The 110,207-nt window shown below is 68.7% G+C and carries 114 protein-coding genes, 4 tRNA genes and 2 pseudogenes (1 of these 120 running past the window's edge); 61 read left to right on the top strand and 59 right to left on the bottom strand.

Features of this window, described 5'->3' with window-relative positions; translation table 11 throughout:
- On the top strand, positions 1-262 hold the end of the coding sequence (locus FN829_RS12485) for a cbb3-type cytochrome c oxidase subunit I (RefSeq protein WP_142987297.1). The gene continues 2,237 nt to the left of window position 1, outside the view; 262 of the gene's 2,499 nt are visible here — the last part of the coding sequence; its start codon lies beyond the left edge, outside the window; it ends in the stop codon at positions 260-262.
- Between the two features lie 538 nt (positions 263-800).
- Here the strand turns inward: FN829_RS12485 and FN829_RS12480 are convergent.
- Both FN829_RS12480 and FN829_RS12475 read right to left on the bottom strand, forming a co-directional pair.
- Positions 801-1,484: a metal-dependent hydrolase gene (locus FN829_RS12480; protein ID WP_142987296.1), complete on the bottom strand. Its 684-nt coding sequence runs from the start codon at positions 1,482-1,484 to the stop codon at positions 801-803.
- Positions 1,485-2,186: a hypothetical protein gene (locus FN829_RS12475; protein ID WP_142987295.1), complete on the bottom strand. Its 702-nt coding sequence runs from the start codon at positions 2,184-2,186 to the stop codon at positions 1,485-1,487.
- Between the two features lie 119 nt (positions 2,187-2,305).
- On the opposite strand from FN829_RS12475, the gene FN829_RS12470 reads away from it, so the two are divergent.
- Positions 2,306-3,004 carry a metallophosphoesterase family protein gene (locus FN829_RS12470; protein ID WP_142987294.1) on the top strand — a complete coding sequence of 233 codons (699 nt, stop codon included), beginning with the start codon at positions 2,306-2,308 and terminating at the stop codon, positions 3,002-3,004.
- Between the two features lie 27 nt (positions 3,005-3,031).
- Here the strand turns inward: FN829_RS12470 and FN829_RS12465 are convergent, their stop codons facing one another.
- On the bottom strand, positions 3,032-3,349 hold the full coding sequence (locus tag FN829_RS12465; RefSeq protein WP_142987293.1) for a hypothetical protein: 318 nt from the start codon (positions 3,347-3,349) through the stop codon (positions 3,032-3,034).
- Positions 3,350-3,484: 135 nt separating this feature from the next.
- Between FN829_RS12465 and FN829_RS12460 the strand changes: the two genes are divergently transcribed.
- The 3 genes from FN829_RS12460 (at position 3,485) to FN829_RS12450 (ending at position 6,601) form a co-directional block, all read left to right on the top strand.
- Positions 3,485-4,573: an NAD(P)/FAD-dependent oxidoreductase gene (locus FN829_RS12460; protein WP_142987292.1), complete on the top strand. Its 1,089-nt coding sequence runs from the start codon at positions 3,485-3,487 to the stop codon at positions 4,571-4,573.
- A 103-nt stretch (positions 4,574-4,676) separates the two neighbouring features.
- On the top strand, positions 4,677-5,447 hold the full coding sequence (locus FN829_RS12455; protein ID WP_142987291.1) for an SDR family NAD(P)-dependent oxidoreductase: 771 nt from the start codon (positions 4,677-4,679) through the stop codon (positions 5,445-5,447).
- 278 nt (positions 5,448-5,725) lie between these two features.
- On the top strand, positions 5,726-6,601 hold the full coding sequence (locus FN829_RS12450; RefSeq protein WP_142987290.1) for a hypothetical protein: 876 nt from the start codon (positions 5,726-5,728) through the stop codon (positions 6,599-6,601).
- A 316-nt stretch (positions 6,602-6,917) separates the two neighbouring features.
- Here FN829_RS12450 and FN829_RS12445 read toward each other — a convergent pair.
- Positions 6,918-6,988, bottom strand: a tRNA-Gly gene (locus FN829_RS12445).
- A gap of 164 nt (positions 6,989-7,152) precedes the next feature.
- Here FN829_RS12445 and FN829_RS12440 point away from each other — a divergent pair.
- The 3 genes from FN829_RS12440 (at position 7,153) to FN829_RS12430 (ending at position 8,588) form a co-directional block, all read left to right on the top strand.
- A complete protein-coding gene (locus FN829_RS12440) occupies positions 7,153-7,563 on the top strand; it encodes a helix-turn-helix domain-containing protein (protein ID WP_142987289.1) in 411 nt (136 codons plus the stop codon).
- 195 nt (positions 7,564-7,758) lie between these two features.
- Complete coding sequence (locus FN829_RS12435; RefSeq protein ID WP_142987288.1) at positions 7,759-8,283, top strand: DoxX family protein; 525 nt, start codon at positions 7,759-7,761, stop codon at positions 8,281-8,283.
- A 14-nt stretch (positions 8,284-8,297) separates the two neighbouring features.
- Positions 8,298-8,588, top strand: a complete 291-nt coding sequence (locus FN829_RS12430; RefSeq protein ID WP_142987287.1) for a hypothetical protein — start codon at positions 8,298-8,300, stop codon at positions 8,586-8,588.
- A 115-nt stretch (positions 8,589-8,703) separates the two neighbouring features.
- On the opposite strand, the gene FN829_RS12425 is transcribed toward FN829_RS12430, so the two are convergent.
- From FN829_RS12425 to FN829_RS12415, 3 genes are all read right to left on the bottom strand, one after another.
- A complete protein-coding gene (locus FN829_RS12425; protein WP_142987286.1) occupies positions 8,704-9,357 on the bottom strand; it encodes a class I SAM-dependent methyltransferase in 654 nt (217 codons plus the stop codon).
- A gap of 76 nt (positions 9,358-9,433) precedes the next feature.
- Entirely contained in the window at positions 9,434-11,638 is a 2,205-nt protein-coding gene (locus FN829_RS12420; RefSeq protein WP_142987285.1) for a type II secretion system F family protein, read from the bottom strand.
- Complete coding sequence (locus FN829_RS12415) at positions 11,635-13,278, bottom strand: type II/IV secretion system ATPase subunit (protein WP_142987284.1); 1,644 nt, start codon at positions 13,276-13,278, stop codon at positions 11,635-11,637. The genes FN829_RS12420 and FN829_RS12415 overlap by 4 nt, the downstream gene beginning before the upstream one ends.
- A 127-nt stretch (positions 13,279-13,405) precedes the next feature.
- Between FN829_RS12415 and FN829_RS12410 the strand changes: the two genes are divergently transcribed.
- Positions 13,406-13,873 carry a DUF5793 family protein gene (locus tag FN829_RS12410; RefSeq protein ID WP_142987283.1) on the top strand — a complete coding sequence of 156 codons (468 nt, stop codon included), beginning with the start codon at positions 13,406-13,408 and terminating at the stop codon, positions 13,871-13,873.
- A gap of 30 nt (positions 13,874-13,903) precedes the next feature.
- Here FN829_RS12410 and FN829_RS12405 read toward each other — a convergent pair whose 3' ends face one another.
- Positions 13,904-14,746, bottom strand: a complete 843-nt coding sequence (locus FN829_RS12405) for an SAM hydrolase/SAM-dependent halogenase family protein (protein ID WP_142987282.1) — start codon at positions 14,744-14,746, stop codon at positions 13,904-13,906.
- A 136-nt stretch (positions 14,747-14,882) separates the two neighbouring features.
- On the bottom strand, positions 14,883-15,413 hold the full coding sequence (locus FN829_RS12400; protein WP_142987281.1) for a nicotinamide-nucleotide adenylyltransferase: 531 nt from the start codon (positions 15,411-15,413) through the stop codon (positions 14,883-14,885).
- Between the two features lie 167 nt (positions 15,414-15,580).
- Here FN829_RS12400 and lonB point away from each other — a divergent pair, with 167 nt between their 5' ends.
- The 6 genes from lonB to FN829_RS12370 all read left to right on the top strand — a co-directional run bounded on the left by lonB (position 15,581) and on the right by FN829_RS12370 (position 21,880).
- Positions 15,581-17,875 carry an ATP-dependent protease LonB gene (gene lonB / locus FN829_RS12395; protein ID WP_142987280.1) on the top strand — a complete coding sequence of 765 codons (2,295 nt, stop codon included), beginning with the start codon at positions 15,581-15,583 and terminating at the stop codon, positions 17,873-17,875.
- A 64-nt stretch (positions 17,876-17,939) separates the two neighbouring features.
- Positions 17,940-18,722, top strand: coding sequence for a CBS domain-containing protein (locus tag FN829_RS12390; RefSeq protein WP_142987279.1), 783 nt, complete (start codon positions 17,940-17,942; stop codon positions 18,720-18,722).
- 43 nt (positions 18,723-18,765) lie between these two features.
- Positions 18,766-19,959: an arginine deiminase family protein gene (locus FN829_RS12385; RefSeq protein ID WP_142987278.1), complete on the top strand. Its 1,194-nt coding sequence runs from the start codon at positions 18,766-18,768 to the stop codon at positions 19,957-19,959.
- A gap of 81 nt (positions 19,960-20,040) precedes the next feature.
- On the top strand, positions 20,041-20,283 hold the full coding sequence (locus tag FN829_RS12380) for a hypothetical protein (protein WP_142987277.1): 243 nt from the start codon (positions 20,041-20,043) through the stop codon (positions 20,281-20,283).
- Between the two features lie 93 nt (positions 20,284-20,376).
- A complete protein-coding gene (locus FN829_RS12375; protein ID WP_142987276.1) occupies positions 20,377-21,252 on the top strand; it encodes an NOP5/NOP56 family protein in 876 nt (291 codons plus the stop codon).
- Complete coding sequence (locus FN829_RS12370) at positions 21,245-21,880, top strand: fibrillarin-like rRNA/tRNA 2'-O-methyltransferase (RefSeq protein ID WP_142987275.1); 636 nt, start codon at positions 21,245-21,247, stop codon at positions 21,878-21,880. The genes FN829_RS12375 and FN829_RS12370 overlap by 8 nt, the downstream gene beginning before the upstream one ends.
- Before the next feature lie 19 nt (positions 21,881-21,899).
- Here the strand turns inward: FN829_RS12370 and FN829_RS12365 are convergent, their stop codons facing one another.
- Entirely contained in the window at positions 21,900-22,208 is a 309-nt protein-coding gene (locus FN829_RS12365; RefSeq protein ID WP_142987274.1) for a transcription initiation factor IIB family protein, read from the bottom strand.
- Between the two features lie 108 nt (positions 22,209-22,316).
- On the opposite strand from FN829_RS12365, the gene FN829_RS12360 reads away from it, so the two are divergent.
- Positions 22,317-22,401: transfer RNA gene (locus tag FN829_RS12360), tRNA-Leu, on the top strand.
- A 194-nt stretch (positions 22,402-22,595) separates the two neighbouring features.
- Here FN829_RS12360 and FN829_RS12355 read toward each other — a convergent pair.
- The 4 genes from FN829_RS12355 to FN829_RS12340 form a co-directional block, all read right to left on the bottom strand.
- Positions 22,596-23,642, bottom strand: a complete 1,047-nt coding sequence (locus tag FN829_RS12355; RefSeq protein ID WP_142987273.1) for an ABC transporter permease — start codon at positions 23,640-23,642, stop codon at positions 22,596-22,598.
- On the bottom strand, positions 23,635-25,773 hold the full coding sequence (locus FN829_RS12350) for an ABC transporter permease subunit (protein WP_142987272.1): 2,139 nt from the start codon (positions 25,771-25,773) through the stop codon (positions 23,635-23,637). Before FN829_RS12350 ends, FN829_RS12355 begins: the two co-directional genes overlap by 8 nt.
- Positions 25,774-26,799 carry an ABC transporter ATP-binding protein gene (locus FN829_RS12345; RefSeq protein WP_142987271.1) on the bottom strand — a complete coding sequence of 342 codons (1,026 nt, stop codon included), beginning with the start codon at positions 26,797-26,799 and terminating at the stop codon, positions 25,774-25,776. It abuts the gene before it with no gap.
- 87 nt (positions 26,800-26,886) lie between these two features.
- On the bottom strand, positions 26,887-27,951 hold the full coding sequence (locus FN829_RS12340; RefSeq protein WP_142987270.1) for a succinylglutamate desuccinylase/aspartoacylase family protein: 1,065 nt from the start codon (positions 27,949-27,951) through the stop codon (positions 26,887-26,889).
- Positions 27,952-28,103: 152 nt separating this feature from the next.
- Between FN829_RS12340 and FN829_RS12335 the strand changes: the two genes are divergently transcribed.
- Together FN829_RS12335 and FN829_RS12330 are read left to right on the top strand one after the other, a co-directional pair.
- Positions 28,104-29,168 (top strand): PAS domain-containing sensor histidine kinase, encoded by a 1,065-nt coding sequence (locus FN829_RS12335; RefSeq protein WP_142987269.1) that lies wholly within the window; start codon positions 28,104-28,106, stop codon positions 29,166-29,168.
- A 128-nt stretch (positions 29,169-29,296) separates the two neighbouring features.
- Positions 29,297-30,190 (top strand): hypothetical protein, encoded by an 894-nt coding sequence (locus tag FN829_RS12330; RefSeq protein ID WP_246066530.1) that lies wholly within the window; start codon positions 29,297-29,299, stop codon positions 30,188-30,190.
- A gap of 204 nt (positions 30,191-30,394) precedes the next feature.
- Here the strand turns inward: FN829_RS12330 and FN829_RS12325 are convergent, their stop codons facing one another.
- Positions 30,395-30,877 carry a VOC family protein gene (locus FN829_RS12325; RefSeq protein WP_142987268.1) on the bottom strand — a complete coding sequence of 161 codons (483 nt, stop codon included), beginning with the start codon at positions 30,875-30,877 and terminating at the stop codon, positions 30,395-30,397.
- A 108-nt stretch (positions 30,878-30,985) separates the two neighbouring features.
- Entirely contained in the window at positions 30,986-31,435 is a 450-nt protein-coding gene (locus FN829_RS12320) for a DoxX family membrane protein (RefSeq protein ID WP_142987267.1), read from the bottom strand.
- A 69-nt stretch (positions 31,436-31,504) separates the two neighbouring features.
- Here FN829_RS12320 and FN829_RS12315 point away from each other — a divergent pair, with 69 nt between their 5' ends.
- Both FN829_RS12315 and FN829_RS12310 read left to right on the top strand, forming a co-directional pair.
- Positions 31,505-31,873 (top strand): winged helix-turn-helix transcriptional regulator, encoded by a 369-nt coding sequence (locus FN829_RS12315; RefSeq protein WP_142987266.1) that lies wholly within the window; start codon positions 31,505-31,507, stop codon positions 31,871-31,873.
- A 147-nt stretch (positions 31,874-32,020) separates the two neighbouring features.
- On the top strand, positions 32,021-32,278 hold the full coding sequence (locus FN829_RS12310; RefSeq protein WP_142987265.1) for a hypothetical protein: 258 nt from the start codon (positions 32,021-32,023) through the stop codon (positions 32,276-32,278).
- Between the two features lie 56 nt (positions 32,279-32,334).
- Here FN829_RS12310 and ilvD read toward each other — a convergent pair whose 3' ends face one another.
- The 5 genes from ilvD to FN829_RS12285 all read right to left on the bottom strand — a co-directional run bounded on the left by ilvD (position 32,335) and on the right by FN829_RS12285 (position 37,763).
- Positions 32,335-34,128 (bottom strand): dihydroxy-acid dehydratase, encoded by a 1,794-nt coding sequence (gene ilvD / locus FN829_RS12305; protein WP_142987264.1) that lies wholly within the window; start codon positions 34,126-34,128, stop codon positions 32,335-32,337.
- A gap of 745 nt (positions 34,129-34,873) precedes the next feature.
- Positions 34,874-35,305 carry a thiol-disulfide oxidoreductase DCC family protein gene (locus FN829_RS12300; RefSeq protein WP_142987263.1) on the bottom strand — a complete coding sequence of 144 codons (432 nt, stop codon included), beginning with the start codon at positions 35,303-35,305 and terminating at the stop codon, positions 34,874-34,876.
- A gap of 1 nt (position 35,306) precedes the next feature.
- The gene (locus tag FN829_RS12295; protein WP_142987262.1) at positions 35,307-36,008 is read right to left on the bottom strand and encodes a YqjF family protein; all 702 of its coding nucleotides are present in this window, start codon (positions 36,006-36,008) and stop codon (positions 35,307-35,309) included.
- Between the two features lie 68 nt (positions 36,009-36,076).
- Positions 36,077-37,021 (bottom strand): agmatinase, encoded by a 945-nt coding sequence (gene speB, locus FN829_RS12290; protein ID WP_142987326.1) that lies wholly within the window; start codon positions 37,019-37,021, stop codon positions 36,077-36,079.
- A 238-nt stretch (positions 37,022-37,259) separates the two neighbouring features.
- Complete coding sequence (locus tag FN829_RS12285; RefSeq protein WP_142987261.1) at positions 37,260-37,763, bottom strand: desampylase; 504 nt, start codon at positions 37,761-37,763, stop codon at positions 37,260-37,262.
- 212 nt (positions 37,764-37,975) lie between these two features.
- On the opposite strand from FN829_RS12285, the gene FN829_RS12280 reads away from it, so the two are divergent.
- The 13 genes from FN829_RS12280 (at position 37,976) to FN829_RS12220 (ending at position 52,805) form a co-directional block, all read left to right on the top strand.
- Positions 37,976-40,462, top strand: a complete 2,487-nt coding sequence (locus FN829_RS12280) for a DNA topoisomerase VI subunit B (RefSeq protein WP_142987260.1) — start codon at positions 37,976-37,978, stop codon at positions 40,460-40,462.
- Positions 40,459-41,544 (top strand): DNA topoisomerase IV subunit A, encoded by a 1,086-nt coding sequence (locus FN829_RS12275; RefSeq protein ID WP_142987259.1) that lies wholly within the window; start codon positions 40,459-40,461, stop codon positions 41,542-41,544. The genes FN829_RS12280 and FN829_RS12275 overlap by 4 nt, the downstream gene beginning before the upstream one ends.
- Positions 41,545-41,592: 48 nt before the next feature.
- On the top strand, positions 41,593-42,762 hold the full coding sequence (gene coaBC, locus FN829_RS12270) for a bifunctional phosphopantothenoylcysteine decarboxylase/phosphopantothenate--cysteine ligase CoaBC (protein ID WP_142987258.1): 1,170 nt from the start codon (positions 41,593-41,595) through the stop codon (positions 42,760-42,762).
- Positions 42,763-42,934: 172 nt separating this feature from the next.
- Positions 42,935-44,134 (top strand): monovalent cation/H+ antiporter subunit E, encoded by a 1,200-nt coding sequence (locus tag FN829_RS12265; RefSeq protein ID WP_246066528.1) that lies wholly within the window; start codon positions 42,935-42,937, stop codon positions 44,132-44,134.
- Positions 44,131-44,436: a cation:proton antiporter gene (locus tag FN829_RS12260; protein WP_142987256.1), complete on the top strand. Its 306-nt coding sequence runs from the start codon at positions 44,131-44,133 to the stop codon at positions 44,434-44,436. The genes FN829_RS12265 and FN829_RS12260 overlap by 4 nt, the downstream gene beginning before the upstream one ends.
- A complete protein-coding gene (mnhG, locus tag FN829_RS12255; RefSeq protein ID WP_142987325.1) occupies positions 44,436-44,762 on the top strand; it encodes a monovalent cation/H(+) antiporter subunit G in 327 nt (108 codons plus the stop codon). The genes FN829_RS12260 and mnhG overlap by 1 nt, the downstream gene beginning before the upstream one ends.
- Complete coding sequence (locus FN829_RS12250) at positions 44,759-45,388, top strand: DUF4040 domain-containing protein (protein ID WP_142987255.1); 630 nt, start codon at positions 44,759-44,761, stop codon at positions 45,386-45,388. Before mnhG ends, FN829_RS12250 begins: the two co-directional genes overlap by 4 nt.
- The gene (locus FN829_RS12245; protein ID WP_142987254.1) at positions 45,385-46,086 is read left to right on the top strand and encodes an MnhB domain-containing protein; all 702 of its coding nucleotides are present in this window, start codon (positions 45,385-45,387) and stop codon (positions 46,084-46,086) included. The genes FN829_RS12250 and FN829_RS12245 overlap by 4 nt, the downstream gene beginning before the upstream one ends.
- Entirely contained in the window at positions 46,083-46,553 is a 471-nt protein-coding gene (locus FN829_RS12240; protein WP_142987253.1) for a cation:proton antiporter subunit C, read from the top strand. The genes FN829_RS12245 and FN829_RS12240 overlap by 4 nt, the downstream gene beginning before the upstream one ends.
- A complete protein-coding gene (locus FN829_RS12235; RefSeq protein WP_142987324.1) occupies positions 46,546-48,066 on the top strand; it encodes a proton-conducting transporter transmembrane domain-containing protein in 1,521 nt (506 codons plus the stop codon). The genes FN829_RS12240 and FN829_RS12235 overlap by 8 nt, the downstream gene beginning before the upstream one ends.
- On the top strand, positions 48,063-50,186 hold the full coding sequence (locus tag FN829_RS12230) for a proton-conducting transporter transmembrane domain-containing protein (RefSeq protein WP_142987252.1): 2,124 nt from the start codon (positions 48,063-48,065) through the stop codon (positions 50,184-50,186). Before FN829_RS12235 ends, FN829_RS12230 begins: the two co-directional genes overlap by 4 nt.
- Positions 50,183-51,970, top strand: a complete 1,788-nt coding sequence (locus tag FN829_RS12225) for a Na(+)/H(+) antiporter subunit D (RefSeq protein WP_142987251.1) — start codon at positions 50,183-50,185, stop codon at positions 51,968-51,970. Before FN829_RS12230 ends, FN829_RS12225 begins: the two co-directional genes overlap by 4 nt.
- 7 nt (positions 51,971-51,977) lie before the next feature.
- The gene (locus FN829_RS12220) at positions 51,978-52,805 is read left to right on the top strand and encodes a phosphorylase family protein (RefSeq protein WP_142987250.1); all 828 of its coding nucleotides are present in this window, start codon (positions 51,978-51,980) and stop codon (positions 52,803-52,805) included.
- A gap of 61 nt (positions 52,806-52,866) precedes the next feature.
- Here FN829_RS12220 and FN829_RS12215 read toward each other — a convergent pair whose 3' ends face one another.
- Together FN829_RS12215 and FN829_RS12210 are read right to left on the bottom strand one after the other, a co-directional pair.
- Positions 52,867-53,220 carry a helix-turn-helix transcriptional regulator gene (locus FN829_RS12215; protein WP_094534117.1) on the bottom strand — a complete coding sequence of 118 codons (354 nt, stop codon included), beginning with the start codon at positions 53,218-53,220 and terminating at the stop codon, positions 52,867-52,869.
- Positions 53,221-53,245: 25 nt separating this feature from the next.
- The gene (locus FN829_RS12210; RefSeq protein ID WP_142987249.1) at positions 53,246-54,019 is read right to left on the bottom strand and encodes an NRDE family protein; all 774 of its coding nucleotides are present in this window, start codon (positions 54,017-54,019) and stop codon (positions 53,246-53,248) included.
- Between the two features lie 127 nt (positions 54,020-54,146).
- On the opposite strand from FN829_RS12210, the gene FN829_RS12205 reads away from it, so the two are divergent.
- From FN829_RS12205 to FN829_RS12180, 6 genes are all read left to right on the top strand, one after another.
- Positions 54,147-55,217, top strand: coding sequence for a glucose 1-dehydrogenase (locus FN829_RS12205; RefSeq protein WP_142987248.1), 1,071 nt, complete (start codon positions 54,147-54,149; stop codon positions 55,215-55,217).
- On the top strand, positions 55,204-55,836 hold the full coding sequence (gfcR, locus tag FN829_RS12200) for a transcriptional regulator GfcR (protein ID WP_142987247.1): 633 nt from the start codon (positions 55,204-55,206) through the stop codon (positions 55,834-55,836). The genes FN829_RS12205 and gfcR overlap by 14 nt, the downstream gene beginning before the upstream one ends.
- 112 nt (positions 55,837-55,948) lie before the next feature.
- Positions 55,949-56,293 carry a glutaredoxin family protein gene (locus tag FN829_RS12195; RefSeq protein ID WP_142987246.1) on the top strand — a complete coding sequence of 115 codons (345 nt, stop codon included), beginning with the start codon at positions 55,949-55,951 and terminating at the stop codon, positions 56,291-56,293.
- Positions 56,294-56,443: 150 nt separating this feature from the next.
- Complete coding sequence (locus FN829_RS12190; protein WP_142987245.1) at positions 56,444-57,013, top strand: DUF7110 family protein; 570 nt, start codon at positions 56,444-56,446, stop codon at positions 57,011-57,013.
- 151 nt (positions 57,014-57,164) lie between these two features.
- Positions 57,165-57,878 carry a diphthine--ammonia ligase gene (locus FN829_RS12185; RefSeq protein WP_142987244.1) on the top strand — a complete coding sequence of 238 codons (714 nt, stop codon included), beginning with the start codon at positions 57,165-57,167 and terminating at the stop codon, positions 57,876-57,878.
- A gap of 114 nt (positions 57,879-57,992) precedes the next feature.
- A complete protein-coding gene (locus tag FN829_RS12180; RefSeq protein WP_142987243.1) occupies positions 57,993-58,487 on the top strand; it encodes a hypothetical protein in 495 nt (164 codons plus the stop codon).
- Between the two features lie 41 nt (positions 58,488-58,528).
- Here the strand turns inward: FN829_RS12180 and FN829_RS12175 are convergent, their stop codons facing one another.
- A complete protein-coding gene (locus tag FN829_RS12175) occupies positions 58,529-59,782 on the bottom strand; it encodes a Glu/Leu/Phe/Val family dehydrogenase (RefSeq protein WP_142987242.1) in 1,254 nt (417 codons plus the stop codon).
- Positions 59,783-59,848: 66 nt separating this feature from the next.
- The gene (locus FN829_RS12170; protein ID WP_142987241.1) at positions 59,849-60,736 is read right to left on the bottom strand and encodes an HpcH/HpaI aldolase/citrate lyase family protein; all 888 of its coding nucleotides are present in this window, start codon (positions 60,734-60,736) and stop codon (positions 59,849-59,851) included.
- A 106-nt stretch (positions 60,737-60,842) separates the two neighbouring features.
- On the opposite strand from FN829_RS12170, the gene FN829_RS12165 reads away from it, so the two are divergent.
- Positions 60,843-61,400, top strand: coding sequence for a MaoC family dehydratase (locus FN829_RS12165; protein WP_142987240.1), 558 nt, complete (start codon positions 60,843-60,845; stop codon positions 61,398-61,400).
- Here FN829_RS12165 and cyaB read toward each other — a convergent pair.
- Positions 61,397-61,972, bottom strand: coding sequence for a class IV adenylate cyclase (gene cyaB / locus FN829_RS12160; RefSeq protein WP_142987239.1), 576 nt, complete (start codon positions 61,970-61,972; stop codon positions 61,397-61,399). The genes FN829_RS12165 and cyaB overlap by 4 nt on opposite strands.
- Positions 61,973-62,062: 90 nt before the next feature.
- Between cyaB and FN829_RS12155 the strand changes: the two genes are divergently transcribed.
- Both FN829_RS12155 and FN829_RS12150 read left to right on the top strand, forming a co-directional pair.
- Positions 62,063-63,022, top strand: coding sequence for an FKBP-type peptidyl-prolyl cis-trans isomerase (locus FN829_RS12155; RefSeq protein WP_142987238.1), 960 nt, complete (start codon positions 62,063-62,065; stop codon positions 63,020-63,022).
- Between the two features lie 86 nt (positions 63,023-63,108).
- Entirely contained in the window at positions 63,109-63,366 is a 258-nt protein-coding gene (locus FN829_RS12150; RefSeq protein ID WP_142987237.1) for a hypothetical protein, read from the top strand.
- 40 nt (positions 63,367-63,406) lie between these two features.
- On the opposite strand, the gene FN829_RS12145 is transcribed toward FN829_RS12150, so the two are convergent.
- From FN829_RS12145 to FN829_RS12135, 3 genes are all read right to left on the bottom strand, one after another.
- Positions 63,407-64,033, bottom strand: a complete 627-nt coding sequence (locus FN829_RS12145; protein ID WP_142987236.1) for an RAD55 family ATPase — start codon at positions 64,031-64,033, stop codon at positions 63,407-63,409.
- Positions 64,034-64,116: 83 nt separating this feature from the next.
- Positions 64,117-64,818 carry a MinD/ParA family ATP-binding protein gene (locus FN829_RS12140; protein ID WP_142987235.1) on the bottom strand — a complete coding sequence of 234 codons (702 nt, stop codon included), beginning with the start codon at positions 64,816-64,818 and terminating at the stop codon, positions 64,117-64,119.
- A gap of 56 nt (positions 64,819-64,874) precedes the next feature.
- Positions 64,875-65,249 (bottom strand): YlbF family regulator, encoded by a 375-nt coding sequence (locus FN829_RS12135; RefSeq protein ID WP_142987234.1) that lies wholly within the window; start codon positions 65,247-65,249, stop codon positions 64,875-64,877.
- A gap of 115 nt (positions 65,250-65,364) precedes the next feature.
- Between FN829_RS12135 and FN829_RS12130 the strand changes: the two genes are divergently transcribed.
- The gene (locus FN829_RS12130) at positions 65,365-66,180 is read left to right on the top strand and encodes an endonuclease III domain-containing protein (protein WP_142987233.1); all 816 of its coding nucleotides are present in this window, start codon (positions 65,365-65,367) and stop codon (positions 66,178-66,180) included.
- 99 nt (positions 66,181-66,279) lie between these two features.
- A complete protein-coding gene (locus FN829_RS12125) occupies positions 66,280-66,861 on the top strand; it encodes a transporter (protein ID WP_142987232.1) in 582 nt (193 codons plus the stop codon).
- A gap of 38 nt (positions 66,862-66,899) precedes the next feature.
- Here FN829_RS12125 and FN829_RS12120 read toward each other — a convergent pair whose 3' ends face one another.
- Positions 66,900-67,352 (bottom strand): RNA-binding domain-containing protein, encoded by a 453-nt coding sequence (locus FN829_RS12120; protein WP_142987231.1) that lies wholly within the window; start codon positions 67,350-67,352, stop codon positions 66,900-66,902.
- The gene (locus FN829_RS12115; RefSeq protein WP_142987230.1) at positions 67,349-67,957 is read right to left on the bottom strand and encodes an AAA family ATPase; all 609 of its coding nucleotides are present in this window, start codon (positions 67,955-67,957) and stop codon (positions 67,349-67,351) included. Before FN829_RS12115 ends, FN829_RS12120 begins: the two co-directional genes overlap by 4 nt.
- A gap of 111 nt (positions 67,958-68,068) precedes the next feature.
- On the opposite strand from FN829_RS12115, the gene FN829_RS12110 reads away from it, so the two are divergent.
- Positions 68,069-68,143 (top strand) — tRNA-Arg (locus FN829_RS12110).
- Between the two features lie 28 nt (positions 68,144-68,171).
- On the opposite strand, the gene FN829_RS12105 is transcribed toward FN829_RS12110, so the two are convergent.
- A complete protein-coding gene (locus FN829_RS12105; RefSeq protein ID WP_142987229.1) occupies positions 68,172-69,224 on the bottom strand; it encodes a hypothetical protein in 1,053 nt (350 codons plus the stop codon).
- A 187-nt stretch (positions 69,225-69,411) separates the two neighbouring features.
- On the opposite strand from FN829_RS12105, the gene FN829_RS12100 reads away from it, so the two are divergent.
- Positions 69,412-70,116 carry an SDR family oxidoreductase gene (locus tag FN829_RS12100; RefSeq protein WP_142987228.1) on the top strand — a complete coding sequence of 235 codons (705 nt, stop codon included), beginning with the start codon at positions 69,412-69,414 and terminating at the stop codon, positions 70,114-70,116.
- A gap of 444 nt (positions 70,117-70,560) precedes the next feature.
- On the opposite strand, the gene moaA is transcribed toward FN829_RS12100, so the two are convergent.
- The 5 genes from moaA to FN829_RS12075 all read right to left on the bottom strand — a co-directional run bounded on the left by moaA (position 70,561) and on the right by FN829_RS12075 (position 73,733).
- Entirely contained in the window at positions 70,561-71,565 is a 1,005-nt protein-coding gene (moaA, locus tag FN829_RS12095) for a GTP 3',8-cyclase MoaA (protein WP_142987227.1), read from the bottom strand.
- Between the two features lie 67 nt (positions 71,566-71,632).
- A complete protein-coding gene (tenA, locus tag FN829_RS12090; protein WP_142987226.1) occupies positions 71,633-72,367 on the bottom strand; it encodes a thiaminase II in 735 nt (244 codons plus the stop codon).
- Between the two features lie 53 nt (positions 72,368-72,420).
- Entirely contained in the window at positions 72,421-73,203 is a 783-nt protein-coding gene (locus FN829_RS12085) for an MBL fold metallo-hydrolase (protein WP_142987225.1), read from the bottom strand.
- Positions 73,204-73,322: 119 nt separating this feature from the next.
- Positions 73,323-73,395: transfer RNA gene (locus tag FN829_RS12080), tRNA-Arg, on the bottom strand.
- A 50-nt stretch (positions 73,396-73,445) separates the two neighbouring features.
- Positions 73,446-73,733, bottom strand: a complete 288-nt coding sequence (locus FN829_RS12075; RefSeq protein ID WP_142987224.1) for a Sec-independent protein translocase subunit TatA/TatB — start codon at positions 73,731-73,733, stop codon at positions 73,446-73,448.
- Positions 73,734-73,849: 116 nt separating this feature from the next.
- Here FN829_RS12075 and FN829_RS12070 point away from each other — a divergent pair, with 116 nt between their 5' ends.
- Entirely contained in the window at positions 73,850-74,332 is a 483-nt protein-coding gene (locus FN829_RS12070; protein ID WP_142987223.1) for a redoxin domain-containing protein, read from the top strand.
- Between the two features lie 33 nt (positions 74,333-74,365).
- Here the strand turns inward: FN829_RS12070 and FN829_RS12065 are convergent, their stop codons facing one another.
- The 3 genes from FN829_RS12065 to gyrB all read right to left on the bottom strand — a co-directional run bounded on the left by FN829_RS12065 (position 74,366) and on the right by gyrB (position 80,935).
- Entirely contained in the window at positions 74,366-76,378 is a 2,013-nt protein-coding gene (locus FN829_RS12065; protein WP_142987222.1) for an AMP-binding protein, read from the bottom strand.
- Positions 76,379-76,457: 79 nt separating this feature from the next.
- Complete coding sequence (gyrA, locus tag FN829_RS12060) at positions 76,458-79,022, bottom strand: DNA gyrase subunit A (protein WP_142987221.1); 2,565 nt, start codon at positions 79,020-79,022, stop codon at positions 76,458-76,460.
- Complete coding sequence (gene gyrB / locus FN829_RS12055) at positions 79,019-80,935, bottom strand: DNA topoisomerase (ATP-hydrolyzing) subunit B (RefSeq protein ID WP_142987220.1); 1,917 nt, start codon at positions 80,933-80,935, stop codon at positions 79,019-79,021. The genes gyrA and gyrB overlap by 4 nt, the downstream gene beginning before the upstream one ends.
- Positions 80,936-81,110: 175 nt before the next feature.
- Between gyrB and FN829_RS12050 the strand changes: the two genes are divergently transcribed.
- The gene (locus tag FN829_RS12050) at positions 81,111-81,986 is read left to right on the top strand and encodes a ZIP family metal transporter (protein WP_142987219.1); all 876 of its coding nucleotides are present in this window, start codon (positions 81,111-81,113) and stop codon (positions 81,984-81,986) included.
- Positions 81,987-81,997: 11 nt separating this feature from the next.
- On the opposite strand, the gene FN829_RS12045 is transcribed toward FN829_RS12050, so the two are convergent.
- Positions 81,998-83,674 carry a PAS domain-containing sensor histidine kinase gene (locus tag FN829_RS12045; RefSeq protein WP_142987218.1) on the bottom strand — a complete coding sequence of 559 codons (1,677 nt, stop codon included), beginning with the start codon at positions 83,672-83,674 and terminating at the stop codon, positions 81,998-82,000.
- Between the two features lie 102 nt (positions 83,675-83,776).
- Positions 83,777-84,964: a chorismate synthase gene (gene aroC, locus FN829_RS12040; RefSeq protein WP_142987217.1), complete on the bottom strand. Its 1,188-nt coding sequence runs from the start codon at positions 84,962-84,964 to the stop codon at positions 83,777-83,779.
- 112 nt (positions 84,965-85,076) lie between these two features.
- Here aroC and FN829_RS12035 point away from each other — a divergent pair, with 112 nt between their 5' ends.
- Positions 85,077-85,298, top strand: coding sequence for a hypothetical protein (locus tag FN829_RS12035; RefSeq protein WP_142987216.1), 222 nt, complete (start codon positions 85,077-85,079; stop codon positions 85,296-85,298).
- Positions 85,299-85,335: 37 nt separating this feature from the next.
- Positions 85,336-85,905, top strand: coding sequence for a hypoxanthine/guanine phosphoribosyltransferase (hpt, locus tag FN829_RS12030; RefSeq protein ID WP_094531372.1), 570 nt, complete (start codon positions 85,336-85,338; stop codon positions 85,903-85,905).
- A 127-nt stretch (positions 85,906-86,032) separates the two neighbouring features.
- Here the strand turns inward: hpt and FN829_RS12025 are convergent, their stop codons facing one another.
- Positions 86,033-87,316, bottom strand: coding sequence for a hypothetical protein (locus FN829_RS12025; protein WP_142987215.1), 1,284 nt, complete (start codon positions 87,314-87,316; stop codon positions 86,033-86,035).
- Positions 87,313-88,008 (bottom strand): hypothetical protein, encoded by a 696-nt coding sequence (locus tag FN829_RS12020; protein WP_142987214.1) that lies wholly within the window; start codon positions 88,006-88,008, stop codon positions 87,313-87,315. Before FN829_RS12020 ends, FN829_RS12025 begins: the two co-directional genes overlap by 4 nt.
- A 96-nt stretch (positions 88,009-88,104) precedes the next feature.
- On the opposite strand from FN829_RS12020, the gene FN829_RS12015 reads away from it, so the two are divergent.
- A complete protein-coding gene (locus tag FN829_RS12015; RefSeq protein WP_142987213.1) occupies positions 88,105-88,782 on the top strand; it encodes a DJ-1/PfpI family protein in 678 nt (225 codons plus the stop codon).
- Positions 88,783-88,794: 12 nt separating this feature from the next.
- Here FN829_RS12015 and FN829_RS12010 read toward each other — a convergent pair whose 3' ends face one another.
- Positions 88,795-89,070 carry a transcriptional regulator gene (locus FN829_RS12010; protein WP_142987212.1) on the bottom strand — a complete coding sequence of 92 codons (276 nt, stop codon included), beginning with the start codon at positions 89,068-89,070 and terminating at the stop codon, positions 88,795-88,797.
- A gap of 96 nt (positions 89,071-89,166) precedes the next feature.
- Between FN829_RS12010 and FN829_RS12005 the strand changes: the two genes are divergently transcribed.
- Positions 89,167-90,141, top strand: coding sequence for a sugar phosphate nucleotidyltransferase (locus FN829_RS12005; protein ID WP_142987211.1), 975 nt, complete (start codon positions 89,167-89,169; stop codon positions 90,139-90,141).
- 68 nt (positions 90,142-90,209) lie between these two features.
- On the opposite strand, the gene FN829_RS12000 is transcribed toward FN829_RS12005, so the two are convergent.
- The 5 genes from FN829_RS12000 to FN829_RS11980 all read right to left on the bottom strand — a co-directional run bounded on the left by FN829_RS12000 (position 90,210) and on the right by FN829_RS11980 (position 95,546).
- A complete protein-coding gene (locus tag FN829_RS12000) occupies positions 90,210-90,479 on the bottom strand; it encodes a hypothetical protein (RefSeq protein ID WP_142987323.1) in 270 nt (89 codons plus the stop codon).
- A gap of 126 nt (positions 90,480-90,605) precedes the next feature.
- The gene (locus FN829_RS11995) at positions 90,606-91,862 is read right to left on the bottom strand and encodes an AGE family epimerase/isomerase (protein WP_246066527.1); all 1,257 of its coding nucleotides are present in this window, start codon (positions 91,860-91,862) and stop codon (positions 90,606-90,608) included.
- A 34-nt stretch (positions 91,863-91,896) separates the two neighbouring features.
- A complete protein-coding gene (locus FN829_RS11990; protein WP_142987210.1) occupies positions 91,897-94,056 on the bottom strand; it encodes a class I adenylate-forming enzyme family protein in 2,160 nt (719 codons plus the stop codon).
- Between the two features lie 30 nt (positions 94,057-94,086).
- On the bottom strand, positions 94,087-94,521 hold the full coding sequence (locus FN829_RS11985) for a universal stress protein (RefSeq protein ID WP_142987209.1): 435 nt from the start codon (positions 94,519-94,521) through the stop codon (positions 94,087-94,089).
- A 71-nt stretch (positions 94,522-94,592) separates the two neighbouring features.
- Complete coding sequence (locus tag FN829_RS11980; protein ID WP_066415063.1) at positions 94,593-95,546, bottom strand: transcription initiation factor IIB; 954 nt, start codon at positions 95,544-95,546, stop codon at positions 94,593-94,595.
- A 278-nt stretch (positions 95,547-95,824) separates the two neighbouring features.
- On the opposite strand from FN829_RS11980, the gene FN829_RS11975 reads away from it, so the two are divergent.
- Positions 95,825-96,241, top strand: coding sequence for a hypothetical protein (locus FN829_RS11975; protein ID WP_142987208.1), 417 nt, complete (start codon positions 95,825-95,827; stop codon positions 96,239-96,241).
- Positions 96,242-96,245: 4 nt separating this feature from the next.
- Positions 96,246-96,869 (top strand): METTL5 family protein, encoded by a 624-nt coding sequence (locus tag FN829_RS11970; protein ID WP_142987207.1) that lies wholly within the window; start codon positions 96,246-96,248, stop codon positions 96,867-96,869.
- Positions 96,870-96,900: 31 nt separating this feature from the next.
- Here FN829_RS11970 and FN829_RS11965 read toward each other — a convergent pair whose 3' ends face one another.
- From FN829_RS11965 to FN829_RS11955, 3 genes are all read right to left on the bottom strand, one after another.
- On the bottom strand, positions 96,901-98,616 hold the full coding sequence (locus FN829_RS11965) for a rhomboid family intramembrane serine protease (RefSeq protein WP_142987206.1): 1,716 nt from the start codon (positions 98,614-98,616) through the stop codon (positions 96,901-96,903).
- 88 nt (positions 98,617-98,704) lie between these two features.
- The gene (locus tag FN829_RS11960; RefSeq protein ID WP_066415056.1) at positions 98,705-98,983 is read right to left on the bottom strand and encodes a UPF0058 family protein; all 279 of its coding nucleotides are present in this window, start codon (positions 98,981-98,983) and stop codon (positions 98,705-98,707) included.
- A gap of 103 nt (positions 98,984-99,086) precedes the next feature.
- A complete protein-coding gene (locus tag FN829_RS11955; protein WP_066415053.1) occupies positions 99,087-99,302 on the bottom strand; it encodes a ribbon-helix-helix domain-containing protein in 216 nt (71 codons plus the stop codon).
- 186 nt (positions 99,303-99,488) lie between these two features.
- Between FN829_RS11955 and FN829_RS11950 the strand changes: the two genes are divergently transcribed.
- Both FN829_RS11950 and FN829_RS11945 read left to right on the top strand, forming a co-directional pair.
- Positions 99,489-100,124: a molybdopterin-dependent oxidoreductase gene (locus FN829_RS11950; protein ID WP_142987205.1), complete on the top strand. Its 636-nt coding sequence runs from the start codon at positions 99,489-99,491 to the stop codon at positions 100,122-100,124.
- Between the two features lie 103 nt (positions 100,125-100,227).
- The gene (locus tag FN829_RS11945) at positions 100,228-101,622 is read left to right on the top strand and encodes an isochorismate synthase (protein ID WP_142987204.1); all 1,395 of its coding nucleotides are present in this window, start codon (positions 100,228-100,230) and stop codon (positions 101,620-101,622) included.
- Positions 101,623-101,627: 5 nt separating this feature from the next.
- Here FN829_RS11945 and FN829_RS11940 read toward each other — a convergent pair whose 3' ends face one another.
- Complete coding sequence (locus FN829_RS11940) at positions 101,628-102,368, bottom strand: proteasome assembly chaperone family protein (RefSeq protein ID WP_142987203.1); 741 nt, start codon at positions 102,366-102,368, stop codon at positions 101,628-101,630.
- Positions 102,369-102,505: 137 nt separating this feature from the next.
- Here FN829_RS11940 and FN829_RS11935 point away from each other — a divergent pair, with 137 nt between their 5' ends.
- Both FN829_RS11935 and FN829_RS11930 read left to right on the top strand, forming a co-directional pair.
- Complete coding sequence (locus FN829_RS11935) at positions 102,506-103,429, top strand: RsmB/NOP family class I SAM-dependent RNA methyltransferase (protein WP_142987202.1); 924 nt, start codon at positions 102,506-102,508, stop codon at positions 103,427-103,429.
- Entirely contained in the window at positions 103,426-103,980 is a 555-nt protein-coding gene (locus FN829_RS11930; protein WP_142987201.1) for a DUF7122 family protein, read from the top strand. The genes FN829_RS11935 and FN829_RS11930 overlap by 4 nt, the downstream gene beginning before the upstream one ends.
- Positions 103,981-104,028: 48 nt before the next feature.
- Here the strand turns inward: FN829_RS11930 and FN829_RS11925 are convergent, their stop codons facing one another.
- The 3 genes from FN829_RS11925 to FN829_RS11915 all read right to left on the bottom strand — a co-directional run bounded on the left by FN829_RS11925 (position 104,029) and on the right by FN829_RS11915 (position 106,457).
- Positions 104,029-104,286 (bottom strand): hypothetical protein, encoded by a 258-nt coding sequence (locus FN829_RS11925; RefSeq protein WP_142987200.1) that lies wholly within the window; start codon positions 104,284-104,286, stop codon positions 104,029-104,031.
- Positions 104,287-104,301: 15 nt separating this feature from the next.
- Positions 104,302-104,835 (bottom strand): DoxX family protein, encoded by a 534-nt coding sequence (locus FN829_RS11920; RefSeq protein ID WP_142987199.1) that lies wholly within the window; start codon positions 104,833-104,835, stop codon positions 104,302-104,304.
- 101 nt (positions 104,836-104,936) lie between these two features.
- The gene (locus tag FN829_RS11915; RefSeq protein ID WP_142987198.1) at positions 104,937-106,457 is read right to left on the bottom strand and encodes a DUF790 family protein; all 1,521 of its coding nucleotides are present in this window, start codon (positions 106,455-106,457) and stop codon (positions 104,937-104,939) included.
- A 167-nt stretch (positions 106,458-106,624) separates the two neighbouring features.
- Here FN829_RS11915 and FN829_RS11910 point away from each other — a divergent pair, with 167 nt between their 5' ends.
- On the top strand, positions 106,625-107,845 hold the full coding sequence (locus FN829_RS11910; RefSeq protein ID WP_142987197.1) for a multicopper oxidase domain-containing protein: 1,221 nt from the start codon (positions 106,625-106,627) through the stop codon (positions 107,843-107,845).
- A 27-nt stretch (positions 107,846-107,872) separates the two neighbouring features.
- On the opposite strand, the gene FN829_RS11905 is transcribed toward FN829_RS11910, so the two are convergent.
- Together FN829_RS11905 and FN829_RS11900 are read right to left on the bottom strand one after the other, a co-directional pair.
- Positions 107,873-108,541, bottom strand: a complete 669-nt coding sequence (locus tag FN829_RS11905) for a helix-turn-helix domain-containing protein (RefSeq protein ID WP_142987196.1) — start codon at positions 108,539-108,541, stop codon at positions 107,873-107,875.
- A gap of 79 nt (positions 108,542-108,620) precedes the next feature.
- Entirely contained in the window at positions 108,621-109,067 is a 447-nt protein-coding gene (locus FN829_RS11900; RefSeq protein WP_142987195.1) for a MoaD/ThiS family protein, read from the bottom strand.
- A 213-nt stretch (positions 109,068-109,280) separates the two neighbouring features.
- Here FN829_RS11900 and FN829_RS11895 point away from each other — a divergent pair.
- Both FN829_RS11895 and FN829_RS16250 read left to right on the top strand, forming a co-directional pair.
- Positions 109,281-109,931, top strand: a pseudogene (locus tag FN829_RS11895) (phosphoribosylamine--glycine ligase); the annotation flags it as partial.
- Between the two features lie 78 nt (positions 109,932-110,009).
- A pseudogene (locus FN829_RS16250) lies at positions 110,010-110,207 on the top strand (hypothetical protein); the annotation flags it as partial.

Here is a 110,207-nt window from a genome sequence, read left to right as displayed (position 1 = left end):
GCACCACGAGATCTACGACGTCGGCGTCACGATCGCGTCGAACTCTCACGGCGACCCGGTCCAGGCGTCGATCTACTACGTCACGACGGGACTTCACGGCGTTCACGTGGTCGGTGGGCTGTTGATCGCCGGGTTCCTGTTCTACCGGGCGTACCACGGGGCGTACTTGGAGGACGAGCGGCCGGTCGAGTACTTCGGGCTCTACTGGCACTTCGTCGACATCGTCTGGGTGTTCCTCTTCCCGCTGTTCTACCTCTTCTGAGGGAGGCGGGTCTTCTTTCGGCGTCGGAACTGCGGCGGATCTTCTTTCGGAGGGCTGGCGGCGGAGATCCGTCGTTATCGCGTTTTTTGAGGACGAATTCGTCTGAACCGGCCGTTAGATCTTGATGGCTTATATGGCGGGTGTTTCGTGAGTGGTCGAGGAGAATAGAAGAGGATCGTTGCTGGCGCGGTGAACGTCTCCAAAGCCCCAGTCGCGAGGCGGGCGCACGCTCGCTGCGCTCCTCACTCGATCGTTCGCTTCGCTCACTCTCTCGTTGCGGTGCTTACGTCGCCTGCGCCCGCCTCGCGACTGCCCCTTTGAGTCCCACCCGACCGCCCCGCAACCGCGCCTCACGCCTCCCCAGCCTCGCTGCTCACTCCGTTCGCAGCGTCCCTCGCGGGCTCCTCGTGCCCCTCCGGGGCACTCGGAGGCGCGCCACCCCTCCGGCGATCGCTCGTTCCTTCGTCTGTACTGACCGCGAGCCGATCAAAGCCTCTCATCCGCCGAGGGTTCAACGGTACGACCGAGAGCCACGGACTCACTCCGTCGAACCGACCGGCGGGTCGCCCTGGAGTTTTCGGGCGATCACGGTGAAGAGACCGAGTCCGAGGAGGTAGAGCCGCCACCCGCGTCCCGCGACCGGGAATCGTCGGTCTATCGTCTCCGCCTCGGCGAGGGCTTCCGGATCGTCCGGTTCGACCGGGTTGTTCACGTGGACCGACTGCGTGGTCCCCGTGCTGCCGGCGTCGACCCGCCGGTCGCCGGTCTCCGGATCGAGTTCGACGTCGACGAACGTCTGAACGAGGCCGTCGGCCGACGACCAGACCAACTCGCCCTCCAGTCGGAAGAAGGAGTCGTGGAGCGGCCACAGGACGTTGACGCCATCGAGGTGCGCCCAGTCGAGCGAGACGTGCGCGAAGACGTGGACGAACAGCGCGACCCAGGCGATCCGGACGCCGCGGTCGGCGAAACGCTCGCGGATGGCGGACTCCTCGCGGATCCGCGTGTCGTAGTAGATCAGGAGCGCGGCCGCCGCCGGGAACACGAAGTTGTGCCCGACGGTCCGATGCGCGCCGGACATGACCGGCCCCAGAAGGGAGTCGGCCTCGGGGAGGAGAACGATCGCGAGGACGACGGCGAGCGCCCGGCGGTCGTACGACCCTCTCAGCAACCCCGCCGCGAGCACCAACGCGAACCCGGCGTGAACGATCGAGGAGACCATCTACCGGCTCGCCTCCCCCGCGTCGCCCGCGTGGTCTCCCGTCTCGGCGCTCGCTCGCGTCCGCGGCCGGAACCGGACCGCGAGCGACGCGACCGCGCTCGCGAGGACGACAGCCTGCCAGCCGGCCTCGACGACGACGAACTCGCGTTCGGCCCCGAGCGCGAGGCCGGGCCGGCCGTCGGGGTTCACCCACGTCGGGATCGCGCGCGTCTCTGTCGTCCCCGTGCTCTCGAACGGGAGGAGGCCGGGGCCGTCGGCGGTCGCCGAGACGAACGTCTGGACGATCCCGTCCTGCGTCGAGAACAGCAGGAGGCCGTCCACGACGTAGTACGCGTCCTCGATCGGGTACAGGAGGTTCGCTCCCGGCGTACCGAACAGATCCGGAGCGACCCCGGCGGCCGCGAATCCCGCGAGCACGACCCACGCGGTCCGTACGCCCCGCCAGCCGTGGCGCTCGCGGAGGGTGGATCGCTCGCGGAGCGCCGTGTCCCAGTAGAGCAGCCCCGCGAGCGCGAGCGGGATCCAGACGTTATGGAGGAGCGTATTCGTCGCGCCCGCGACCGCGAGGCTCGCGACCGCGTCGAGGTTCGGCAGGACGGCGGCCGCGACGACGACGGAGACCGTTCGGCCGTCGAACGCCGGCCCGAGAAGCGCCGCCGCGAGGAGCGCACCGAGCGCGGCGTTGAGAAGGGTCGGTGCCATTACCGGTCCCTTCGGTCCTGCGATGATAAGCCCTCGGGCGGGAGAGGGCACGCGTCGGGTTCGGGTCCCGACACACGCCGACAAAAGGTATTCCGCCCTCGCTCTCGAACCCGCACGTGATGAAGGTCGGACTCCTCTCGGACGTCCACGCGAACCTGCCGGCACTGGAGGCGGTCCTCGAGGACATGCCCGCGGTGGACGTGATCGTCTGTGCCGGCGACGTGGTCGGCTACAACCCGTGGCCCGCCGAGTGTCTCGCCCGCGTTCGCGAGGTCGCGGCGGCGACGGTCCGCGGGAACCACGATCGCATCGTCGAGACGCCCGAACGATATCGCGCCAACCGGATGGCCGAGGCGGGCTTGGAACACGCGAAACGCGAACTCTCGTCGGAGCAACTGGCGTGGCTCCGCGAGCTGCCGCGAGCGACGCGGTTCGCGGACGGCCGCCACCATCTCGTCCACTCGCACCCCGCCCCCGACCGCGAGGACGCGTACGTCTACCCCGAGGAGTTCCCGGCGCTCGACCGGCACCTCGAGGAGCTCGCTGGCGAGGAGGACGCGACGGACCTCGAGGGCCTCGTCCTCGGCCACACCCACGTCCAGGGGGCTCGGTCGGTCAGCGGTCGGCTCGTCGTCAACCCCGGCAGCGTGGGTCAGCCCCGCGACGGCGACCCCGACGCCGCCTACGCGGTGCTCGATACCGACGCCGGCGAGGTCGACCTCAGGCGGGTCGGATACGACGTCGACCGCGTCGCCGAGGCGGTCGAACGGGCGGGCCTGCCAGAGCGGACCGCGGAACGGCTGTATCGCGGGGAATGAGACGGACCACGGAGTCGAACGGTCGGGTCACCCGAGATAGCCCGCGACGAGGAGCAGGTTTCGGACGGCCGCGAGAAGCGAGATCGCGCCCACGCCGGCGCACATCACCGCCGCGACGAGCCGGCGGCTCCCGCCCGCGACCGCGACGGGGATCCCGATGACGACCATTCCGATCGCCTTCGTGAGGAGCATCCCGCGGAGCGGGCCGAGCCACGTGATGAACGTCCGGCCGACGGGCGAGCCCTCTACGAACTCGCCGGTCGAGATCGCGAGGTACGTCGACCACACGTCGGCGACGGTGCCGACGAGCAGGAGGGCGACCGCGGCGGCGAGACGTCCCGGCACGACCGGGAGCACGCGCCCGGCGCGCATAAACTCCCTGACTGCCCGTGATCCCTGTCGGTTCCCGTTGCCCGCGGCTGGCCGATCGCCGCGCACACCTCATGGACATTTAACCCGATCCGACCCGTACAACCGCCAATGAGTGCTTCCGACGAGCAGAGGTACGACGTCGCGGTCGTGGGCGGCGGTCCGGCCGGACTGACGACGGCGCTGTACGGCGCGCGACTCGGCCACGAGACGGTGCTGATAGACCGAGGAGGCGGCCGCGCGGCGATGATGGCCGACACACACAACGTGATCGGTGTCACCGAGGAGACCTCAGGCAACGAGTTCCTCGCGACCGCCCGCGAGCAGGTGGCCTCCTACGGCGGCGACTTCGAGCGCGGCTTCGTCGAGTCGATCGAGCGGACCGACGACGGGGAGGACGGAGACGATCGGTTCCGGCTCGTCGCCGGCGACGACGAGTTCTCGGCGAAGCGGGTGGTCCTCGCGACCGGGTTCTCCGATAAGCGACCGGACCCGCCGCTGCCCCGAACGGGCAAGGGCCTCCACTACTGTCTCCACTGTGACGCGTACATGTTCGTCGACGAGCCGGTGTACGTCATGGGCCACGGCGAGGCCGCGGCCCACGTCGCGATGATCATGCTCAACGTCACCGACGACGTGGACCTGTTGACCCGCGGGGCGGAGCCGACGTGGAGCGACGAGACCGCGGCCCAGCTCGAGGCGCACCCGATCGAGGTGGTCCGCGAGGAGGTCACGGGCGTCGAGAACGACCCGGACTCGGGGTGGCTCGAGGCGCTGGAGTTCGCGGACGGCACCCGCCGGGAGTACCGCGGCGGCTTCCCGATGTACGGCTCCGACTACAACACCGCCCTCGCGGAGTCGCTCGGCTGCGATCTGACCGACGACGGCACGATCGACGTCGACGACCACGGGCGAACGAGCGTCGACGGCGTCTTCGCGGTCGGCGACGTCACCCCCGGCCACAACCAGATCCCGGTGGCGATGGGGCAGGGCGCGAAGGCCGGCCTCGCGATCCACAAGGAGATCCGCGAGTTCCCGCGCGCGAAGGAGGCCATCGCGCGCGACGGCTCCGTGAGCGACGACGAGGTGCCCGCGATCTCCCCCGAACTCCTGGCGACCGCGGTCGCCCACGAGGGACACGCCGGCGGGCCGCGAGAGTCTCCGTCGACGGAGCCGGAGGCGGCCGCGGACGACGACTGAGACGGCTCGCTCGCCCGGTCCTCACGGCTTCCCAACCGAGTCGACGAGCCGATCGACGGACGACGATGCCGACCTTTTTGATCCGCCGCGCTCGACCGTTCGTATGGGAACCATCGACGCGGACTTCTCCGGCGAGACGGTCGTGGTCACGGGGGGATCGAGCGGGATCGGCCGCGCGGTCGCGACCGGATTCGGCGACGCGGGAGCGACCGTGATCAACGCCGACGTTCGGGAAGCACCGAAGGACACCGACGCCGACGTCCCCACGCACGAGACCATCGAGGAGCGCGGCGGGACCGCCGCCTTCGTCGGGACGGACGTCTCCAAGCCGAGTCAGATCGCGTCGGTGATCGAGGCGGCCGGCGAGTTCGGCGGAGTCGACGTGATGGTGAACAACGCGGGCGTTCACCGCAGCCTCGAGTTCCTCGACGTCACCCCCGAGGACTTCGACGCCGTCCACGGCGTCAACCTCAGGGGTACGTTCTTCGGCACGCAGCTGGCCGCGCGGGACATGATCGACCGCGGCGTCGAGGGGACGATCGTGAACACGTCATCGACGACGGCCGAGCGCGCCGAGTGGAACCACTCCCACTACGCGGCGACGAAGGGCGGCATCCGGATGCTCACCCGGAGCGCGGCCCTCGAACTCGATCGACACGGGATCCGGGTGAATGCGGTCGCTCCGGGACCGATCGCGACCGAGATCCGCGAGGGCTGGTCGGAGGAGGCGAGCGAGATCGAAGACTCGGACGGACTCCCGTCCCGAGCCGGCACTCCCGCGGACCTGCGTGACGCGTACCTCTTCCTCGCTTCTGAGGGCGCGAGCTACGTGACCGGCGAGACCGTGTGGGTCGACGGGGGAGCGAGTCTGTAGGTGGTGGTTTTTCGGGAATCAAATCGTTGAGATTCTGAGACGGGAATCTCCTACGAGTTGGTAGACGCGATCCCGCTCGAGATGAAGTATCCGCAGTCCCTTCGGTCTACGACGTTAGGAGCGTTGCGGACTGCCGAGACGACGGACGATCTGTTCTGACGTGTGTCCGTCAATTGAATTCCGTGGATCGGCAAATCCAGTTCGCAACTGACGTGTCGATAGGACTGATTTATACATATTCCGTCGTGTTTATCCGTATTGTTCCGAATCCGAATGATATGGGACTTCGACGCGAGTTTTTGAGTTACGTCGGAACGGGATCCATCGGACTCATGGTCGGTTTCTATCTCGGGGCAGAGGAGCTGCTCGGGATCCAGTCGGATGACACGCCGGAGGGGGAAGCGTCCGGCGTCCGGAACTCCTCCGACGGTCAAGAGACGACGGAGGAGGAACAACAGTCGTCGGGAGACGGCCAGTCCGACGGGGACCAACAGTCCTCCGAGGAGCAGGACACGTCTGATGATCAAGACTCTACTGAGGGGGGAGACTCGGATACGTCTTCGGGCGGTGCCTTCGATATCGACGACTTCGAGGACGGGAGCGCTTCGGATTGGGATCCGGCCCCGGAATTGACGTCGAGTTTCGAACCGTCACAAGGACGGAGTTCGTCGGGTTCGTGGTCCGTCGAATTCGCCGAGGGCAATGCGGACGATAATCCGAAGTGGGAGAACGTCGGTGCCGCTGAACGACCGACGACGCTGGAAACTGCCCACGCGCTGGAGACCGGAGAGATATACGCCGACTCCTACACTGAGTGGCAGATCGACGGAACGGTCGTGTTCAGAGTCAACTACAACTGGTCGAACGGCTTCCTGGCGGTCAACGGCTCGGGAGCTCAGCCGAGCGACATCGAGGAGGGTGCGGTCGTGGCGGAGCTACCTTGGCCCTCGAGCGAGGAGTTCTTCCACGTGACGCTTGAGGAGATCGATTGGGACGAGAACGTCGTCGGCGTGGTGCGCGTGAACGGAGCCGAGCGGGCGCAGGACGTCCCGTTCTTCAACGACGCCGACGGTATCGACCGAACCACCGTGAGCATCGGCGGTAACGGAGGGAACGTGATGTTCGTGGACGACACGTCGATTCCATCAGAATAACCGGCCTCGATCGTCGTGGTCGTTCGCTGCGCGCGACTGATAGGGATCAAATCCCATTCGGCGATTCCTCTCACTTCGTTCGAGAAATGCGCCGGCCGGGACTCTCGCGAGCGAACTGGGTGAGCGAGCGGGAGTACGGGCGGCGCACGACCGAAGGGAGTGCGCCGGCCGGGATTTGAACCGGAGGAAAACGGTCCTGCTCGCTCGCTTCGCTCGCTGCGCGGGCTGCGACTTCCAGGGTTCAAACCCTCGGCGCATCCTCCCGGCACGGACTCACTCGTCGCTGTCGCTCCTCGTTCGTCATGTGCCGGGAGGATGCGCCGGCCGGGATTTGAACCCGGGCCATGAGCTTGGAAGGCTCAGGTCCTACCACTAGACCACCGGCGCGCGTCTGTTTGAATTCGGTGCCGGAATAAGGAGTTTACCCTTTGGCGTCGTCGATGTCGATCCCTGCGTACCTACGAGTTCAGTAATCGACAGGCTCTACTTCGCTTTTAACCAATTCGTATTTGAGCGAAACGCTTTTCGACGTACCATTTCAACAACGGGGTATGAGCACCTCCGATCGTCCGCCAAGCGATCCAGAATCGGTTCGAGAGCAGCTCAGCGTCGTCACACAGGAGACTCGATTCGCGCTGATCCAGGACATCCTCGGCCATCCGTCGGGACTCCCGACCCTGAAGGAACTCGATTACGTCAACCCGAGTAAGAGCCGGACGACGATCCGCCAGCACCTCCAGCAGCTCGTCGATGCCGGCATCGCCGAGGAAGTGTTTCTACCGGAGGACGAACGGCGGAACGACATGCCCTACAAGTTCTACGGCATCAGTGACGCTGGTCGGGAGTTCCTCGAAGACCACAAGCTCCTTCGAGCACGGGAGACGCTTCGAGAGATCTACGAGCGAATAGAGAAGACCAACGAGATCGAACGATACGAAACCGCCCCACGACCGGAGCGTTAGTGCCTGTTTTCGCCATGGGGAGTTCAAACCTACTACGAACGATCGACGGGTCGCGTTGGGGTTCGACCGAAGTGATCACCCGTCGACTTCGACGATCTCGCGTTCTCACCCCCTCGGAACGCTTCCCGTCGGGCGGGAGTCGTCGCCGGAGTATAACTCGGTTCCGAGCCAACTTTCACACGTGAGGTGACGCTCATGGCATACCAAACGGGGAATCCCCTGACGACCGACGTCGAGTTCGCGCTGGACGGCCCGTGGACCGCCTACTGGGTCGCGTTCCTGCGCGTCGTCACCGGCTGGTGGTTCTTCCACGCCGGCGTGACGAAACTCATCGAGAACGGGTTGGCGTTCACCTACGGTCCGGCGTACATGTCGGAGATGACCGGCACGGCGCTCGGACCCATCCCGGTCTGGATGGGGAACAACCTCGCGTGGCTCATCGAGCCCGGCGTCCCGCTGTTCGAGACGCTGATCGGGCTGGCGCTCATGGCCGGCGCGGTCACCCGGCTCGCCGCGTTCGGCGGGGCCATATTCATGGTCCTGTTCTGGATCGGCAACGCCGGCTTCGGCAACGGCCTCGTCAACGGTGACTTCATGGGCCTGCTGTTGTTCCTGACCGTGATGGTGCTGGCCGCCGGCCGGTACCACGGCCTCGACGCGGTCATCGAGCGCACCGAGTTCGTCGAACGACACCCGAAGCTGCGGTACCTGCTCGGCTGAGGAGGTGACACCCAATGACCCAACCAGACATCATCGACAGGGCGGCGATGGCGCTGAGCGCCGGACTGATGCTCACGGGGATCGTCGTACTCGGCGTGATCGAGATCCTCGCCGGGCAACCCTACAGTCCGGTCCCGATAACCAACGACGCGGGCGAGGTGGTCGCGACCCCGCTCTTCGACCCGACGCTCCGGACGGCCTTCGTCCTCGCCGGGATCGGAGTCCTCGGCCTCTACGCGGCCTACCGGCTCGTGACGCCGATGCCGGAGGGGACGGCGGATCGGACCGGCGTGACGGCCGACTGACGCCGCGTTTCGGCACGGCTCTTCCGATTCCGGTTCTACGGCCCTTCCGGTTTTACGGCTCTTCTGTTCCGGTTTTACGGCTCTTCTGACTCTCCGTCCGTCCAGGCCGCGACGGTTATCCGTCGAACCGGCGGGTCCGCGTCCCCGGCGCACGAACGGTTCCGTAGCAGTTCCCGCTCGAGACGTCGACGTCGTCGACGACGAGGTCGCTCTCCGCGAGATCCGTTTCGAACTCCTCGGGGTCGTAGACGTGGTAGTACCGGGGCACCGTCTCGCCGCCGGGGAGCGTCCAGTCGACGGTCGTGTCGAACCCTTCCTCGCGGTCGAACCGGTCGTGGGCCGTGCTCCACGCGCTCACGAGCGCGACCCCGCCCGGACGGAGTGCGCGCGCCAGTTCGTCCAGACTCCGGACCCGCGCGGATCGCGGCGAGAGGTGATGGAGCGTGGCGACGTACACCGCGAGATCGATCGCGTCCGTCGCGACCGGGAGCGCCGCCGCGTCGCCGTGGACGAACGCAGCCCGGTCGTCGAATCCGCGGTCGCGCGCCCGTCGCACCGCCTCTCGGAGCAGTCCGTGGCTGAGGTCGACGCCGACCGCCCTCTCCGCGCGGTCGGCCAGAAGTTCGGTGTGCCGTCCGTTCCCGCAGCCGACGTCGAGCGCGCGGTCGACGCGCCGTCCCTCGAGGAACGACTCGACCTCGGGCCAGGCGTACTCCCGCGTCTTCGAGAAGTGGCCGGCGATCCGGTCGTACGTCGACTGCGGGTCCATACCCGCCGGTCGGCGGCGACGGATATAGGTGCGGTGGACCCGCCCGCCGTCTCCGTCTCTCCGAGCCGCCCCGCGCTCACAGCCCGCCCATCGCCGCGAAGGCGACGAGCGTCAACGTGAGCAGGATCGCGGCGTGTTTCGCGCCGTCCTTGGCTGACCCCTCGCCGAGCTGTCCGGCGACGATCCCCGAACATACCGCCTGGATCGCCGCCGCGTGGAAGAACAATCGCTCGTACGCGTTCCCGTCGATGTCGCCGAGTCCGGCGGCGAGTCCTCCGCCGACGCCCGCCCCGCCTGCGCCCGTCCCGACGCCGGTTCCGGATCCGGACGCCGTTCCCGCGACCGACGCCTCCTCGATCGCGGGGATGAACGACACCGAAAGCGCGGCTATCACGCCGAGAAACACCAGAAACGAGATGTAGATGACGATTAGGTACGTCAACATCACCTGTCTGCGTTCCCGGCGGAGCGTCCACGTCGCCCGCGCCTCGTCGGCCGCGATCCGAAGGACGGGAGCGACGTCGCCGCTCGCGTGTATCGCGTTCGTCACGAGCACGACCGCCCGTGAGGTCATCGGCGAGGCGACCCGGTGTTCCAACCGGTGGAGCGCCGACGTCACGTCGGCGCCCCAGTCCATGTCTCGGCGGGTTCGCTCGAGGTCGGTCGTCAGCGCATCGAGGTCGGTTCCGGCCACGCGACGGATGCTTGCGACGACCGACGTCCCCGCCTCGTTGACGCTGGCGAGCCGATCGAGGAAGTCGGGTATCGCCGCCTCGATGCGACGGATCCGACGCTTCCTGATCTCGTAGACGATCGCGTATACGGCGAGGACGAACGCGGACGCGCCCACGATCGGAGCGTCGATCCGCGCAGCGATCTCCGTCGGCTCTCCCGCCGACAGCGGGTGAACGGTGGCGGCCGCACCGAGGATCGCGATCGGGACGGCGACGGCGAGGACGGCCTCCGGAGACCGCAGGACGTGTTCGACCGGCGAGCTCGCCCACGCCCGGACCGAGCGGAACCGGTCGTAGGCTCGGAGCCGCTCGCGGCTCGCCTGCCACCCGTCGGCGACGATCCCCCCGTCAGAGCGGGGCGACGAGGTCGTCGTCGCGGCTGCCGTGTGATCCCTGCGGTCTCCGGTTCCGCCCCTGTCACCGTTGCCGCCGCGGTCGTCGTCGCGACCGGCGAAGTCACCTCCGGCGGTGCGACCGTGGAGCGTCTCGGACGCGTGGATTCGTTCGGTGCCGCCGATCCCTTGGGTGATGCTGTCGACGTACACCGCGAACCCGAACGTCGCCAGCGGGACCGCGACGTAGACGACGACGCGCAGGAGCGGGAGCGTGTCCTCCAAGACGAGCCCGATCACGACGAGGATGGTGATGAAAAACAGCGGACCGGCGACGAGCGTCGTGACGTACGCCTCCGCGAACGTCGAGAGCAGCTCGAGGTACTGTTCCTGTTTCGTCTCGGCCTCCTCCTGATAGCGCTCGTACTGGTCGTTGAGGAACGCCGACAGCGACCGACCAGTCCCGAGGACCGACGCGAGGTTCTCGGCGAACTCCGAGAGGTCGTCGCTCGGTGTCCGCCGCGCGGTGTGTCGCAGCGCGGTCAACACGTCGGTCCCGAACGCGTTCATCTCGCGGACCGCGACCGACAGTTCCGTGGCGGCCTCGCCGTACACCGCCTCGTTCTCGGCGAGCGTGTCCATCACTCGGGGGAACGGCATTCCCGACCGCGAGAGCGCGTACACGAACGCCACCGTCCGCGGGAGCGTGGCGTCGATCTCCGCGGCGCGGGCGGTCGCTCGCTGGCTCAAAATCGCCCAGCGAGCGTAGTACGCGCCGGCGGAGAGCGCCGTGCCCGCGGTCGCCGAGGCGACCGCGAGGAGGACGAACAGTTCGAGGAGACCGACCTCCGTCAACCGCGTCAGTCCGGCCACGAAGGAGAGCGGGTCGGGGAGGACCTCACTCAGGCGGTCGCCGCCGACCTCGAGCGCCGTCAGGACCGCGGCCGCGAGGTAGACGCCGATCACGCCGCCGGCGACGCCGAGAACACCGGCGTAGAGCAGGGTCCGCGAGGCGTACTCCCGGTGAGTCCCCCCGACGTGAGCGGCGCGCATCAGGTCGCGCTCGCGTTGCCTGCGACCGCGGCTCGCGACGTAGTCGCCGAAGAGCGACAGCGCCAGTCTCGTGACGACCAGGTCCGCCCGCGGGACCGCCCGCGACGCCGCGAGCGCGAGACAGCAGACGACCGCGAGGACGAGCGGGATGTACGCGATCATCCGCCACCGGTCCCCGCCCGCTCCTCGAGCCGCTCCATCACCCGATCGGGATCGGCGTAGTACTCGTTAACGAGCGCCGTGAACCGCCTGTACCCGTTCACGCCGAGTTCCGAGAGCAGCTCGAGGAACCGCTCGCGGCGGTCGACCTCCCGGAGCAGCTCCGATCGGGTCCACCCGCGCTCCTCCTGTATCTCCTCGAGGAGCATCGAGTCGTTGCGTCGGAACTCGTCGGTCTCCGCTCGCCACTCGAACGCGGAGGAGTAGTCGAGCTCGCCGGTCCGTTGGTCGATCCCGCCGATCTCGCCGATGGTCTTCGCCCGCCTGACCCGCTGGTCGTCCGAGCGCGTCAGCGTCTGGACCGAGAGCATGTCGAGCGACTGGACCATCGCGCGCGGGACGTTGATCGGGTCGTTCTCGAGCCGGTTGATCACGGTCTCTATCGAGTCGGCGTGCATCGTCGAGAACGTGGTGTGTCCCGTGTTCATCGCCTGGAACAGCGTGATCGCCTCCGCGCCGCGGACCTCGCCGACGATGATGTACTCCGGGCGGTGCCGCAGCGCCGACCGCAGCAGGTCGTACATGTCGATGTCGTTGCCCTCGTGGCGTCGCTCGCGGGTGACCGACGAGAGCCAGTTGTCGTGATACAGGGAGAGCTCGCGGGTGTCCTCGATCGAGAGCACCTTCGCGCGCGGCGGGATGAACATCGAGACCGCGTTCATCGAGGTGGTCTTCCCGGAGGCGGTCCCGCCCGCGAAGATGAGGCTCTTGTTGTGCTCGATACAGAGCCAGAAGTACGCCATCTGCTCGACTGAGAACGTCCCGTACTCGATAAGGTCGATCGGGGTGAACGGCTCGTCGGCGTACTGTCGGATGGTGAACGCCGACCCACGCGGGGTGACCTCCTCGCCGAGCGCGAGCTCGGCGCGCGAGCCGTCGGGGAGCGTCGTCTCCACCATCGGGTCGCCGACCGAGACGTGCCGGCCGGACTGCTGGGCGAGCCGGATGACGTAGTTGTCGAGCTCCGCCTTCGGGAACGAGACGTTCGTCTCGACGTCGGTGTACTCGTCGTGGTAGACGAAGATCGGGAGATCGTACCCGTCACAGGAGACGTCCTCGATGTGGTCGTCGTTCAACAGCGGGTCGACCTTTCCGAACCCGCGGAAGTCGCGGTAGAGGTAGTACGCGAGCGAGTGGAACGTGTCCATCCCGGCCTCGACGCCGTACCCCTCGAGCAGCGACTCGAGTTCGGCCCGGAGCGTCTCCTCGTCGGTTCGACCGGTCCCCTCGCGGTAGAGGAGGGGGTCACGGATGTCGTCGGCGACGCGGTCGAGCAGCTCCCGCTCGAACTCGTCGAGGTCGGGCTCGACCGCGTAGTAGCGGTGTTCGCTCTCGACCTCGTCGTAGGTGATCACGACGTACGCGTACGGCGCGTTCACCCAGTAGCGGTCGACCTCGCGCTCGTCCGGCGGCGCGGTGAAGGCGGCGAGCGGCCCGTCCTCGGCCGGCCTGAACGGGCGGACCGCGAGCTCCGACCCTCGGAGCATCTCCCACGTGCGCTCGAGTCGTCGGCGGAGCGCCTCGACGGCGTCTCCGGCCCTCTCCGCGCCCGTGTCTCCCGCCGTCTGTGCGTCCCCCGCCATCGTTGTCGTACCGGTGTACACACGGCACCGAGTTAAAAGGACCTCGTCGATTATCGGATCTGCGAGTCCCCGATCGTGGGGTGCCCGTTACGTTCATACGGACGGGCCGCTAAGCGTCAGGCAGGCAATGCGGCGTGACTACTTCGAGTTGACCGTCGAGGGCGTCGGAAACGACGCCGGCGAGCCGACGACCCCGCTGGTTCGCATCGACTTCCACGGACCGGAGGGGCTGTTACGCGATCGGCTCTCGAACGCGGACGGCGACCTGCTCTCCGCGGGCGCGATCGACGTGGCCTTCCGGCTCCGCGAGCCGCTCGAGAGCGGCGACGCCGAGGGCGTCGTCGGCGTGACGAACCGGTTCACGGGCGATTTCGTCCTCGAACTCAACGAGACCGCAAACGACGTGCTCCCCTTCATCCGCGCGGCGCGTGAATCCGTCAACGCCGCCGACGGCGACGACGCGCGCTACCGCGTCGAGATAGACATCGACGGCGATCGCCTCGTGAGCTACGACAAGGAGACGTTCCTCGTGTACGACCACGAGGGGAACCTCCTCCGGAGCGAGAGCCTGATCCCCTCGGGCGTCGAACTGTGATTTCGGTCCGTCCCGTCTCGACGCCCCGGATCACAGACTGACGTTGTCGGCGACGAACCGCACCGAATCGCCCGGCCGCAAGTCGAACGCCCCGTCCCCGCGGCCGTCGTTGACGTCGCACTCCGCGTAGCCGTGGCTGCCCACGGTGACGAGTCGCTCGCCGGGATCGACCGCGCCGAACGTCTCCGCGACCGGCGTGAGGTCGCCGTCGACGCGGACCCAGTCGCGCCCGCGGACCAGTTCGCCGGGGACGTTGGTTATCACGTTACCGAAGCGGTCGATCGCGAGCACCTCCCCGTCGATCGCGGCGGCGTCGCCGTCGCCGTCGCGCTCGACGCTCGGCTCCGGGAAGACGAGGTCGAAGGGGTCGCTCGCGGGCGAGAGGTCGTCCATGGCATCGAGCGCGTCGGCGACCGCCTCGGGGTCGGTCGCGATCGACTCCTCGCCGGCCGCTCGCTCGTCGACGGCTTCTCGGACGCGTGCGGCGGTCGGCGCGAACACGTCGCGGCCGTGGAACGTCTCGCTCGCCGGGTCGTCGACCGCGATGCTCCACGCCTCGATATCGGACTCCTCGGCCGCCAGCGCCCGCGCCGGAGGCATCGCGAGGCCGTTGTCGGGCGCGACGATGGCGTGCGAGCCGGCGCGGACGACGATGGCGTCGCGGTCCGTCCCCACGCCGGGGTCGATCACGGCGCAGTGGACCGCGGGCGGGAACTCCGGGAGAACGAATCGGAGCCAGAACGCGGCCGCGCGCGGGTCGCCGCGCGGCAGATCGTGGGCGACGTCGATCAGTTCGGCGTCCGTGTGCCGGCGGATGACGCCCTTCATCGCGGCGGGGTACGGCGAGCCGAAGTCGGAGGTGAGCGTGATCATACCGGAGTCGGCGTCCGGCGGACGCTTAAAAGGGACGGACGGCGTCTCCCGAGCGACCAGCGCCGACAACGTGTATAAGTCGATCCGGTGGCGGCGCCTCGAGGACGGTCATCGCGCCCGAACCGCGGTGATCGAGCTACTGGTCCGAGGGATCGCCGCCGTTCGAGTCGGTCTCGGCGATCCGACGGATGCGTTCGGCGCCGCCGACCTCCTCGATCACGTCGACGACGGCGTCGGGAACGAGGACGTCCCAGTCGCCCCCGCGGATCATGCGCTCCCGGAGTTCCGTCCCCTCCAGGACGTCGCGGCGGAACATCGGCGACTGGCGAACCTCGACGCCGGCCTCCTCGAAGAGCCGCACGACGAGAGGGTTATTCGAGTACGCCACGTCGAACCGCGGGGTCATGCTCCGGACGTGGCTGACCCACACCGAGTTGCGGTCGAGGTCCTCGATGGGGACGACGTAGGTGGTGACGTCGAGGTCCTGGACGGCCTTCGTGACCATCATCACCCGCTCTCCGGCGGTGAAGGGGTTACGGGTCGTGTGCGAGTCGCCGGCGGAACCGATCCCCAACACCAGCTCGTCGACCTCCTCGGCTATCTCCTCGACCATGTGTCGGTGGCCGTCGTGAAACGGCTGGTACCGCCCGATGTAAAAACCCCGCATGCGTACACGATGTGGTGTCGAATTTATAAACCCCGTGGGACCCGAACGCCGACGTATACGGGCGTTATATGCCGATATCGGAGGTCTAACGCGTTGGGGCGCGAGTGTCGCGGGGAGAAAGTATATCAGTAGCCGACCCTTCCGTTCGGGTAACGGATATCGATTCTATGAGCAACGAGAAGGACACGAACGACCCGCCGGAGGAGGACGCCGCGCCCCCGGACGACTCCGCGTCGGAGGAGCCGGACGAGGACGTCCGGCGTCCGACCGAGAACGGCGAGGACGCCCCCGACGAGGAGCGTCGGGGCCGCTCCGGAGGTGGGGCGGATCACACGGAATCGGACCCGATCGACGACGGGTTCCGCGAGCCCGAGGTCGCCCCGGTCGAGGAGGACCCGACCGACGGCGACGCCTCTGTCGTCGGGGACGACCTCGACGAGAACGGGATCGACCCCGGAGACGGGGGACTCGAGTCCGTCGAGGACGAGAGCGACGACCCCGACGACGGCGGGATCGACGACCTCGGCAGCACCGTCGAGGTCGAGGGCGCGGAGATCGATGAGGACCCCGACGAGGACGACCTGCTCGGGGGACTCAAGATCGACACCACCTCCGAGATCTCGATCCCCGACCGGCTCGTCGACCAGGTGATCGGGCAGGAACACGCCCGCGACGTGATCATCAAGGCGGCCAAACAGCGCCGCCACGTGATGATGATCGGCTCGCCCGGGACCGGGAAGTCGATGCTCGCGAAGGCGATGTCCGAACTCCTCCCCAAGGAGGAGCTTCAGGACGTCCTGGTGTATCACAACCCCGACGACGGCAACAAGCCGAAGGTCCGGACCGTCCCGGCCGGCAAGGGCGAACAGATCGTCGACGCCCACAAGGAGGAGGCCCGCAAGCGCAACCAGATGCGGTCGCTTCTCATGTGGATCATCATCGCCGTCGTGTTGGGCTACGCGCTCATCATCGTCGGCCAGATCCTCGTCGGCATCATCGCCGCCGGGGTCGTCTACTTGGTCTTCCGCTACCTGAACCGCGGCTCGGACGCGATGATTCCGAACCTGCTCGTGAACAACGCGGACACCAAGTCCGCGCCGTTCCGCGACTCGACGGGCGCACACGCCGGCGCGCTCCTCGGCGACGTGCGACACGACCCGTTCCAGTCCGGCGGGATGGAGACGCCGAGCCACGACCGCGTCGAGGCCGGCGCGATCCACAAGGCGAACAAAGGCGTGTTGTTCATCGACGAGATCAACACGCTCGACATCCGGAGCCAGCAGCACCTCATGACGGCGATCCAGGAGGGCGAGTTCTCGATCACGGGCCAGTCCGAGCGCTCCTCGGGCGCGATGGTCCAGACCGAGCCCGTCCCGACGGACTTCGTCATGATCGCGGCCGGGAACCTCGACGCGATGGAGAACATGCACCCGGCGCTGCGCTCCCGGATCAAGGGGTACGGCTACGAGGTGTACATGGAGGACACCATCGAGGACACCCCCGAGATGCGCCGCCAGTACGTGCGGTTCATCGCCCAGGAGGTCGCCAAGGACGGTCGGCTGCCGGAGTTCACGGCGGAGGCGATCGAGGAGGTCATCCTCGAGGCCAAACGCCGCTCCGGGCGGAAGGGTCACCTGACGCTTCACTTCCGGAACCTCGGCGGGCTCGTCCGCGTCGCCGGCGACATCGCCCGCGGCGAGGACGCCGAGTTCACCACCCGCGAGCACGTGCTGTCCGCGAAGGGGCGCTCGCGCTCCATCGAACAGCAGCTCGCCGACGACTTCATCGAGCGCCGGAAGGACTACGAGCTACAGGTCTCGGACGGCTACGTCGTCGGCCGCGTCAACGGGCTCGCCGTGATGGGCGAGGACTCCGGGATCATGCTCCCGGTGATGGCCGAGGTCGCGCCCTCGCAGGGGCCGGGCGAGGTCATCGCCACGGGTCAGCTGAAGGAGATGGCCCAGGAGTCGGTCTCGAACGTCTCCGCTATCATCAAGAAGTTCTCCGACGAGAACATCTCGGAGATGGACATCCACATCCAGTTCGTCCAGGCGGGCCAGCAGGGCGTGGACGGGGACAGCGCGTCCATCACGGTCGCGACCGCGGTGATCAGCGCACTGGAGAACGTCGGCGTCGACCAGAGCCTCGCGATGACGGGGTCGCTGTCGGTGCGCGGGGACGTGCTCCCCGTCGGCGGCGTCACCCACAAGATCGAGGCGGCCGCGAAGGCCGGCTGTACGCGGGTGATCATCCCGCAGGCCAACGAGCAGGACGTGATGATCGAGGAGGAGTACGAGGACATGATCGAGGTCATTCCGGTGAGCCACATCAGCGAGGTGCTCGATATCGCCCTGGAGGGCGAAGCCGAGAAGGACTCGCTCGTCTCCCGGCTCAAGTCGATCACCGGCTCGGCGCTGAAAGACCAGGGCGTCTCGAGTCCATCCAGTCCGAGCCCGCAGTAGCGCCTCCGTACGGCCTCGGCCGTTCCCCGCCCCTTTTTGTACGGTCGAGAACGTACTGAACTCCATGTCCGGAAAGCCGACGGTCGGCGAGTACATGACTCGCGACGTCGAGACCGTCAGCCCCGACGACACCGTGGCGTCGGTCGCGAAGCGGATGGTCGAGACGGCGGGTCACAAGGGGTTTCCCGTCACGCAGGGACGGACCGTCGAGGGGTTCGTCTCCGCGGGCGATCTGCTCTTGGCCGACGACGACGCCCCCGTGTTCACGGTGATGTCCGAGGACCTGATCGTCGCCCATCCCGAGATGAAGGTCACCGATGCGGCCCGCGTCATCCTCCGGTCGGGGATCCAGAAGCTCCCGGTCGTCGACGACGCCGACAACCTCGTCGGGATCATCTCCAACACGGACGTCGTTCGCTCGCAGATCGAGCGGGCGACCCCCGGAAAGGTCGGCAAGCTGATGCGCACGCTCGAGCAGATCCACGGGGTGGCACTCGACGAGGAGCGCCGCGAGGTTCGCCTCGACGACCTCACGCCGACGCAGGCGCGGGTGTACGCCGACGAGCTGGAGGGGAGACAGTACGAGCTGGACCGGGGGCTCGCCGAGCCGCTCGTGGTCATCGACAACGACGGCGTCCTCCACCTCGCCGACGGCCACCACCGCGTGATGGCCGCCCACGACATGGGGATCGAGACGATGGACGCGTACGTCATCGTCACGAGGAGCCCGGTCGACCTCGGCATGGCGAAGACCGCGGAGAAGGAGGGCTTGGAGTCGATCGCCGACATCGAGGTCGTCGACTACGCGCGTCACCCGCTCGTCGAGACGACGAAGCGGCTCCAGTGACCGCGGCCGGGAGCTTTTTCGAGTCCGGCGGAGACTTGGAGGTATGTCCGAGTATTCGGTCCGTGCGGAGTGGGAACGGCTCTCCGCGGTCAGGGTCCACACGCCGGGGCTGGAGCTGTGGTCGGGAAGTCTCGCGCCCGAAGCGAACCTCTTCGAGGACCACGTCCCGCCCGAGCAGGCGCGCCGGGAACACGAACAGCTCGTCGACACGCTGGAGTCGACGCACGTCGAGGTCCACCGCCTGGCGGACGACCTCGCCGGCGACGCGCTCGACGACCTGACGCGGGACGCCCTCGAGGACGGCGACGTCGACCGCGTCGACGACGTGCTCGCCGCTTTCTCGCCGCGCGAGAAGCTCCAGATCATTCTCTCGCGGCCGAGCCTCACGCCCGAGACGACCGCGGACGGCGGGACCGACGGGGCGTCGATGACGCTCGATTCGCCGATCTCGAACGTCTACTTCCAGCGCGACACGACGATCGTCGGGGACCGGGGACCGATCCTCTGTCACATGTCGAAGCCGATCCGGCGACGGGAGGAGCCGATCGTCAAGCGCGCCTGGGAGTCGATCGGCGCGGACCTCCGCTACGAGATGACGGGCGAGCCGCTGGAGGGCGGTGAGTTCATGCCCGCGGGCGAGTTCGCGCTGCTCGGCGTCTCCGCCGAGGTCGACGGCGAGGAGCACGTCATCCGGACCAGTTACGAGGCGGGCGAGCGGTTGATGGCGGACGGGGCGGTCGGATACGACGAGTTCGGGCTGGTGCGCGCCCCGCTGGAGGCCGATCGAAGACACCGGGTCGACCGCGGGCTCGGCTCTCGGGTGATGCACCTGCTCGGCTGGTTCAACATCGCGGCCGAGGGGCTCGCCGTGCTCGACGCCGACCTGGCCGAGGCGGCCGACGTCGACGTGTACCGGAAGCGGGGCGACGTCTACGAACACAGCCACACCACCTCGACGCTGGAGTACGTGCGCGACGAGAAGGGGTTCGACGTGATCGACGTCGCCGACGGGGAGCGGTGGCCGACCAACTTCCTCGCGATCGACGACGGCACGGTGATCCCGCTTTTCGAACCCGACGACGAGGGGGAGTATCGACCCGAGAACAACCCCACGATCGAGGCGCTCAGCGCCCGCGGCGTGGAGGTCCTGCCCGACGGGGTCGGGATCCCGCGCGCCGCGCTCACGAACGGGGCGGGCGGCCTCCACTGTATGACGACGCCGATCGCCCGCGAGTAGGGCCGCCGGAGTCGAGCGACCGCCCGCCGTCGCGCCCGCCCGACGGACACCTTTTTGTAAACGAGCCGAGTAGTTCGGGGTATGGGACGAATCAGAACCGCGATCTCACGGGCGAAGTACGCCGCCGTCGGCGCGGCCCTCGGGGCGGCGATCGGCGGGTTGGTGAACCGGAACGCCGCGAGCACCGGCGGCGCGCTCGGCGGCCTCGCCGGCGCGACTATCGGGGAGATCCGGGTCGGCGAGTGTGATCTCTTCGGCGGTCTGCGGTCCGAAGACGGGGCGGAATCGGGCGACGACGCGGAAGCGAGCGACTCGACCGTCTGAGACGGGCGACCGTCGCGCCGTCTCGTTGAACGGGAAGGGTCCTCGGCCGACACACCGGGACGCATATACGAGTTCGCCCGCAGTTCTCCGAGTATGACCACCGACGAGAGCGACGCGGGCTGGTTCGCGTCCGTCCCGCCCGACGACCTCGCCGCCGCCCGCGACGCGATCGACGGCGGGAGCGCCGAGTCGCCCGCGGACTGGCCGCGGCTCGCGGTCGAGTCTGGCTTCGCAGACGACTCCGACAACTACTACGACCGTCTCCGCGAGGCCACCCTCCACGCGACCCGCGAGGCCGTCGCGGAGCGCGAGCGCGCGGACGACCGGCAGCTGATCCACGCGGTCCGCGCCGTGGACGACTGCGAGCGCGTCGCGAACGAACTCGCCGAGCGGGCCGTCGAGTGGGCTGGGAGCCGCTTCGACGGCGTCGACTCCGGGATCGCGGGAGCCCGCGAGATCGCCGAGCGGGAGGCCGACGACGACCTCGACCGGCGGGTGATCTCGCTGGCGTCGCGCGCGGCCGCCCTCGCCGACGAGCGGGACGCGCTGGCGGCGACGATCGACCGGGTCGCCCCCGCGGTCGCGCCGAACCTCGCCGACATGGCCGGCCCGGAGCTCGCGGCGCGGCTGATCGCGCTCGCGGGCGGGCTGGAGTCGCTGGCGAAGAAACCTTCGGGGACCGTCCAGGTGCTCGGCGCCGAGGACGCGCTGTTCGCGCACCTCTCCGGGCGGGCCCCCTCGCCGAAACACGGGATCATCTACACTCACGAGTTCGTGCGGGGGACCCGCCCCGAGGACCGCGGGTCGGCTGCGCGGGCGCTCGCGGGGAAGCTGGCGCTCGCGGCGCGCGCCGACCACTACTCGGGCGAGTACCGCGAGGTGCTCCACGAGGACCTCCGCGAGCGGATGGCGACGATCCGGGCGCGGGCGGACGCGAACGGGGACGAAACGGGGGGCGACGATGAGTGACTCGCTTCCCGCGGGCGTCGAACGCCGCGCGATCGACGGCGGGACGCGGCTGGCGACGCGCGGCCCGCCGGTCTACGGCGAGCCGACGGACGGCGAGTGGCGCGCCTGGGACCCCGAGCGCTCGAAGCTCGGCGGGATGTTCGAACTCGGGTTCGACACGGGGCTCTCCGGGGGCGAGACCGTGTTGTACCTCGGGGCGGCCTCGGGGACGACCGCGAGCCACGTCGCCGACTTCGCCGGGCCGACGTACGCGGTGGAGTTCGCGCCGCGTCCGACGCGGGACCTCCTCGACGTGGCCGAGGCCCGCGACCGGCTGTTCCCCCTCCTGAAGGACGCCCGAAAGCCCGAGACGTACGCCCACGTCGTCGAGAGCGGCGTCGACGCGATCGTTCAGGACGTCGCGACCCGCGGGCAGGCCGCGGTCGCGACGCGGAACGCCCGGTTCCTCGAAGACGACGGGCGGCTGCTGCTGGCGGTGAAGGCCCGCAGCGAGGACGTCACCGCCGAGCCGGACGACGTGTTTACCGACGTTCTCGCGGAACTCGAGGAAACCTACGAGGTGCTCGAGACCGAGCGACTCGACCGGTTCCACGAGGACCACCTCGGGGTCGTGGCGACGCCGAAGTGAGCCTCTCCCTTCGATGGGATCACCACGTCGGCGGCGAGAAGCCGGCGTTCTCGAGGAGGGGTTTCCAGCGCTGTTGGACGGAGAGCCGCGAGACGTCCATGGCGTCGGCGACGGCGGACTGGGTACGCTCCTGTCCGCGGATCAACGCGGCGGCATAGAGGCTGGCGGCGGCGGTGGCGGGTTTCGACCGCTCCTCGTCGGGGATCTCCGAGAGGAAGAGATCGGTCGCGGTCGAGCAGGCGTCGTCGTCGAGATCGAGGGTCGCGCAGGCGTCCTCGAGTCGGTCGATCCACTCGGCATTGTCGACGCGGTCACTCGCCCGGTACATGCCTCGTGGTTGGCGGCCGAGGTACAAAAAGGGGTCGCGGTTCTCGTTCGGCGGGGTCGGCTTGGCGTTCGTCAGGTTCTTGAATCGGTTTCGCCTACTGGTTAGCGCGCGCGGGTTGCCGAGCCAGGCCAAAGGCGTAGCGCTTAGGACGCTATCCCGTAGGGGTCCGCCGGTTCGAATCCGGTCCCGCGCACTGAACGGAAGCCGACGAGCGAAGCGAGTCGGCTGGAGCGAGGGAGCAGGAGCGGTTCGAATCCTACCGGTCGCGCGCAACGAGCGGAGCGAGCGCCTCGGATTACGTGGTGTTGCCTGGTTGCTGACGCAGTGAACACCGCCAACGCCCCGGCCGCGAGGACTCCCGCACTTCATGCCTCCCAGCCTCGCGGTTCACTCCCCGATCCCGTTTTCGGTGATGAATCGCCGAACTCCGAGGTACGCCACGGCCGCGAGGGCGGCGTAGATGGCGACGGTCAGCGTCGTCGCCGGGGCGGCGCTGTCGATCGCGAGACGCGCGACCGCGTTCGTCGGGCCGCTCGCCATCGCGCTCGCGCCGCCGAAGAGCACGAGCACGGCGATCGAGTAGAGGAACTGCGCGGCCCGGCGGTCGGGCGCGACCGCCGCGATCCCGGCGGCGACCCCGACGACGAGCGTCGTCAGCGCGGTCATGAGGAGGAGGATCGTCGGGACGTTGGCGACCGGCGTCCCGTTGAGTTCGAGAAGCAGGAGCCAGAGCAGGGCCTGTCCGGGAGCGATCGCGACCGCCGCGAGCGCCTTCCCGTCGACGATCTCTCCGATCGTCACCGGCGCGACCCGCAGTAGCTCGAGCGTTCCCCGATCCAGTTCCTCCGTGATCGAGTCGACGACGAGCGACCCCGAGATGAACACGGGGAGGAACACCAACACGGGGATCAACACCGTGTACGTGAACGTGAAGTACGGGCTGGATCCGGTCGAGTCGGGCACGGGGAGCGGCGGGCGACTCAGCGACTCCGCCCGCTCGACGCGCTCGACGCGCTCGTAGGTGCGCAACAGGTCGCGAAGCTGGACGACGATCACGGTCGTCTCGACGGTGGCGTCGGGCGCGGTCACCGCGACCGATATCCGTCCCGTGTCCTCTCGAGTCGCTATCGCCACCGCGTCGGCGGCGTTGCGGTCGAAGGCCGTTCGCGCCGCGGCCGGGTCCTCGTAGGGCGTCACCGACGCGCCCGGCACCTCCGCGGCGGCGCGTTCGAGGTCCGCGACCGCGTCGCCGGCGGCCGCGACCTCGACCTCCGCACCGTCGAGCGCGCCGGGATCGTACATCGAGACGAGCCCGACGACGAGGAACGAGGAGAACGCCGCGATGAACAGCTGGATGCTGATCGCGAGCAGGATCGTCTTCTCCGCCCGCAACCCGGCGATCTCCCGTTTCGCGACCGTCAGTCGGCTACCCATGGAGGCTCACCACCCCGAAGTTGTACGCGGCGTGAAGCAGCGTCGCGGCCGCGAGCGCGAGGGCGTACTTCGTCCGGTCCCGCCGCGCGCCGACGGCCGACAGCGTCGCCGTGGCCCCGTGGAGCGCGAGCGGCGCGAGGAAGAGCCCGGCGAGGAGGAGCGGGGAGAGCCCCGAGACGCCCGCGACGGAGCCGAAGGCGGCCCGGCCGACGTACAGCTCCGTGAGCCCGACCGCCTGGACGACCGCGGTCGCCTTCTCCGCGAGGAAGAAGCCGAGCCCGGAGGCGAGCCCGACCGCGAGCGCGACCCGGTCGGTCCGCGCGAGGACGCCGCGTTCGAACCCGGCGTAGAGGTGGACGCTCTTGGCGAGCTCCTCGATGAACGCGATGACGACGAGCAGGACGGGGATCGAGACGGTGACGGGCAGCGCGAACAGGATCGCGACCGCGAGCAACTCCGCGACGAAGACGAACGGGATCGTACACGCCGTGAGGAACGCGACCGCGACGAGTCCGCGCGCCCGGCCCGGGATCCGGGCCGCGATCCCCGTCGGCGGCGACTCGTGGACGCCCTCGCCGACCGCCGAGAGCCGGACCGCGAGCGCGTCGAGGAACTTGCGCGTCACCGGCTTCTGGGTGAAGAGGTCCTCCTCGCGGTAGACGCCGAGTCCGAGCCCGAAGAGAAGGGTGGCGGCGATCGCGGTCGGCCCCGTCGCGAACAGGAACTCCCCGATCGAGACCGCCTCCCCCTGAAGGTCGAAGACGACGAGCGTGAGCGGCGAGATCAGCGCGACGGGCGTGACGTTCGTGAAGATCGCGGGCACGAACGCGTAGGAGGTGAGGAGGACGCTCACCGCGACCGTGACGAAGGTGAGCTCCTTGAACGACCGCGCGAACACCGCGCCGACGAAGGTGGCGGCGAGGAACGTCGCCGCGATCGGGAGGACCGCGAGCACGGAGACCGCGCCGCCGCCGACGGCGAGGGCGATGAGGGAGGTGACCGCGACAGCGACCGCGACGTAGGGAAGCGTCTTGCCCGCGACGATCTCGGTCGGCGACAGCGGGGTGACGAGCAGCGGTTCGCCCCGCCGATTGGTCCGTTCCTCGAGCACCGACGAACCGTACGCCTGCGCGAGGAAGTTCATCGGGACGAGGAACGCGAACGCCAACACGAGCGACGCGAACGGGAACGGCGGCGTGATCGATCCGGGCGACCCGGTCGAGTCGGCGCCGAACGCCCCGCCGCCGATCGAGGGGACGGCGAGGCCGCCGGATTCGTCGTCGCCGCCGAAGGGCCACCACCCGCCGCCTCCACCCGACCCGTCACCCTCGCTCGCGTCTTCGCCTGCGTTCGCGTCTCCGTCGCCGTCCGCGTCCCCTTCCCTGTCCGAGTCATCCGATTCCGATCCGCCCCCGGTTCCGGAACCGTCGCCGGCGGCGGCCTCGCTTCCACCGCTTTCGTCGTCGCCTCCGTCTCCGCTCCCGCCGTCCCCACTCCCGTCGTCGCCCGCGGTTCCGGTGTCACCGCTCCCACCGTCACCGCTTCCACCGTCACCGGTCGTCGAGGCGTCGCCGAAGGTCGACCCCTCGTCGAGTGCCGATCCGCGGCTCGCGTATCGGAGCGTGACGACGACCGGAAACGCGGCGGTCTCGTTCGGCTCCGCGGCCATCAACCGCTCGTTGTGGGCGTCGACCGCCTCCCGGAACGACGCGGCGGCCGCCTCGCCTTTCGGCGTGTCGACCGCGCGGACGAAGACGTCTGCCGGATCGTCGGCCAAGTCGCCTCCGCCGCCTCGCACTCCCCGAACGATCAGGTCCGCCGTCGTTCCGAGCCTCGCCTCCTCGATCGGTACGGCGGTCAGGGCGGGCTCCGACTCGACCGCGTCCGCGTACGGCGACGCCGGGTCGACGCCGACTCGGTAGACGTCCCGGTCCACGTCGAGTCCCACGGCGTCGGTCGCCGCACCCGCGCCGAGGACGCCGCCGGCGACGGCGAGGAGCGACAGAGCGACCAGCACGGTCCGGCGGTCGACTTCGCCCGTCGCCCGCGACGCCTCCCACCTGGCGACCCGAACGACGCGCCGGGATCGACGCGTGACCCGCCGAACCGCCCGATCCGCGCGGCGGATCACTCAGGTCCCCTCGCTCGGTGCCGCCTCCGTCCGGTCGTCGGGACCTCGGTCGCCGCCCTCGGGCGACGCGGCGTCGCGGTCGGCTCCGTCGCTCTCCGCGCCGCCACGGCGACCGGGCATCGGTCGACCCACGATGTCGAGGAACACGTCCTCGAGGCTCGGCTCCCGGGTGCGGATGTCCACCACGGTTCCGCCGGCGTCCGAGACGATCTCCCGAACCCGCTCGACCGCGTCCATCGACGGCACGACCGTGCGGTAGCGGTCGCCGACCTCCTCGGCGTCCCCGATCGCGTTCGCGTCGACGGCGGTCGCTCCCGAGCCGACCTCCGGCGGCACGTCGGTGTACACGTGGTAGGTCGTCTCGCCGTGTCGCTCGCGGATCCCGTCGACGGTGCCGCGGGCGACGATCCGCCCCTCGTTCATGATGACGACGCGGTCGCAGACCGACTCGACGTGATACAGGTTGTGCGCCGAGAACACGACGGTCTTCCCCGCCTCCCTGAGTTCGCGGGTGAACTCCAGCACCGAGTTCGTCGTCACCGGATCGAGCCCGGAGGCGGGCTCGTCGTACACCAACACGTCGGGGTCGTTCACCAGCGACCGCGCGATGGCAACCTTCCGTTTCATCCCCTTCGAGACGTCGCCGAGCCGGCGGTCGCGGTGGTCGAGGTCGAGCCGGTCGAGCGCGCGCTCGATCCGCTCGTCGGCGACCGACCGGGGAACCTCGTAGAGGTCGGCGAAGAACTGGAGGTACGACGTCGCCGTCATCTCCTCGTACAGCGGCGACTCCTCCGGAAGGAATCCGAGGTGGTGGCGCATCGCCGACTCGGTGGAGTCGTATCCGGCGACGCGAGCCTCGCCGGAGGTGGGTTCTATCAGCCCCGAAAGCATCTTCAGCGTCGTCGTCTTGCCGGCGCCGTTCGGACCGACGATCCCGAACACCTCGCCGTCCTCGACCGAGAAGGTGCTGTCGACGACCGCCGAGAACCCGCCGTAGGTCTTCTCGAGGCCCGCGACCTCTATCATGGGCTCGGGTCCGGCGGGGGCCGGGTTAAACCCACGCCCGTGGGTATCAACCGCGAGAACGTCCGGCGGATCCCATCGTCGCCTCTCCTAGTCGTCCGCCCAGGCGTCGCCGTGGGCGCGGTAGCCGTCGAACTCCCCGCGGTCGATCTCCCGTTCGATCTCGCGTTTCGTCTCGCGGTCCAACCCGAGGAGGTGACAGAGGGGGTGGCCGGGTGCCGCCACGGGGTTCTCTAACGCCCCGAGGATCAGCCCGTCGAAGGGCGCGCGGACGACGCGCTCCTCGGTCTTGAAGTGGTTCGTCACCGTACATATCGGGTCGTCCTCGTGGACGAGCGGGTACGGCCCCCACTCCATCTCGACGAGCCCGCCGGCGTCGGCGCGGAGCCACCGCTTGGTGGCGTCGGCGGCGGTCGATTCGTACCACCCCGGCCAGTGGACCGGCTCGTCCGGGAGGACGCCGTACTCCGCGAGGACGCTCTCGACGCCCTCCAAGGCCTTCTCGATCAGAGTGCGCTGGAATCGGTGTGCCCGCCCCATCTCGACGGTGACCGTCGGGATCCCGTCGGCGGTCGCCACGGACCGTAGCGAGCCCGCGTCGCCCTCGCCGTAGAGGACCACGTTGGTGGCGAACGCGCGGGCGAGCCGCGAGACGTCGGGGTCCTCGAGGTCGGCGCGCGCGTGATAGATCGTCGTCCGATTCCGGGTCGACGTGTGGAAGTCGAGCCCGAGGTCACACGGCGAGACGAACCGGCGGTAGATCTCGTGAGCCATCCGCTCGGTCGTGTTCGCGCCCTCCCTGCCGGGGAACGACCGGTTCATGTCCTGGTCGTAGATCGGCGTGTACCGCTGTTGGGCCTCGAAGGCCGGGACGTTACACGCGTGGAGACAGACGAGCGTCCCGTGGAGTTCGCCCGGCTCGTACCGGTCGGCTATCTCCTGGACGACCTTGACGCCGTTGAGCTCGTCGCCGTGGATCCCGGCGCTGAAGAACACGGTCGGGCCGCCGCCCTCGCCGTTGATCACGGTGACGGGGATCCGGATCGGATCGCCGAGGTAAGTCTCGCCGACTCCGTAGCGGACGTGACGCTTCTCACCCGGGTCGACCTCGGCGTCGTAGCGGAACGGCTCCGGCTCGGCACGCGAGTCGTTCATGTGATCGAGTCACACGACGATCCTAAAACCCCTCGGGCGGCGGCGTGGAATCGCGCCCGGAACCGTCGTGAATCGGCTCGGGAGCGATACGGAGCGGTACGTACCGCTCTTAGGAGCCGTTATCTATCGTTCGTTCGAATCGCCGACAACGAATGGCGTCGGAGATCGACACGGCCACCGAACTGCCGCCGGAGTACGAAACGCTTCACGTCGGGATCGGACTGTACGACTCGGTCTCCGGGAAGCTGCTCGACGCGAACGATCGGCTGTCGTCTGTTCTCGGATACCCGGTCCCGACCCTGTGTGAGATCACGCCGAACCGCTACACCGCGAACACCTACTCGTACTCCGAGTCGGGATTCATCGAGCGACTTCGTGCGGCTGCGGAGGGCGAGACACGTCAATTCCGGTGGCGGGTCAAGCGTGCGAGCGGCGAGTTGGTCTGGGTTCAGTTCCATCTCTCACCGGCGGGAGTCGGCGGTGCCGACTGCGTTCGCGCGGAGGTACGCGACATCACTGATCACTACGAGACGACCCATCGCGAGGAGCTACTCTGGCGCGTCCTGCGACACAACCTCCGGAACGACGTGACCGCCCTCGTCGGCTATAGCGAGCGTATCCGGGAGGAGTCGGACGCGCCGACCGTCCGTGACGCGGCCGAGACCGTCGCCTCGCGGGCGGCGAGCGTCGGCGGGCTCGCGGACGCGGTCAAGCAACTCCAGCACGCCGTCGAGGACTCCGAGGCGAACCGCGAGTACCGTCACGCGGGAGCCGCGACGGAGGCCGTCATCGAATCGACCGCCGCGAAGTACCCGTCGGCGGATCTCACGCTGATCGATCGGAGCCCGATGTGGATCCACGTCGACAGGGCCTTCGAGTACGCGATCTCACACGCCCTCGAGAACGCGATCGTTCACGCGGAGACGTCCACGCCCAGCGTGACGGTCGAGATCGGCCCCTCCCCGAACACGGGCAGGGTCGAGATCGACGTCAGCGACGCGAACCCACGGATCCCGGACGCCGAGGTCGACGGACTGTTCGATCCCAACAGACGCACCAGTACGTCTCACGGGTCGGGACTCGGCCTGTTCGTAATGAAGTGGTGTATCGAGTCTCTCGGCGGGGAACTCGACATCGAACGGGGCTCTCGTGGAAACACCGTGTCGTTTTACCTCCCACCACGGGAGCCGGGCACGGAGACGTCCCGGACCGAGTGAAGCGTTTTCCCGCCGCCAACACGGGGACTCCGCCCTCGTTTCCCCGGTGAGATCGTCTCGTTACCCCTCTCAGCGTCGAAAACGAGGCGTCGACAGGCTTACCCGGCCCTCTTGAGTACGATCCCGCCATGACGGAGGGCAGTGGGAACGACCAGCACGCTCCCGACTGCGAGTCCGGCCCGGACATCGATCCCGCGGTCGCCGCGACGGCCCGCGAGGAGTTGCGGACGACGTTCACCTATCAGGTCGAACGGCTTCGCGAGATCGACACCAAGGCCATCGAGATCCTCAAAGCCAACCTCGTGCTCATCGGGATCGTCGTCACCGGCGGGTCGATCGTGGTCCAGACAGAGGTCGACCTCGGCGGGTTCCTCAACCCGTTCACGCTCGCCGGCGGGCTGCTGCTTCTCGTCTCGACGGGACTAGCCGCGGTCACCTACACCGCCTCCGACCTCCGCGGCGGGTTGAGCATCGCGGACGTGGACGCGATGATCGCGGCCGAACGGGAGCGAGGATCGCCCGTGGACGTCGAGGACCGGGACGCCGATGACGCGGGATCGACGACGCCCGGATTCGACGAGCGCCTGCTCCGTAGCTACGCCGAGTGGATCGACTACAACGCCCGAGTCACCGCCGTCAACGACCTGCTCGCGACGGTGACGGTGCTCCTCGTCTTCCTCGCGTTCGTCTACGTGGTCGCCGGCGTCGCGGTCGGCGCGGCCGGGCTCTCGGCGGCGGAGTCGTGGGTCTCTTTTGCCGTCCTGACGGTCCTCGGCGGCGGATTCACCTGGATAGCCGCGCACATGGACCACCTCGGCCCGGAGACGAGACACGCGGCGGCGTCGTTCGACGGTGTCCAACTCTCGAAGGGGGCCGACAGAACCGAGGCGTGGTCCTCGCTTCTGGCGATGCTTGGACGGGAACCGTCGGCGGAGTCGGCGGTGAAATCGCCGGCGGCGGAGTCGTCCGATCCGAGTGAGGGGACGGGAGAGGAGAAAGACGGGAAACGTAGCGACGGCTGACTACTCCTCTTCTTCCTCTTCGACCGGAACCCGGCCTCGCTCCCAGACGGCCCGTGCCGAAGTGTCGTTCGGGGCGGTGTGTGTGACGTCCTTCATCGTGTCGCGGTCGGCGTCGGTCATGGTGGCGGCAGTAGCGCGGATCCGCGTATTAACGCTTCGTGAAAAGAGATACCGATACCTTATATTATATAATGCCCGTCGCCGCTATCCGGAGTACCCTCGATCGAAGGGGTCAATCTCCTCGGAGCCGGGTTCGTCCTCGTCGCGGGTGAATCCGGGTCCGCCGGTCGCCAGCTCGAAGACGAGTCCGTCGGGGTCGCTGAAGTAGATGCTCTTGAAGTAGGTGCGGTCTTTCACCTCCGAGACGTTGACGCCCCGATCGCGCAGGTGCGACCGCCACTCGCGGAGCGTCTCCTCGTCTTCGACGCCGAACGCGAAGTGGTGGCTCGCGCCGGGTCCTGGGTTTCCCCGCGAGTCCGGGTACTCGAAGTACGTGACGTTGGTGCCGGGCTCGCCCTCGGGCGTCGGCGAGAAGTAGTAGTGGGGCGTCCCCGGATCGTCGTAGTTCTGGGTCCGCTTGACCGTGTGCCAGCCGAGGACGTCCTCGTAGAACGCGACGGTTTCCTCCATGTCCGTACAGATGTTCGTCACGTGGTGTAGCCCCGTGGTCGGTGGCGCGTCTCCCATAGCGGAACGTGAACGTCCACCGTGAAAGGCGTTGGCGAGAAAGGTCGGTTCGCGAGCGATCGAACGAGCGGAAGCGAGACGAGGCGGGACGGGGTGAGGCGAGGCAGCCTAGAAGAGGCCGAACCCGACCGCGTACGGCCACGCGGATCCGCCGACGGCCAGCAGCGCGAGCGCCGCGCCGGCGCCGTACAGGTTCTTGAGGAACCCCGTCATCTCGTTCTGTTTCTCCTCGGGGTCGTCGACCGACCAGAAGTCGTGCATCGTCACGGCGGAGACGAGCAGGAAGACCGCGAGCGCGCCCGCCGAGAGGACGGGGAACGCCCCGGCCGCGACGCCGAGCCCGCCGAGAACCAACAGCAGTCCGGAGGCGACCACCGAAAAGCGCGGCGCGGGAAGTCCCTTGAACTCCGCGTAGCCGGCCATCGAGTCGACGTCCATGAAGTGGTTGAGTCCCATGAACGCGAGAGTCGCACCGAACAGCAGGCGGCCGAGCAGGAACAGTTCGCCGGCGAACGGCGCATCGAGCTGGAGCGGTAGCGTCGTGAATTCAGCTAACATCGTGTAACTACGTGTACGAACGCAACCTATATATCGCTTCCCGGACAAATGGGTTAGTAGGTAACACCGATGTCATCACAGGACCTCACGGGAGCCGACCCGGCGGCCGAACGTACGGATGCGACACCGGACACGCCCTGTCCGATCGTCGACTCGATCGAGCAGATCGGCTCACAGTGGCGGCTCGTCGTCCTCTACGAGCTACAGAACGGCGAGCGTCGGTTCAACGAACTCAAACGCGAGACCGACGCGAACGCCCGCACCCTCTCACGCGTGCTCGATGACCTCCAGGAGTCGGGATTCGTCGACCGTCGCATGGAGGAGGACGCTCCCGTCGCGACCTATTACAGCCTCACCGACAAGGGCGAGTCGCTCGCGCCCGTCTTCGCCGAGATCGACGAGTGGGCCAACGAGTGGCTCGCCGAGTGTAACGCGTAGCGCCGAGCGTAACGCGTCGCTCGCTGAACGACTCGCGTGGGGATCGTCGCCTCGCCGACTCACCTTATATTCCTATTAGTCCCTCCCGTGTCACCCGAGTAACTATACGAAGTCTTGAAGTAAGGTTTCCAATTATGTAGAGTTAAGATGGCGAAGTCAAACAAGTTCACCGTCGTTTCCGAACAGAACGATCACGATCACGCCGCAGTACGTGCGCATCCTCGCAACGAGACGTACCACATCGTCGACTACGCCGACGGGACCGCCCGCGAGCGCGTCGCCGACCTTCCGGCCGGGTCCGTCGTTCAGATGGAACTCTCCCGCGCCGGTCGGCGGAGCAACGTCTGGCGTGCCGAGTCGGTCCGTGTCGCGGAGACCGACGGCGGCGTCGAGCTCGACGGATAGCGGGATCGAGCGGTCGAGCGCGCTCTTCTCTCTCGTCTTTCCCGCCGGTCGACCGCCTACTCGTCTGGCGTGAGCCGCGGGTTCGTCACCGCGCCGATCGACGCCGAGGAGAAGTCGCGGCCGTACTTCGCCAGCACGCCGCCCTCGTAGGGGGGCTCCGGGGCCTCCCAGCCCTCCGCGCGCTCCGTGAGTTCCTCCTCGGAGAGATCGACCGTGAGATCGCGGTTCGGGATGTCCACCGTGACGTGATCGCCGTCCTCGAGGAAGCCGATGGGGCCACCAACCGCCGCCTCGGGGGCGATGTGGCCGATCATCGGACCGCGCGTCCCGCCCGAGAACCGTCCGTCGGTGAGCAGCGCCACGTCCTCCTCGTGGCCTGCGCCGACGACGGCGGCGGTCACGCCGAGCATCTCGCGCATGCCGGGACCGCCCGTCGGCCCCTCGTTCCGGATGACGATCACGTCGCCGGACTCGATCTCGCCTGACTGGACGTACTCCATCGCGTCCTCCTCGTTCTCGAAGATCCGCGCCGGCCCCTCGTGGTGGAACGCGTCGTCGCCGGTCACCTTCAGCACCGCGCCGTCGGGCGCGAGGTTCCCGTCGAGGATCTTGATCGCGCCCTCCTCCTCCTTGGGATCGTCGACGGAGTAGAGGAAGTCGGCGTCGATCGCGTCGTCGTCGGGGAGGTCGCCGTCAGCTTCGAGTTCGGCGATCTCCTCTTCGATCGTGTTGCCGGTCACGGTCAGCTGGTCGCCGTGGAACAGGTCCGCCTCGAGGAGCCGACGGATCACGACGGGGACGCCGCCGATCTCGTGGAGGTCGTTCATCACGCGCGCGCCACCGGGCTGGAGGTCCGCGATCTTCGGCGTCCGCTTCGATATCTCGTCGAAGTCCTCGATCGAGAGGTCCACGTCCGCCTCCGCGGCGAGCGCGAGCAGGTGTAACACGCCGTTCGTCGAGCCGCCGATCGCGGTCTGGAGGGCGATCGCGTTCTCGAAGGACTCCCGCGTCAGGAGGTCGGACGGGCGGCGGTCGTTCTCGATACAGTCCATGACCAGCTCGCCGGCCTCCGCGGCCACTTCGTAGCGCTCCTCGTCCTCCGCGGGCGCTGAGGCGGAGCCGAGCGGCGCGAGCCCGAGTGCCTCGGAGATCGACGCCATCGTGTTGGCGGTGAACATCCCGCCACACGATCCCGCGCCGGGACAGGCGTGTCGCTCCAGGTCGTCGAGCTCCTCGCCGCTCATGTCGCCCTCGGCGTACGCGCCGACGCCCTCGAACACCTGGACGATCGTCACGTCGCGGCCCCCGTGTTGACCGGGCATGATCGAGCCGCCGTAGAGGAAGACGCTCGGTAGGTCCGTGCGGATCGCCGCCATCATCATGCCGGGCAGGTTCTTGTCACAGCCGGCGACGGTGACCAGGGCGTCCATCCGCTCGCCGAAGGAGACGAGCTCGACCGAATCGGCGATCACTTCTCTCGAGATCAGGCTCGCCTTCATCCCCTCCGTACCCATCGAGATGGCGTCGGAGATGGTGACGGTGCCGAACTCGATCGGCATCCCGCCGGCGTCGTCGATCCCGGAGAGCGCGGCGTCGGCCACGTCGTCGAGGTGGACGTTACACGGCGTGATGTCCGCCGCCGGGTTCGGCACGCCGACGATCGGCGAGGAGAGGTCGTCGTCGTCGAACCCCATCGCGCGGAACATCGACCGGTGCGGCGCCCGGTCGGCACCCTCGGTCACGTCCCGGCTCCGGAGGTCTTCGTCCTTCTCGCCCGCGAATCGATCCGCGTCGTCCGCACGCCGTCGGGAGCGTTCATCCCCGTCGGGTCGCGGCTGCTGTTCGCTCATGGTCGTACCTGTCGCTCGGGGGTCTTAAACGAACCCACCCGAACAAGTCCGTCCGGAAACGGGCCGTCGGGCGGACGGTTCGCCCTTCGGTCTCGGTGCGGTCCGGTCAAAACGTCGATCTCGGACGCGACGTCTCTGAACCGATCGCTGGATCGAGTGTGCTTATAGAACGGGTGTTTCGATCGGAAACGAGTTGATGAAAATGAGACTGTTGCTGGGGCGGTGACGGTCTCCAAAGCCCCAGTCGCGAGGACTCGCGCGGCTTGCTGCGCGCCTCGCTCGCGATGCTCGCTCCGGTGCTTACGTCGCCGGGCGTCGCCCTCGCGACAGCGAGGCGCTCTGCGCCTCTGGCAGCCGGCGGCTCCGCCGCCGGCGACTGCCCCTTTGAGTCCCACCCCGCACAGCACCGCACCTCATGCCTCCCCAACCTCGCCGCTCGCTTCGCTCGCGGAATCCCTCGCGGGCTCCTCGCGCCCCTCCGGGGCACTCGGAGGCGCGCCACCGCTCCAGCGATCGCTCGTTGCTTCGTCTGTAGTGAGCATCCGCGAGTGAAGCGAGCGGTTCACCGACGGAGCCGTCGAAGACGGCGGAGTCGGCTTTTTCCCTCCAGGTTTTTCGAGGAGCGGTTCCCGAAGCGAACGCAGTGAGCGAGGGCACCCGACGATGAAAAAGGTGGCTGTACTGAGCGAGACTACTCTGACCGTCTGGGATACGAGGCAGGCAAGCGATGTCCCGTCGGTACGCGTCAGGAGAGGAATCGGTCGCTGACGTCCTCGTCGGGGATCATACACTGGTCTTTCCGCCCGAACCAGTCGTACCGGTTGTCCGCGACGAACTCGTACAGTCGGTCGCGGATCGGTCGCGGAACGACCCGGCCGACCCCTGCGATCCGGTAGGGCCACCCGAGGATCTCCGCGATCCGGATCGCAGCCCCCGACTTCGTGTAGGTCTTTTCACCCTCCACGAGGACGAACGAATCGAACTCCTCGGTCGGGAAGTCGTGACGCTCCAACAGTGCCTGTCCCGGCTCCGACTGGAGCGCGGCGTACTTGAGTCGGCCTTCGGGATCCCGCGGGATCAGGAACTGAATGACCCCGTTACAGAGGTTACAGACGCCGTCGAACAGGACGACCGGCGTCTCCGGGGGTTCGGTGGACTCTACGGGTTCCGCGGGCATCTCAGGTCACCTCCCCCGACCGCTCGCTCCGCGAGGCGGTCACGTCCACGCCGGGACTGTAGTAGCGAACGGGCTCTCCCTCGGGCCTCCGGAATCCGTTGGCACGGAGCAGCGTGTCCGTCTCGACGCTCGCCTCCGCGGGGTACAGCGTCCACGGGTCGTGAGCCACGTCGGTGTGGCGGACCGTCCCGTCGGGGGCCTCGGTGTAGAAGCGGTAGCGCTCGACGAGGAACTCGGCGAGCGGGTCCTCGGCGGCCGCGAACGGCTCACCGGTCGGCCAGTAGGTCGCCTCGTAGCGGGCGGGGCGGTCGCCGGGGTGTCGGCGGCGGCCGTCGAAGGCGACCCGCCCGTCGACCCACTCCAGCGAGATGCGGGCGTAGTAGTACGGGAGGTGGTGGAACAGCCGCGCGCCGGCGACGCTCGCGAGCCCCTGCGCGTCGAGGCTGAAGAAGTAGACGCTCGGAACGCCGTCGCGAGTGACGTACGTCCGGACGTTCACCTCCGGGAGCCGCACGCCGAGCGAGCGCGGGAGCCCCCTCGGCCGCACGTCGACGTTGGTGAAGGGGATCACGGAGAGCCACGCCGAGCCGTCGTGGACGTCGGGCTCGAACCCCTCGGGGAGGTGGTCGTCCAGCCGGTCCGCGTCGACCGGCCAGCTCTCGAACAGCAGGTGTCGCCACCCCATCTCCAACGGGAGAACCATGGGGGAACTCCGTGACGCGGGGGAAAATACCTTCTGGCCGCGGCCGTCCGTCGGTGATCGACCGCGTCTCAGCGGGCGAACATGCGTTCTAAGAACGTGACGAGCAGGTACGCGCCGAGCCGTTCCGTCCCCTCGGTGGCGTCGTATCGCGGCGCGACCTCCATCAGGTCGACGGCCCCGACCGAGTCGTGCGCGCCGAGCACCTCCATCGTCTCCAGCGCCTGTCCCGAGGTCAGCCCGCCCGGACACGGCGTTCCGGTCCCGGGCGCGAACCCCGGATCGACGGCGTCGATGTCGAAGGTGACGTACACCGCGTCGGTGTCCTCGGCGGCGGCCTCGACCGCGTCGGCGACGACGGGACCGACTCCGCGCTCCTCGATCTCGCGCATCGTGAACAGGTTCAGTCCGGTCTCCTCGGCGAACTCGAAGAAGTCGGGCGACTCGTAGCCGCGGATCCCGACCTGGCTCACCGAGTCGTACTCGACGCCCGGTAGCTCCGCGATCCGCGCCGTGCTCGACCCGTGGAAGTCGGTGCCGAAGACGGGGCTCTCCGAGACCGTGTCGGTGTGCGCGTCGATCTGAACGAAGCCCACGCTGTCGTGGTCGGACCCCTCGAGGAAGCCGCGGAAGGCGGGGAACGTACAGTAGTGGTCGCCGCCGAGCATCACCGGGAACGCCCGTGCGGCGAGCGTCGCGGCGTACGCGGTGACGCTCTCGGCGGTCGCCTCGTGGTCCATCGGGAAGACCGGGGCGTCCCCCGCGTCCGCGACGGTGAACTCGTCGAAGTCGACTTGGTCGCCGGTCCGCATGTTCGTCAGCGCGCCCTTGTACTCGGAGAGGTACGCCCACCACGCGCTCGCCTCGCGGACCGCGCCCGGCCCGTACCGCGCGCCCGGCCGGTTGGAGACCGCCCCGTCGTAAGGGACGCCGAAGACCGCGACGTCGACGTCGTCGAGGTCGTCCGGATCGCGCGGCTCGCCTTTGAGGAACGTGTCGAGCCCGGCGTACGCCATCTCGACGTCCGCGCCCGCGGTGGACTCCCGGAAGGCGGCGGCACGGTTCGTCGGGTCACCCCGGCTCGAATCGGGGTCGTTCACGTTCTGTTCACCTCGCCTATAGGATCGGTCTCGATCGCGTCGCTGCGGGCGGGCTCGGTCGTGCGGTGTGGGTGGTGTGTCATGTGTCGGATCGCGAAGCGTGCGGCTCCCGTAGGCAGTCGCGTCGTCCCCAATTAAACGTTTGCGCCGGCACTCACTCGCTTCGGATCCCGACCGCCTCGCGGTCGAATCCTCCGTCTTCTCCCCGCCAGCGCCAGGACCCGACGAACGGGTGGCCGTCGAGCGCGCAGATGGCGTAGGAGTACCCGACCCACGTCGCCCGCGCGACGTCCGTCCCGCTCGGCCGCGCCGGTCCCGCGGGGTGCGAGTGGTAGAATCCCACCACGTCGAGCCCGTCGTTCTCGATCGACTCGACGACCGCGACCGCCTCCTCGGGATCGATCCGGTAGCGGGTCTCCGGCGTCTCGGCGACGTTCTCGGCGGGGCGGACTTCGGTGACGCGGCTCCGCCCGCGGTTCGTGTCGCTCCCGCTCTCTGCGCCGCTCTCGCGATCGACGTTCCTCCCGCTGTCGGCGTCGCTCTCGCGATCCTCACGGTCGGCACGCGTCCCCGCCAACACGCCGCACACTTCGTCCGGATCGCCGCGGACCGCGTGGTTGACCACCGCGTCGTAGGCCGCGCGGGTGAACTCGATCACGGTCGAGACCACGCGAGATCGGGGCATAAACCCCTCCGTCGCGTTCGGCGAGAACCGTCGGAACCGTGCCGGAATCGCGCCGGAACCGTTCCGGAACCGTGTCGAAACCGTGCCGGAACCGTGTCGGGATCGCGGCGGGGCCGATCCGGTCTTCACTTTCACCTCGCTGCCGGTTCGTTTTTATCCCCATCGGCGAAAGGTACGCGCACCGAATGACGTCCTTCCAGTCGAGTCTCGGCGAGGACGAGGGGATCGCGGAGGAGCTGGCCGAGAGCCAGCGCGAGATCTCCATCGCCGAGTTCTTCGAGAAGAACAAACACATGCTCGGGTTCGACTCGGGCGCTCGCGGGCTCGTCACCGCCGTCAAGGAGGCGGTCGACAACGCCCTCGACGCGACCGAGGAGGCCGGGATCCTCCCCGACATCTACGTCGAGATCACGGAGGTCGGCGACTACTACCGACTCGTGATCGAGGACAACGGACCGGGGATCACCAAAGAACAGCTCCCGAAGGTCTTCGGGAAACTACTGTACGGTTCGAGGTTTCACAAGCGGGAGCAGAATCGCGGTCAACAGGGGATCGGCATCTCGGCGGCCGTCCTGTACTCCCAGCTCACTTCGGGACAGCCGGCGAAGATCACGTCGCGGCCGAAGGGGCGATCGGACGCGCAGTACTTCGAGCTGATCATCGACACCGACACCAACGAGCCGGAGATCAGCGTCGACGAGACCACCTCCTGGGACCGCCCGCACGGCACGCGGATCGAGTTGGAGATGGAGGCGAACATGCGGGCCCGCTCGCAGCTCCACGACTACGTGAAACACACCGCCGTCGTCAACCCGCACGCCCGGATCGAGCTGCGCGAGCCGGGACTCGAGGAGCCGTGGAAGTTCGAACGGGCGACGGACGAGCTCCCGGCCGAGACTGAGGAGATCCGCCCGCACCCGCACGGCGTCGAGCTCGGCGCGCTCATCAAGATGCTGGAGGCGACGGAGTCGTACTCGGTCTCGGGGTTCCTCCAGGAGGAGTTCACGCGAGTCGGCAAGAAGACGGCGGACAACGTCATCGACGCGTTCCGAGACCGACACTTCGGTCGGGAGCTGGCCTGGTCGCCGCCCTCCGCCCGGTCGACGGTGACGGGCGCGACGAGCGCGGACGTCGAGGACGCGATCGAGGCCGCCGTCGCCAACAAGGGCGCGGACGCGACCAGCGCGTTCGCGGACGGAGTCGCGGAGACGGTCGCGGGGAACGACCACCTCTCGCGCTCCGAACTCGAGACGATCGTCGGAAACGTCGCGGACGACGTTGAGGGCGACACCGGCCGCACGTTCGGCTCGACCGTGCGCGAGAACGCCACGGCGGCCGCGTGGCGAGTGATCACGACGGGGAGCGCGAGTGAGACGGACGGGGACGACGCCGACCCGGCCGACTCGGCGGACGCGACCGACGACGGCGACTCGCCGATCGTCGCCGACCTGTACGCGCTCGTCGACGAGGCCACCTCGACGCGGAAGGACGACGGAGCGGTCAGGGCGATGGCGGAGGCGATCGCGTTCCGGCTCGCCGACCTCGAAGGCGACGCCTACCGAATCGCCCGCGACGACCTCGATCGACTCGTCGCGGACGCGGCGAACTTCGTCGCCGAACAGCGCGACGTGACGTTCGGCGAGACCGCCCGTGAGAACGTCATCGAGGCGGTCTGGTCGCGCGCGCGAACCGTTCCCGACGAACCGCCGAGGGTGCGGGACGTGGCGGGGAACCGCGACGTCGCGGCCGACCTCCTCGAGGGGATGCGCGGCACGGACATCCTCGCGCCGCCGACGGACTGTCTCGCGCCGATCACGGCGGAACTCGTCGAGGCCGGGCTCCGCAAGGAGTACGACGCCGACTTCTACGCGGCGGCGACCCGCGACGCGGAGGTCCACGGCGGCGACCCGTTCATCGTCGAGGCCGGGATCGCCTACGGCGGGGAGATCCCCGCGGAGGGAAGCGTCGAACTCCTCCGGTTCGCGAACCGCGTCCCGCTCGTCTACCAGCGAGGGGCGTGTGCGACGACGGACGTGATCCGCACCATCGGGTGGCGCAACTACGGGCTCGACCAGCCCGGCGGCTCGGGGATGCCCAACGGGCCGGCGGTGATAAGCGTCCACGTCGCGTCCACGAACGTCCCGTTCACGAGCGAGTCGAAGGACGCGATCGCGAACGTCCCCGCGATCGAAGACGAGATCGAGCTCGCGGTCCGGGAGGCGGCCCGCGAGCTGAAGTCGTACCTCAACAAGCGGCGCTCGATGCAACAGCGCCGGGAGAAACAGGACGTGCTCGGGCGCATCCTCCCGGAGATGGCCGACAAGGTCTCGGAGGTGACCGGTCGGTCGCGGCCCGACATCGACGGCGCGCTGGCGCGGATCATGAACAACGTCAGCGTCGAGCGCGAGGTCGACGACGGCACGGTCCGGCTCGTCGTCGAGAACCACTCGGACGTGAACGAGCGGCTCGAGATCACGGACATCGTCTCGGCCGAGCCGACCGATCTCTCCGAGGGGACGGCCGTGGACATGGACGGCGAGTGGTTCGTCCAGTGGAAACCCGAGGTTCCCTCGGGCGATGAGCGGGAACTGACGTACGCGGTCGACGGCGACCCCGACTTCGAGGTCAGCGTCGGCGGCGTGGAAACGGAGAAACTCACGGTGAACGCATGAAGACAGACGCCGACGCACGAGACGAGCTCATCGACCTGGCCGCCGACTTCTACGACCAGTTCGCGGCCGGGAAGATCCCGGAGATGGAGCTGCCGACCCGGACGAAAAGCAACATCGAGTACGACGAGGAGAGCGGGGTGTGGACCTACGGCGACCGCACGTCGATCCGGAGCGCGAACTCCGTCAACGGCGCGCGCAAGCTGTTGAAGGCGGCGTTCACCATCGAGTTCCTCGCGGACCAGCTCGACGAGGACCGCTCCTCGACGCTGCGTGAGCTGTACTACCTCTCGGAGTCGTGGGACAACGACGAGGCGCAGTTCTCCTCTCAGGACGAGTCGAACGACCTCGTCGAGGACCTCGAGATCGTCACGGGCGTCACCCGCGAGGACTTCCACATGCGCCCGGAGGAGTCGGGCGCGAAGGTGATGGGCCCGCTGCGGCTCCGCGAACAGACCAACCGCGGCGATCGCGACATCCACTGTCAGCTCGACGTCGGGCAGGGGGGGTACCAGATCCCCAATAACCCCGACACCATCGAGTTCCTCGAGAACGACGCCGAGTTCGTCCTCTGCGTCGAGACCGGCGGGATGCGCGACCGGCTCGTCGAGAACGGCTTCGACGAGGCGTACGACGCGCTGATCGTTCACCTGGGTGGACAGCCGGCGCGCGCCACGCGCCGGCTCACGAAGCGGTTCCGCGACGAGCTCGACCTCCCGGTCGTCGTCTTCACGGACGGCGACCCGTGGTCCTACCGGATCTACGGCTCCGTCGCGTACGGCTCGATCAAGTCCGCGCACCTCTCGAAGTACCTCGCGACGCCGGAGGCGCGGTTCGTCGGGATCCAGCCGGCGGACATCGTGGAGTACGACCTCCCGTCTGACCCGCTCTCGGACTCCGACGTCAACGCTCTCGAGTCGGAACTGGAGGACCCCCGCTTCCAGACCGACTACTGGGAGGAGCAGATCGAGCTCCAACTCGACATCGGCAAGAAGTCCGAACAGCAGTCGCTCGCGAGCCGTGGCCTCGACTTCGTCACCGAGACGTACCTCCCCGAGCGGCTCGAGGAGATGGGCGTGGCGTGACGTCGCCGAACGCAACCATATAAGCCGCCGGGGCGGGAACGCCCGGTAATGTTAGCGGGGGTCAACGTCGCGCTCGGCGTCTCGGGCAGCATCGCGGCGGTGAAGGTGGTCGAACTCGCCCACGAACTGCGTCGGCACGGCGCCAGCGTCCGCGCGGTGATGACGCCGGCGGCGACGAACATCGTCCACCCGTGGGCGGTCGACTTCGCCACCGACGAGCCCGTCGTCACGGAGATCACCGGCGACGTCGAGCACGTCGAACTCTGCGGCCGCGACGGCTGGGCGGACGTCCTCCTCTTAGCTCCGGCGACCGCCAACACCGCCGGGAAGATCGCGGCCGCCGTCGACGACACGCCGGTGACCACCTGCGCGACCACGGCGCTCGGCGCGGGCGTGCCCGTCGTGATGGCCCCGGCGATGCACGAGCCGATGTACGACCACCCGGGCGTGCTGGAGGCGCTCGACCGGCTCGCGGCGTGGGGCGTGACGTTCGCCGACCCGCGGATCGAGGAGGGGAAAGCCAAGATCGCGGCGGAGTCGACGGTCCTCACGGAGGTCGCTCGCGCGACGACCCCCGATACGCTCTCGGGAACTCACGTCGTCGTCACGGCGGGCGCGACCAAGGAGCGGATCGACCCGATCCGGATCTTAACGAACCGGGCGTCCGGCAAGACGGGGCGAGCGGTCGCTCGCGCGTGTTACGTCCGGGGGGCGGACGTGACCCTGGTCCACGACGGCGGGGAAGTCCCCTACGCCGACGTGATCGCGGTCGAGACCGCCGACGAGATGATCGACGCCTGCCGGGAGGCGGCCGTGACCGCGGACGCGCTGGTGTCGGCGGCGGCCATCTCCGATTTCACCGCCGACGCCGTCGACGAGAAGATCCGGTCCGGCTCGCCGCTGTCGGTCGACCTTCGGCCGACGCCGAAGCTTCTCGACTCCGTCCGAGAGGCGAACCCCGACCTCCCGCTCGTCGGGTTCAAAGCCGAGACGTCCGGCGACGACGCGGCGATGGTCGCGGAGGCGGAACGCATCCGCGATCGGGTCGGGCTCGCGTTCGTCGTCGCCAACGACGCGAGCGTGATGGGCGACGACCGGACTCGCGTCCTGCTCGTCGGCGCGGCGGGCACCGACCCGGAGCCGGTGTCGGGCTCGAAGGACGCCGTCGCAGGCCGGATCGCCGAGCGGCTGGCGGCGGTTCTCGACCGCGACGGGTGAGTCCGGATCACGGCGGCCGTCGACGGCACCGGACCGCCGCCGGATCGGGCGATGGAATCCGGAGCGATCCGACCGGGATACAAACTGTTTTGGGGCGGTAGGGCCACGCCTCGGGTAGACATATCCATGTGTAGCCAGACGGCCATCCCCGACGCCACGGGAGGTGAATTCGGTGGCTGACGACGGAGTCCCGGGTTCGACGGGCGGTTCGGTCGTCGTCCCCATCGAGTCGACGCCGACGCTGCGCGCGACGGTCACGCACCTCGTCGAGTCCGCGGCCGACGGCGAGTTCTCCGCGATCCACTTCGTCGTGTTCGCCACGTGGCGCGACGGCGACCCGGAGGCGGCGGACCGCGAGGCGAGCGTCGATCGCCTCCTCGAACGCGTCTCGACCTGGGCCGAGGCCGACCTCGCGGACGTCGACGAGGTCGACGTCGACGACGTGGAGGTCGTCACCACGGTCGTCGGCGGCGACGAGTACCTCTTCGGCGCGGACGACTACGTCCGCGAGCTCGTCGCGTACGCCGGCGACCACGGGATCGAACACGTGGTGTTGGATCCCGAATACACGCCGGTCGGAAACACGACGCTGCTCCAGTCGCTCGAGTTCGCGCTCTCGCGGACCGACCTCGTCGTCCGCGAGGCACCGGTCGCCCGCCCGACCCGTCGCGAGCGGCTCCGCAAGGAGGCGACCGGGATCCGATTCGCGGCGATCTTCGGGCTGTCGCTCGCCTTCTACCTCGCGCTCGGTGACCCCTTCTACCCGTTCGACGTCGTGACCGGCGTCGCGAGCGCGACGGTCGTCGCGGTCACCCTCTCGCGGGTCAGCCTCGACGCCGACCCGTCGTTGACGCGAACCCCGATACGGCTGCTCCGCGGCGCGGTGTACGTCCCCGTTCTCTTCTTCGAGATCCTCAAATCCAACCTGGTCGTGGCGCGAGTGATCCTCGACCCGCGGATGCCGATCGAGCCCTCGCTCAACCGGGTCCGCGTGATCGTCGGCAGCGGGCTCCCGATAACGACGCTCGCGAACTCGATCACGCTCACGCCCGGAACGCTGACGGTCCGTGCGCGCGACGGGGACCTCTACGTCCACTCGCTCATCCCGTGGGCCCGCGACGGGCTCTTCGACGGCTCGCTGGAGCGGTGGACCCGGTTCGTCTTCTACGGACGGGAGGCCGCGCGGCTGCCGACGCCCCGCGAACGCGACGACGTCGGGATCTTCCAGGGACCGGACGCGACCGAGGAGTACCCCGGTGCCCGGGCCGACGGCGGCTCTGAGCGAGAGGGCGCGGCCGTGGTCGACGGTTCGACCGCCGACGCGACCGAGGCAGACGGGTCCGAGGACGCTGAGGAGGTGACGCCGGAATGAGCGTCGTCGACGCGACCCTGGCGGCCGGCTACACGGTGGGGGACTTCCTGCTCGTCGTGGCCGCCGGTTTCGTGATCCTCGCGATCGGGATGCTCTACCGGGCGGTGAAGGGGCCGACGATGCAGGACCGCGTGCTCGCGGTCAACGTGCTCGGGACGAACACTGTGGTGATCCTCGCGATCCTCGGTGCGGCGCTCGGGGAGCCGACGTTCCTCGACATCGCGTTGGTGTACGCGCTGTTGAACTTCCTGATGGCCATCGCCATCTCGAAGTTCACGGTCGAGCGGGGTGGCGTCCTGTGATCGACGCGCTCTCTCCCGTCAGGCTCGCGCTGATCGTCGTCTTCGGCCTCTGCGGGCTCTTCTTCACGTTCGTGTCCATGGCCGGCGTGCTCCGGCTGCCGGACGTCTACTCGCGGGCGCACACCGCCTCGCAGGCGGACACCCTCGGCGCGGGGTTCACGCTCGCGGCGGTCGCGCTCGCGGCCGGCTGGGACGGCGCGGGGTTCAAGACCGTGCTCCTGTTGTTCTTCATCTTCGTGACGAACCCGACGGCGGCACACGCCATCGCGCGCGCCGCCTTCGAGGAGGGGATCGTGCCGTGGACCGAGGGGGACGAGCGCCGATGACGGGCGCGACCGCCCCCGTCGCCATTGACGGCGTCGGATCCGTCTCCTCCGTCACCTTCGTCACCTCCGTCACTCCCGTCGTCGCCGAGATCTCCGCGATCGAGGCGAGCCTCTTCGCGTTCGTCGTCCTCACGGCGCTGGCGACCGCGTTCGCTCGCGACGTGCTCGCCGCGGTCATCATCTTCGGGGCGTACAGCCTCGGAATGGCCGCGCTGTACACGTTCTACCGCGCGCCCGACGTGGCGCTGACGGAGGCGGCGGTCTCGGCCGGCGTGACGACGGTGCTGCTGCTTCTCACGCTCGCGAAGACCACCCGGATCGACCACGAGGCCGCCTTCGAGTCCGTGAACTACCCGGCGGCGGGCGCGGTCGGCCTGCTGTTCGCCGGGCTCGCGGTCACGATGGCCGACGTCCCCGCGGTCGGCTCGCCGGACGCGCCGGTGTGGGGCAACCCCGACGTCAGCCAGTGGTACCTCGCCGAGACGTACGCACGGACCGGCGTCGAGAACACCGTGATGGCGGTGTTGGCCGCGTTCCGCGGGTTCGACACCTTCGGCGAGGCGGTCGTCGTCTTCGCGGCCGGGATCGCCGCGCTCATCGTCCTCCGACGGGAGGTGTTCGCATGAGCGACGCCGACGCAAGCGACCGGGACGCCGACGCCGGGCGCGGCGGCGACGCGGAGACAGCCGACGTCGACTCCTCCGCGAGCGCGGGCCGGCTCGACTCGGAGACCCGGCAGGGACCGCCGTACACGGAGAGCCAGGTGATCATGTCAACCGTGAAAGTGGTCGCCCCGTTCGCGTTCACCTACGGGCTGTTCGTCACCTTCCACGGTGGCGGCTCGCCCGGCGGCGGCTTCCAGGGCGGCGCGATCACGGCGGCGGTCGTGTTCATGATCGCCTTCGCGTTCGGCATCGAGTCCACCCGGCAGTGGCTGGCCAACACGGTCGTCGTCGCGCTCGCAGTCGGCGGGACGCTCGTGTTCGCCGGGCTCGGGCTGGTGCCCGTCGCCCGCGGCGGCGCGTTCCTCCAGTACGACCTGCTCCCGCTGCCGTACCTCGATCCCGTGAAGTACGGGATGGAGGCCGTGGAGATCGTCGGCATCGCGCCCATCGTGAGCGGCGTGCTCGTCGGGCTGTTCTTCGTGCTCGCGCGCGGGTTCAACGGCGAGGGCTCGGGGCCGCCCATCGGCGAGCGCGGCTACCTCGGTTCGACGAGCGAAGACGCGGAGCCCGCCGCCGACGGGACCGACGAGACGGATGAGACCGACGACCCCAACTCCGGCTCGGCCGGTCAACCGGCGACCGACGGAGGTGCCCGATGACGGCGGCTTCGACCGCGATCGCCGCACAGTCGGCGCTCGACGTCCTTGGGACGCGGCACGCGTACGTGGTGTTCGCGCTGCTCCTGTGTATCGGGCTCTACATGATGATCGCCAACCCCAACCTCGTGAAGAAAGTGATCGGACTCAACCTGTTCCAGACGGCCATCTTCCTGCTCTTCATCGCCTCGGCGTACGTCGACGGCGGGGCGATCCCCATCGTCCCCTCGGGCGGCGGAGGCGGGCCGTACGTCAGCCCACTCCCGCACGTGCTCGTGCTCACGGCCATCGTCGTCGGCGTGAGCCTCACCGCGGTGGCGCTCGCGCTGTGTATCCGGATCTACGACGAGTACGGAACGCTCCGGGTCGACACGCTCCGCGAACTCCTGCGCGAGGAGGGGTCGCTGCCCGCGGGTCCGGGCCTCCCCGGCTCGGAGCCGGGACGTGACGGGGGTGACCGCGATGACTGACGTGCTGTTGCCGCTGTCGATCGCGGTCCCCATCGTGGCGGCGACGCTGCCGCTCGCGCTCGGATTGCGGTACGACGAGGTCGGCTGGCCGATCGCGGCGGTCACGACGCTCGGGCTGGTCGGGTCGGCGGCCGCGGTCGCGTTCGAGGTGTACACCGGCGGCCCGTTCGACCACGAGCTGGGCGGCTTCGCCCCGCCGATCGGGATCGAACTCGTCGCCGACGAGCTGTCGGCGGCGGTGTTCCTCCTCGTCGCGCTCGTTTCCGCGGCCACGCTCGTCCTCTCGCGGGTCATCGGCCCGCGCGGGAACGCCTTCCACAGCGCGTATCTCCTCCTTTCCGGCGGGCTGGTCGGCGTCTCGCTCACGGGCGACCTGTTCAACCTGTTCGTCTTCCTCGAGATCGTCGGGTTGACCACGTACGCGCTCATCGCGGCCGACCGGTCGGGCGCGAGCGCGTACGCCTCGCTGAAGTACCTCGTCGTGGGGACCGTCGGCGCGTCGCTGTACCTCGTCGGCGTCGGCTACGTCTTCCTCGCGACGGGGACGCTGAACATGGCCGACGTGAGCGTCCAGATCGTCGAACGGGCGAGCTACACCGACCCGCTCGTCCAGGCGGGGTTCGCCTTCATCGCGGTCGGATTCGCGTTGAAGATCGCGCTGTTCCCGGTCCACACCTGGCAGCCGGACGCCTACCAGCGCGCGCCCGACGCGGTGACGACGCTCGTCGCCGCGCTGGTGTCGACTGCGAGCGCCTACGCGCTGATCCGGGTGACGTACTCCGTGTTCACCGTCGACTTCCTCGCGGCCAACGACGCCATCGTGACGGTGATCCTCCTCGTCTCCGGCGTCTCGATCCTCGCGGGGTCGGCGCTCGCGGTCATGCAGTCGGACCTCAAGCGGATGTTCGCGTACTCGTCGGTCGCGCAGTTCGGGATGATCGTCGCCGCCGTCGGGATCGCCGACGAGACGGCGCTGCTGGGGGGGATCGTCCACCTCGTCGGCCACGGGCTGTTGAAGTTCGGGCTCTTCTGCGGGCTCGCGCTGCTGGCCGCGGGGTACGGCGCGCGTCGCGTCGAGGACCTCGCGAGCCTCGCGCGAGACGCGCCGTTCGCGTCGGGCGCGCTCGCCGTGCTCGGCCTCGCACTCGTCGGGATCCCGCCGTCGGTCGGGTTCCTCGGCAAGTGGTACATCGCGCTCGGCGCGGTCCGCTCCGCCGGCGCGACGGGCGGCGTCGTCGGGGTCGGCATCGCGGCCGTGATCCTCGCCAGCACGCTGTTCACGCTGGCGTACGTCGCCCGCGTGATAGAGCGGCTCTACTTCGCCGGCGTCGAACGCGACCCCGGCACCGCGGTCGCCGACGGCGGTAGCGGCGACGCCGCGGTTCCTGGGACGATTCCGACCGCGCCGCTCGTCGTCCTCGTCGCCGCCGCGCTCGTCGCGGTCGGACTCGGCTTCGCGGGGGCCGCGTTCGAGACGCTCCTCGACCCGTATCTCTCGGAGGTGTTCGCATGACAGAAGCCATCGTACAGGACCCACGTCCACTGCTCGCCGTCCTCGTCTCGCTCGTCGCGGCCGTTCTCGTCGTCGCGTCGTACCGCTCGCCGAACGTCCGCGAAGGGTGGACGATCCTCGCGGCGGTGACGAAGTTCGGGATCGTTGCCTCGATGCTGCCGCGCGTGCTCGAGGGTGCCGTCTTCGAGTGGACGATAGTCGAGATCCTGCCGGACATCGCGCTCGTGTTGCGCGCGGACGCGCTCGGCATGCTGTTCGCGTTTCTCGCGTCCGGCCTCTGGATAATCACCTCGTTTTACAGCATCGGGTACATGCGCGGGCTCGACGAGGCCAACCAGACCCGCTACTTCGCCGCGTTCGCCGTGTCGCTGTCGGCGACGATGGGGATCGCGTTCGCGGGCAACCTCGTGACGATATTCGTCTTCTACGAGCTGTTGTCGATCGCGACGTACCCGCTCGTCGCTCACGACGAGACGCCCGAGGCGCGCTCGGCCGGACGGAAGTACCTCGCGTACACGATGTTCGGCGGCGGCGTGCTCGTCCTTGCCGGCACCGTCATGGTGTACTGGCTGACCGGGACCGTCGCGTTCACCGCCGGCGGCATCGAGGAGCTGGCGAGCGCCGACCCCGGCCTGGCGATGCTCGCCTTCTTCCTGCTCGCGATCGGCTTCGGCGTGAAAGCCGGGATCATGCCGCTCCACCAGTGGCTCCCCGAGGCGATGGTCGCACCGACGCCCGTCTCCGGGCTGCTCCACGCGGTGGCAGTCGTCAAGTCCGGCGCGTTCGGCGTCTCGCGGGTCGTCCTCGACGTGTTCGGCCCGGAGTTGGTCTTCGATCTCTCGCTGCCGTTCGGCTTCACGGCCGGGCTCGTGCTCTCGACGATCGGCGCGATCACGCTGACTGCGGCCTCGCTCATCGCCCTCCGGAAGGACCACCTGAAACAGCGGCTCGCCTACTCGACGGTGAGCCAGTTGAGCTACATCGTCTTGGGGCTCGGTCTCTTCGGGTGGTACGGGCTCGTCGGCGCGCTGTTGCACATCCCGGCGCACGCGTTCATGAAGCTCACCCTGTTCTTCTGTGCGGGGAACCTCCACGTCTCGACGCACACCGACTACATCTCGGAGATGGCGGGGATCGGCAAGCGGATGCCCCTGACGATGGGGGCGTTCACGGTCGCCTCGCTCGGGATGGCCGGGATCCCCCTGTTGGCCGGGTTCGTCAGCAAGTACTACATGCTGATCGGCGGGGTTCGGATGGGCGCGACGCTGACCCCCGTCGCCTACTACCTCGTCGGCTCGCTGCTGCTCTCCGGCGTGCTCAACATCGCGTACTTCTGGCCGGTGATCTACACCGCCTTCTTCGAGGCCGAGGAGGGTCACGACGCGAAGCCGCTCGTCGACTTCCCGATGGGCGGGGAGTCGCGGTCGACGCTGGCGGCGACCGATGGGGGCCGCGCAGGTGACGACGCGGCGACCGACGGGGGCCGCGCAGGTGACGACGGGAACGATGACGACGATGAGGACGTCGTCGACGAGGTCGTCGAGCGCGCCGAGGGTGACGAACACGAGGATCCAGCGGTCGACGACGACGCCGGCGTTCCCGACGACGCCGGCGTTCCCGACGACGCCGACATCCCCGACGCCGAACTCGACGACCTGCCGACCGACGAGGAGGGCGTCGTCAGGCCCGATTTCAACACGAGCGAGCGGGACTTCTCGGAGCCGGCGGAGCGGGTCGACACCGGCGACTACGCGGTCGACCAGCGCCCCTCCGACGTCGACGTGCCGTTCGGGGTCGGGCGCGGTGCCGCGGAGTCGACTGAGCCGCCGGAAGTCGAGCACGACGACGATCACGCGGCCGGCGAGGACGACGCCGATCGGGACGACCACGACGACCATGCCCACGACCACCACGGCGGCCCGCCGCCGGGCGGCTGGGAGCACCTGCGCGGGCTCGACGCGCTCCGGGGAAGCGAGTCCACGTGGTTCACGCTCGCGCCGATTCTAATCGCGATGACGCTCGCGGTGCTGCTCGGCGTGATCCCCTACGAGATGGGCTTCCTGGAGCTGATCGAACTCATCGTCGACACGCGGCTCCCCGAGGAGGTGGCCCGGCCATGACGGGCGCGACGGGCGCGACCGCGGCGCTGACCGCGGTCCCGCCGTACCTCGTCGTCGCCGTCGCGTCGCTGCTCGTGCTCGCGCTGCCGCGCGCACTCGGGCACGGCCTCGGCGCGCTGGCGACGGCGTTCGTCTTCGCGCAGGCGGTGCTGCTCGGCGACGGCGGGACGGGCGCGCACCTGGCGACGACGTTCCTCGGGTTCGACGTGGTCTTCTTCAACGTCGACCAGTTCTCGCTTTTGATGGGCGTCGTCGTCGGCTTCCTCGCGACGGCGGCGGTGCTGTACGCGTACGGCAGCGACGCGCCGAAGTGGGTCGCGTCGCTCGCGCTGATCTACGTCGCCACCACCCTGGGGACGATCTACGCCGGCGACTGGCTCACCCTGGTCTTCTTCTGGGAACTGACGGCGGTCACCTCGACGCTGCTCGTCTGGCAACACGGCGGCGCGGCGGTGCGGGCCGGCTACCGCTACGCGCTGTTCCACGGCACGGGCGGGACGGTCCTGCTCGCGGCCGTCGTCGTCCACTTCGCGAACGCCGGGACGTTCCTGTTCTCGGCGACGAACGGGATCCACCCGGCGGCGACCGTGCTGGCCGCGATCGGGATCGGGATCAACTGCGGGTTCGTCTTCCTCCACTCGTGGCTGCCGGACACCTACCCGCGGCCGCACGTCGCCGCGTCGGTGTTCCTCTCCGTGTTCACGACGAAGACCGCGGCGTACGTGATGTACCGCGCGTTCCCCGAGGGCGGCATGTGGCTCGCGTACCTCGGCGGGTTCATGGCCGTCTACGGGGCCTTCTTCGCGCTGCTCCAGTACGACCCGCGGCGACTGCTGTCGTACCACATCCAGGCGCAGCTCGGCTACATGCTCGCCGGGTTCGGGCTCGCGACCGCCGTCGGCGAGTTCGCGGTGGTCGGCGGCTTCGCGCACCTGTTCAACAACGTCCTCTACAAGAGCCTGCTGTTCATGGCGGTCGGCGTCGTGATATACCGGACCGGCGTGGAGGACATCCGCGAGATGGGCGGGCTCTGGCGGGTGATGCCGGTCACCTTCCTCGTCTACGTCGTCGGCGCGGCCTCCATTACCGCCGTCCCCGGATTCAACGGCTTCATCTCGAAGGGGATGGTGCTCGACTCGGCTCACGAGATCCACAACTACGTGCTCCTTCTCGACAGCGGCCTGCTCTGGTGGCTGCTCGTCCTCGGCGGCGTCGGGACGTTCATGTCGTTCATCAAGCTCGGCTACTACGTCTTCTTCCACGGGTCGGCGACGCTGTCGCCCGACGACGCCACCCCGTTCCAGACCGCGGGGATGCTCCTGGCCGCGGGTGCGTGCGTCTTCTTCGGCGTCTTCTACACCCAGCTGATCGAGTTGATGCCCTTCACGGACCTCATCCTGAGCGACGAGGTGTACTTCAAGCCGTACAGCCGGAGCCACCTGACCGAGAGCGCCGCGCTGCTGGTCGCCGGCTTCGTCGGTTTCTTCGCGCTGAAGCGGCCGCTGGGCTGGCTCGCCCATCACATGCGCGACGTCGACGCCGTCCTGTTCCCGGCGACCTTCTACGCCGGCCGGTGGTCGGTGTGGGGCGTCACCGAGGCGTGGGCGGCCGTCGACCGGGCGACGATGCGGGTCGTCGCGGGCGCGAAGTGGGTCGCGATGAACCCGCGGCGGCTGCTCGCGGCCGCCGGCGTCGACGCCGAGATCCGGGCGGGGATCGGCCGAAGCGTGCTGTTGTTGACGCTCACGGCGGCCGTCGCCCTGTTCGCGCTGCTGCTCGGGTGAACGCACGATGCCCGTCGCGCTCGACGCGCTCGTGTTGCCGGCGTTCGAGGAGCTCGACCCGCTTCCGGCGGCGGACGAGGCGGACCCGTGGCACGACGCCTACGACCTGGCGGAGCGGGTCGACGTACCGGGCGTCCCCGTCCCGCTGCGTCACGACGGAGCCGGCCTCGGCGTCGTCCCCACGGGTATCGGCAAGACCGCGGCGGCGACGACGACCGCCGCCCTCTGTGCCGGCGACGCGGTCGACCTCTCCGACGCGCTCGTCCTCTCCGTCGGGATCGCCGGAGCGCCGCCGGATCTCCCGATCGGCTCGGTCGTGGTCGCCGACGAGATCGTCGACTGGGACGACAAGTGTCGTTTCGATCCGGACGAGACGGAACCTGTCGCGCCCGACCCCTACACGGAGGGCCAGGGAGTCTTCGATCTCGATCCCGACCGCGTCGGCGACGCGGTCGAGTTGGCGGCCGGCGTTGACCTCGCGAGCGCCGGAGGAGGGGCAGACCCGAGCGTGACCGTCGGGACCAACGTCTGTGCGGACGAGCTGTGGCACGGTCGGACCGTCGCCGAGCACGTCTCGCGATTCCTCGACGCGCTCGACCGGGGGCCGTACCGCGCGACCGAGATGGAGGACGCCGGGACGGCCGCGGCGCTCCGGCGGTTCGGGCTCGCGGACCGCTACATCAGCGTCCGGGGGATATCGAACCGCGACCGGCCGGAACCGGGGGAGTCCTCGCGCGAGTCGTTCGAGTCGTCGCTCACGGAACGGGGACTCGAGACGGGCCTCGCGAACGCGGTTCGGGTCGCGCGGGCGGTCGTCGACGATCGGCGGGCGTGAAGACAGCGGGAGCGGCGTGAAGCGGCGAGAGCGGCGTGAAACGGAAGAGAACGCGTGCGGCTCAGTACTCCTCGTAGGCGAGGTTCATCAGCCACTGCGAGAACGCGTCGGACTGCGGGTCGATCTCCTCCTCGCCGATGAACGGCGAGAGCATGTCGCCGGCCATCAGGAGCGAGAAGTCGAGGTCACGCGGGGCCGGCTCGAGGTAGTACGTGTTGTGGCCGTCGTACACCGTGTTCTCGCGCTGGATCAGCCCGGACTCCTGGAGGGCCTCCGCGATGCGGCTTCCCTTCCGCGAGGAGACGTCGAGCTGCTTCCAGAAGTCGCTCTGGTGGATCCCGCCGGTCTCGCGGATGAGTTCGAGGCCGGCGCGCTCGTCCGCCGACAGCTCGGACTCGAGTTCGGACACGCTCATACCCACACAGCCGCCGGCGAGTCGCTTAAAACTGGCTTTCCGTCCGGAAGCCCGCCGGAACCGAGACCGGCTCCACCGACGTCTCGCAGGGCGGGCCGTCGGCGAACGCTACCGCCGGATCGGGTCCGGTCAGGATCCGCGTGTGCGAACGCGTCCCGTACCCGTCGCCGTGGAGACACGCGCCGTACCCGTGGTCGGCGAGGACGTCGCTCGCACGGTCGAGCCACGCGTCGCCCGTCTCGCCGGGCTCCGGGACGAGAACGCCCGCGATCCGGCGAGCGCTCGACGCCCGCTCCTCGCCGAAGTCCGCGCGCCGGCCTGGTATCGCGAACCGCGTCTCTCCGTTGACCACGCCGCCGACGTTGCCGACGACGTGGATTCCCGGATCGAGCCGGGTGACGGTCAGTCCGCCGTCGTGCGAGAGCAGGAATGCCGCCGCGTCGTCGGCGATGACGAGGTTGAACCCGTCGTACTCGCGGTCGGCGATCTCCTGTTCGACCGCGCGGGCGGCCGACTCCGCGGACGGATCGCGCAGGCAGTCCTCGACGAGCAGGCCGCGCGATCGGTCCCCCTCGCGGTCGTCCTCGAGCCACCGGTTCGTGACGGCGACGACGACGCCGGCGTCATTCACGCCGATCCAGGTGCCGCCGGCCTCGGCGTCGCGGGGTGCGAGGAACCGACGGTCGTCGCCGCGGACGGTCGGCGGCTCCGAGGCGCGCGAGAGCGACTCGTCGCGGTTGGCGGCCAGCGCGACCGGGGCTTCCGGGAAGACGCGCCAGGCGAGCGTGAGCGTACACACGGCACCGAGTGGGGACGCACGAACCAAAAAGTCGCCGCCGGGAGGGCGGCCGGCCGGGACGTCGACGCCGATCAGGTTTACTCGGTACAAAAGAAATCTTTTGGTGTCCGAGGTTCTCGGTTCGCGTATGAAGGCGATCGCCGTGTACGAGGACGGAGACGAGCCGGTCGTGATCGAGAAACCGCGCCCGGCCCCGGCGCCGGGCGAGGCGCTCGTCCGCACGCTTCGCGTCGGCGTCGACGGGACCGACCACGAGGTCATCGCCGGAGGACACGGCGGGCGACCGGACGGCGAGGACCACATGGTCCTCGGACACGAGGCCGTCGGCGTCGTCGAGGACCCGAACGACACGCCCTTCGAGGTCGGAGACGTGGTCGTCCCGACGGTCCGCCGACCGCCCAACGGCGCGAACGAGTACTTCGCGCGCGGCGAGCCGGACATGGCCCCGGACGGCGAGTACCACGAGCGGGGGATCGTGGGCGCACACGGCTTCATGGCCGAGTACTTCACGAGCCCTGCGGAGTTCCTCGTCGAGATCCCTCCCGAACTGGCCGAGTGGGGCTTCCTCGTCGAGCCCGCCTCGATCACGGAGAAGGCGATCGAACACGCGTTCGCGAGCCGGTCGGCGTTCCACTGGGAGCCCGACTCGGCGCTCGTGTTGGGAAACGGGTCGCTCGGGCTGCTCACCGTCGCGATGCTGGATTCGGATTTCGACCGGATCTACTGTCTCGGCCGCCGCGAACGTCCGGACCCGACCGTCGACGTGATCGAGTCGCTCGGGGCGACCTACGTGAACTCGAACGACACCCCCGTCCCGGCGGTTCCGGACGCACACGAGCCCGTGGACTTCGTCTACGAGGCCACCGGCTACGCGCCCCACGCCTTCGAGAGCATCGAGGCGCTCGCGCCCAACGGCGTCGGGGCGCTGCTCGGCGTCCCCGGAGACTGGGAGTTCGAGATCGAAGGCGGGCGACTCCACCGCGAGCTCGTCTTACACAACAAGGCGCTCGTGGGTAGCGTCAACTCCGGCTACGAGCACTTCGAGGCGGCCGTCGAGTCGCTGTCGGGGCTCTCGGAGGCCTTCTTGGCCGACTTGGTCACCGGCGTCCACCCGCTCGACTCGTTCGAGGCCGCCTTCGTGGATGACGACACGACTATTAAAACGGCGGTCGAATTCGCCGCGTATGAAGAACGTTGACGACCTGATCGACAGCGCGGCCGAGCTCGCCGAACACGGGCTCTCGAAGGGCGAGATCGCCGACGAGCTGAACGTCTCGCGGGAGACGGCGAGCTGGCTCGTCGAGCGCGCCGGCGGCAACGAATCGAGCGCGCCGGCGACCGACGCCGACACGACCGCCGACATCCACGTTGACTGGTCGGCGCTCGGCCGCGACTCGACGCGGCTCACCTACGCCGCGAAGGCGATGGCGGACCTCCTCGTGAAGGAGGGCGAGGAGGTCGACCTCACGGTCGGCATCGAGAAGGCCGGCGCGCCGCTCGCGACCGCGGTCGCCCGCGAGCTCGACACGGACCTCGGGACGTACGCCCCGGCGAAACACCAGTGGGAGGAGGGCGACATCGCCGACCACGGCGGCGGCTTCTCCCGGAACTTCGCCGCGATCCGCGACCGCGACTGCTACGTCGTCGACGACATCGTCACCTCGGGGACCACGATGCGCGAGTCGATCGACGCGATCCGCGAGCACGGCGGCGAGCCGGTCGCGTGCGTCGTCCTCGTCGACAAGGTCGGCTACGACGACATCGACGGCGTCCCGGTCTACTCGCTCGTCGACGTCGTCAGCGTCGACCGCGAGTGAGGCGGCCGAGCGACGCCGGCCGCGAGCGGGTGCCGGCGGGTCGGTCCCGGGCGCACCGAACGAGAGCGAGCCGGCCGGAACCCCTTTGCCTCGTCGCCGCCTACTCGGCCCCATGACGTTCCAGCCCGAAAGCGACATGGACCCGGACGCGGTGCGCGAGCGGGTCGACGAGGCGATCGCCGGCAACGACGTGGTACTGTTCATGAAGGGGAACCGACTGATGCCGCAGTGCGGCTACTCACAGCGGGCGATAGAGCTCATAAGCGGCCACGTCGAGGAGTTCGAGACGGTCGACGTGCTGCCCGCGCTCCCGGCGTATCGCGAGGCGCTCGCCGACCACAGCGGGTGGGAGACCATCCCGCAGACGTTCGTCGACGGGGAGTTCGTCGGCGGCAGCGACGTGCTCGCGGAGCTCGAGGAGCGCGGCGAGCTGGCCGCCGAACTCGACGCCGAGTAGCCTCGCGTTCGGAACCGACCGTTCCTTCGTACGCTCCGTGCTCGCCGAAGAGTAGGCCATATAAGCCTACGTCACCTAGGTGGGGTAGGTGCAGTCGTTTACCGCCCGCGTCGCGACGACCGGTCCGACCCACACCCACCCCAGTAAACAATGACAGGCCGCGTGTTCCGACTCCATTCGACGCTCGAACTGCCACTCGAAGACGTAGAGGCGTACTTCGACGAAGACCCCGACCTCCCCGCGGAGATCGACGACATCGACATCACGCGTCGAAACAACACACTCATCATCAAGGCCCTGTCCGACGACGAGTCGATCAGCAAATACACGCCGACCGCTCAGCTGAAGGCGTCGGTGACCGAGACCCGAGTGTACGAGGAGGAGCCGCCGCGAGCGGGCGGCCCGCAGTGGATGGACGACGAGGAGGAGGAGATCCCCTCCGAGCTCGTCGAGTTCGCGTGTTTCAAGGGCGACCGCGAGACCGTCCTCCAGAACACCGCGCTCCAGTACCCCATGTTCTTAGTGCTCCGGGAACTCGCCACCCGCGCCGAGAAGGGGACGCTCACGGCCATCACTGAGGCCGACGGCGAGCTCGAGGCGACCCGGATCGTCGAGGGCGAGGCGCGCCCCGCGAGCATCGAGGTCGTCGAGAGCCCGCAGGGCGCCGGCGACGGGGACGGCGGCGTGAACTGGCGCGACAACGAGTTCATCTCGGACTGAGTCGCGGCGGCGCGGCGGTTTTCGAGGCGCAGACCGAACCGCAGTGGCGACGCCGACCTCGCGATCCGGGAGTCCGCACGCCCCGGCCATCCGCACGATCCGGGCGTCCGCGGACCGCTGGCGCTTTACCCGCGCGCTTCCGATCGCGGGTATGACCGACTGGGTGAGCCTCTTTTCGGGCGGGAAGGACTCCTCGTGGGCGCTGTATCGGGCGCTCGAGGAGGGATTGGACGTCTCACGACTCCTGACCGTTCACCCCGCCGGCGACTCCTACATGTACCACACGCCGGCGACGCGTCTGGCGGGACTCGCCGCCGAGAGCGTCGGGATCGACCTCGTCGAGGTCGAACCGGACGACTTCGGGGCCGACGACGTCGACGACGCGAGCGCCCAGGGCGACGCCGAGCTGGAGCCGATGGAGGCCGCCCTTCGCGAACTGACCGCGACCGACGGGTTCGACCTCGCGGGCGTCACCGCGGGGGCCGTCGAGAGCGAGTTCCAGACGAGCCGGATCCGGGCGATGTGCGACCGTCTCCGGATCGACCTCTTCGCGCCGCTCTGGGGCGAGGACCCCGTCGCGCTCGCCGAGGCAATGTTCGAGGCCGGCTTCGAGATCCGGATCGTTCAGGTGGCCGCCTACGGCCTCGACGAGTCGTGGCTCGGCCGACGCTACGACGCGGAGGCGCTCGCCGAGCTGCTCGACCTCCGGGAAGAGTACGGCGTCCACCCGCTCGGCGAGGGCGGGGAGTTCGAGACGTACGTGGTCGACGGCCCCCACATGGACCGTCGGATAGACCTCTCGTATGAGGCGGTCTGGGAGGGGGACCGCGGCCACCTCGAGGTGACGGACGCGGCGCTCGTCTAGACGGGTTCGTCCGTCATCGAGCCGGTCGAATCGGCGGACGTCGGGAACCGATCGGCGACGATCCGTCGTCCGCAGGTGTGTCATTTTTTATCACGTGACTCCGTCGTCTGCGACATGGACTTCGACCGGTACCGGGAGGAGGTCGCTGCGAACCGACGAAAACACGGATTCGACGTCGTCGACGAGGGGATGGCCGGGTTCGTTCGGATCTGGCGCGCGCACGAGGAGGACCCGACGGTCGGATCCGTCTCCGTGTTCGCCACGCTCGTGGACGCGACCGGCGACGTCTCTGCGGTCGTGGACGCGACCGACGGCGTCTCCGGGGTCGTCGCCGCGACCGATCGGTTTCGGGAGTCGGTCGCCGACTTGAGCGACGCGACGAGTTCGGCCACGCCGATCGGGTACGTCGCGTTCGCGGTCGACTCCGCGGACGACGACCTCGTCTCGGCGGCCACCTCCTACACCGTCGCCGAGCGCCGGACGAACGTGTTCCCGCTCGTCTACGACCTCGAGAGCGGGACGCTCCACACGCACTCGGTCCCGCGGCTCAAGGGGCGGGGGATCTATCGGAGACAGCGCGAGGACGCGACGCGTCTCTTCGACGTGTGAGGCTCAAAATGAGGGAGCGGGTCGAGACGTGACCCGTCGGATCAGGGCCAGTTGCCGCCCTGTTCGTAGGCGTTCACGACCCGGCGAAGCGCGACGACGTACGCGGCGGTCCTGAGGTTCGGGAGGTCCTCGTCCTCGTAGGCCTCGACGATCCCGTCGAACGCCTCGGTGACGGTGCGTTCGAGCTCCTCGTTGACGCGCTCTTCGGTCCAGTGGAACCGCTGGCGGTTCTGAACCCACTCGAAGTAGGACACGGTGACGCCGCCCGCGTTCGCGAAGACGTCGGGAACGACCCAGACCCCGCGCTCCGTGAGCACGTCGTCGGCTCCGGGCGTCAGGGGCCCGTTCGCCGCCTCGACGACGACGTCGGCCTCGAGGTCCGTCGCGAGGTCGGCGTCGACGGCGTTCTCGAGGGCGGCGGGCACGAGGAGGTCCACGTCCATGGTCAACAGCTCCTCGTTGGTGATCGACTCGGCGTCGTCGTATCCCGAGACCGATCCCGTCTCGGCCTTGTGGTCTTTGACGTCGCGAGCGCGGAGTCCGTCGGGATCGTAGATGCCGCCGCTCGAATCCGAGACGGCGACGACGTCCGCGCCGAGGTCCTCGAGGAGGGCGGCCGCGATCGACCCGGCGTTGCCGTACCCCTGGACGGCGACGGTCGCGTTCTCGATGTCGCGATCGAGCCAGTCGAACGTCTCGCGGGCCGCGAGCATCGTCGATCGACCGGTGGCCTCGACGCGTCCCTCGCTCCCGCCCGAGTCGAGCGCCTTACCCGTGATCACGCCGGGAGCGGTCGTGTTCTCCAGCGTCTCGTAGGTGTCCTTGATCCAGTTCATCTCCCGCTGGCCGGTGTTCACGTCGGGCGCGGGGACGTCCCGGTCCTCGCCGATGATCGGGCGGAGTTCGGTCGCGAAGCTCCGGGTGATCCGTTCAAGCTCGTCGGCCGAGTAGTCGGAGGGGTCGATCGCGATCCCGCCTTTTCCGCCGCCGTACGGGATATCGACGACGGCGCACTTGTACACCATCCAGCCGGACAACGCCTTCACCTCGTCGCGGGTGACTCCGGGATGGTATCGGATCCCGCCCTTGTAGGGTCCGCGATCCCCGTTGAACTGCGAGCGATAGGCGCGCACGGTCTCCAGCGAGCCGTCGTCGCGCTCGAACGTCAGGTTCGTCTCCAACACCCGCTGTGGATTCTTCAGGCGCGTGATGACCCCGTCGTCGGCGTCGAGATACGCCGCCGCGTCGTCGATCTGCTCTTTCAGACTCTCGTAGGGGTTCGCCTCGTCGCTCATACGTGAACGTCCCCAGCCCGTGAGTTAACGGTGGCGGCCGCGGTCGAAATCGCGATTGAGGGCGGCTCAGCGTTCCCCGTTCTCGCCGCGGAGTCCGGCGGTTTCGGCGCGCGAGATCACGCGTTCCGCCTGCGCGACGAGCGGCGCATCGATCATCTCGCCGTCGACCTCGAAGACGCCCCGATCCTCCCGGTCCGCCGCGTCCCGTGCGTCGAGCACCCGTTCGGCCCACTCGATCTCGTCCGGATCCGGCGTGAACGCCTCGTTGATCGGATCGACCTGATCGGGGTGGATCGCCAGCTTCCCGTCGTACCCGAGCGTGGCCGCGAACTCGGCCTCCGCGCGGACGCCCGTCAGGTCGGTGAAGTCCGTGTGGACGGTGTCGAGCGCGTCGACGCCCGCCGCGCTGGCCGCGAGGACGACGTGCTCGCGGGCGTAGAGCACCTCGGTCCCCTCGGCGGTCCGCGTCGCGCCCACGTCGGCCGCGAGGTCCTCCGCGCCGAAGACGAGCGCCGTCGTCGCCGCTACGTTCGCTATCCCTCGAGCCTCGAGAACGCCCTCGGCGGTTTCGACGACCGCGAACACGATCGGATCGAGCCCGCGAGCGACGAGGAGGGCGTCGAGCCGATCGATCTCGGTAGCGTCCTCGACCTTCGGGAGCATGACCGCGTCGAGCCGGAGGTCACCCTCCGTTTCGGATCCGTCGCCTTCGCCGACGAGCGCGTCGAGGTCGGCCTCGAGATCGTTCGCGGTCAGGCGAACGCACACCTCCGCGTCGGGATCGAAGGCGGGATCCGCGAGGACCGATCGAACCGCTTCGCGGGCCTCGTCCTTCCGCGCCGGCGCGACCGCGTCCTCCAGGTCGAAACACAGCACGTCGGCGTTCGTTTCGGGGGCCTTCCGCATCAGTTCCGGTCGGTCGCCCGGCGAGAACAGGAGGCTCCGTCGAGGCATGCCGGTGGCTCCTCGGAGCCGGGCAATAAATCGGTCGCGAGCCGTCGGGATCGGATCGGCGGCCGCGGTCGACAGCGATATGTGGGCGCCCGTGGAGGTGTCCGGCATGACGGGACGCTATTACGGGGAGTTCGAGGTCGGCGAGACGATCGAACACCGGCGACGGCGGACGGTGAGCGAGGCCGACAACCAGCGGTTCTGTGACATGACGATGAACCAACAACCGCTCCACCTCGACTCGGCGTTCGCGGCCGACACGCAGTTCGGCGAACGACTCGTCAACGGGCTCTACACCATGTCGCTCGCGGTCGGTCTCTCGATCCCCGAGACGACCGACGGGACGATCGTCGCCAACCTCTCGTATGACGACGTTGAACACCCCAATCCCGTCTTTCACGGCGACACGATCCGGGCGCAGTCGACGGTGGTCGACAAACGCGAGACGAGCGACGGCGAGCGCGGGATCGTCACCATGCGTGTCGAGGCGTTCAAGGTGGGAGACGAGGGTGACGACGGCGAGGACAATGACGGCGACACGGAAGACGATGCCAACGGCGACGCAGAAGGCGACGCCGACGACGTCCTCGTCTGCTCGTTCGAACGGACCGCCCTCTCGTTGAAGCGACCCGAGGGGAACGACGACGCGGGGAGCGCCGACGCCTAGCCGTCCGAGAGAAGCAACCCGAGGTACGACGTCCGTACCTGGTCGTCCGCGCGGAGCCCCAGTTTCGCGAGCGTCCCGATCGCAGCCTCCCGCGTCGAGTCGATGGCGGCTTCGGCATCGACTTCCCGTTCGATCTCGACGAACTCGCCGACTCCCTCGACGTCGTCGAGCGTTACGGTAAACCCGTCGAGCCGCCAGTACTCGCGTCGCTTCTCGACCGTCGCGGCGGCGTCGAACCCGAGCCCGTCGAGGACCCCCGCGAGTTCCTCGCCGTCGGCCACCCCCGTCTCGCGTTCCGAACGGGTCTTGGAGTCGTCGTCCAGGAGAGGTCCCTTGTAGGTGAGCCGGACCGACTCCCCGGCGGACGACGCTTCGTGGTCGGTTGTCTCTCCGTCGAGCACGGTTTCCCGCCGGATCCGGAGCGCCTCGTCGGTCTCGGCGAACTCGCGGTGGGGTGCGTCGTAGTAGACGTCGCGTTGTCGGCGGGTTTCGACGGACTCGGCGCCGAGTTCGCGGAGTCGGTCCCGGACGGTCTCGAGGTCCGCCGGGACCTTGATCTCGACCTCGTACATACGTCCGCGTCGCCGGCGGCGGGCAAAAGGGCGACGGGACGTTCCGTGCCGAACCGTGCGCCTTAAGAGTGTAACGGGTGATGTTCCGCTATGAGCGATCAGGAGCAGGCGGACGCGGCCGAGAGCGCCGAAGAGGCCGACGCCGAATCGGACGCCGAACCGGAGACCGAAGAGGCCGGACTCGCCGACGGCGACTTCGTCCGACTCGCCTACACCATCCGGACGGCCGACGACGGCGACGTCATCGACACGACCGACGAGGCGGTCGCCGAGGAGGCCGAGATCGACACCGAGGAGTACGAGTTCGAGCCCCGGATCGTCGCGCTCGGCGCGGGCCACGTCTTCCCGTCGGTCGAGGAGGAACTGATCGGTAAGTCCGTCGGCGACGAGGGCACCGTCGACGTGCCCGCAGACGACGCCTTCGGCGAGTACGACCCCGACGAGGTCGAGACGGTCAAGGCCGACAAGATCCCCGAGGACAGCCGCTACCCCGGCGCGCAGGTCCAGATCGACAACCGCCAGGGCCACCTCGAGACGATCATCGGCGGCCGCGCCCGCGTCGACTTCAACCACCCGCTGGCCGGCGAGGACCTCGAGTACGAGTACGAGGTGCTCGAGGTCATCGAGGACCGAGAACAGAAGGCCGCCGGCATGCTCGGGATGTACCTCCAGGACGCCCCCGAGGTCCGGATCGAGACCGTGACCGAGGAGGAGGAGACCGTCACTGAGGACGACGACGGCGAGGAGGTCGTCGAGACCGAGGAAGTCGAAAAGGACGTCCTCTACGTCACGGCGACCCAGGCGATGCAGATGAACCAGCAGTGGATGTTCCAGAAACAGCAGATCGCCCAGGACCTCATGGGCCGACTCGACCTCGACCGCGTCGTCGTCGAGGAAGTCATCGAAGGCGGCGGCATGGGCGGCCTCGGCGGCATGATGGGCGGCATGGGCGGTGCCGGTGCCGGCGACATCGAGGAGGCCCTCGAGGACATCGACGTCGACGCCGACGAGATCGCGGACGAGCTCGACGGCGAGCTCGACGAAGAGTAACCGCTCGCTGACCCGACGAACCGGATCGTCGGGCCGACTCGCGATCGAACCGATCCTTTTGGGTGCGTCCGCGTCCACCCCCGCGTATGGAGATCGAACGCGCACGTGAGGACGTCCTCGTCGCAGCGGGGGCCGGCCTCTCAACCGTCGCCGTCGCCGTCCTCTCGAGTCTCGTTTCGGCCGTCTCTGTCGGAACGCTGCCGTCGCTCGCGCCGCTTTCCGTCTACGTCGCGTACCTCTTCACCCGCAAGGGGGGACCGTACGGCTCGATCGATGCGGCGCGAAACTGGGCGGTCCTCGCGGTCGTCGTCGGGATCGTCGTGCTCGCGCTCGGGACGTTTTGAGCGCGTCTCGGTGAAAGGCAGAGACGTGATTCCTGTCGCGTTAGGCGATGTCTCGACTGGTATCGACGGAGACGGTGTCGGTGAGTTTGAGCTTGACCGGCTCCTCGAGAGCCGCTCCTCCGCGGAACTTCGGCACCGCGAGACGGTTCTCGATGGCGGTCCCCGTGACTACCGTCCGGAGGTCGAAGACGACGTCCGCGACCTGTTCGGTGACGAGTCGATTTCGGGACGGCTCACCGCCGGTCTTGAGTGCGTGGAGTATCGCGGTCGCGTCCGTCTCGTTCGTCCGAGCGACCAGGTCCGTCAGCAGGGACCGGTATCGGAGCGGATCCGCGTCCTCGAGCGGTTCCGTGGAGTCGACGATCACCGTTCCGTCGTCCGGGATCGACGGGAGCCGCTCGCGCGCGTCCTCGATCGGGTCCTCGCCGTCGACGGCCTCGACCACCGGGTCGCCGGTTTCGACGGCCGACGCGGAGAGACCGCCCTCGACCGCTTCGGCCGACCGAACGGTCGTGAGATACAGCGTCTCCCGGACGCCCGCGAAGGTGTTCAAGAACAGTTCGGACTGGCTGGCGGGATCGGCTTTCAACGCCACCACGCTCCCGGCGGGGAGCCCGCCGTCGAGCTCCCTGTCCAGAACCGGGATCCCGGTCGGCAGCCGCTCCATGCGCACAACTGACTCGCGTGGACGTTTGGCTCTGTCGATGGTGGAGGCTCGACGACTTCCCGATCCTCCACCCCGTCGTCGTCTCACGCGATCCGCCACCGATCGTCGCCGTAGGTCTCGACGATCTCCGCCGCCACCACGTCGTACGCGGCCTCGACTGCTGCGTCCTCGAGCGGCACGGGTGACTTCGTCGGAATCTGGCCGAGCACCGGACAGCCGAACAGCTCCGAAACGGCGTCCGGAACCGATCGCGACCGAGTGACGACGACGCCCAGAGGCGGACAGCCGAGACGTCGAGCTATCGCCGCGGTCTTCACCGCGTCGCGAAGCGCGGGACGGTGGAGCGGCGTCACCAACACGCACCGGTCGGCCGCACGCAGCGGGGCCGCCACGTCCGGTGACGCACCCGCCGGACAGTCGAGGAGGAGTGGCGTGTCCGCGGGGACCACGTCGTCGAGATCGGCGAAGACGGTCGCCGCGTCGCGTTCTCTCGGTCGACCCGGTGCGCCGAGCACGACCGGTGCGGAGCGATCGACGCGGAGCGTCCGCTCCCCCCGGGCTACTCCCAGTACCGTCGAGGCGTCTCTCGGGTCGCTCGTTTCACGGGTCGACTCCGGCGTCGCGACCGGCTCTCCGGTCTCGTCGGCCAGCTCCACGAGGTTCGGGAGGTCCCAGTCGGCGTCCGCGGCGACGACCGGTGCGCCGCGTCGCGAGAACGCCCGCGCGAGTCCAACGGTTGTGGTCGTCTTTCCGCTTCCACCCTTCCCACCGGCAACGGCTATCACGCGACGGAGTGGGCCGTTATCCGGAATAAAGGGTCGGAGGAGTCGGACCCCTCGGGCTAGTCCTGACAGCAGCCACCGGCCTCGCCGCCGAAGTCGACGGCGAGCGGGTCCGAGATGGCCTCGTTGACCGCCTCGAGGCGGTCGGAGAGCTCGTCCTGTGCGTCGAGGAACTCACTCATGGTCGGCATGGAGTGAAGCTCCTCCTGGGCGTTCTGGACGCGGTGGAGGTCGGACTGCGTCGCGTCGCCGGTCTGGCGCGCCTGCATGAACTCGGCGCGGATCCGCTCGAACTCGTCGATCCGTTCCTGGACGTCCTCGTCGTGCTGGACCGCCTCGCGTGCCTCCTCGAAGCGCTCGTATTCGGGTGTCGCGGCGATCCGCTCGCCGAGCTCGCGTCCGAGCTCCTCGATCGGGGCCTGTTCGACGCTCATGGCTCACGTTACGGGGCGATCGGTTTCAACCTGCCGGAGGGGGATCCTCCCGGGTTGACGGGACCGTCAGGGAGGCGGGGCGGGGCTTTTGACCGATCGCGCACAACGGGGTGTCATGCCCGACGAGCCGACGGAGAACATCAGCGGCGGTCCCGACGGCGGCGGCGAGGTCGACGAGTTCGTGCTCGGCGACGGCGACTCCCGCGCCGAGGCGATCGTCGACGAACTCGGCGAGCTGTACTGGCGGAAGGCGTACGGCGGTCGCGACGGCTTCGAGTGTCTCGTCCGGACGATACTCTCACAGAACACCTCGGACAAAGCGAGCCAGCCGGCACACGACTCGCTGATGGACCGATACGGACCCGCCGACCGGCTGGCCGAGACGCTCGCGGACGCCGACCGCGGCGAGCTCGCCGAGACGATCGCCTCCGCGGGGCTGTACAACCGGAAGTCGGAGGTCATCGGGAAGGCGGCCGCGTGGGCCGTCGAGGAGTTCGGTTCGACGGAGGCGTTCGACCGATACGTCGCCGAGGGCGACCCGAGCGAGGTCCGCGAGACCCTGTTGTCCGTCGACGGAGTCGGTCCGAAGACGGCCGACTGTGTCCTGCTCTTCTCCGGCGGCCGCGGCGGCGTCTTCCCCGTCGACACCCACGTCCACCGGATCGCCCGGCGGATGGGGCTGGCCCCGCCCGACGCCGACCACGAGGAAGTTCGGAAGGCGATCGAGGCCGAAGTCTCGCCCGAGAATTGCGGCTTCGGTCACACTGCGATGATCCAGTTCGGTCGGGAGTACTGCTCGGCGCGCGATCCCGCGTGTCTGGACGACCCGGAGGGGTGCCCGCTGTACGACCTGTGTGATCGGGTCGGCGTCGACGAGTTCGATGGCACCGTCGTCGACCCCGCCGAGACGGTCGGCGGCGGCGACGACTGAGGTACCGGCCGGGACGTGAGGCCGGTCGTCGAGGAAGCGGCAGGGCGACGACGCTCCCGACCCACCAAGCACTTACCGCGTCCCGGACGACCGGCGGACATGTCGACTACTGACCGTTCGGACACGACGCGTGATCTCGCCGTCGGCGCGGTCGGCGGCGTCGCGGCGTACGTCCTCGGCTACCTGATCGTGTTCGTGACCCAGCGCGGACGGGTCGGCGAGTCGCTTCGCGGGATCAACTTCGTCGCCGACCTGATCGGCGGCGACCCGATCCCGCCGTGGAAGGCGGTGGGGTGGGTGTTCTACAACGCACACGTCGTCGCCACGGAGGTGCCGACCCCGCTCGGCGGGGTCCGGGTGGTGAACTTCATCGCCGAATCGGACGCCGGCTCGCTCGCGGCGATGTACCTCGTTCCCCCCGCCCTCCTGCTCGTCGCCGGCCTCCTCGCCGGGCGGATCGCGGGCGTCACCGAGCCGATCGAGGGCGTCCGCGCCGGCGGGTTCGTCGTCACCGGCTACCTCCCGCTCGCGCTCGCGGGCGTGCTCGTCTTCGGCTACGCGATCGGCGACGCGACGATCGCGCCGATCCTCCCGACGGCCGGTCTGCTCGCGGGGATCGTCTATCCCGCGGTCTTCGGCGCGATAGGCGGCGCGGCCGCGACGCTGCTCGCTGACGGGTAGGAGAATCGAAGGGGGGAGCCGCGCCGCTCGCTCGTGCGTCAGTACGCCTCGTCCTCGGGGTCGAACCGGTCGCCGTACTCCCGAACGGGGTCGACGGGCCGACCCTCGTCGGTCTCGGGCGCGACGTAGTCGATGAACGACTCGACGTCCGGCTCGCGCACCCGGACCTCGACGTCGATGTCGCCGAGTTCGTCGGGGTCGCCGACGGCGAAGTTGACGATCCCCTCGAAGGCCGCCTGTTTCTTGAGCGCGAACGAGAAGCCCTCGTCCGTCGAGTTCCGCAGGAACACCCGGCGGGCGGTGTCGAGGATCTCCTGTTCGTGGAGCACGTCGGAGAAGGCGTCGAGGGTGTGCGTCTCCGCGATCAGCCGACCGTCCTCGTGGGTCGGCTCGGCGTCGGGGAACACGTTCCGCACCGCGTCGGCGACGCGGTCCGTCACCTCGGTGTCGTTGACCGGCGCGACGATCCGGACGTCGACGCTGTAGATCACGGGCGACCACCGCCCGCGGGCTCGGCGTCCGAGTCGGCCGGGTCGTCACCTTCGTCGTCTTCGATACCGAGCACCTCGCGGACGCGCTCGCGGAACGCGTCGAGCGTCCCGGTGTTGTCGATCTCGACGTCGGCGTGCTCGAGCGTCTCCCCCAGCCCGAGGTCGATCTCGCGCTCGTCGCGCTCGCGGAGCGCCTCGAGGTCGGAGTCGGAGTCGTCGCGGCCGCGCTCGCCCAGCCGCTCGGCGCGGAGTTCGAAGGGCGCGTGGACCGCCACGAGCGTGAAGCCGTCGCCGAAGGCCTCGCGGAAGCGCTCGAGTTCGACCGTGGAGCGGAGGCCGTCGACCAGGACCGTGTCGGCGTCGCGTTCCTCAGCCGCCTCGCGGATCCGGGGGATCGTCCGGGCGGCGATGGCGTCGTCGCCCTCCTCCTCGCGGAGGACACCGGCGATCCGCCCGTGGTGTTCGGCCGGGTCGAGCCCCCGTTCGCGACACTCCTCGCGGATCACGTCGCCCATGACGACGACCGGGACGCCGGCCGCCTCGGCGACGCTCGCCGCCTCGCCCTTGCCGCTGCCGGGGAGGCCGACGGTTCCGATGACGTTCATTACCGGGAGCTACCGGCGTCGCGGACTTAGGCTTGCTGTTGCGGGTTCGGTGCCGGCGCGGCGGCCCGAACCACGACGGTTTTTACCCGCCCGCTCGGATAGTCGGGGCGAGGGCACGTAGCTCAGCCAGGATAGAGCGTCGGACTTCTAATCCGACGGTCGTGGGTTCGAATCCCACCGTGCCCGTTCATCTCCGAACCAGTGGTGGCTCGTTCTACGTCCCGGAGGAGGACGTGAACCGCAGTCGATACTCGTGGTACTCGTCGCCGTACAGTATCATCCCGGACCCGTGTTCGGCGTCGCTGAAGGCGTCGTTCTCGACGTTGCCGTCGAGGTAGGCGCGCTCGTGAAGCGCCGTCAACACGCTCCGGAACGCCTCGGAGTACGGATGCGTCTCGTCGTAGCCGTTCCCGTGAGCCGACCGAAGAACATCGGATTCCTCCGTGGAGAGCGCGTCACGGGCGATCCGCGCGTCGACGAATTTGGCCCGGAGAATGGCCTCCATTCGTTCGGGGTTCGTCGCGACTGCCTCGACGCTCGCGCGATACACCGGCTCGTAGAACCGCTCTTCGGCGACCTCGATCGCGTACTCCGTCTCGCGATAGACGACGCGGCCGGGATCGTCATCGGACAGGATCTGGCTCGTTTCGACGGCCTCCTCGGAGCGGTACACGTAGCCGCCGCGCCGTACCAGCCCCCACGGGACGCCGCCCTCGTCGCCGCGGGCGCGGGCGGCCATGTGCGCGATCTCGACGGCTCGTCGGTCGCCTTCGGGAAGTTCCTCGGCCGCGACCGCGTCGCTCTCGGCGTCTGTAGTCCCGGAGTCGGTGGTGTCGCCGTCCTCGACTCGAGCTCCGTCCCGGAGGCGGAGAACGGGGCGCGTCTCGACGGTTTCGTCGACCACGACCGACCCGAGTCGGTAGTAGGTACCCTCCTCTCTGACGTAGGTGGGGTCGTCGGGAGTCGAGAAGAACGGCCTTCGGTACTGTGTCGTGTACGCCGACCCCTCGAGCGTCGTCCGGAAGGCCTCCTCGGCGTCCGGCGAGCGGGCGTCGGCGAGGTCGGCGAGGTCGATCGCGTACCGCTCCCGGAGCGTGTCGTCCCGAGGAGACAGGGAGAGACGGAGCGAGCGATCGCCGGACCCGTCGGTTTCGCCCGCTCCGTCCCCGACGGAACCGAACGGGCCGAGACAGCCCGCGGCCGCGACGATCGCGCTCGCGCCACCGACACCCAACAATCGTCGTCTGGTCGTCGACTGCCGTGCCATACGTGAGGAGCGTCCCGGCCGAGTAAAGACGTTGGTATGACTCAAACGGGGACTTGACTCTGCGTCCGTCGGGGAGCGCGAGTTTCGCACCCGTCGAGTTCCGTACCCGTCGGATTCCGGACTCCTCGAGCGGATCGGGGCTCGAGCGCGCCGGTGGTCTTATGCCCGTACCCGCGACATCGCTCGTATGGACGACACCCCGGTCGCGATCGTGACGGCGGCGGGAAGCGGCATCGGCGAGGCCTGCGCGCGGCGGCTGAGCGACGACGGGTACCATCCGGTGTTGCTCTCTCCCTCCGGAAGCGCGGTCGACGTCGCGGACGACCTCGGCGGCGACGGCTTCGAGGGGTCGGTCACCGACCCCGACGACCTGGCGGCGCTCGTCGAGACGACCCACGAGCGCCACGGCCGGATCGACGCCGTGGTGAACAACACGGGCCACCCGCCCTCGGGCGACCTGCTGGACATCTCCGACGAGGAGTGGTACGAGGGGATGGATCTGGTGTTGATGAACACGGTCCGGATGGCCCGGCTCGTCACGCCGATCATGGAGGAACGGGGCGAGGGGGCGATCGTGAACGTCTCGACGTTCTCGGCGTTCGAGCCCTCGCCGGACTTCCCCGTCTCCTCCGTGTTGCGGGCCGGCCTCGGAGCCTACACGAAACTGTACGCCGACCGGTACGCGTCGGAGGGGATCCGGATGAACAGCGTCCTGCCCGGCTTCGCCGACAGCTACGACGTCGACGAAGAGACGAGAGCGGAGATCCCGATGGGGCGGGCCGCGCGGACCGAGGAGATCGCGGACGCGGTGGCGTACCTGCTCTCGGAGGAGTCGAGTTACGTCACCGGCCAGAACCTCCGCGTCGACGGGGGGATCACGTCGTCGGTGTAGGCGATCGCGTGCGGACCGCGGAGCGTTGACGCGGTAACGCCTCGGTCGGACGCGTGTCGTTGCCGGCGCGGTGATCCTTTAAGAGACCAGCCGCTCGGCTGTACGAAGTGAAACGAAACGACGCGGTGAACACCTCCAAAGCCCCAGTCGCGAGGGCTCACGGCTTCGTCGCCGGCGGCAGAGTTGCCAGCGACTGCCCCTTTGAATCTCACACTTCCCGCACAGCACCGCCCCGCAACCGCACCTCACGCCTCCCCAGCCTCGTCAGTCGCCTCCGGCGACTGACTCCCTCGTGCGGTCTGCTCGCGCCCTTGCGGGCGCTCGCAGGCGCACGCCACCGCACTGATTGATCACTGATCACTGTTATCACTGACTACTGTTATCACTGATCACCGTTCGCACTGATCTCGTTGCGGAAACGACCCGTGTCGGCAGCAGAAATTCTCAGTCCGCGACGCTCGGGGTTCCGAGGTACTCCTCGTTGATCTCGTACTCGCCGTCGTCGTTCTCGATCAGGTACTCGCCGTAGTAGGGGACGCGGTTCGCGACGACCGCCTCGAACGTCTCCGCGATCTCCTCGCGGCTCATCTCGCCCATCGACCGGAGGTCGTCGTTGCGGTTGAGACACCCCTTCAGGTACCCCTCGTGGGTGACGCGGACGCGCCCGCAGTTGGCACAGAACTCCTCGTTCTCGACGGGGTCGACGATCTCGACCATCCCGCCGCCCTCGCCGTCCGCGTCCTCGCCGACGAAGTACCGCTTCCGGTCGTGCATCTCGCGGTGCTCGACTCGGTCCGCCTCTTTTGCGAGCCAGTCGTGGACCCGTCCGATGTCGACGTTCCACTCCGGCTTCCCGGTCAGCTCCGGCATGTACTCGATGAGCTGGAGCTGGAGCCCCTCGTTTTCCGCGACGTGCTCGACCATCTCCTCGACGTAGCCCGCGGTGTGGGTGAACACCACCATGTTGAGCTTCACGGGGTCGAGCCCGGCGTCGACGGCGGCCTTGACGCCCTCGAGCACCCGCTCGTACGCCCCCGACTTCGTCACCTCCGCGAAGTCGTCGGGGTCGAGCGCGTCCTGCGAGACGTTGACGCGGTCGAGCCCCGCCGCCTTCAGGTCCTCGGCGCGCCCCGGCAGGAAGGTCCCGTTCGTCGTCATCGAGACCTCCATCGAGTCCGGGGTGCGCTCGATGATCTCCTCGAGGTCCTGACGCAACATCGGCTCGCCGCCGGTGAACTTCACCGAATCGACGCCGTACCCCTCCACGACCTCCAGAAATCGAACCACGTCGGCGGCGCTCATCTCGTCCTCGCTGGGCTCCATCGGGCCGCGCGTGTCGCCGAGGCCCTCGTTGTGACAGTAGATACAGTCGAAGTTACACCGGTCGGTGAGCGAGACCCGAACGCCCGTCACCTCCCGTCCGAAGTCGTCCGCGAGCGGCTCGGCCATATCAGAGGATACCCACACGAACGTTTAAACATCCGGGTCGATCCGGGCGTGGCGTAACCCTTCGACGTTACGCTCCGCCGCGATCGTGGTCGTGGCCGCCGTCTCGATCCCCGGTTCGACCGTCGTCGCGACCGGTCGACTCTCGGGTCGGCCACGTCTCGCCGGCGTACGCCATCTCCCAGAACGCCGATTCGAGTCTGGCGCTCGTGAGGAACGCCTCGCACATCGCGTCGCGGTGGCCGGGATAGGACTCGGCGTACCCGTCGAGGAGGTCGCGCATCGAGGCGGTCTCGGCGCGGAACGCCTCACTCGTGTACGTCTCGATGAACGGGGTGTATCGGTGGTCGCCCTCGGCGAGTTCGGCCATGTGGTCGGCCACGTCGAGATACCCCTTCATACACGGGAACAGCGCGGCGACCGCGACGGGGACGGGCCGGTCGTGAGCCGTTCGAACGAGGAAACTCGTGTACGCCTCGCAGGTCGGGGCCTTCGTCGTCTCCTGGAGGTCGTCCTCGGCCACTCCGTACTCAGCCGCGAAGGACCGGTGGAGGTCGAGTTCCTCGTTCAACACCGCGTCCGCCCCGCCGAGCAACGTCGCCATCGCAGGCTTCTCACGGGCCTTCGCACCCGCGACCGCGTACGCCCTGGCGTAGTCGAAGAGGTACTGGTAGTCCTGTTCGAGCCACCGTCGGAACGCGGCGTCCGCGAGGTCGCCGGTCGCGAGCTCGCACACGAACGGATGCTCGAACTGCGCCGCCCAGATGTCCGATCCCGCGTCCAAGAGCGTATCGCTGAAGGCCATGGGACCGCGTTCTGGCGAGTGATGATAAGCCTGTTGTATTACTGGCTAATTCCTCATGGGATCCGAACCGTGAGCCCGTCGGAGGCGGTTCGCACGTCGCCGTCGAAGCCCGCCTCCCGGACGCTCGCTTCCATCTCCGCCTCGCGCCCGCCGGTGTGCGGGTAGAGGTGTGAGAGCAGCAGCGTCCCGACGTCGACGTCCGCGAGCGACTCCCCGAGCGAGGTCGGCGTCGGGTGGTTCGAGACGTCGGTCCCGTCCGGGAACGAGCAGTCGTGGACGAGCACGTCGCTGCCGTCCGCGAAGCGCGCGAGTCCCGCGAACGCCTCGGAGTCACCCGAGAGGGTGAGCGGTCCCTCCGCGGGGTCGACCTCGCGGCTCGGCGGCGAGAACCGATACGCGAGACACCGCCTCGAGTGGCGCGTCTCCCGACCGACGACGTCGAACCCGCCCGCGGTGAACGGCCGGCCGGCCGGAACCTCCCGGAGCGCGAGATCGATCCGTCCGTCGAGGTAGTCGTGGACCTCGAGCAACCCGTCGACGAGCGCCTTGGTTCCGGTCGGGCCGACGATCTCGAGGTGTCCTTCGCCCGCCAGCCACCGCGCCTTTATCAGGGGAAGCAGCGCGGCGACGTGATCGAGGTGGTGGTGCGTCAGGAGGACGGTCGAGACGCCCTCGTAGCCGGGATCGGTGTCGGCGAGTCGGTGAAGCACGCCGCTGCCGCAGTCGACGAGCAGGGTCCGATCCGTGCCGCCGTTCGAGTCCTCGAGGAGGTACCCGGACTGAACGCGGTCGGGGACCGGCATCGCGCTTCCGCTGCCGAGGACGCTGAGTTCCATGTCCTAGCCTGTGTTGCCGACCGCAAGTAAGTTATCGACCGCCCGGCGGGCGAGACTCACCGTCCGTCTCGCGTGGTCCGAATCCCTGTACCGCTACCGCTCGCTTTGCTCGCAGACAGCGGGCACGGCGGGATTCGAACCCGCGATCGAGGGGTTAGGAACCCCTCGCCCTATCCGCTAGGCCACGCGCCCGAGATGGGGTAGGAAGGGTATAGAAACGAGGGCGTTTTCGAGTCGGCGAATTACGTACTCGATTCCTTCTCGGTCTCGAGGTCGTCGTCCTCGGTCGTCGCCTCAGTCGTCTCGGTCGCCTCAGTCTCCGTTCCCGAACTGAGATCGCCCTCCTGCATCTGTTTCAGTTCGTCTTCGACCTCTTCGCGTCCCTTCTTGAACTCGCCCATCGCCTGTCCCGTCGATCGAGCGAGTTTCGGGATCTTGTTCGCCCCGAACAGAAGGACCAACACGAGCAGGATTATGAGGAGCTCCGGGCCCGCCGGAATACCGCCGATCAGTGGAATCGCGCTTGTCATCTCTACCCGGTCGTAACCCTGTAGCGATTATAGTCTTTTTGCCTTCGGGGGTGTCCACGTCCGTTCGGCGTTGCGTCGATCGCCCGGTATATACGCGCTCGCGACGACGCGTCCGTATGGTCGACGCAGGCGACGACGCCCCCGACTTCTCCGCTTCGCTCGTGACCGACGACATCGAGCCGTTCCGTCTCACCGATCGAATCGGTGACGGCCCGACCGTGCTCGCGTTCTTCCCGGCTGCGTTCTCGAGCACCTGTACCGACGAGATGCGGACGATCCGCGACGAGTTCGACCGATTCCCGGACGCGTGTACCCTCCTCGGCGTCAGCACGGACCTCCCCCACGCGCTCTCCGTCTACCGCGAGGAGTACGACCTCCCGTTCGGGCTCGTCGCCGACCCCGACCACCGAGCGATCGAAGCGTACGACGCGATCGCCGACTTTGATCACTACGGTGTCGACGTGGTCGCTCGCCGGTCGGTGTTCGTGATCGGCGCGGACGGAACCGTCACGTACCGCTGGCTGGCCGACGAGCACGGTCAGGAACCCGATTACGCCGCGGTCGCCGACGCCGCGGCTGGTGCCATCGCGCCGAACTGATCGAGCGTATTCGGCCGGTTCGACCGCCGTCGTTCACTCGGGGTCCCGAAGCTCCTCGAGGGCCTCCGGGTTCTCCATCGAGGAGAGGTCGCCGGGGTCCTCTCCGCGGTGAACTGCCGCGATGGCCCGCCGAATGACCTTCCCCGACTGCGTCTTGGGGAAGGCGTCGACGAAGCGAACCTCGCGCGGCCGGAACGGCTTGCCGTGTTCGTCGCCCACCAGGCCCCGCAGCTCCTCGCGGAGTGCCGCCGTCGGCTCGACGCCGGGCTCCAAGACGACGTAGGCGACGACCGCGGTCCCCGTCGTCTCGTCGGGGACGCCGACCGCGGCCGCCTGATTGACCGCGTCGTGGTCGATCAACACGCCCTCGATCTCGGCCGGGCCGACCTTCCGACCCGCGACGTTGAGCGCGTCGTCGGCGCGGCCGTGGAGGAACCAGAAGCCGTCCCGGTCCTTCTGAGCGAAGTCGCCGTGGTCCCAGAGGTCGGGCCACGTCGACCAGTACTCCTCGAGGTAGCGCTCGTCTCCGGACCAGAGGCTCCTCGTCATCGAGGGGCACGAGTCGCGCGCGACGAGGTAGCCGCGCTCGCCGTCCTCCATCACCGACTCGCCCGCCACGTCGACGATGTCGACGTCCATCCCCAGTCCGGGACCGCCGAGGGTACACGGTTTCAGCGGCTGGTTCGGCATCGGCATCAGGAAACAACCACAGATCTCCGTGCCGCCGGAAATATTGATGATCGGACACTCGCCCCCGCCGACGTTCTCGTAGAACCACGTCCACGACTCGGGGTCCCACGGTTCGCCGGTGGAACCCAAGATCCGGAGACTCGAGAGGTCGTGACCCTCGACCCACTCGTCTCCATGCTTGCGAAGCGCCCGGATCGCGGTCGGCGAGACGCCGAACTGGGTGATACCGTGGCGATCGATCAGCTCCCAGTACCGGTCCGGTTCGGGGTGGTCGGGCGCGCCCTCGTACATGAACACCGTGCCGCCGAAGGCGTGGTTGCCGATCAGCGTCCACGGCCCCATCATCCAGCCGATGTCGGCGACCCAGAAGAACCGGTCGGCCGGCTTCCGGTCGAAGCCGAAGTGGATCTCCTTGGCGCACTGAACGAGGACGCCGGCGTGGGTGTGGACGATCCCCTTCGGCGTCCCGGTCGTCCCGGACGAGTAGAGCAGCATCGACTCCGCGTTCGAGGGGAGCCGCTTCGTCTCGTACTTGGGCGAGCGCGGACCGATCGCGTCGGTCCACGTCGCGTCCCGTCCGTCGGTCCACGGGACCGGTTCCCCCGCGTCCCCCTCGGGGGTCGCGCCGAGCCGGTCGTAGACGACCGCGTTCTCGACGTGGCCCGCGTCGGCGATCGCCGCGTCCGCGGTCGCCTTCAGCCGAACCTCGCTCCCCCGTCGGTGGAAGCCGTCGGCGGTGAAGAGCACCGACGGCTCGGCGTCGTCGATCCGGGTCGCGGTCGCCTCCCGTCCGAACCCCGAGAAGATCGGGACGGCGATCGCGCCGACCTTCAGACAGCCGTAGAGGATCGAGACGACCTCCGGGACCATCGGCATGTACAGCCCAACCGTGTCGCCGGTCCCCACCCCGACCGAATCGAGGTAGTTCGCGACGCGGTTGCTCTCTCGGTGAAGCTCGTGAAACGTGACCTCGCGGACGTCGCCCGGCTCGCCCTCCCAGACCAGCGCGACGCGATTCCGATCCGGCGAGTCGACCGCGGCGTGGCGATCGACGACGTTGTGCGCGACGTTGATCTCCCCGCCGGGGTACCACTCCGTGAACTGCGGGCCGTTCTCGTCGTTCCGGACCGCGTCGTACTCGGTGTAAAAATCGACGTCGAGGTAGTCGACGACCTCGTCCCAAAACCAGTCGACGCCCGATTCGGGCTCGCCGTCGACGGATGAGGTGGTACGCGCGATCAGTTCCTCGTAGTCGTCCATCCCGTACTCTCGCATGAACGCGGCGACGTTCGTCGACTCCGCGAACGCGGGATCGGGCTCGTGGACCACCTCGGATATCGCCTCGTACTCGTCCATCTCGACCCTCCGTTTCCGCGGAAACAGTAAGTAACTTTCCTGGACGGCGGTCAGTGGAGACCCGACCGTCGGAGGCGCCCTACTCGCCGTCTTCGCGTCCGATGTCGGGCGCTTCGACGTCGGCGGACTCGACGTCGGCGGACTCGACGTCGGCGGACTCGACGTCGGTAGCCTCGCTCTCACCGCCAGCGGCGTAGGCCGTCTCGGGGACGATGTCCACCGACGCGACCTCGTCGTCGGGTTCGAGGTCCATCACGATGACGCCCATCGTGTTCCGGCTCACCGTCGAGATCTCCTCGACGCGAGTCCGCATGATCTGGCCGTCCGCGCTCATCGCGATCAGGTGATCGCCGTACGTCACCGCCTCGATGGCGACGACGCTGCCGTTTCGATCCCCCGTCTTGATGTCGACGAGTCCCATCCCGTTGCGGGATTGCGGTCGGTACTCCGAGAGGTCCGAGCGCTTCCCGTAGCCGTTCTCGGTCACCGTCAACACCCAGTCGTGTCGGGCCGCGTCGACCGCGGCCACGCCGGCGACGCGATCGCCCTCGCGCAGGTCGATCCCGATCACGCCGCGGGCCGTCCGTCCCATGGGACGAACGTCGCCCTCGTCGAACCGGATCGCCATCCCGTCGCGGCTTCCGATGACGATGTCCGTCCCGCCGTCGGTCACCTCGACGTCGACGAGCTCGTCGCCGTCCTCCAGCCGGATCGCCCGGATCCCGGTCGATCGAATGTTGCCGAACTCGTCGACGGCGGTCCGCTTGATGTATCCGTCGCGGGTGACCATCGTGAGGAACTCGTCGTCGTCGAGGTCGTCGGTGTTCACGACCGCCTCGATCTCCTCTCCGTCGTCGAGATCGAGGAGGTTCACGGCGGACTTCCCGCGAGCCGTCCGGGACATCTCCGGGATCTCGTAGGTCTTCAGCCGGTAGATCTGCCCGTGGTTGGTGAACACGAGCAGGTAGTCGTGAGAGTTGGCGGCGAACACCGAGGAGACGCGGTCGCCTTCCTTGAGGTCCGCGCCGATGATCCCCTTCCCGCCGCGGTTCTGCGCCCGGAACGTCTCGAGGGGCATCCGCTTGATGTAGTCGTCCTCGCTCATGACGACGATACACTCCTCTTCCGGGATCAGGTCCTCGTGGGTGACCGAACCCGTGTCCTCGATGAAGCTCGTCCGACGCTCGTCGTCGTACTCCGCCTTCATCTCCTCGAGTTCCTCGATTATCACCGAATCGAGCTCGTCCGGGTCCGCGAGGATCGTCTCCAGCCGCTCGATCCGCGCCGTCACGTCCTCGTACTCCGACTCGATCTCCTGGGTCTCCATCGAGGTCAGCGACCCGAGCTGCATCCGGACGATGTGTTCGGCCTGCGCCTCCGAGAAGTCGTATTCTCCCTCGAGGGCCGCTCTCGCGGCGTCTCGATCCTCGGAGTCCTGTATCGTCTCGACCACGCTGTCGACGTTCTCGAGCGCCTTCAACCGGCCCTCGAGGATGTGCGCGCGATCCTCACGCTCGTCGAGCTCGTGTTCGGAGCGCCGGCGGACCACCTCGCGACGGTGCTCGACGTAGTGTTCGAGCGTCTCCTTTAAGTCCAAGACCTGCGGCGAGCCGTCGACCAACGCGAGGTTGATCACGCCGAAGGTCCGTTCGAGGTGGCTCTCCAGGAGTTGGTTCTTCACCACTTCGGCCATCGCGTCGCGCTTGAGTTCGACGACGACGCGGATCCCGTCGCGGTCGGACTCGTCGCGGAGGTCGCGGATCCCCTCGATCGCGCCCTCGTTGACGTCCTCGGCGATCCGCTCGACGAGCCGAGACTTGTTCTGCTGGAAGGGCAGCTCCGAGATCACGATCCGACCTTCTTCCTCGTCGACCTCGAACTCGGCGCGGACGCGGATACGGCCGCGACCCGTCTTGTACGCCTTGTGGACCGCGTTTCGCCCGACGATGTTCGCGCCGGTCGGGAAGTCCGGTCCCTTGACGTGTTCCATCAGATCCTCGACGGTGGCGTCGGGGTCCTCGATCAGCTCGACGGTGGCGTCTATCACCTCGCCGAGGTTGTGCGGCGGGACGTTCGTCGACATCCCGACCGCGATCCCCGACGAGCCGTTGACGAGCAGGTGCGGCACCGCCGAGGGCAACACCTCCGGCTCCTCGAGGCGGTCGTCGTAGTTGGCGGTGAAATCGACCGTGTCGCGCTCGATGTCGGCTAACAGCTCCTCGGCGATGGGGGCCATCCGCGCCTCCGTGTACCGCATCGCCGCGGGCGGGTCGCCGTCGACGGAGCCGAAGTTCCCCTGACCGTCCACGAGCGGGTACCGCATCGAGAAGTCCTGAGCCATCCGCGCGAGCGTGTCGTAGATGGCGCTGTCGCCGTGCGGGTGGTAGTCGCCCATCGTCTCGCCGACGATGGAGGAGGACTTTCGATGTGCGGAGTTGCTCGTGACGCCCGCCTCGTGCATCGCGTAGAGGATGCGCCGGTGGACGGGTTTGAGCCCGTCCCGGACGTCCGGGAGCGCGCGGCCCGCGATGACCGACATCGCGTAGTCGATGTACGACTGCTCCATCTCGTCCTCGATGCGGGCGTTCGTCACCTGCGCGGCGCGGACGTCGCTGGGGTCGACGTCGGGAACGTCCGAGCTCATATGTCCACCCACTCCGCCTCGGTCGCGTGCTCCTTGATGAACTGCTTTCGCGGCTCGACTGCGTCGCCCATCAGGACGTTGAACATCCGGTCGGCCGCGGCCGCGTCGTCGATGGTGATCCGCTTGAGCCGGCGGTTCTCCGGATTCATCGTCGTCTCCCACAGCTGGTCGGGGTTCATCTCGCCGAGTCCCTTGAACCGCTGGACCTGCGTCGGGTTCCCGTCGCACTCCTCCTCGATTATCCGGTCGCGCTCCGCCTCCGTCATCGCGTCGTACGTGTTCCCGCGGTAGCGGACGCGATAGAGGGGCGGCTGGGCCGCGTACACGTAGCCGGCCTCCAGGAGCGGCTTCATGTGTCGGTAGAGGAGGGTGAGCAGGAGAGTCCTGATGTGGGCTCCGTCGACGTCGGCGTCGGTCATGAGAATTATTTTATTATATCTGACCTCATCGAGGTCGAACTCCTCGCCGATCCCCGCGCCGATCGCGGTGATCAGTGCGCGGATCTCGTCGTTCTCGAGGATGCGGTCGAGACGGTGTTTCTCGACGTTGAGTATCTTGCCCTTCAGGGGAAGGATCGCCTGGTTCTCACGGTTGCGGCCCTGTTTCGCCGATCCGCCGGCGCTGTCGCCCTCGACCACGAACAGCTCCGCCTCCGTGGGGTCGCGGGTCTGACAGTCCGCGAGCTTGCCGGGCAGCGCCGTCGACTCCAGCGCGGACTTCCGACGGGTCAGCTCCTCGGCCTTCTTCGCGGCCTTGCGCGCTCTCGCGGCCTCGGCAGCCTTGTGGACGACCTTGCGGGCGGTGTCGGGGTTCTCCTCGAGGAACGTCCCGAGCTTCGCGTGGGTCGCCGACTCGACGACGCCGCGGACCTCGCTGTTGCCGAGTTTCGTCTTCGTCTGCCCCTCGAACTGCGGGTCGGGGTGTTTGATCGAGATGACCGCGGTGAGCCCCTCGCGGACGTCCTCGCCCTTGAGGTTGGCGTCGAGGTCGTCGACGAGCCCGTGTTCGTTCGCGTAGTCGTTGATGACGCGGGTGAGCGCCGTCTTGAACCCCGTGAGGTGGGTGCCGCCCTCGCGGGTGTTGATGTTGTTCGCGAACGCGTGGACGGAGCCTTGGAGCTCCTCGGTCGCCTGCATCGCGACCTCGACGTGGACGCCCTCGTCCTCGTCGGAGAAGTAGATCACGTCGTCGTGGATCGCTGTGCGAGTCTCGTTGAGGTAGCCGACGAACTCGCGGATCCCGCCGTCGTACCGGAACGTCTCGCGGTTCCCGTCGCGCTCGTCCGCCAGCGTGATCGCCACCCCGGAGTTGAGGAAGGCGAGCTCGCGGAGCCGGTTGGAGAGCGTGGAGAACTCGAAGTCGGTCGTCTCGAATATCTCGTCGTCGGGCCAAAAGCGGATGTAGGTCCCGGTCCCCTCCGAGGGGTCCATGTCGCGGACGCGTTCGAAGCCGTCCGGGACGGGCTCGCCCCGCTCGAACTCGTGTCTGTAGACGCCGCCGTCGCGTTTCACCTCGACCTCCAATCGCTCGGAGAGGGCGTTGACGACGCTGACGCCGACGCCGTGGAGGCCGCCCGAGACCTGATACGACTTCGAGTCGAACTTCCCGCCGGCGTGGAGGACGGTCATGATGACCTCGAGCGCCGGCCGATCGTACTTTTCGTGGGTGTCGACGGGAATTCCGCGACCGTCGTCTCGCACGCTCACGGAGCCGTCCTCGTGGACCGTGACGTCGATGTCCTCACAGTGTCCCGCGAGCGCCTCGTCGATGGCGTTGTCGACGACCTCGTAGACGAGATGGTGGAGCCCGCGTCCGTCCGTGGACCCGATGTACATCGCCGGACGCTTTCGGACGGCCTGAAGGCCCTCGAGGACCTGAATCTGGCCGGCTCCGTATTCGGTCTCCTCTGGCATAGAACTTGAAGACTGTAGTCTGTGATGGGTTATAAACCCGGCGTACGCGCGCGGGCGTACAAGCCTATTAATTCGAGAGGGCGACGGAGCCGAGCAGACGGGCCTCGATCACCGGACAGGACGGGCGGCCGCCGCGGTGACTCGGATTTATGTCCGCTCGTCTGAATCACCTGCCATGACCGACCTCCCGACCGTGATCGGAATCGCGGGGGCGACCGGGCTCGTGACCGGGATCGGCGCGCTTCCGGTGTTCGTCCGCGCTCACGTGAGCCATCGAACGTACGACGCCGCCCTCGGCCTCGCGGCCGGACTGATGATCGCCGCCAGCGTGTTCGGACTGATCCTCCCCGGAACCGAGGAGGGTAGTCTCGAAGCGGTGCTTGCCGGGCTCCTCGTCGGCGGGTTCGGTCTCCTCGCGGGCAACCGGCTCATCCCACACCTTCACGCCAGGTATCGTGGGTGGCGCGCGGAGGGTGGGGCGACACGGGCCGACGTCGCGGGGATGGCGGGGAGTGGGCGAGTCGGCGAGGGCGGTCCCGGAGAGGATCCCAGCCGAGAGGACGACGCCAGCGATAACGATGCGACGGCGACCGCCGACGCCACGCTCCGCCGGGCACTGCTCGTGGGTGGGGCGATCACCCTCCACAACGCGCCCGAGGGGCTCGCGATCGGCGTCGCCTTCGCCTCCGGGCTCGAGGAAGTCGCGCTCGTGTTGGCGATCGTGATCGGCCTCCAGAACGTCCCGGACGGCTTCGCGTTCGCGATCCCGATGGCCGAGACGGGGATTAGCAACCTCCGAGTGTTGGCGTACACGGCGCTGTCGGGAACGGTCCCACAGGTGCTCGCTGCGGCGGTCGGCTTCTCGCTCGTCTCCCTCTCGACCGGGCTCTTTCCGGCCGCGGCCGGGTTCGCGGCGGGCGCGATGCTCACCGTCGTCTTTCGCGAGATGATCCCCTCCTCGCACGGTCACGGCCACGCCGACGCCGCGACGGCCGCCTTCCTCGGCGGGTTCGTCCTCCTGATCGTCGTCGACGCCGTCGTGGTCGCGTAGCGACCGGAGCCTCACTCGCGGTCGACGTCCGTGAACTCGAATCGAGCGCCGCCCGCGTCACCGTCCGTCACGGCGACCGTCCAGCCGTGTGCCTCGACGATCTCACGGACGATGGCGAGCCCGAATCCGGTCCCGGCCTCGGCGGTCGTGTGCCCGGACTCGAAGACGTCCGCACGCGCTTCCTCCGGGATCCCCGGCCCGTCGTCCTCGACGTAGAACCCGTCGGACAGGTCGCCGACGGTGACGGTCACGCTTCCACCACCGTGATCGATGTCGGCGGTCTGCGGCGGGCCGGAAGTGGCGGCGTGGGCCGCGCCGTCGCCGGATTCTTCCGGGATCCGGCTGCTGGCCGAGTGGTTCGGAAACTCCGAGGAGGAGTGTTCGTCATCACGAGGGACGGCGACGCCCTCTCTCGAACGACTGTGTTCCACGCTGTCGTCGGCCGTAGGCCGACTGCCCGTGGAACCGTGTTCCACGCTGTTCCGAAACAGGTTGCCGAGCAGCTGCCGGAATCGAGTCGGATCGGCACGCACCGTCCCCGACGCCTCGTTCCGAAGCCGTGGGTCGCCCCTGACGATCGTGTCCCAGCAGTCGGAGACGAACGCGTCGAGCTCGATCGACTCCGTCTCGTCGATTCCCCGTCCCCGTTTCGCGAGCGACAGGATGTTCTCGATCAGGTCCGCCATCCGTTCGTGAGCGTTCGCCACCGACTCCAGATGGGGATCGTTCTCCTCCGGCGCGTCGATCATCTCCAAGTGGCCGCTGGCGGCGTTCAAGGGGTTCCGCAGGTCGTGGCTCACGACCTCCGCGAACTCCTCGAGCTGGCGGTTCTTCCGGTGTATCTCCTCCTCTGCGCGCTTACGGTCGGTGATGTCGAGATACGCGCCCAGCGCCTCGTCGCCGCCGTCGTCCGTGAGGTGCGTCGCGACGAGCAGGAATGTGCGCCGCTCGCCGCCGGCCGTTCGACGGATGACTTCCCGATGTACCCGCTCTTCGCGCCGGATCCGCTCGTTGATCTCGCGGGCCGTCGACGTGTCGTCCTCGTCGACGATGAACTCGTCGAGCGACGAGCCGATCAATCGGTCGGCGTCGAAGCCGAACCGCTCTCTGAACGCGCGGTTCGTCTGCTCGACGATCGGGTCGCCGTCACTGAACTCGGTGAGCACGAGCGGAACCGGCACCGCGTCGAGAAGCTGTTCGAAGCGGTCGCGTTCCCGTTCTGCCCGCTCCCGAGAGGCGCGGAGTTCGGTGACGTCCTCGTTGACGGCGATGAACCGGACGATCTTCCCGTCCGTGTTCACGATCGGCGAGATGGTCTGTTTCGCGACGTAGCGCTCGCCGTCACGCCGCTCGTTCACGATCTCGCCGGACCAGACCTCGCCGGAGAGGATCGTGTCCCAGAGCCGTTCGTAGAACTGCTGGTCGTGGACGCCCGATTGAAGGATGTTCGCGTTGCTTCCGACCGCCTCCTCGGCGCTGTATCCGGTTTGTTCCTCGAACGCGTCGTTCACGTACTCGATCGTCCCGCCGATGTCGGTCCAGTATATCGAGTGCCCCGCGCTGCGAACGACCTCCCGGAACGTCCGCAGGTCGATCCCGTCGGGATCGGGTCCGTGGACCTCACCGGCGTCGGTCCCTGTCACGCCGTCCGAGTCGGCCGATCCGTTCGGGGGATGTGAGGGGACCATCGTGCGATGCGGTTGATATGTCGGGTAGGGATAAAAACGTGAGGAACGACGGGTGGTGCCCTCGGCCGCCACCTCAGCCGATCGGTTCCGCCCGCGCGGAGGTCACTCGTTTCGCGGGCTGCTCGGGTGGTAGCCGGTGTCGTACTGACCGGGGTTCGCGTCGACGCGGTCGGGGTTGATCCGGCCCGCGAGCAGCATGAAGTCGAGGACGGTACAGTAGAGCATCGCCTCGACGACGGGGACCGCCCGCGGCGGGAGCACGGGGTCGTGTCGCCCGACGACCTGGATCTCCTTCTCCTCATCCGTCTCCCAGTCCGCGGTGTGCTGCTTCTTCGGGATCGAGGTGGGCGCGTGCCACGTCGCCTCGCCGTAGATGGGCTCTCCGGTCGTTATCCCGCCCTGGAGGCCGCCGTGGTCGTTGCCCACGGGCACCGGGTCGCCCTCGTCGCTCTCGACGTGCTCGAAGGACTCGCCGTCGTCGAACGTCCAGTCCTCGTTGCGGTCGCTGCCCGAGACGCCGACCGCGCCCTTTCCGAGGCCGAACTCGACCGCGGTCGTCGCCGGGATGGAGAACATCGCTTGCCCCAGTCGGCTCGGGAAGCCGTCGAACCGCGGCGCGCCCAGCCCGCGCGGAACGCCCCGACACTCGAAGTAGATGGAGCCGCCGATGGAGTCACCCTCCTCCTGGTACTCCTCGATCAGCTCCTGCATCTCGGCGGCCGCCTCGGGATCCGCACACCGCACGTCGTTCTCCTCGCTGTTCGCGAGGATCTGCTCGAAGCTCACGTCGTCGGCCTCAACGTCGCCGATCCGGTTGACGTGGGCCTTGATGTCCACGTCGTACTCGGAGGCGTCGAGCACCTGCTCGGCGACCGCGCCCGCGGCCACCCAGTTCACCGTCTCGCGCGCGGAGGAGCGGCCGCCGCCGCCCCAGTTGCGCGTCCCGAACTTCGCGGAGTAGGTGTAGTCGCCGTGGGAGGGCCGCGGCGCAGTGACGTACGGCTCGTACTTGCCCGAGCGCGCGTCCTTGTTCTGGATCACCATCCCGATCGGAGTGCCGGTGGTGTACCCGTCCTGGACGCCGGAGTTGACGACGACCTCGTCGGGCTCGCCCCGCGAGGTGGTGATCATCGACTGGCCCGGCTTGCGCCGGTCGAGTTGCGCCTGGATCGCGTCCTCGTCGAGTTCGACGCCCGCGGGCACGCCTGAGACGGTCACGCCCATCGCGTCGCCGTGGCTCTCGCCGTAGGTGGTCACCTGAAAGAGGCGACCGAACCGGTTCCCGTTCATACCCGTCCGTGAACCCGGGGGCATATAGGGGTTGCAATCCGAGACTGCGGTCGCACGCCTGATGGCCCGTCGAACCGACGCCGGTTTACCGAGCGCTCCCGTGGGTCGTGTCATGCGCGAACGACTCACCTCCGATCTCGGCGTCTACGCGCTCTCGGGACTCTTCTCGTTTCTCGTGTTCCTTCTCGCGCTCGCGGTCCTGTCCGCGACGCTTCCCGGCGGTCTCGACGCGCGACGCACCGGCGGGCTCGTCGTCGGCTACCTGCTCTTCTTGTCCGCGTACACCGCGGCGTGGTACATCTACACGGAGATCGACGCCCGGGAGGAAGTGTGATCGCCACGCTTTATTAAGCCGCCCGAGTACCGGCGACATGGACCAGTTGCGGCAGTCGCTCCTCGACGCGCCGATCATCGAGAAAGGCGAGTACCAGTACTTCGTCCACCCGATCAGCGACGGCGTTCCGATGCTCAAACCTGAACTCCTCCGCGAGATCGTCATCCGCATCATCCGGAAGGCGGAACTCGAGAACGTCGACAAGATCGTCACCCCCGCCGCGATGGGGATCCACATCTCCACCGCGCTCTCTCTGATGACCGACATCCCGCTCGTCGTCATCCGCAAGCGCCAGTACGGCCTCGACGGCGAGGTCCCGCTGTTCCAGGAGACCGGCTACTCGGAGTCGGAGATGTACATCAACGACGTCGAGGAGGGCGACCGCGTGCTCGTCTTAGACGACGTGCTCTCGACGGGCGGCACGATGAAGGCGATCCTCGACGCGCTCACCGACGAGGTCGGCGCGGAGGTCGTCGACGTCGTCGCCGTGATCAAGAAGGCCGGCGAGAACGAGCTCGACGAGACCGACTACGACGTGAAGACGCTGATCAACGTCACCGTCGAGGACGGCGAGGTCGTGATCGTCGACGCCCAGGGCGACGAGTAGTCCGCCGGACGACGAGACGATCTCCCCAACCCCTCCCGGCACCCTCTTTCGCACCCGTCACGGTTTCTCTCCGCCGTCACGACGCCGATCGCGTTTTCCCGCCGGATCCGACTCGCTCACCGCGGAGTCACTCGATCCGGTCGAGCACGAACCTCGTCGCCGGCGGCACGGCCCGAGCGTAGAGGTCGACGAGCGCCAGATCACCCTGTATGCGGGCCGGGTCGGCGTATCCCTCCCCGAGACGGCGCGCCGCGGACTCGTGAGTCTGGAGGGCAGGTTCGGCGATCCGCGCCGCGAGCCGCGGGTCGTCGCTCTCCGCGACGCCGGCGAGCGACTCCCGCGCCCGATCGGCCGTCCGGTCGACGGAGTCGGTGGTCACCGGATCGCGGTACGCGCCGTCCCGGATCCCCTCGACGGCCGTCTCGAGCGCCTCGATCGCGACGAGCGCCTGCCCGGCCTCGACGGTGGCCGTCGCGACGGCCCCGTCGTCGACGCGCTCCTCGACGTCCTCGGCCAGCGACTCGGCGCGGTAGCTGGCCTCGGTGAAGAGCCGACCGGCGGCCGTACCGCGCAGGTCGTCGTCGACGGGCGGATCGTCGCGGGCGAGGAACTCCCCGACGGTGGCTCGCTCGCGACCGACCGCGGCGCGCAGTCGGTCGGCCGACGCGATCAGCGACGTCCATTGTGAGTTCGTCTCGGCGCGCTGAGTCCGGTAGGCCTCCAGCAGTCCGGTCGCGTCGTCGAGCGTCGCTCGGGCGCGTTCGACCCGCCCGAGGACGTCACCGGCTCGGAACGGGCGAGCGATCGGGTCGGCGGGGTACTCCCGTCGCGGACGGACGCGACGGCGACACGACGCGATCAGGTCCTCGACCGGTGCGTGCGCGAGCACCGCCTCCAGCGGGGAGCGGGCGCGATACTCGTGGTCCGACACGAAGGACGCGAGGTCCTCGCGGACCGCACGCCGGCGTTCACGGGTCGCCGCCGCGTCGTCCTCGCCGATCGCTGCGCGGTGGGCACCGCGGACCGTCGCGGCGTCGCTCCGGATCCCGCGCCACTCCGCCAGCCGCCCGGTCGCCCAGGGTCGGTCGGCACCGGCCTCGAGTCGCTCCGCGGTGCGCTCGCGCTCGTTCCGCAGGTCCCGCGAAACGGCGGCGTTGGGGATCGACGGCTCCGCCGGGACCGCATCGAGCAGTTCACGGGCCCGCGCCTCGTGGGTCGTCGCGAGCGACTCGGGGACCGAAACCGGGAACGGCGAGGCGGGCCACTCGACCGGCTCGACCGCGCCCGGCCGAAGGTCGACGTCGCTCGCGGCGGGTCCGTCGTCGCTCGATCGTCCGAATCCGGCGCAGCCGGCGAGGACGGCGACGCCGGCGCTCCCGAGCCCGGCGAGTAGCGACCGGCGGGAGATCACTCCTCGTCACCCCCGCTCGCGGGCTCGAGTTCCGGGTCGAACGGCTCGCTCCGGGGCGACGGGCCACAGGACCCGGACATGCCGCGGCCGCTGCCCGTCGACCGTTCGGCCGCCACGGGCAGCCGGATCGCGAACCCAACCGTGTGTGTCCCCTCGGTACTACACTCGACGTCGGCCGGCCGGAGGCTTCGACAGAACTGAGCGCGCGGGTGGAGGTCGCCGTCCTCGATCTCGTCCTCCTCGACGGAGACCGACCGGAGGCGGACCGCGTAACACTCCCCGATGGGCATCGAGAGGAGGTACGCCGACGCGGTCTCGAAATCCGTCTCGGCGACGAAACTCCGTAGCTCCTCGGCCTCCGGCGCGTCCGCGAACGCGAGGTCCACGAGGTCGTCCGCCGAGACGAGGACGCGTCGACCGCCGCGGTAGCGGCGATCGGGATCGTCGGCGTCGGGATCGGCGGAGCCGGCCGCGTCGCCGTCGGTTCCGTCCTCGGTCGACCGGGCGTCCTCCCGACGGAAGAGCGGCGTCCCGGCCTCGTTGCGGACGCGGCGAACCTCGTAGTCGTCGATCCGGTCCTCCGTCCGTGCCGGGACGGACGCCGAGTGCTCGCTGGAGCCGGAACAGCCGGCCAGCGCCGCGATCCCGGACGCCGCCGTGAGGAGGGCTCGTCTGCGTGTCGTGCGGGGCATCGGCGGCGATTCGATCAGACGCGTGATACGTCTTGTGGACGCTCGTTGCCGGCCGCGGTCTCCTTTTCCGTCGCGCGCCCGAACCATCGGGTGGACATGACAAGCGCGCTGTTCGTCGTGAGCGAGGAGGGGTACTGGGCCGAGGAGTGTATCGAGCCGCTTTCGACGCTCGAATCGGAGGGCGTCGACGTGACGGTCGCGACGCCCTCGGGCTCGCCGCCGGTCGTCGACGAGCGGTCGCTGGAACCGGACGCGGCGGGCGGCGAAGACGTCGCCGAGGAGTACCGCGAGGTCGACGAGAGCCACCCGGAACTGAACGATCCCGAGCCGCTCGCAACGGTCGAAGCCACGGACCACGACGCGGTCGTGTTCCCCGGCGGCCACGGGACGGTGTGGGACGTGAACCAGGACCGGCACGCGCGCCAGCTGTTGCTCGAGGCGGTCGGCGGCGGCGAGGGCGTCGCGCTCGTCGTGTGTCACGCCGTCGGCATTCTCGGATTCACCCGCGAGGCCGACGGGACGCCCCTCGTCGAGGGGCGCGCCGTGACGGGCTTTCCGAACGAGTGGGAGGAGGGGATCGTCGACGACGAGGACGTCCTGCCGGACGGCCGGAAGCTCCCGTACTGGGTCGAAGACGAGGTCCGAATGGCCGGTGCGGAGTGGGACGCCGAGCTCGACGCCGACGAGAGCGTGACCGAGGACGGCGATCTGATCACCGCCCGCGGGCCGGGTTCGTCGACTGCGGCCGCGGCGGCGCTCCTCGACCGGCTGTGAGTCGCGGTCGACCTACCGGATCACGAACGCCGGCTCGTCGATCCGCTCGCTCTTACACTCCGGACACCGCGAGGGCGCGTTGAGCGGGTCGTCGAAGCCGTCGAACCCGCAGTCGCGACACGTCGGCGGCGACACGAGGAACGACTCCTCCCCGTCGACCGACCGGGAGACGTGTTCGAGGTGTTCGTAGACGGTCGGCGTCGGCAGCGACAGTGCCGCCGCGAGGTCGCTCGCGGTCCGCGGCCCCTCGCGGAGCGTGTCGGCGATCCGCTGGCGGGTCGTCTCCATGCGTCCCGCTCGTCGGGGCGGAATAAAACGACGACGGAGTTTCGGGACGGTGACACAGTCACAAGAAGTATGTCGCTCGCCCTCACGGGTAGGTGTATGAAGGCAGTGGTACTTGCCGGTGGATACGCGACGAGGCTCTGGCCCATAACCAAGGACCGTCCCAAGATGTTCCTCCCCGTGGGGGACCGAACCGTCATCGACGAGATCTTCGCCGACCTCGAGGCCGACGACCGGGTCGACGAGGTGTTCGTCTCGACCAACGAGCGCTTCGCCGACACCTTCGACGACTACCTCGCCGAAAGCGAGTTCGAGAAGCCGACGCTCTCGATCGAGGAGACCGTCGAGGAGGACGAGAAGTTCGGCGTCGTCGGCGCGTTGGCACAACTCGTCGACCGCGAGGGCGTCGACGACGACCTGCTCGTCGTCGCCGGCGACAACCTGATCAGCTTCGATCTGGCGGAGTTCACCGATTTCTTCGAGGAGAAGGGGACCCCGACGCTCGCCGCCTACGACGTGGGATCGATGGAGCGAGCCAAGTCGTACGGGCTCGTCGACCTCGAGGGTGACCGCGTCGTCGACTTCCAGGAGAAGCCCGAGGACCCCAAGAGCACGCTCGTCTCCATCGCGTGTTACGCGTTCCCCGCGGAGACGTTGCCCGACCTCTCGACGTACCTCGAGAACGACAACAACCCCGACGAGCCCGGCTGGTTCCTCCAGTGGCTCCAGTCGCGCGAGCCGGTCCACGCGTTCACCTTCGACGGCGCGTGGTTCGACATCGGCACCGCCGACAGCTACCTCGACACCGTCGAGTACGCGCTCGACGGCGGCAGCCTCGTCGCCGACGGCGCGACCGTCGAGAACTCCGAGATCGGCGACGTCGTCCACGTGATGGACGGCGCGGAGGTCACGGACAGCGAACTCGAACGCACCGTCGTCTTCCCCGACGCGACCGTCGACGACAGCGACGTCGAGAACACCGTCATCGACGAGCACGCCGTCCTCGAGGAGGTCGACCTCACCGGCTCGCTGATCGGCGCGTACACGTCGATCACGAGCGGCGAGGACTTCTGAAGTCGGTCCGTTCGACTCACCGCTGAGCCCGGTCCGTTCGACTCACCGCTGAGCCCGGTCCGTTCGACTCACTCTCCGTCCTCGCCGTCGTCCGTGCCGAAGGCTACGGCTCCGCTCGGAGACTCGTTCTCGCGGCACCCACCAACCTCCGCGTGCGTGTGGTGAAAGCAGTCGAGCGCGGGCTCGCCGTCCGCGGTCGTCGCCGGGTGAAAACACACCCGCCGGTATCGTTCGTTCTCGAGGAGGTTGACCGCGAAGCCGCCCGCGTGTCGCGACGCCGATTCGTAGGGCTCGCCGCAGGCGGGGCAGGTTTCCGGTCGGTCGGCGGGGACGTACACGCGTGTCACCGGGCGTCGGTACGGTCCACGGCGACTAAACGGGCTCGTCGGGGCAGGGCGATACGCGGACGGCGTGGCCGTAGGCGGTCGCAGGAACCGGAGGCGATCGCGCTCCGAGTCGGGAGCTCACTCCCGACGCGCCTCGTGGAGCCGCCCCGACCGCCAGTGCTCGAAGAACGCGCTCACTGGGTGGTAATCGGGCTCGACTGCCGGCGGCTCCGGCGCGACCGGATCGCCGCCGTCGGCGGGTGCGAGACGCTTCTCGAACCAGACGCCCGCGGGTCCGCAGTAGCCGTCCGTGAGATCTACGAACCGGCCGCGCCACCGATCGAACCGGTCGGCGTCGACCGCGACGGCGTCGTCACCGGCGTCGGCCGCGCCGTCGCCCGCGGTCGCTTTCACCCTCCCCGCGTCGGCCCGCTCCGCCAGCGCCGCGGCCGCGCCGATCCCCTCGGCGAGCGCCCAGCCGTAGCGGTCGGGGACGAGGACGCCGCCGTCGGCGTCGACGGTATAGACGAACCCGTCGCCCGTCCAGCCGAGGTCGACGGCGGCCGCGAACAGCTCGGCCGCGCGCGCCGCCCAGCCGCCCGCGGGCGCGCCGCCGGCGTCGTATCGATCGAGCAGCGCGAGGAGCTTCGCCCACTCGGCGTGGTGGCCCGGCTGGTAGCCGGGCGGTCGGAACCGGTGGCGCGGCTCGTCGGCGTTGTAGCCGAGGTCGTGTTCCCAGTCGTCGGTGTAGTGCTCCCAGAGCAGGCCGTCGGTCTCGGCCGCGAGATCGACCGCGATCCCGCGAGCGATCCGGCTCGCGCGCTCGAGGTACGACCGGTCGTCGGTCGCCTCGTAGGCTGCGACGTACGCCTCACACGCATGCATGTTCGCGTTCTGTCCCCGGTACGGCTCGCGCTCCCGCCAGTCCGGGTCGCAGTCGCTGCGGAGGCGGCCGCTCCCGTCGTGGAAGCGCTCCTCGAGGAGGTCGACGGTCGCGTCGAGTCCCGTCGTCGCCCCGTCGATCCCGGCTTCGGCCGCCCTGGCGTACGCCAACAACGCGAACGCGTGTCCGTAGGCTGACCGGGTCCGATCGACTGGCTCCCCGTCGGCGTCGACGACGAGGCGGTAGCCCCCCGCCTCGGACCGGTGAGCCGACTCGAGGAACGCGAGCCCGTGTTCGGCGGCGTCGACGCACCAGTCGGGCCCCCCGGCGACCGCGCCGGTCGCGAAGTTGGCGATCGACCGACAGGTGGCGACGAGGTGACGCCGGTCGTCCGTGTACGGGTCCCCCGTCACGGGATGGAACAGCCGAACGCCGGCGTCGTCGAGAGCGTCCGGATACCGTACTCGGAGCGCCGCGAGGAGCCGCCCGCGGAAGGCGGTGGGATCGATCACGTTCGCGATCCCGCGGCGGAGACGTACGACGTGCTCATCGCTCCCGCTCGGGCGGCTCTTCGTCTCCGCTCTCGCGGTCGTCTCCGTCCTTCCCGTCCTCCTCGTCGTCGTTCGACGATCGATCGCCGCGCTCGCGCGACCCCTCGTCGTTCCCGGTCCGATCCTGCGGTTCCTTCTCGGGACCGTCCTCGCTGAAGACCTCCGTGGTGAGATCGGTCCGCGCTCGTTCCGGTTCGACGCCGTGGGCGGCGAGGGAGCCGTCCGCCCCTTTGGAGCCGTCGGGCTCGCCGAGATCGGCCGTACCGGCCCGTTCGGATTCGATCGGGTCTCCCGGTTCGAGGTCGGTGGATTCGGGGTCCGCGGGTTCGGGGTCGGCGGGTTCGAACCCGGCGCTTCCGAACCCGTCGCGCGGGTCGTGGCCCGTCTCGCGGAGCCGCTCGCGGACGGCGTCTCGGTCGATCGTCCCCGAGACGGTTCGCGGGATCTCGTCGGTGTACGCGACCGTTTTCGGGATCTTGAATCCGGCGAGCCGCTCCCGGGCGAACGCGAGGAGCGAGTCGTCGAATGACGGTGCGGTTCCGTCCCCCTCTTCGGAGCCGTCTCCGGCGCCGATCCCGAGGTCGTCGCCGGTTTTCCGCTCATCTCCGGGCTCCCGCGCCTCGCTGCCGGCGTCGGCGGCCGCATCCTTCTCGTCATCCGCGGCCTCCTCGCCGTCGATCTCTCTCTCGTCGCTCCCCGTCTCGTCGGCCTCGTCGTCGAGGGCGTCGCGTTCGTCGCCCCGGGCCGCGTCGTCTCGAGTCGCACCTCCGGGTATCGCGTCCGTTCGATCCCGGACCTCGACGAGCGCCGCGACGCGCTCGCCCCAGTCATCGTCGGAGAGGCCGACGACGGCGACGTCGTCGACCGCGGCGTGACCCGCCAGCACGTCGGACACCTCGCCCGGCTCGACGTTCTCACCGCCGGTGACGATCCGGTCGTCGAGCCGGTTGAATACGTAGAGGTACCCCTCCTCGTCGAGGGAGCCGACGTCGCCGGTGTGGAGTCCGTACGGCCCGAACTCCGAGTCGGTCGCGTCGGGTTCAGTCGCGTCGGGTTCGGTCGCGTCCGAACCCGTCGCGTCCGGGTCGAGGTATCCCGGCGTTATCGTCGGCCCGTCGACGACGACCTCGCCGGTCTCGCCGGCGTCGACCGGCTCGCCCGTCTCATCGACGATGACCACGTCGATGCCGAAGATCGGGCGGCCGACCGTGCCGGGACGATCGCGCGTCGCGTTCGGGGTGGCGGTCGTGACCTGCGAGGCGGCCTCGGTCATCCCGTAGGTCGGGTACACGGGGATCGAGTAGTCCCGACAGCGCTCGATCAGCTCCTCCGGGGCCGGCGCGCCGCCGAGGAGGACGACCCGCAGCGTGTCAGCGAGCGTCCCGCGTCGGTCGAGCATCCGCTCGAGCATCGTCGGCACGAGCGAGACGCCGGTCACGTCGTACCGGTCGATGTCGTCCGCGGTGCCGCCGGGGTCGAACCCCTCCCGGAGCACGAGGGTCGTCCCGTAGAGCACCGCCCGGTACACCGGCGCGAGCCCGCCCATGTGATGGAGCGCGAGCGAGACGAGCCAGCGGTCGTCCGGATCGACGCCCAGACGAAACGCGGAGGCGACCGCCGAGGCGTAGAGGTTGCCCGCGGTGAGCGGAACCGGCTTCGGAACGCCGGTCGTCCCCGAGGTGAAGAGGATACAGAGCGGGTCGTCGAACGTCCACTCGACGGCGTCGACCGGGTCGGGGTCGACGTCGTGGACGGCGGTGACCGCCGCGTCGCCGGGTTCGTCGACGGAGAGGAGCGGAACGTCCTCGACCGCGGCGAGCGCGTCGGACTCGGTCGATTCCGCACAGACCACCGCGTCGAGGTCGGCCCGCTCGATCCGTTCCCCCAGCTCGCGCGGGGTGAGACCCTCGCCCAGCGGGACGAACGTCGCGCCGACGCGCATCGTCGCGTGGACGAGTCCGACGGTTCCCACGTACGGCGGCGTGAGAACGCCGAGACGGTCGTTTTCGGATATTCCGTGTGCGGCGAGCCGACCCGCGGTCTCGGAGACGAGCCGATCGAGGTCGGCGTACGTCCAGGCCTCCCCGTCCTCCGCACGGACCAGTCCGATCTCGTCGGGCGAGGAGACGACGCGGTGTGAGAGCCAGTCGCGCATGGTCAAGTGAGCGGCCGCCGGGGACGGAACTCACTCATCGTTCGGCTGTCGGACGGTCAACACCGGGACGTCGGCGGTCCGGACCACCCGTTCTGTCACGCTCCCGAGCAGGTACCGGTCGAGCCCCTTCCGGCCGTGTGTACCCATCACGATCATGTCGATCCCGTGTTCGTCGACGTAGTCGCGGATCGAGCGGTAGGCGGTCCCCGAGCTTACCGTCGTCGTCGCCTCGACGCCCGCGTCGGCCGCGGCGTCGGCGACGCGTGCGGTCGCCTCCTCGCCCTCCGATTCGAGCGCGTCGACGACGATCTCCGATCCGGCCTCCAGCGTCGAATAGGCGGAGCCGTCGACGACGTAGAGCGCGTGGAGGCGGGCTCCGTACTGCTCCGCGAGGTCGATCGCGTGTTCGATCGCGGCGTCGGAGGCGGGACTCCCGTCGGTCGGCACCAGAATGTCGTCGTACATCTCACCGGACGCTACGCCGGGTGTCGATTAAAAACCCGATCCTCCGGCGGCCGCCGTCCCGTCGGAGTCGGCTAGCGGAACCCCATCGCCTCGATCTGCTCTTGATACCGGTTTCGGATGGTGACTTCGGTGACCTGCGCGACGTCGGCGACCTCTCGCTGGGTCTTCTTCTCGTTACACAGAAGCGACGCGGCGTAGATGGCGGCGGCGGCGAATCCTGTCGGCGATTTCCCCGAGAGCAGCCCCTGTTCGGCGGAGACGTCGATGATCTCGGTCGCCTTCGACTGGACCTCCTCGCTGAGCTCGAGCGAGGAGGCGAACCGCGGGACGAACTGCTTGGGGTCGACCGGCTTGAGTTCCAGACCGAGCTCCTGGGAGATGTACCGATACGTTCGACCGATCTCCTTTTGTGGGACGCGGGACACCTCCGCGACCTCGTCGAGCGAGCGGGGGATCCCCTCCTGCCGGCAGGCGGCGTAGAGCGCGGCGGTGGAGACGCCCTCGATGGACCGGCCGCGGATGAGGTCCTCGCTCAGCGCGCGTCGATAGATGACCGAGGCGACCTCTCGGACCGATCGGGGAACGCCGAGCGCGCTCGCCATCCGGTCGATCTCCGAGAGCGCGAACTGGAGGTTGCGCTCGCCCGCGTCCTTCGTTCGAATTCGCTCCTGCCACTTCCGCAGCCGGTGCATCTGCGAGCGCTTCTCCGAGGAGAGCGACCGACCGTACGCGTCCTTGTCCTTCCAGTCGATCGTCGTCGTCAGCCCCTTGTCGTGCATCGTCTCCGTGATCGGCGCGCCGACGCGGGACTTCGACTGCCGCTCGGAGTGGTTGAACGCCCGCCACTCCGGACCGCGGTCGATCGTCTGTTCGTCCAAGACCAGCCCACAGTCCTCACAGACGAGCTCCTGGTCCGCGTCGGTGACGATCTCGGCGGAGTCACACTCGGGGCAAGTGATGGCTTCCTCGTCCGATTCTCGCTCGGTGTCCCGCTCCCGTTGACGCTGCCGGCTCGGACGTTCCATTATAAGGTTTCTGGTCACTGGCGTATTTAAGACTTTTTCACAGATGTTGGATAGAAAACACGATCGATCGACGCCGATGGAATCCCTAAATCTCCCTTACAAGCCTTCTGAGGGGCGTGAAACACGGATCGTCGCAATCGACGATGCGGGACCGATGACGGATCTCCAGGTTCCGTCGTCGTCGTCCGAACACGAAACGTGACCGCCACTGTCGATGCCCAATATATTACTATCAGACATTCAAAAAAGCTTTTGTATAACTAGAAACTATGACGGGTATGAGCACCACGGAGCCACGCGGGGTCGACGCAGCGATAGAGGGCTGTCGTCCCGCCGAGATCGAACCGATCGTCGTCGACGCGGCCGACCTCGAGAGCACCGCTCCCGAGTACCTCCGCGATTTCAAATCCGGCCTCTCCGCGCGTGGATACCATCCGTCGGCGCTTTCGGTCGCCGCCTGTTTCGCCGACGACTGTCCGCTCGCCGCCGGCGAGGAGGCCGATCGGCTTCGCGGGTTCGTCCGCGCGGCCGCATTCCTCGGGGCCGGCCGGATCGAGGTCCGTCTCGACGAGGTGGCGGACCCCGACGCCGTCGAACCGACGCTGTCGGCGCTCGCCGAACGCGCTCGGCGCGAAGGGATCGAGTTCGTCCGAGTCGACGCTACCGCGACGAACGCCGACCGCCCGGCCGCCTGAGCGCATGGCGACGAAGCGTTCGCTCGCGACGAAACTCGGTGTCGTCGCCGGATTCGAGAATCCCCGTGCGACCCTCGAACAGTACCCCACTCCGCCGGACCTCGCCGCGCACGTCGTCCACCTCGCGGACCTCCAGGGCGACGTCGACGGTCGGACGGTCCTCGATCTGGGTACCGGAACGGGGATGTTCGCGCTCGCGGCCGCGCTCCGTGGCCCCGCGCGAGTCGTCGGCGTCGAACTCGACCGCACCGCGTTGACCACCGCACGGGACAACGAGCGCCGGGTCGCCGCGAGCGCCCCGGTCCACTGGGTACAGGGAGATGCGACGCGACCGCCGGTGACCTTTCGAGAGCCGGTCACCGTCGTGATGAACCCGCCGTTCGGTGCGCAGGACGGCAATCGCAACGCGGATCGGTCGTTCCTCGCGACCGCGAGCGACCTCGCGAGCGTCTCCTACTCCGTCCACAACGCCGGCAGTCGCGACTTCCTCGAGGCGTTCGTCGACGACAACGGCGGCGAGGTAACTCACGCGTTCGCGGCCGACTTCGCGGTCGACGCCCAGTTCGACCACCACGCCGAGGACTCCCGCGACCTCGACGTGGAAGTGTACCGGATCGAGTGGAAGTGAAGCCCTCTCCCGTCGACCGCTCCGCCCGCCGTCAGCTCCGCTCGCGCCCCTCGTACCGCTCCCGCTCGGCGACCCGAACTCGCGAATCGCCGCGCTCGGCGTAGATCACCTCCGCCTCGCGGACGAACTCGACGCCGCGGAGCGTCACCGACTCGTTTCGCGCCGGGACCGAGGCCGTCGCGTTTTCGCCCCCGTGGGCGACGCGGAGGTCGAACCCGTCCTCGACGGCCGCGACCGTGACGTTCCGGCCGTCGAGGACGGGTTCCGCGCGGACGGGGTCGCTCACGAACAGCGTCGACCGGTTCCCCTCGTACACCGCGTCGACGCGGTAGGTGGCGTTTCCGCCGCTGGCGACCCACCCCGTGCGCTGTACCCAGACCGTCTCTCGCCACCCCGTCCCGCCCACGTCGACCGCGCGGTACCCCCAGAAGGCGAGGTTTCCCTTCGAGACCGCCGCAGTCCAGATCTCTCGGTCCGGGTTCGCGACGATCACTCCCGAGGTGCGGACCGACGTCGAGCGACCGAACGCCTCGACGTCGACCGCGCTCACCGTCCGGTCCTCGACGTTCTCGGCGTAGGTCACCTCGTACCCGTCGACCTCGATCGGGTCGCCCGGAAGGCCCGCCTCGTCGACCGCGACGAGGTTGGGGACGACCGCGGGGCCGGCGACGGCCGCGAACGCGGCGACGAGCAGGAACAGTCCGACCGCCGCTGGCGTCGCCGACGCGACGCTCTCGCGTATCGTTCGCGGGTTCGGTACCGCGCTCGCCGGGCGAACCGGCCGTTCGAGACCCGCGACCGCGACGGCGACGACCGCGGCGAGCGCGAGGACGCCGGCGAGCCCCAGCGCGCGGTACAGCTCGTACCGCTGGTTGCCCAGATACCAGTAGACCGCCCACAGCCGGCGCGACGCGCCGAACAGTAACGCGGCGGCGAAGACGACGAGCGCCGAGGCGTGCGAGTGGACGGGGCGGCCGATCGAGACGGATCGCCGCCGGAGGAGCCAGACGCCGACGAGCGCGCCGGCGATCAGCCCGAGCGCGTGCCCCTGGATCGCGATGTTCGCCCAGCCCGGCGGGCCGAACGAGGGGGTCGCCTCCGCGATCTCCACCGGCGTCCGGACCGTCTCGTAGACGACGCTTACGAGGGTCACGGCCGTCAGCGACGCGACCGTGCCGATCGGGTAGTGAACGAGCGCGAACCCCCACAAAGCGAAGACGACACCCGAGAAGCCGATCACCGGCCCGAGCGCGAAGAGCGAGGAGACGACTCCGAACGCCAGTATCGCGCCGGGGACGACACAGAATGCCCGGACGTACGGGTTCTCCAGAAGCGATCCGAACGTCTCTCGCCCACGCTCGCGCGGGAAGTGGCCGTACGCGTACTCCGCGAGCGACCCCGCGACGAGCGTGGACAGCAGGTTGCCGGTGACGTGCCCGCGGCTCGCGTGTGAGAAGCCCGCCCAGAGCATCCCCTCCGGGTAGAAGTACGACCACGCGCGAAACGGGATCACGACCGGGCGGTTCGGGTTCTCGATCCCGCTCTGGACGAAGAGGTAGACGCCGATCACGAATCCGACGGCGACGAGCGTCCCCCACGGAACGCCGAGCAGCAGCCGCGAGCGGAGCCGTCGTCCCCACGACCCGGCGGGGCGGTCGGAGGCGTACACCGCCGCGAGCGCGACGGTCGCCGCCGCGCCCGCGACCAGCAGGTGGACGGCGTCGACCGGCAACGCCTCGAGGGCCATACACCCACTACAGCGACCCATCGCATATCAATTCGCGGGTCGGCGCGGTCGGACGGCCGCGTCGGGTTCGGTTACTCCGGGAGCCCGCTCAGATCTTGTTCTCGGCGTCGTCGGCGAGTTCCTTCATCCGCTTGCCGACCCGGCCCGCGGGCGAGAACTCGTCCTCGCTCATCGCGTTCGCTAAGGCGTTGCCGAGCACGAACACGGCGTGTTTGTGCTCGCTCTTGGACTTGTGGACGTGCGAGGGGTCGACGTCGAGCTCGTCGTACGGGTCGAAGAGCCCCTCGTCGACGGTCTCCTGTGCCCGGAAGTGTTCCATGATCGTCACCATCTGTTCGTGGAGTTCGAGCAGTTCGTCCTTGTGCATGATGCGGAATACGTGTCCGAGGCGGTTTAAGGATTGTTGCGGGTGTTACGCACGGATCGGCGAGTGAACCGGGTCTCGCGATCGGTCGTCGCGACGGAGGGACTCAGAAGACGTACTCGTCCTCGTGGCCCATCATCCCCTCGTCCTCGAACCCGCCGGAGTCGTCGTCCTCCATGGGCCCGCTCGTCTTGTACGCCTTGATTCCGGTCGAGAGGAGCTCCTCGACCGCCTCCTCGCGGTTGAGGAATTCGCCCTGTTCCACCATCTGTGTGATCTGCATCTCCAAGTGTTCCGGGACGGTTATCTTCACCCGTGGCATTCTCTTGGCCGCGTCTAACAGGATAGTGTATATAAATGTAGCGTCGAATATCGGGTGATTCGAAACTCGATCTGTTTGCTTTCGAAACGAAATTTTCGTATCACACAGTATCAGTGCGGCGTTTCCGAAACCACTTCGGCGGCGTCCGAACGGTACCCATACGTTTCCCGAGTCCGTACCGGGAGCATGACCGAGACACGGGTGGACGAGGGTGAGAACTCCGCGGCCGACGGTATCGAGGACCTCACCGGCCTCTACCGCGAGTACGGCGACGACCGGCTCCCGCCGGGACAGCGGGAAACGGACCGGTTTCCGGTGCTCTCGAAGAGCGGGACGCCCTCGTGGGGACCAGACGAGTCCTTCGAGGTGTGGGGCGCCGTCGACAAGCCGCTCTCGCTGTCGCTCGAGGCGGTAAAGGACCTTCCCGCGGTCACCCAGCGGCAGGACTTCCACTGCGTCACCGGTTGGAGCAAGTTCGACTGTGAGTTCACCGGCGTCGAGTTCGCCGAGATAGTCGAGCGTGCGGGGGTCCGCGAGGACGCCGAACACGTCATGTTCCACGCGCTCGACGGCTACACGACCGACCTGCCGCTGTCGGAGTGCGCTCGCGACGGCGTCCTCTTCGCGCACGAATACGGCGGCGAGGAGCTCCCGTCGGACCACGGCGGCCCGCTCCGCGTCGTCACGCCCCACAAGTACGCCTACAAGGGGGCGAAGTGGGTCTCCGGCGTCGAGTTCCTGACCGAGCGCGAACTGGGTTACTGGGAGAAGCGCGGCTACAGCGACACCGCGAACCCCTGGAACGAGGAGCGGTACAGTTAGCGGATCTCCGCAGTGCGGTAGGACCCCCACGTCCGACTCGCGGCCCGCCCGGACGCGGGGGGAGTTGACACGCTTAAGAGCCTCCGGTCCCGAACTCGTTTCAATGGAACCGGCGCGTTCGACGTCGTCGCCGACGCTCGTCAGCCGCACGACCGCGGTCGATCCGCCCGCGTTCGCGGCGGCGTTCGACGCGCTCCCGACGCCGCGGACGGTCTGGAGCGCCCCCGACGACGCCCTCGTTCTCGCCGGTGGCGCGGCCGCGACGCTGACGGCGAGCGGGGCCGACCGATTCGCGGCGATCCGCGAGGCGACCGACGACCTGTTCGACTCCGGGGACGTCCACGCAGGAACGGAGGCGGCTCGGCCGCGCGTGTTCGGCGGGTTCGCCTTCCACGAGGGGGCCTGTGCCGGCGACCCGTGGGAGCCGTTTCCGGAGGCGCGGTTCGTCCTCCCTCGGGTTCAGGTCACGTTCGCCGGCAACGGGACCTGGCTCACGGTGACGGACGCCGGATCGGACGCGTCGCCGGCGGCGGTCGAGCGTCGGCTGGACCGGGAGATCGACCGGCTGTCGGGCCGACCGGCGGACGGCCCGCGACCCCCTCGACCGGGGATCCGCGAGCAGCGCCGAACCACGAGCCGGACGGCCTGGCGCGAGAGCGTCACCGCCGCGCTCGACCGGATCGGCGAGGGCGAGCTGCGAAAGGTGGTGCTCGCGCAGGCGCTGGAGGCGGACCTCGAAACCGAGTTCCCCCGCGCGGCGACGCTCGAGCGGCTCGCCGGGAAGTACCCCGACTGTCACCGCTACTGTTTCGAGCCTGACGACGGCGGGAGCGTCTTCTTCGGCGCGACGCCCGAGCGGCTCGTCTCGCTGCGCGGCCGGACCGTCGAGACGGACGCGCTCGCCGGGACGACCGGCCGGGGCGAGACGCCCGCGGAGGACGAGTGGCTCGCCGAGGAGCTGCTCGCCGACGCGAAGAACGTCCACGAACACGAGCTCGTCGCGGAGACGGTGCGCGACCAGCTGGAGCCGTACGCCGCCTCCATCTCGTCCGGCGAGCGTCGCGTCCGGCGGCTCGCGACGGTTCAACACCTCCACACGCCGATCACCGCGGAGCTGGACGCGGACCGGCACGTGCTCGAGCTCGTCGAGGCGCTCCACCCGACGCCGGCGGTCGGCGGCCTCCCGCCGGACCGCGCCCTCGAGACGATCCACGAGACGGAGCCGTTCGACCGCGGATGGTACGCGGCCCCCGTCGGCTGGATCGACGCCGCCGGCAACGGCGCGTTCGCGGTCGCGATCCGCTCCGCCGTCGCGACGCCCGACCGGGCCACCCTCTTCGCCGGCGTCGGGCTCGTCGGTGACTCCGACCCCGACCGCGAGTGGGACGAGATACAGCTCAAGTACCGGCCGATCCTCGACGAGTTGGAGGGGGACCACGCAGTGGCCTCCACCGGACCTGGCGGTTCGGCGGACGAGGACGTCGAAGGCGACGACTGACGGCGTTACTGGAACATCTTCAGCGGCTCCGCCTGCGTGCTCTCCTCGGTCGCCTGCCGCATCCGTTCGGCGAGCTGCTGTTTCGCGTCGCGGATCTCCGTCGCCTGGTCGACGAGGCCGTCGGTCGGCGTCTCCGTTCCGGCGATGGGATCGATCCCGTCGCGGATGAGGATCCGCGCGGCCTCGGGGTCGGGGAACTGCGGGTCGGACTCGACGATCAGTCCGACCGCGTCGCGATCGCGCTCCAGCGACGACGCGAGCATCGCGCCGGTCGGCCCGGAGACGAGCCCGGCCTCCGGCGGGTCCGACACCTCCGCGCGCGAAAGCGCGTCACTGCCGTTGCCGGTCGCGATCCCGTACAGCGCCGGCGGCTCCTCGTCCTTCTCGCGGCCGAGCCCCGAGAGGAACACGGGGAAGGTTCCGGTCTCGTCGAGCCAGCCGTCGAGGCAGTTCGCGACCTCGGCGGCGGCGCTCGGGTGGACCGGCACGTCGCTGCGGAGCGCGACGAGGTCGCGCTCCGGGTCCGCGTACAGCCGCACCGGCGTCGTCGCCGCCGAGTCCGACTCTAGGTAGACGGCGACCGGCGGGAGCCCGTCGCAGTGGACGTTCGCGTAGTGGACCATCCCGTGCGCGTCGATCATGTGGTCGGTCGCGATCTTGCCGACGAGCCCGACGCCGGGGAACCCCTCGACCAGCGTCGGCTCCGAGAGCGACACCGCCTCGTCGAGAACGGATATTCGCGCCATGCCCGGCGGTACGACGCCGGGCGACCTAAAGGTAGGCGTGGATTCCGATCCCGGTCGGACACGGGACGCCGCACGGATTCCAGACCGCACCGCGGTCGACCCGAAACCGACTAACCGTCCGGCACGGAAGGGAGGCCATGAACCCGCTCGACCGGTACGAGCCCCTCGTCGACGACGTCGACGCGTTCCGGGCGGCCTGCGACCGGCCCCTCCCCTCCGTCGTCCGCACGAACGGGATCAAGGCCTCGCCGGACCGCGTCCGCGAGGCGTTCGAGGCGGCGGGCGTCGCCCACGAGCCGGTCGGCTGGCACGACGGGATCTTCCGGCTCCCGGACGGGAACCCCGGAGGGAACTGGCCGCACGCGCACGGCTGGACGCACGGCCAGGAGGAGGTCTCGGCGCTCCCCGCGCTGGCGCTCGACCCACGGCCGGGCGACCGCGTCTGGGACGCGTGTGCGGCTCCGGGCAGCAAGACGACACAGATCGCGGACCTGATGGACGACGAGGGAACCGTCGTCGCCAACGACAACAACCTCGGCCGCCTCTCGGCGTTGCGACACAACGCCGAACGCCTCGGGGTGACGAACGCGATAGTCACGAACCAGGACGCCCGCAACTTCTCCCTGAAGCCGCTCGCGTTCGACGCGTTCGACCGCGCGCTGGTCGACGCGCCCTGCTCGTGTGAGGGGACCTGCCGGAAGAACCCGGACGTGCTGGAGGAGTGGACCCTCGATCACGTCCACGGCGTCGCCGGGATCCAGAAGGGGATCCTGACGCGCGCGATCCAGGCGACCCGCCCCGGCGGGACCGTGGTCTACTCGACGTGTACGTTCGCGCCCGAGGAGAACGAGGCGGTCCTCGATCACGCGCTCGCGACCGAGGACTGCGAGATCGTCGAATTCGACCTCCCGCTCGAGACGGCTCCCGGAGTGACCGAGTGGGACGGCGAGACGTACGACGACAGCGTGACGCGCGGCCATCGGGTGTACCCGCACCACAACGACACGGGCGGGTTCTTCTGTGCGAAACTGCGCGTCGGCGGGGCGGAGGTGGCCCGATGACCGGCTCCGACGCCGCCGACGGCGATCAGGAACCGACCAACGACGGCCAGCGCTTCGACCGGCTCCCGGAGACGCCCGCGGACCGCGAGGTGGCCGGCCGGCCCAGCCGCGAGGAAGTCCTCGACTGGTGGGAGACGCGCTTCGGGATCGGCCGGGAGGTCCTCGACGGGTACAGCTTCTGGGAGAAGGGAGCGGGGAAGGTGTGGGTGTTCAACGGCGAGGCCGTCGACCCGAGCCGGGTCGAGGCGATCGGGATGACGTTCCTGCGGACCCGCCAGGAACACTGGAAGCCGACCACCCGCGCGGTCCAGCGGTTCGGCGAGCACGCGACGAAAAACGTGGTCGAACTCGGTCCCGAACGCGCGAGCCGGTTCCTCGCCGGCGAGGATCAGGATCTCCCCGAGTGGGACGGCGACTGGGGGTACCTGATCGTCTCCCACCGAATCGCCGGCGGGACCGCCCCGATCGGCGTCGGACTCTACCTCTACGACGAGTTGCGCTCCGTGGTTCCGAAGGGGAGCCGGGCGGACCTTCCGGTCGTCGAGGAGTGAGCGCGATTCGAAAAGTGACGGTTCGAGTCGGCGTCTCCGCCCATCGAGTCAGATCGACGTGTCGGCCGGCGGTTCTTCGGCCACGCTGAGGACCGCGTACGCCCCCCAGATCAGCAGTCCGAGGAGCATGATGGACGACCGGACCGAGAGCGGGACCAGCGTCTCGTGGACGATCTGGCCCTCCCCCGACACCGGATGCGGCGCGCCCGCGACTATCTCGAGCAGCCCGATCCCGAGCGTGCCGATCAGGAGCAGGCCGCCGCCGCCGTACAACGCGATCCGTTCCGCCGTGGTGAGTTGGGTCATGTATGATACCTCCGTTCAGCCGATGAAGTGTCGCAGCCGCGGGTGCTCTTTCACGAATTCGGTTCGCGCGAGGTAGGCGTCCAGCCCAAGCACGCGTCCGGCCCCGAGCGTGGCGATCATCGCGAAGATCAACAGCCCGAGTAAGTCGCCGGTGACTACGCCGTGTGACCAGCCGCCGGTTTCCCCGTTGACGAAGTAGAAGAACGTCATCAGGAACGCGCCGAAGAAGGCGGCGAGCCGGGTCAACGCCCCGACGATCAGCCCCAGCCCGATCAGGGTCTGTCCGAGCGGGACCATCACGTTCGTGAACGACAGCAGTATCCCGTCCGAGAAGAGGACGAGGATCGGCCCCAGCGTCGTCTGTGCGGCCGCACCGCCGACGAACCAGCTCGCGTCGAAGGGCCACGCGAGGAACTTGTCCAGCCCCGCGTGGAGGAACCACCAGCCGACGATCAACCGCATCACGACCAGCCAGTAGGCCAGTCGCGACTCCTCGACCGGGAACGACACGTCCTGTCCCAGCAGCCGCGTTCGTATGTTCGTCACCATATGTTGTTCGAATTACACTACGTCGACCGAACATATATAAGTACTCGAGAATTGTCAGACTCGGAGAACGTCGGATTCGGTCGCCCGGATCCGCCGCCGTCTCACTCGTCGTCGGGCGAATCTGCCTTCTCGCGGACGGTCCCCCCGCTCAAGCCCTCCCACTCGACGCGGAACCCGAGTGCCGAGAGGGTCGCGCTCGCGTCGTCGATCCCGCGCGCGTCGAGCCGCTCTTCGACCGCCGACAGCGACGTCCCGTCGTCGATCTCCTCGCGCAGCCGCTCTAAGACCGCCGGGCGGATCAGCGTCCGTCCCACGAGGTCGTGGTCGGGGAACGGGCCGTCCTCGACCGCCGACTCGCTCACGCCGTGGCGGGTCGCCAGCTCGGCGAGGGAGACGGCGTCGTCGTCGGGCGCGAACGACTCCGGGAGACCCGCGGCCGCCTCGGCGACGAGGTCGGCCTCGTACTCGCGGAGCACGTTGACGACGTCCTTGACCCGGACGGTCCCCGTATACGTGAGCACGCGGTGGTCGCGGGCGGCGATGGCCTCGCCGACTCCGAGGCTCTCGTCGGCGGCGACGAGCAGGTCCACGTCCTCCACGTCGGCGAGCTGGCCGAGCTTCTTCTCGACGTACTCGGGGGTCCAAAAGCCCATCACCTCGAAGTAGAGCGTGAAGTCGGCGTGGTCGTACTCGAACGCGAAGTCGGGGATCATCACCCGCGTCCCGGTCGCGAGCGGTTCCGGCTCCCGGACCAGCGTCCAGTCGAGGTCGAGTCCGCGGAAGCGCCCGGCGAAGTCGGCCTCGACGCCGCTGTCGAAGTCCGGCTCGGCGACGGGGTCGACGCCGGGGACGCGCACGTCGCTCTCGGAGAGCGTCATCGTCCGCTCGGTCCCGCGGTCGTCGATCGTCGCCTCCAACCGCCACTCGGCGGTGCCCGCGGCCGTCCTGAGCAGCCGGGCGAACGCGGTGCCGTAGCGCCGGGTCCGCTGGAAGAGCGCGTCCGGCCCGGTGACGACGAGCTCCCGGCCGTCGTCGGTTCGGCGGATCTCGTACATCAGCCGGAGCCGCTTGACCGCGCTCACGAGCGCCTTGGGGTCGACGGAGCGAACTCGGACCTCAGTGGCGTCGAACAGCGCGGTCTGCGCGAGAGAGAGGTTGTACTGCTCGATTAGCGCGTCCGGGTCCCAGCGCACGTCTGCGTCGACGAGGACCTCGTTGCGCTCGCGGTCCGCGTACAGGTCCCCCTCGACGATCTCGGCGTCGACGCCGAGGCGGTCGGCGGCCCGGTCGATCGCCCGCGACCTGTCGTCCGCGCCGGCGACGCCGACCGCCTCGGCCGCCTCGAAGGCGGCGCGGCGGACCCGCGGCGGCGGGACGGTCGACCGCGCCTCGAAGACGCACTCGCGCTCGACGAGGGCGGCGAGCCCGCGGACGAGCTTGAAGTCGTCCGAGTCGGCCTCGAGCGCGTCGACCGCCGCCGTCACGGCCGACCGGGGCTCGCCGACGTTGGCCTCGAAGGCACCGAGCACCTTCGCGGCGAGCGGGCGGCGCTCCCGGCCGACGAATCGAGGGCGGTACCCGCCGCCCGCGCGGGAGACGCGCAGGAGGTCCTTGCGTAACACGCTGCCCGGTAGGCGGCGGGGGCGTTAATACCCGACGGGAGCGTCCCCGCCTCGACTCGGCGTTCTCACGATCGGTTACGAACCGATCCGAACGTGTTCGGGTGCGTTTCCGAACCCCGAGATTCCGATCGCCGCTTAACCCGACGCGGTTCCGACTCACGCTCGTGATGAACGACGACGACGCAGTCGGTCGACGCACGGCGTCCAGGCGGGGCTTCCTCTCGGCGGCCGCGGCCCTCGGAACCGTCGGGATCGCGGGCTGTGGGGCACCACGGGCGGACGCCAGCGCGGCGAGCACGGCGAACACGGGCGGCGCGGGCGGGTCGGAACCGTCCGAGCAGGCCGAACGGACCGAGCAGGTCGAGGAGTGGTCCGGGAGCGACTCGACCGCGGTGGAGACGGATCATCCCTACACCACGCCGCGGACGACGATCGACCTCGACGAGACCGACGGCGCGATCACGATGTCCACGCGGGCGTGTCGGCACCGCTTGCTCGGCGAGGGGACGCGGGGCGGTCCCTGGGAGCTGCCGGAGGTGTGGGCGTGGGAGACGCCGGAGACGGACCCCAGCGTGCCCGGCCCCCTGCTCCGGGTCACGGAGGGGACGGACCTGGAGATCACCTACGACAACACCGAGCACAACCGGCCGCACACGTTCCACGTCCACGGGCTCTCGAAGAGCTGGATGGACGACGGCGTCCCGACCACGACCGGCCGGCAGGTGGCGCCGGGCGAGGAGCACACCTACGAGATCACCGCCAACCAGCCCGGCACCCACCTCTACCACTGCCACTACCAGACGCAGAACCACCTCGACATGGGGATGTTCGGACTGCTCCGGGTCGATCCCGAGGGGTACGAACCCCCGGACGTGGAGGCGTTCATGACGGTGAAAGACTGGGACACCCGCCTGTCGGCGTCGACGGCGGGCGGCGACGTCTCCTTCAGCCACCGCGACCGCAACCCCGACGCGTTCACCGTGAACGGGCGCTGTGCGCCGTACAGCTTCCACCCCGAGGAGGGGTCGCCGATCGTCGTCGAGGAGGGCGACCGGGTGCGGATCCACTTCGCGAACGCCGGCTACGAGTCGCACGCGATGCACACGCACAACCACGGCTTCACCGTCGTCGAGAAGGACGGCGGGGTCATCCCCGAGTCCGCCCGCCACCGCGAGGACGTTACCAGCATCGCGCCCGCCGAGCGCAAGACGATCGAGTTCACCGCCGACGCCGACCCCGGCGTCTACGCGATCCACTGTCACAAGGTGAACCACGCGATGAACGGGAACACCTACCCCGGCGGGATGATCGGCGGGATGGTCTACGAGAGCGTCACGGACACGGAGCAGTTCGCCTCCGTGATGGAGACCGCCGGCTACGAGGCCTGATCGGCGGTCGCTCCGGTTCGTTCGGACTCACTCCCCCGTCAGCTTCCGTTTCAATTCGCCGCTCACGGTCGGGAGGTCCTCGACGAACTCGCGGACGATCGTCCGCTCGACGCGCTGGAGCGTCTCGCTACACGTCGACTTCGCGATCCCGGCCGCCTCGGCGACCTCGGTGAGCGTGCTCTCGCGAGGCACGTCGTAGTAGCCGGCCTCCACCGCGGTCAGGAGGAGGTCGAGCTGGTTCTCGGTGAGGAGCTGGCTCGGGTTCACGCGCTGTTGGACGAACTCCACCTCGTAGGAGAGCCCCATCCCGGCGAGCTGGTCGCCGAACGTCGAGAGCCGGTCGTGCGCGCCGGTCGCGTCGAGCGTGGCGATCCCGTCCGTGATCTCGACGGGCATCTCGATGGGAACGCCCGCGCCCTGTGCGGCGAGCAGCAGGAGCGGCGAGGACGCCTCGATCTGTACGGTGGTCTCGCCGGCCGAGCGAGTCATCACCGAGACCTCGGCGAGCCCGGAGTGGGCCTCCATCGCCGCGAGCACGTCGTCGACGGCGTCGGTGGTGATCCGGACGAGCGCGAACCCCGCGTTGTCGCCGGGGGTCGCGGTCAACACGCGGAAGACGGCCTCGGGGAACTCACGGGAGACGTCGGCGATCCACGGGCCGTCCGGCAGGTCGACGAGGAGGCGTATCTGTGCCATGGTGAATCCGGTCCACCCGGCGTCGCGGGCGGTCGACTGGTCGACGGTCGGAGCCGTCGGCGTATAAACGTGTCCGCTCTCAACAACAGAACATGAACGGGTACACCAACGCGACCCGGTCTCCCTCCTCGAGTTCGGTGTCGAACCCGCGCTCGTTCTCGTTGAACCGGCCGTTCACGAGGATCCGGGCGTAGGCGATGGTCTGTTCGCCCTCCGGATTCTTCGTCCACGTCCCCGGGAGTTCCTCCGGCGGCGGGGCCCAGCCGCTGTGGGTGGCGTCCGCCTCCGTCTCAGCGATGAGGAGGTCCTGAAGCTCCGGGTAGTCCTCGAAGAGGTCCTCGAGGAACTCCCGTAGCGTGTTCCCGGCGAAGGTGTACTCGAACTCGTATGTCCCGTCGAGTTCCGTTCGGACGTGGCCCGTACACCGCACCGTCACGGTCGTCTCCGGCGGCTCCTCGACGACTTCGGTCTCGCTCTCGCTCTCCTCGGTCCCCGTCTTCGGCCGCTCCTCCGCGGTCGTGCTCATGCTCGACGAGAGGGCCGCTTTACCCGTAAACGGCGACCCGAACACGTTCGTCCGGGGGCACCGGTCGCGAGAGGTCTGGGTAGCGTCTCCGCCGGCTACCGGGGCCGTTGCCGCCGGCTACCGGAGGCGCCCCGCGCCTCGCGACCGGGGACTTCGAGCGGATCACACGGGATCGTCACGCATACTCAAGTCACTCGACCGTGACGCACCGGTATGGATACGAAGCGGTTTCTGTTCGTCTCCGCGGACGCCGCACTGATCACCGACTTGGCCTGGCAGGTCCACCGCGAGGGCCACGACGTGAAGTACTACATCGAAGCCGAAAGCGATCGAGAGATCGGCGACGGCTTCGTCCCGAAGACGGACGACTGGCGCGCGGAAGTGGATTGGGCGGACGTCATCGTGTTCGACGACATCTGGGTCGGATCTGACGTCGGGACAGGCGAACTCGCCGAGGAGCTCCGCGAGAACGGGAAAGCCGTCGTCGGCGGGACGCCGAACACCGATCACCTCGAAGAGGACCGAGGATACGCGATGGAGGTCCTCGAAGACCACGGCGTGAACACCGTCGAACACCACATCTTCGACAGCTTCGACGCGGGGATACGGCACGTCCAGGAGAACCCCGCTCCGTACGTGATCAAGCCGCTCGGCGAGGTCCAGAACGTCAAACGGCTCCTCTACGTTGGGAACGAGGACGACGGAAGCGACATCGTGGACGTGCTGAAGGCGTACAAGAAGGCGTGGGGTCACCGGATGAAGGGCTTCCAGCTACAACGCAAAGTGGAGGGCGTCGAAGTCGCCATCTGCGGGTTCTTCAACGGCAACGAGTTCATCGATCAGGTCAACTTCAACTTCGAGCACTATTTCCGGGATCTATTATATAACTCACCGCAGTGTACCGAGAGACAAACCGCTGTCACCGCTGCTTAAACCACAACAATGGAATCCAAACACTTCCTCTTCGTTTCCGCCGACGCCGCACTGATCACTGACCTCGCGTGGCAAGTCCACCGCGAGGGTCACGATGTGAAATACTACATCGCGCTCTTCTGTAGGAGATTGTTGATACTGCTGAGCTGCTGCTGTGGAGTCGAAGAGGACAAGGACACCGCGTCAGCGGTGTCCGACACGGATGAT

Origin of the sequence: Halorubrum cibi, assembly GCF_900182635.1 — an archaeon.
Classification (GTDB): Archaea; Halobacteriota; Halobacteria; order Halobacteriales; family Haloferacaceae; genus Halorubrum; species Halorubrum cibi.
Note: the sequence above shows the minus strand (reverse complement) of the source record. Positions and strands in the feature narration are given on the sequence as shown.

Bases quoted from the DNA above. Each gene is read 5' to 3' on its own strand.
- FN829_RS12440 (WP_142987289.1), top strand. From the start codon at position 7,153: ATGAGCACCTCCGATCGTCCGCCAAGCGATCCAGAATCGGTTCGAGAG.
- FN829_RS12325 (WP_142987268.1), bottom strand. From the start codon at position 30,877: ATGGGAGACGCGCCACCGACCACGGGGCTACACCACGTGACGAACATC.
- FN829_RS11985 (WP_142987209.1), bottom strand. From the start codon at position 94,521: ATGTACGACGACATTCTGGTGCCGACCGACGGGAGTCCCGCCTCCGAC.
- FN829_RS12410 (WP_142987283.1), top strand. From the start codon at position 13,406: ATGCGGCGTGACTACTTCGAGTTGACCGTCGAGGGCGTCGGAAACGAC.
- FN829_RS12220 (WP_142987250.1), top strand. From the start codon at position 51,978: ATGCCCGTCGCGCTCGACGCGCTCGTGTTGCCGGCGTTCGAGGAGCTC.
- ilvD (WP_142987264.1), bottom strand. From the start codon at position 34,128: ATGAGCGAACAGCAGCCGCGACCCGACGGGGATGAACGCTCCCGACGG.
- FN829_RS12015 (WP_142987213.1), top strand. From the start codon at position 88,105: ATGACAAGCGCGCTGTTCGTCGTGAGCGAGGAGGGGTACTGGGCCGAG.
- FN829_RS12435 (WP_142987288.1), top strand. From the start codon at position 7,759: ATGGCATACCAAACGGGGAATCCCCTGACGACCGACGTCGAGTTCGCG.
- FN829_RS12345 (WP_142987271.1), bottom strand. From the start codon at position 26,799: ATGATAGAGGTCGCGGGCCTCGAGAAGACCTACGGCGGGTTCTCGGCG.
- FN829_RS11940 (WP_142987203.1), bottom strand. From the start codon at position 102,368: ATGGCGCGAATATCCGTTCTCGACGAGGCGGTGTCGCTCTCGGAGCCG.
- FN829_RS12235 (WP_142987324.1), top strand. From the start codon at position 46,546: ATGACTGACGTGCTGTTGCCGCTGTCGATCGCGGTCCCCATCGTGGCG.
- gyrA (WP_142987221.1), bottom strand. From the start codon at position 79,022: ATGAGCTCGGACGTTCCCGACGTCGACCCCAGCGACGTCCGCGCCGCG.
- FN829_RS11975 (WP_142987208.1), top strand. From the start codon at position 95,825: ATGAGCACCACGGAGCCACGCGGGGTCGACGCAGCGATAGAGGGCTGT.
- FN829_RS12105 (WP_142987229.1), bottom strand. From the start codon at position 69,224: ATGGCACGGCAGTCGACGACCAGACGACGATTGTTGGGTGTCGGTGGC.
- FN829_RS12125 (WP_142987232.1), top strand. From the start codon at position 66,280: ATGTCGACTACTGACCGTTCGGACACGACGCGTGATCTCGCCGTCGGC.
- gyrB (WP_142987220.1), bottom strand. From the start codon at position 80,935: ATGCCAGAGGAGACCGAATACGGAGCCGGCCAGATTCAGGTCCTCGAG.
- FN829_RS12470 (WP_142987294.1), top strand. From the start codon at position 2,306: ATGAAGGTCGGACTCCTCTCGGACGTCCACGCGAACCTGCCGGCACTG.
- FN829_RS12300 (WP_142987263.1), bottom strand. From the start codon at position 35,305: ATGCCCGCGGAACCCGTAGAGTCCACCGAACCCCCGGAGACGCCGGTC.
- FN829_RS12430 (WP_142987287.1), top strand. From the start codon at position 8,298: ATGACCCAACCAGACATCATCGACAGGGCGGCGATGGCGCTGAGCGCC.
- FN829_RS11970 (WP_142987207.1), top strand. From the start codon at position 96,246: ATGGCGACGAAGCGTTCGCTCGCGACGAAACTCGGTGTCGTCGCCGGA.
- FN829_RS12330 (WP_246066530.1), top strand. From the start codon at position 29,297: ATGACGGAGGGCAGTGGGAACGACCAGCACGCTCCCGACTGCGAGTCC.
- FN829_RS12035 (WP_142987216.1), top strand. From the start codon at position 85,077: ATGCGCGAACGACTCACCTCCGATCTCGGCGTCTACGCGCTCTCGGGA.
- FN829_RS12405 (WP_142987282.1), bottom strand. From the start codon at position 14,746: ATGATCACGCTCACCTCCGACTTCGGCTCGCCGTACCCCGCCGCGATG.
- FN829_RS12050 (WP_142987219.1), top strand. From the start codon at position 81,111: ATGACCGACCTCCCGACCGTGATCGGAATCGCGGGGGCGACCGGGCTC.
- FN829_RS12425 (WP_142987286.1), bottom strand. From the start codon at position 9,357: ATGGACCCGCAGTCGACGTACGACCGGATCGCCGGCCACTTCTCGAAG.
- FN829_RS12260 (WP_142987256.1), top strand. From the start codon at position 44,131: ATGAGCGTCGTCGACGCGACCCTGGCGGCCGGCTACACGGTGGGGGAC.
- FN829_RS12155 (WP_142987238.1), top strand. From the start codon at position 62,063: ATGAGCGATCAGGAGCAGGCGGACGCGGCCGAGAGCGCCGAAGAGGCC.
- FN829_RS12450 (WP_142987290.1), top strand. From the start codon at position 5,726: ATGGGACTTCGACGCGAGTTTTTGAGTTACGTCGGAACGGGATCCATC.
- FN829_RS12275 (WP_142987259.1), top strand. From the start codon at position 40,459: ATGAAGACAGACGCCGACGCACGAGACGAGCTCATCGACCTGGCCGCC.
- FN829_RS11905 (WP_142987196.1), bottom strand. From the start codon at position 108,541: ATGGCACAGATACGCCTCCTCGTCGACCTGCCGGACGGCCCGTGGATC.
- moaA (WP_142987227.1), bottom strand. From the start codon at position 71,565: ATGGCCGAGCCGCTCGCGGACGACTTCGGACGGGAGGTGACGGGCGTT.
- FN829_RS12230 (WP_142987252.1), top strand. From the start codon at position 48,063: ATGACAGAAGCCATCGTACAGGACCCACGTCCACTGCTCGCCGTCCTC.
- FN829_RS12280 (WP_142987260.1), top strand. From the start codon at position 37,976: ATGACGTCCTTCCAGTCGAGTCTCGGCGAGGACGAGGGGATCGCGGAG.
- FN829_RS12085 (WP_142987225.1), bottom strand. From the start codon at position 73,203: ATGGAACTCAGCGTCCTCGGCAGCGGAAGCGCGATGCCGGTCCCCGAC.
- FN829_RS12100 (WP_142987228.1), top strand. From the start codon at position 69,412: ATGGACGACACCCCGGTCGCGATCGTGACGGCGGCGGGAAGCGGCATC.
- FN829_RS12165 (WP_142987240.1), top strand. From the start codon at position 60,843: ATGACGGGACGCTATTACGGGGAGTTCGAGGTCGGCGAGACGATCGAA.
- hpt (WP_094531372.1), top strand. From the start codon at position 85,336: ATGGACCAGTTGCGGCAGTCGCTCCTCGACGCGCCGATCATCGAGAAA.
- FN829_RS12335 (WP_142987269.1), top strand. From the start codon at position 28,104: ATGGCGTCGGAGATCGACACGGCCACCGAACTGCCGCCGGAGTACGAA.
- FN829_RS12240 (WP_142987253.1), top strand. From the start codon at position 46,083: ATGACGGCGGCTTCGACCGCGATCGCCGCACAGTCGGCGCTCGACGTC.
- FN829_RS12420 (WP_142987285.1), bottom strand. From the start codon at position 11,638: ATGATCGCGTACATCCCGCTCGTCCTCGCGGTCGTCTGCTGTCTCGCG.
- FN829_RS12195 (WP_142987246.1), top strand. From the start codon at position 55,949: ATGACGTTCCAGCCCGAAAGCGACATGGACCCGGACGCGGTGCGCGAG.
- FN829_RS11910 (WP_142987197.1), top strand. From the start codon at position 106,625: ATGAACGACGACGACGCAGTCGGTCGACGCACGGCGTCCAGGCGGGGC.
- FN829_RS12065 (WP_142987222.1), bottom strand. From the start codon at position 76,378: ATGGACGAGTACGAGGCGATATCCGAGGTGGTCCACGAGCCCGATCCC.
- FN829_RS12315 (WP_142987266.1), top strand. From the start codon at position 31,505: ATGTCATCACAGGACCTCACGGGAGCCGACCCGGCGGCCGAACGTACG.
- tenA (WP_142987226.1), bottom strand. From the start codon at position 72,367: ATGGCCTTCAGCGATACGCTCTTGGACGCGGGATCGGACATCTGGGCG.
- lonB (WP_142987280.1), top strand. From the start codon at position 15,581: ATGAGCAACGAGAAGGACACGAACGACCCGCCGGAGGAGGACGCCGCG.
- FN829_RS11955 (WP_066415053.1), bottom strand. From the start codon at position 99,302: ATGCCACGGGTGAAGATAACCGTCCCGGAACACTTGGAGATGCAGATC.
- FN829_RS12385 (WP_142987278.1), top strand. From the start codon at position 18,766: ATGTCCGAGTATTCGGTCCGTGCGGAGTGGGAACGGCTCTCCGCGGTC.
- aroC (WP_142987217.1), bottom strand. From the start codon at position 84,964: ATGAACGGGAACCGGTTCGGTCGCCTCTTTCAGGTGACCACCTACGGC.
- FN829_RS12365 (WP_142987274.1), bottom strand. From the start codon at position 22,208: ATGTACCGGGCGAGTGACCGCGTCGACAATGCCGAGTGGATCGACCGA.
- FN829_RS12175 (WP_142987242.1), bottom strand. From the start codon at position 59,782: ATGAGCGACGAGGCGAACCCCTACGAGAGTCTGAAAGAGCAGATCGAC.
- FN829_RS11945 (WP_142987204.1), top strand. From the start codon at position 100,228: ATGGAACCGGCGCGTTCGACGTCGTCGCCGACGCTCGTCAGCCGCACG.
- FN829_RS12170 (WP_142987241.1), bottom strand. From the start codon at position 60,736: ATGCCTCGACGGAGCCTCCTGTTCTCGCCGGGCGACCGACCGGAACTG.
- FN829_RS11965 (WP_142987206.1), bottom strand. From the start codon at position 98,616: ATGGCCCTCGAGGCGTTGCCGGTCGACGCCGTCCACCTGCTGGTCGCG.
- FN829_RS12225 (WP_142987251.1), top strand. From the start codon at position 50,183: ATGACGGGCGCGACGGGCGCGACCGCGGCGCTGACCGCGGTCCCGCCG.
- FN829_RS12145 (WP_142987236.1), bottom strand. From the start codon at position 64,033: ATGGAGCGGCTGCCGACCGGGATCCCGGTTCTGGACAGGGAGCTCGAC.
- FN829_RS12180 (WP_142987243.1), top strand. From the start codon at position 57,993: ATGGACTTCGACCGGTACCGGGAGGAGGTCGCTGCGAACCGACGAAAA.
- FN829_RS12380 (WP_142987277.1), top strand. From the start codon at position 20,041: ATGGGACGAATCAGAACCGCGATCTCACGGGCGAAGTACGCCGCCGTC.
- FN829_RS12340 (WP_142987270.1), bottom strand. From the start codon at position 27,951: ATGAACGACTCGCGTGCCGAGCCGGAGCCGTTCCGCTACGACGCCGAG.
- FN829_RS12205 (WP_142987248.1), top strand. From the start codon at position 54,147: ATGAAGGCGATCGCCGTGTACGAGGACGGAGACGAGCCGGTCGTGATC.
- FN829_RS11980 (WP_066415063.1), bottom strand. From the start codon at position 95,546: ATGGAACGTCCGAGCCGGCAGCGTCAACGGGAGCGGGACACCGAGCGA.
- FN829_RS11925 (WP_142987200.1), bottom strand. From the start codon at position 104,286: ATGACCCAACTCACCACGGCGGAACGGATCGCGTTGTACGGCGGCGGC.
- FN829_RS12390 (WP_142987279.1), top strand. From the start codon at position 17,940: ATGTCCGGAAAGCCGACGGTCGGCGAGTACATGACTCGCGACGTCGAG.
- gfcR (WP_142987247.1), top strand. From the start codon at position 55,204: ATGAAGAACGTTGACGACCTGATCGACAGCGCGGCCGAGCTCGCCGAA.
- FN829_RS12415 (WP_142987284.1), bottom strand. From the start codon at position 13,278: ATGGCGGGGGACGCACAGACGGCGGGAGACACGGGCGCGGAGAGGGCC.
- FN829_RS11950 (WP_142987205.1), top strand. From the start codon at position 99,489: ATGACCGAGACACGGGTGGACGAGGGTGAGAACTCCGCGGCCGACGGT.
- FN829_RS11920 (WP_142987199.1), bottom strand. From the start codon at position 104,835: ATGGTGACGAACATACGAACGCGGCTGCTGGGACAGGACGTGTCGTTC.
- FN829_RS12045 (WP_142987218.1), bottom strand. From the start codon at position 83,674: ATGGTCCCCTCACATCCCCCGAACGGATCGGCCGACTCGGACGGCGTG.
- FN829_RS12375 (WP_142987276.1), top strand. From the start codon at position 20,377: ATGACCACCGACGAGAGCGACGCGGGCTGGTTCGCGTCCGTCCCGCCC.
- FN829_RS12355 (WP_142987273.1), bottom strand. From the start codon at position 23,642: ATGGGTAGCCGACTGACGGTCGCGAAACGGGAGATCGCCGGGTTGCGG.
- FN829_RS12480 (WP_142987296.1), bottom strand. From the start codon at position 1,484: ATGGTCTCCTCGATCGTTCACGCCGGGTTCGCGTTGGTGCTCGCGGCG.
- FN829_RS12190 (WP_142987245.1), top strand. From the start codon at position 56,444: ATGACAGGCCGCGTGTTCCGACTCCATTCGACGCTCGAACTGCCACTC.
- speB (WP_142987326.1), bottom strand. From the start codon at position 37,021: ATGGCGTACGCCGGGCTCGACACGTTCCTCAAAGGCGAGCCGCGCGAT.
- FN829_RS12460 (WP_142987292.1), top strand. From the start codon at position 3,485: ATGAGTGCTTCCGACGAGCAGAGGTACGACGTCGCGGTCGTGGGCGGC.
- FN829_RS12250 (WP_142987255.1), top strand. From the start codon at position 44,759: ATGACGGGCGCGACCGCCCCCGTCGCCATTGACGGCGTCGGATCCGTC.
- FN829_RS12185 (WP_142987244.1), top strand. From the start codon at position 57,165: ATGACCGACTGGGTGAGCCTCTTTTCGGGCGGGAAGGACTCCTCGTGG.
- FN829_RS11990 (WP_142987210.1), bottom strand. From the start codon at position 94,056: ATGCGCGACTGGCTCTCACACCGCGTCGTCTCCTCGCCCGACGAGATC.
- FN829_RS12010 (WP_142987212.1), bottom strand. From the start codon at position 89,070: ATGGAGACGACCCGCCAGCGGATCGCCGACACGCTCCGCGAGGGGCCG.
- FN829_RS12070 (WP_142987223.1), top strand. From the start codon at position 73,850: ATGGTCGACGCAGGCGACGACGCCCCCGACTTCTCCGCTTCGCTCGTG.
- FN829_RS12130 (WP_142987233.1), top strand. From the start codon at position 65,365: ATGCCCGACGAGCCGACGGAGAACATCAGCGGCGGTCCCGACGGCGGC.
- FN829_RS12400 (WP_142987281.1), bottom strand. From the start codon at position 15,413: ATGCGGGGTTTTTACATCGGGCGGTACCAGCCGTTTCACGACGGCCAC.
- FN829_RS12245 (WP_142987254.1), top strand. From the start codon at position 45,385: ATGAGCGACGCCGACGCAAGCGACCGGGACGCCGACGCCGGGCGCGGC.
- FN829_RS11930 (WP_142987201.1), top strand. From the start codon at position 103,426: ATGACCGGCTCCGACGCCGCCGACGGCGATCAGGAACCGACCAACGAC.
- coaBC (WP_142987258.1), top strand. From the start codon at position 41,593: ATGTTAGCGGGGGTCAACGTCGCGCTCGGCGTCTCGGGCAGCATCGCG.
- FN829_RS12115 (WP_142987230.1), bottom strand. From the start codon at position 67,957: ATGAACGTCATCGGAACCGTCGGCCTCCCCGGCAGCGGCAAGGGCGAG.
- FN829_RS12005 (WP_142987211.1), top strand. From the start codon at position 89,167: ATGAAGGCAGTGGTACTTGCCGGTGGATACGCGACGAGGCTCTGGCCC.
- FN829_RS12215 (WP_094534117.1), bottom strand. From the start codon at position 53,220: ATGAGCGTGTCCGAACTCGAGTCCGAGCTGTCGGCGGACGAGCGCGCC.
- FN829_RS11935 (WP_142987202.1), top strand. From the start codon at position 102,506: ATGAACCCGCTCGACCGGTACGAGCCCCTCGTCGACGACGTCGACGCG.
- FN829_RS12075 (WP_142987224.1), bottom strand. From the start codon at position 73,733: ATGACAAGCGCGATTCCACTGATCGGCGGTATTCCGGCGGGCCCGGAG.
- FN829_RS11900 (WP_142987195.1), bottom strand. From the start codon at position 109,067: ATGAGCACGACCGCGGAGGAGCGGCCGAAGACGGGGACCGAGGAGAGC.
- FN829_RS12320 (WP_142987267.1), bottom strand. From the start codon at position 31,435: ATGTTAGCTGAATTCACGACGCTACCGCTCCAGCTCGATGCGCCGTTC.
- FN829_RS12475 (WP_142987295.1), bottom strand. From the start codon at position 2,186: ATGGCACCGACCCTTCTCAACGCCGCGCTCGGTGCGCTCCTCGCGGCG.
- FN829_RS11960 (WP_066415056.1), bottom strand. From the start codon at position 98,983: ATGCACAAGGACGAACTGCTCGAACTCCACGAACAGATGGTGACGATC.
- FN829_RS12295 (WP_142987262.1), bottom strand. From the start codon at position 36,008: ATGGTTCTCCCGTTGGAGATGGGGTGGCGACACCTGCTGTTCGAGAGC.
- FN829_RS12020 (WP_142987214.1), bottom strand. From the start codon at position 88,008: ATGCCCCGCACGACACGCAGACGAGCCCTCCTCACGGCGGCGTCCGGG.
- cyaB (WP_142987239.1), bottom strand. From the start codon at position 61,972: ATGTACGAGGTCGAGATCAAGGTCCCGGCGGACCTCGAGACCGTCCGG.
- FN829_RS12150 (WP_142987237.1), top strand. From the start codon at position 63,109: ATGGAGATCGAACGCGCACGTGAGGACGTCCTCGTCGCAGCGGGGGCC.
- FN829_RS12455 (WP_142987291.1), top strand. From the start codon at position 4,677: ATGGGAACCATCGACGCGGACTTCTCCGGCGAGACGGTCGTGGTCACG.
- FN829_RS12135 (WP_142987234.1), bottom strand. From the start codon at position 65,249: ATGAGCGTCGAACAGGCCCCGATCGAGGAGCTCGGACGCGAGCTCGGC.
- FN829_RS12310 (WP_142987265.1), top strand. From the start codon at position 32,021: ATGGCGAAGTCAAACAAGTTCACCGTCGTTTCCGAACAGAACGATCAC.
- FN829_RS12370 (WP_142987275.1), top strand. From the start codon at position 21,245: ATGAGTGACTCGCTTCCCGCGGGCGTCGAACGCCGCGCGATCGACGGC.